Origin of the sequence: Streptomyces cyaneofuscatus, assembly GCF_000718135.1 — a bacterium.
Lineage (GTDB): Bacteria > Actinomycetota > Actinomycetes > Streptomycetales > Streptomycetaceae > Streptomyces > Streptomyces cyaneofuscatus.
In genome coordinates this window covers 226461-340608 of sequence record NZ_JOEM01000001.1, presented here as the reverse complement: position 1 = coordinate 340608, position 114148 = coordinate 226461, and the positions used below count along the sequence as shown (strand labels likewise).

Below are 114148 nucleotides of genomic sequence, written 5' to 3'. Positions count from 1 at the left end.
CAGAGCCAGGGGCACGAACGCGCCCGCGAGGTCACCTAAGCGGACGATGCTGGAAGGACACCATGTGAGCCGGATCTCGGTCCGGGGGTTCGCCGTGGCATCTGCCACTGCGGTCACCACCGTTGGCGCCGTCGTAGGCGTTGCTGCGGGCGGCGCACCTGCCGCCGACGACAACAACTTCGAGGCTGCCGCAGCCGACACCACGCTGCTCGCAGACATCCCCGCGGGCCAGCAGGCCCAGGTCCAGACCGCTTCGCTGACGCAGCAGGCCGATGCCCAGGCATCCGCGGCCGACTCCGCCGCGAAGAAGTCGGCCGAGGAGTCCGCCCGTCTCCAGGCCGCCAAGGACGCCAAGTCCAAGAAGGCGGCGGCCGAGGCGAAGGCCGAGGCCGAGCGGCTGGCCGAGGAGAAGGCGGAGAAGGAGAAGAAGGAAGCGGCCGAGCGTGCCAGCCGGTCCTCCGTCCGCGACGCCTCCTCGTTCTCCGCGCAGGGCTCGTACACCGTGGCCCAGGTGCAGGCGATGGCCCGTCAGATGGTCCCCGCGGACCAGTTCCAGTGCTTCAGCAACATCGTGAACCACGAGTCGACCTGGAACTACCGCGCGACCAACCCGTCCTCCGGCGCGTACGGACTGATGCAGGCCCTCCCGGGCCACAAGATGTCCTCCGCCGGCGCCGACTGGCAGACCAACCCGGCCACCCAGATCAAGTGGGGCCTCAGCTACATGGACAGCCGCTACGGCTCCCCGTGCGGCGCCTGGTCCTTCTGGCAGGCCAACAACTGGTACTAGAGCTTCAAGCTCCCCCGAGGCCCCTCACCGCGAACGCGGTGGGGGGCCTCGCGCGTGTACGGTCGCATCCGGCGATCCATGGCAGCGCTGGGGAGCGAAGATGGGGGAAGGGAAAGAGACATGTCGAAACTACCGGGCTGGCTGGGCCGCTTCGGGTCCGAACTGACGGAGCTGGGCGCACGCCTGGAAGAGCGCCGGGAGCGCGCCGCCGCCGATGACGACCCCCTCGGGGTGACGGGGGCGGCCGACGCCGCCCCGGACGACCCCGGGCAGGTTCCCGCGCCCCCCACGTACGCCCCCTCCGTCGCCGCCAAGCCCGATCCCGTCGCCGCGATCCCGTGGGGGATGCGGGTCGCGGCCGAGGCCGGGTGGCGGCTGCTCGTCCTCGCGGGGACCCTCTGGGTGCTGATGCAGATCATCACCGCCGTACAGCTCGTCGTCCTGGCCTTCTCCGCCGCCCTGCTCATCACGGCGATGCTCCAGCCGACCGTCGTACGGCTCAAGCGGTTCGGGCTGCCGCACGGGCTCGCCACCGCGGTGACCGCGGTGCTCGGGTTCGTCATCATCGGCCTGGTCGGCTGGTTCGTGGTGTGGCAGGTCATGGAGAACCTCGACACGCTCTCCGACCGGGTCCGCGACGGCATCGACGAGTTGAAGCGCTGGCTGCTGGACAGCCCCTTCCACGTCACCGAGTCGCAGATCAACGACATCGCCAAGAACCTCAACGACACCATCGGCACCAACACGGAGGAGATCACCTCCGCCGGGCTCCAGGGCGTCACCTTCATGGTGGAGTTCCTTACCGGCCTGCTGCTGGCGATGTTCTCCACGCTCTTCCTGCTCTACGACGGCCGGCGCATCTGGGAGTGGTCGCTGAAGCTGGTGCCCGCCCAGGCCCGCCCCGGGGTCGCGGGGGCCGGGCCGCGCGCCTGGCGGACCCTGACCGCCTACGTGCGCGGCACGGTGCTGGTCGCCCTGATCGACGCCATCTTCATCGGCCTCGGCCTCTACTTCCTCAATGTGCCGCTCGCAGTGCCGCTGGCCGTGTTCATCTTCCTGTTCGCCTTCATCCCGCTGCTGGGTGCCGTGGTCTCCGGGGCGCTGGCGGTGGTCGTCGCGCTGGTCACCGAGGGCGTGTTCACCGCGCTGATGGTGCTGGTGGTGGTGCTCGCGGTGCAGCAGATCGAGGGCCACATCCTCCAGCCGTTCATCCTCGGCCGGGCGGTGCGGGTGCACCCGCTGGCCGTGGTCCTCGCGGTGGCGACGGGCGGCCTGGTCGCGGGCATCGGCGGCGCGGTGGTCGCCGTACCGCTGGTCGCCGTGGTCAACACGGTGGTCGGCTATCTGCGGTCGTACGCGACCCCCGCCCCGGTCGGCGGACAGCACGGGGCCACCGCGCTGGGGGTCGCCCCGACGCCGCCGCCCGCCGCACCGCAGCCGCAGCCGCAGCCGGTGGCGGACGAGCCGGGCGACGGGCCCGTCACCACCGCCGAGCCCACGGAGCCGCCCGGGAGCGAACCGCCGGAGAAGTAGGCGTACATACGGAAAGAGCCCCGGGGACGGTCGGTCGTCCTCGGGGCTCTTCCTCGTATCAGGGGTGGTGCGGGTGACTACTCGGCGAGTACGGCCTCGGCGTCGAGGGTCACACCGACCGCCTGGATCACCGAGGCGACCTTGACGGCCTCCTGGATGGTCTCGCGGTCCACGCCGGCCTTGCGGAGCACCTGCTCGTGGGAGTCCAGGCACTGGCCGCAGCCGTTGATCGCGGAGACGGCGAGCGACCACAGCTCGAAGTCGACCTTCTCCACGCCCGGGTTGCCGATGACGTTCATCCGCAGGCCCGCGCGGAGCGTGCCGTACTCCGGGTCCGACAGCAGGTGCCGGGTCCGGTAGAAGACGTTGTTCATCGCCATGATGGCGGCCGCCGACTTCGCCGCGGTGTACGCCTCGGCGGAGAGGTTGGCCTTCGCCTCGGGCTCCAGCTCACGCAGCACCTTCGGCGAGCGCGAGGCGATCGCGCAGGCCAGCACGGTGCCCCAGAGCTGCTGCTTCGGGAGGTCGCTGTTGCCGATGACCGAACCGAGGTTCAGCTTCAGGTCCTTGGCGAAGTCCGGTATGGCGGACTTGAGTTCATCGAGAGCCATGGGTATCAGCTCACTCGCCCGAGAGGAGCGCGACCGGGTCGAGGGTGTTCTCGCCCTTGGTCCAGTTGCACGGGCACAGCTCGTCGGTCTGCAGGGCGTCGAGGACCCGCAGGACCTCCTTGGGGTTACGGCCCACGGAACCGGCGGTCACCATCGTGAACTGGATCTCGTTGTTCTGGTCGACGATGAAGACGGCGCGCTGCGCGAAGCCGTCCTCGCCCTCGATGCCGAGGTCACGCATGAGCTCGTGCTTCGAGTCGGCCAGCATCGGGAAGGGCAGGTCGGTCAGGTCCGGGTGGTCCTTGCGCCAGGCGTGGTGCACGAACTCGGAGTCACCGGAGAAGCCGAGGACCTGGGCGTCCCGGTCGGCGAACTCCTCGTTCAGCTTGCCGAAGGCGGCGATCTCGGTGGGGCACACGAAGGTGAAGTCCTTCGGCCACGCGAAGACGATCTTCCACTTGCCCTCGTAGGTCTTGTGGTTGATCTGCTCGAACTCCTTGCCGCTCTCCAGCGAAACACAAGCAGTCAGGTCGAACTCGGGGAACTTGTCACCGACAGTGAGCACGCGCTCTCCTTGCAGCGTTAGGAAATTCCCCTTTGGGGAGATTTCCTGAGGGTTGGACGAGATCCACCTTGGCACAGAGTGCATTGATCAGGGAAATAGCTACACTCGGTCGTGATGATCGGAGGTGCCTATCAGTGGGCCAGGGGAAACCGGGCATACGCCCTCAGAAGCCAGCCAGGCAGTCCGCCAAGCAGCCCAGCCTGTCGCAGCTCCGCGCCTTCGCGGCGGTGGCGGAACATCTGCACTTCCGGGACGCGGCGGCAGCAATCGGGATGAGTCAGCCGGCACTCTCCGGAGCCGTCTCCACCCTGGAGGAGGCACTGGGTGTCCAGCTCATCGAGCGTACGACGCGCAAGGTGCTGCTCTCGCCCGCCGGGGAGCGGCTCGCGGCGCGGACCGGTGTCGTGCTGGAGGCCGTCGCCGCGCTGATGGAGGAGGCGGAGGCCGCCCGGGCGCCGTTCACCGGGGTGCTCCGGCTCGGTGTGATCCCGACCGTCGCCCCGTATCTGCTGCCCACCGTGCTCCGGCTCGTCCACGACCGCTACCCGGACCTCGACCTCCAGGTCCATGAGGAGCAGACCTCCTCGCTGCTGGAGGGGCTCGCCGCCGGACGCCTGGACCTGCTGCTCCTCGCCGTGCCGCTCGGGGTCCCCGGAGTGAGCGAGATCCCGCTCTTCGACGAGGACTTCGTGCTGGTCATGGAGCAGGACCACTGGCTCGGCGGCCGCGCCGACATCCCGCGCGACGCGCTGCGGGAGCTGCCGCTGCTCCTCCTGGACGAGGGCCACTGCCTGCGCGACCAGGCCCTCGACATCTGCCGGGAGGCCGGGCGTACGGAGGGGGCGCCGGTCACCACGACCGCCGCCGGGCTCTCCACCCTCGTCCAGCTGGTCGCGGGCGGGCTCGGGGTGACGCTGCTGCCGCGCACCGCCGTCACGGTGGAGACCGCGCGCAACGACGCCCTGGCCACCGGGTACTTCGCCCACCCGGCCCCCACCCGGCGGGTGGCGCTGGCGATGCGGACCGGGTCGGCGCGGGGCGGCGAGTTCGAGGAGTTCGCCGCAGCGCTGCGCGGGGCGATGGAGCCGCTGCCGGTACGTCTCGTATGAGCGGAAGGGCCGGTGCGGGCAGGAGAGTTCCTCCTGGCCGCACCGGCCCGCTCCCGCTGCTCCCGCTACTCCGTCCGCAGCCCGTCCGGCCGCATCAGCCGCCACAGCGAGGGCAGCGACAACGCCGTCACCAGCAGGATCAGCCCCGCCCCGGCCCCCGTCAGCGGCAGGAAGAGCCACCAGTCGGAGACGCTCTTGTGGATCATCCAGGCGAGTGTCGCGCCCAGCCCCAGTCCGCCCGCGACCGCCACCGCCAGGCCGAGGACGACGGGGACGGCGGTCTGCCAGAGGACCGACCAGCTCAGCGTCGTACGCCGGGTGCCGAAGGCGACCAGCACCGACAGCAGCCGCTTCCGCTCGCGCAACTGCTCCAGCTGGGAGACCAGCATCGAGGCGGCGATCAGCAGCAGCACCACACTCGCGCCGACCTGGAGGCCGGTCTGGATGCTGGCGTACTGCCGGTCGCGCTCCACCGAGTCGAGGGTGACGAAGCGCATGCCGGGATCGATCCGGGCCGCCGTGTTCCGTACGTGCTCGGCGACGTCCGGCACGCTCTTGTCGACCCGGATCTGGGCGGTGATCTGCGCGCCGGGCAGCGTGCTCGCGTCGATCGCGCCGGTGGTGGCCATGATCCCGTAGTGCGTGTCGCCCATCGGGTCCTTGCGGCCCTGCACGGTCGGGGAGTCGGCGGGCAGCGTCCACCGCAGCGGCTTGCCGTACCCGGAGCCGATCTCGACCACCTTGCCCTTGCGGGCGGCCTGGTCGACCCATTGGGACATGTCCTTGTCGCCCGGCGGGTGGACGACGAAGGTGTCCCCGTCCTGACAGGCGCCGATCCGGGCCAGCTCGCGCAGGGTTTCACAGGTGCCGACGGTGACGGAGGTGGTGGGCGGGACGTCGTCCTCGGCGTAGACGCCCGGCTTGGACGCGTACGCCTGCACGGAACCGATCACCACCTCCACCCCCTCGGTGGCGCGGAACTGCTCGATGGCCGCGGTGGCCGCCTCGCCCGTGACGTCCTCGGAGTACCCGGCGAACTGGGCCCGCGAGGGGTCCTGGCCGGTCATCCGGTTGAAGTCGGCGTTCATCGCGGCGAACATCATCTGGAGGGCGATCGCTCCCGCCACCGCCACCGTGACCCCGCTGACCGCGCGGGACGCGGCCCCGCTGCTCGACTGGAGCCTGCGGGTGGCGAGCTGCCAGGGCACCGGGCCGCCGCGCAGCCGGTTCACGCAGGCCTCGACCAGCCACGGCAGCAGCAGGGCGAGCCCGACCAGCACCAGCACGGCGCCCGTCGCGATCAGGTACGGATTGACGGGGGCGTAGGTGTACTCGTCGACCCGGCCCGTGAAGCCGAGCACCGCCAGACCCGCGGCCGGCATCAGCAGGCGCCACCAGAGCCGGCGGCCCCGGTCACGCCCACGCCGTACGACGCCGAGCGGTTCGATCACCACCGAGCGCATCGCGACCAGCGTGACGAGCACGGCGGTGAGCGGCACGGCGACGGTGATCAGCACACCGAGCAGAGGGTCGGGCACCAGGTCCGCCGGGAACGCGCTGACGTCCCAGATCTCCACCGCGCCGACGAACTGCCGCCCCACCAGGAAGAAGCCCAGCCCGATCAGCAGCCCGAGGACCGCGCCGAACAGCGCCTCCCCGGCGGCGATGCGCCGGGTCGAGCGGATGTCGGCGCCGACCAGGCGCAGCGCGGCGAGCCTGCGGTCGCGCCGGTCGCCGCCGAACCGTACGGCGGTGGCGATGAAGATCGCGACCGGCACCAGCAGCACGACACAGACCATGACGGTCAGCACGATCAGCAGCGGCGGCAGCGGATCGCCCGCGCGGGTGTCCCCGTACCCGGCGATCCGGTGGCCGCCCGAGGCGGGCGTCAGGGTGTCGCTGCCCGCGTAGTAGAGGAGTTCACCGGGCGAGCGCAGCCCGGCGTCTCGAATCGTGCCCGTGATCTCGTACGGCAGCCGCTCGCGCAGCAGCTCGTTCCCGGGGGCGGCGAGCAGCTCCTTCAGCGCGGGGGAGACCGCCATCTCGTCCGCCGCGGGGAAGCGGTCGAGGCCCGGCGGGCGGACAGGCGCCGTGCCGTCGGCGCGCATCAGATAGCCCTCGATGGTGCGGTCGTGGTACTCGGTGGTCGTGTTGATCCGGACCACCGAGGTGTCGGACTTCGGCGCGTTCGTGTCCGGTGAGCCGGAGATCCGCGTCTCGCTGCGCGCCTGGTCCCGCGCGGAGCGTTCGTCCAGCATGTGCGGTACGGAGGAGGCGAGCAGCAGCAGCGCGACCCCGAGGCCGACGCCGACCGCCGTCAGCAGCGTACGGATCCAGCCCTCGCGGCCCCCGGCGGCGGCGAACCGGATGCCGAGGCCGAGGTCCCGGAGGGTGGCCGCGCCCCGCGAGGGCGGCTGCGGGCGGTCCTGCCCGGCGGCCGGAGCGGTACGGGAGTCGAGCAGCGTCATACGGCGTGCTCCAGGTCACGGGCCCGGCCGTCGCGCACGGTGACGTCACGGTCGGAGTAGGCGGCGACCCGGGCCTCGTGGGTGACCAGGACGACCGCGACGTTGGAGGAGCGGGCGGCCTCGGTGAGCAGCTCCATCACCCGCTCGCCGTTGAGGGAGTCCAGGGCGCCGGTCGGCTCGTCCGCGAAGATCACCTTCGGGGAGGCCGCCAGGGCGCGGGCCACGGCGACGCGCTGGCCCTGGCCGCCGGAGACCTCGCCGGGGCGCTTGCCGGCGGTGTCCTCGACCTCCAGGCGCTCCATCCACTCCCGGGCGGTGCGCTCGGCGGCCTTGCGCTTCACCCCGTTGAGCCGCAGCGGCAGCGCGACGTTCTCCACGCAGGTCAGCTCCGGCACGAGCTGGCCGAACTGGAAGACGAAGCCGAAGTCGCTGCGGCGCAGGGCGCTGCGCTCGGCGTCCGACATCGCGGAGAGCTCGCGGCCGGCGTAGGTGATGGTGCCGGAGTCCGGGGTGATGATCCCGGCCAGACAGTGCAGCAGGGTCGACTTGCCGGAGCCGGAGGGGCCCATCACGGCGACGACCTCTCCTGGGTGCACGGAGAACGAGGCGCCGTCCAGGGCGGGCGTCGCGCCGTAGGTCTTGCGCAGGTCGTGCGCGGCGAGCAGGGAGCCTTCGGGGATCACGGGGCCACCACCTTGGCGAGCTGGCCGAGGCGGGCGGCGGTCAGTTCCAGCCATCGCAGATCGGCTTCCAGGTGAAACAGGGCGTGGTCGCAGATCAGCTGGTCGGCGAGGTCGCCCTTGCGCTTGCGGTCGGTGAGGATGCGCATCATCCGCAGGTGCTCCGAACGCTGGGAGTCCAGCAGGTCGGAGGCGCTGCGGTCGGTGAGGAGCGCCAGGACGACCTTGGTGTAGAGGGTCGACTGGAGGTACGGCTCCGGCTTCTCGGGCTGCATGAGCCAGCGCGAGACATCGGTGATCCCGGCGTCCGTGATGGCGTACCGCTTGCGCTCGGGCCCTCCTTCGCTCTCGACGCCGTCGACCTCGACGAGTCCGTTCTTCAGGAGGCGGGACATCGTCGAGTAGACCTGGCCGTAGTGGAGGGGGCGGTCCTGGCCGAACTTCTCGTCGAAGGTCCGCTTCAGGTCGTAGCCGTGGCGGGGGCCGGACTCCAGGAGCCCGAGGAGGGTGTGACCGATAGACATGGGGAGCACTGTACACGGGGTGTATACCCGGCATGTATACACGTCCGAAAGGTGCCCCTGGCCTGCGGTGCCGGTCTCCAGGGCGCCTCTGGCTTGCGGCGTGGGTCTCCGGGGCGCCTCCGGCATGCGGTGCGGGGTCTCTAGGGCTCCTCCGGCGGCCGCTTCGGAGGCCGGCCCCGGCGGGCGATCGGCGCCGCCGACCCCGGCAGCCGCCCCGCCTCCTTCAGCGCCCGGCGCAGCAGGAACTCGATCTGCGCGTTGGCGCTGCGCAGCTCGTCGGAGGCCCAGCGGGCCAGCGCGTCGTGCACCGCGGGGTCCAGCCGCAGCAGCATCTGCTTGCGCTGCTGCGGCCGGGAGGCCGGCGTCCGCCGGGGCGGCGTCTGGTCCGTCACTGGTAGAGGCTGCCCGTGTTGAGGACCGGCTGGGCCGCGCGGTCACCGCACAGCACCACCATCAGATTGCTGACCATGGCCGCCTTCCGCTCGGAGTCCAGCTCCACGATGCCCTGCTCGGCGATCCGGTCCAGGGCCATCTCGACCATGCCCACCGCGCCCTCGACGATCTGCTTGCGGGCGGCGACGACCGCGCCGGCCTGCTGGCGCTGGAGCATGGCGGAGGCGATCTCGGGGGCGTACGCGAGGTGGCTGAAGCGGGACTCGATGATCAGGACGCCCGCCGCCTTCACCCGGGCGGTCAGCTCGACGGCCAGCTTCTCGGTGATCTCCTCCGCGTTGCCGCGCAGCGAGAGGCCCTCCTCCTCGTGGGCGTCGTACGGGTACTCGATCGCGATGTGCCGGACCGCCGCCTCGGTCTGGGTGGCGACGAACTCCAGGAAGTCGTCGACCTCGAAGAGGGCCTGGGCGGTGTCCTCGACCTTCCAGACGACGATCGCGGCCAGTTCGATCGGGTTGCCGTAGGCGTCGTTGACCTTGAGGACGGCGGTCTCGTGGTTGCGGATCCGGGTGGAGATCTTCTGGCTGGAGGTCAGCGGGTTGATCCAACGCAGCCCGTCGGCGCGGATGGTGCCGACGTACCGGCCGAAGAGCTGTATCACCCGGGCCTCGCCCGGAGCGACCATCTTCACACCGCTCATGCAGAAGAACGAGGTGATCACCAGGAGCACCCCGAGGATGAGGAGCGGGACGCCGACGGCGTTGTTGCCGCCCGCCCCGATCACCCCGCCGACGATGGCGAGGCCGACCCCGGCGAACACCCCGAACACCGTCAGCAGCAGCCCCAGGCCGCCCGGGATCGAATGGGCGGTGACCTCCGTGACCTGCGGCTCGGGCATGTCGGGGGCGTCGATGTCGAGGGCGGCCGCCGATGCGTCCGGGTGGTGGCCGTCGTGCTGTGCGGTCATGGGTTCCCCCGTTCCGTGCGGCTCGTGCCGCGCTATCAATGTGATTTCACATTAACGGTTCTCGCAACCTTGCGCACCCCTGGGGAGTCGGTTCCCTAGGGAACGGGTGCTGATTGTCACGTCCGGAAAAGACCGGATCGCTTGCCTTTCGTCTCTGCCGACGGTGTTAGCTGGCAGGTCTGAACGGAATCGGGTGAACCGAGCGAGCCGGTCGAGCAGAGAAGCGGGAGCAACACAGCAATGGGTCGAGCGGATGCGCGACGAGCCCAGGCGCGAGGGTCGCGCCGGGCTGCGAAGAGCGGCGGCATACGCAGACTCTTCACGTGGAAGAAGCTGCTGGGTACGTTCTTCGGGATCGTCCTGCTGGGCATGGGCGCCTTCGGCGCGCTCTACCTGTACGTCGACGTCCCCGCCCCCAACGAGCTGGCCGAGCGGCAGAGCAACGTCTACCAGTACAGCGACGGCACCGTGCTCGCCCGGTCCAACAGCGGCGTCAACCGGCAGATCGTCGACCTGGCCCAGGTGCCCAAGGAGGTGCAGCACACCTTCGTCGCCGCGGAGAACAAGACCTTCTACGAGGACGACGGCATCGACCTCAAGGGCACGACCCGCGCGCTGCTCAACACGCTCAGCGGCAAGGGCAAGCAGGGTGGCTCGACCATCACCCAGCAGTACGTGAAGAACTACTACCTGACGCAGGACCCGACGATCACCCGCAAGCTCCAGGAGCTGGTGATCTCGCTCAAGGTCGACCAGGACCAGTCCAAGGGCCAGATCCTCGCCGGGTACATCAACACCGCCTACTACGGACGCGGCGCCAGCGGCATCCAGGCGGCCGCCCAGGCGTACTACGGCATCGACGCCAAGGACCTGAACGTCTCCCAGGGCGCCTACCTCGCCTCGCTCCTCCAGGCCCCCAGCCAGTACGACTGGGCCACCGCCACTCCCACCGGCAAGCGCCTGGTCAAGGACCGCTGGGCCTACACGCTGAAGAACATGGTCGAGATGGGCTGGCTCAGCGAGGCCGAGCGCGCGAAGCAGGAGTTCCCCAAGCCGCAGAAGCCCAAGCCCGCCCAGGGCATGGAGGGCCAGACCGGCTATCTCGTCGAGGCGGTCAACAAGGAGCTCGACAAGCAGGGCATCTCCGCCGAGGACCGTGAGGCCGGCGGCTGGACGTTCACCCTCACCGTCGACAAGAAGCGCCAGCAGCAGCTGGAGAAGTCGGTGGAGAAGGAGCTGGAGTCCAAGCTGGACCGGAAGGGCAGCAAGATCGACGCCACCGTCCAGGCCGGCGCGACCTCCGTCGACCCGAAGACCGGCAAGGTCGTCGCGCTGTACGGCGGCGAGGACTACGTCAAGCACTACATCAGCAACGCCACCCGCCAGGACTACCAGCCGGCCTCCACCTTCAAGCCGCTGGTGCTCGCAGCGGCCCTGGAGAACGAGTCGAAGACCCAGAACGGCAACCTGATCGGGCTCAACACCATCTACGACGGCACCAGCAAGCGGCCCGTCGTCGGCAGCGACACCCCCTTCGCCCCGCAGAACGAGGACGACCGGAGCTACGGCCCGATCTCCGTCCAGAAGGCCATGAACAGCTCGGTCAACTCCGTCTTCGCGCAGATGATCGTGGACGTGACGCCCGCCGCCACCAAGCGGACCGCGCTGGACCTCGGCGTACCGGACAAGAACTTCCCCGAGCGCCCCGCCGTCACCCTCGGCACCATGAACGCCTCCACCTGGGACATGGCCGGGGTCTACGCGACCCTCGACAACCACGGCCGCAAGGTCACCCCGCACATCCTCCAGTCCGCCGAGCACCGCGACCGTACGGTGAAGCCGGAGGCGCCCAAGAAGGAGCAGGTGATCAGCCGCGCGTCGGCCGACACCGTGACCTCAGCGCTCACCGGCGTCGTGAAGTCGGGCTCCGGCAGCGCGGCCAACACCTCCGCCTACCAGGCGGCGGGCAAGACGGGCACGTCGGAGGAGAACAAGTCGGCCTGGTTCGCCGGGTACACCCCCGAACTGACCACGGTCGTCGCCCTGTTCGGCGAGGGCGACGGCGGCCGCAAGCAGGTCTCCCTCACCGGTACGGCCAACTCCGGCCGGGCCAACGGCGGTGGCTTCCCGGCCCGGATCTGGGCGGACTACACCCTCGGTGCCCTGGGCGGCGGCTCGGACGCGCAGTTCGACCTCCAGGACGTGGAGCGCGGCGAGGTCCCGCCGCCGCCCACCCCGTCGAAGACGCCGTCCGAGGAGCCCACCCCGTCCGAGGAGCCCACCCCGTCGAAGACGCCGTCCAAGACCCCGAGCGAGACGCCCAGCGAGACTCCTCCGTCGTCGCCGCCGACCCCTTCGGCCCCGCCGACCATCACGCCGCCCACCGTCCCGCCGACCAAGAGCCCCGAGCTGCCGCCGCAGCCCGGGGAGAGCGACGGGCAGCCGGGCGAGCGGCCCGGCGGCGGCGGACTCCTCGGGGAGTGACCGCGCGCGTATGACCCGCGTATGACGGAGAGGGGCGGTGCCGACATCGGCACCGCCCCTCTCCACATTCATACGCGTCAGCTGCGCGTCGCCATCTCGAACCAGACGACCTTGCCCGTCGACAGCCGCGTCGCGCCCCACCGCCGGGCCAGCCGGTTCACCAGGAACAGCCCGCGCCCGCCCTCGTCCGTCTCCCGCGCCCGGCGCTGCCGGGGCAGCTGCGGGGAGTCGTCGCCCACCTCGCAGCGCAGGATGTCCGTCCGCAGCAGCCGCAGCGTCACCGGCCGCTCCGCATAGCGCACCGCGTTGGTGACGACCTCGCTGACCAGCAGCTCCACCTCGTCGGACATCTCCTCCAGGCCCCACCGGGCGAGCGCCCGCCGCGCCAGCCTGCGGGCCCGGCCCGGAGCCGCGTCCTCCGGCTCCAGATACCAGTACGCCACGTCGCTCGGCGCGATCCCGTCGAAGCGGGCGGCGAGCAGCGCGATGTCGTCGTCCCGGTCGCCCGGGCCCAGCATGTCGAGCACGTCGTCGCAGAGGGCCTCCAGCGGCGGGGAGTGATCGTCCCCGGTGAGCTGGGCGGTCGCCGCCAGGCGCTCCCGCAGCTGCTCGATCCCCGTCCACACGTCCCGCAGCCGGGACTCGACCAGCCCGTCGGTGTACAGCAGCAGCGTGGCACCGGCCGGGGCGTCCAGCTCCACGGCCTCGAAGTCGACCCCGCCCACCCCGATCGGGGCGCCCGGCGGCACCCGCAGCACCTCGGCCCGGCCGCCCAGGTGGAGCAGGACGGGCGGCGGGTGGCCGGCGTTGGCGATGGTGATCCGGTGCGCGACCGGGTCGTAGACCGCGTACAGGCAGGTCGCCATGCGGTCGCTGCCGAGGCGTTGCGCCTGCTCGTCCAGGTGGTGCAGCACCTCCTGCGGCGGCAGGTCGAGCTGGGCGAGGGTCTGGGCGGTCGTCCTCAGCTGGCCCATGATCGCGGCGGAGGTCATGGAGTGGCCCATCACATCCCCGACGACCAGCGCGACCCGGCTGCCGGGCAGCGGGATCGCGTCGTACCAGTCCCCGCCGACCCGGGCCGTCTCGGCCGCCGGGAGGTAGCGCGAGGCGAGGCGTACGCCGGTGGGCTGCGGGAGCGAGTCGGGGAGCATCGTGCGCTGGAGCTCGTCCGCGATGTAGGCCTCGCGCCCGTACAGCACGGCCTTGTCGATGCCGAGCGCGGTGTGCGTCGCCAACTGCGCGGCCACCAGCAGGTCACTGGCCTCGAACGCGGCCCGCTCGGTGGACCGTACGAAGACCGCCGCGCCGATCACCCGGCGTCTGCCGCGCAGCGGGGCGAGGATCGCCCGGTGGCCGGTGGGGACCGGACGCCCGGCGCCCAGCAGCTCGGGCAGCGCCGCCCGGGCCGCCGCCGAGTCACCGAAGACCGGCCGCACCCCGCGCAGCACCTCGGCCAGCGCTCCGCCCGCCCGCACCTCGCACAGCTCGGCGGCGGGCATCAGGTCGGCTGTCGGGTCGCTGAGCAGCGGCCGCAGCCGCTCGCTCTCCGGGCCCGCCTCGCCGCCCTCCTCGTCGGTGTGCCGGAGCCGGTCGGAGCGGCGCAGCCGCAGCACGAACGGGCTCACCGGCCGCTCGTCGCCGACCGGCAGCGGGTCGCGCAGGTAGACCAGGATCGCGTCGGAGAACGTCGGCACGCTCGCCCGGCACAGGCCCAGCACGATCTCGTCCAGGTCTATGCCGCGGGCGATGCGCCGGGTCGCGGCCCCGACGAAGCGCAGCCGGTCGCCCTCGCGGCGGGTGGCCGCCTGCGCCTCGGCGACGGCGGCCGGCCCGGGCCCGGGGTTCGGCGCGGCGGCCGGCGACGGGATCGCGGCAGCGGCGGCCGCGGCCGCCGCGTCCTGCTGCCGGGGCCGGGTGCGCTCCTGCTGCCGTGCCGCGAGAGGCTGCCGGCCTTCGTGGGAGGTGGGGTGCTCCGTCACGCGTGGGATTCCGTCCGTCCGGGCCGGTTGTATGAGGCAGTCGCCTCGTGGGGCGCCACTGTGCCCCGGCGACCGCGATGAGGACAACGGCTGTCTGCGGATGCCCTCGCACGCGGGGCCGAAACCGTGCGTCCGCGAGATGGCCGGAGGACGACGTTCCGCGCGGGCGCCGGTCTGGTCGCGGTGAGGCGGCAGCGGGCAGCGAACACGTCTCCACCCCCTCGTGGTGGTCCTGCGACCGGGCGGTCCGTCCGGGTCCGTGGCCCGTGGTGCCGCACGACCGGTGCGATGACTTGTGGTCAGATCCGGTGTGTCCCTCAGGGAGCCGGGCCTGCCGACCGGGCCCCCGGGGGGTGCGTCCAGGGTCTCACGACGGCATATGGGCAGGGGTGCGGTCCCAGTCATCCGGCAGCGGCGGAACCTGCCACCGCGGATCGGGCCGCCAGTGCTCCCAGCCGTCCCGGAACGGCGAGCCCCACCCGGTGATCACCTCGACCGCCGCCCGGCCCGCCTCCCGGACGCCCGCGGCGGTCTCCCGGTCCATCAGGCCGACGTGCTGCGCCTGCGCGAACTCGTCCTCGTCGAGCCACTTCCAGCTCCGGTCCGGGTTCACGGAGATGTCGAGAAAGTGATCCTCGGAATCCACCCCTCCGGCCCACCGCAGGTGCGGCTCCTCCAGATTCACGTACCAGTTCCGGAAGAGCCAGCCCCGGTCCCAGAACAGCCAGACCGACCAGGGGTCCCCGGGCCTGGCCAGCTTCAGCACCCCCGTGCCGAACCAGGTGGAGCGCGCGGTGGTGCGCGGCGCGGTGTAGCGGGTGGCGAGCGGCTCGGCGTGCACCTGCGTGCCGTTGGCCAGCACGGGCCGTACGCATTCGGTGCCGGGTGCCATCCAGACGGCGAGCAGCTCGGCGGTGTCCTGGACGACGGTCACCGGGCGGCAGATGTGCACGGGCGGGGCTCCGGGCGCCCGCTGGGCCCGGCCGTTGTCGCGGTAGCGCCAGAGGATCTGGTCCCCCGGCGCCCAGCGTGCGCACTCTCCCGTACCTGTCATAGATGGATCTTACGGAGCGTCCGCGCCCGCCCGCTGCGACTCAGGTCACCCGGTGTGCCCGGGCGGCCCGGGGTGGGTCACCCGGGTGCCCCCACGGGCCCCGGGTGACCCAGGCGTCACGGCCGTGTCATCCGCAACACGTCCAGCGCCTCGTCCAGTTGCTCCACGGTGAGGTCGCCGCGCTCGACATAGCCCGAGGCCAGGACGGTCTCGCGGATCGTCGTGCCGTCCTTGAGGGACTGCTTGGCGACCTTCGCCGCCTCCTCGTACCCGATGTACTTGTTGAGCGGGGTGACCACCGAGGGGGAGGACTCCGCGTAGGCGCGGGCCCGCTCCACGTTGGCGGTGATGCCGTCCACCGTGCGGTCGGCCAGCAGCCGGGAGGCGTTGGCGAGCAGCCGTACGGACTCCAGCAGGTTCTTCGCGATGACCGGGAGCATCACGTTCAGCTCGAAGTTGCCGGCCGCGCCCGCCGTGGCGACCGTGGCGTCGTTCCCGGTGACCTGGGCGGCGACCATGAGGACGGCCTCCGGGATGACCGGGTTGACCTTGCCGGGCATGATCGACGAGCCGGGCTGGAGGTCGGGGAGGTTGATCTCGGCGAGGCCGGTGCGCGGGCCGGAGGCCATCCAGCGCAGGTCGTTGGAGATCTTCGTCAGCGAGACCGCGATCGTCCGGAGCTGGCCGGAGGTCTCCACAAGACCGTCCCGGGTGCCCTGCGCCTCGAAGTGGTCGCGGGCCTCGGTCAGCGGCAGCCCGGTGGCCGAGGCGACCTCGGCGATCACGGCGGCGGAGAAGCCGGGCGGGGTGTTGATGCCGGTGCCCACCGCCGTACCGCCCAGGGGGAGTTCGGCGAGGCGGGGGAGGGAGGCCTGCAGCCGCGCCACTCCGTAGCGGATCTGGGCCGCGTAGCCGCCGAACTCCTGGCCGAGGGTGACCGGGGTGGCGTCCATCAGATGCGTACGGCCGGACTTCACGACCTCCGCGAACTCGGCCGATTTCCGCCCCAGGGATTCCGCCAGGTGGTCCAGGGCGGGGATCAGGTCGGCTGTGACGGCGGCGGTGGCCGCGATGTGGATGGAGGAGGGGAAGACGTCGTTGGACGACTGGGAGGCGTTCACATGGTCGTTGGGGTGGACCTCGCGGCCCAGGCGCTCGGTGGCGAGGGTGGCGATGACCTCGTTGGTGTTCATGTTGGACGAGGTGCCGGAGCCCGTCTGGAACACGTCCACCGGGAAGTGCTCGTCCCAGCGGCCCGACGCGACCTCCGCGGCGGCCTCCTGGATCGCGTCCGCGATGTCCGGATCCACCACCTTCAGCTCGGCGTTGACCTTGGCGGCCGCGCCCTTGATCCGGGCCAGCGCCTCGATGTGCGCCCGCTCCAGACGCTGCCCGGAGATGGGGAAGTTCTCCACCGCCCGCTGGGTCTGCGCCCGCCACTTGGCGTGGGCGGGGACCTTCACCTCACCCATCGAGTCGTGTTCGATCCGGAACCGGTCAGAGCCGGACGTATCTGCCGACGTGTCGGTCATCGTGTTTAAACCTCCTGCAAAAGATGAGCACGTGTCTTGTTCTATGTATTCCCAAGTCGCCTACCGGCCAGTAAATACCCGGGGTAACCACTCACCCGGGAGGCGCAATGAGGCGCACCAGGCTCAGACTTCGAGGGCTCCGCAGCCTTCGCCGGCTCCGCTGTACGGCCGCTGTCACCGCCGCGCTCGCGGTGGCCGCCACCACGATGGCGGTCGCCGGACCGGCCGGCGCGGCCGAGTCGGGTACCGGCACCAGCACTATCGCATCGACTCCTCTCCCGCCCGCGCTGGAAACGGTCCGAGCGGCCGAAGCCACCCGGCTGTACGGCAGCCCGGCCGAACGGCCGCTCGCCGAACGCAAGACCGGGCTGATCTCCCTGGGCGACAGCGAGATCTCCGGCGAGGGCGTCGGCACCTACGACCCCGGCACCAACGGACCGGACAACTGGTGCCACCGCTCGCCGGAGGCCGCCATCCACCGCACGGGCATCGCGGCGGACGTCACGTACAACGTCTCCTGCTCCGGCGCCTATACCGGGAACATCAAGATCGGCGGAAACAAGCAGTACGCCGACGAGCTGGTCCAGAGCGACAGCCTCGCGATCAAGGCCCGCAACACCCGGATCAAGATGGTCGTCCTGGTCGCGGGAGCCAACGACGACCTCCAGTTCGGCCCGGTCATGACGGACTGTGTGGTCCGCTACATCAGCCTCCAGGGCCCGTGCGAGCCCAAGTACGCGGGCGGCTGGCAGGCCCGCGTCGACGCCCTGGTCCCCAAAGTCGAGGCGACCGTCCGTGACCTGCGTACGGTGATGACCGACGCCGGGTACGACAACAGCGACTACAAGCTCGTCCTGATGGGCTACCCGAGCCCGATCGGCCCGGACTTCTACGACAACCCGAAGTTCCCCGGCAAGCTGATCTGCGGGGGCCTGGGCTACGACTCCGACACCGTCTGGGGCCGCAACACCGCCGTGCCCGCCTTCCAGGCCGGCATGCGCAAGGCGGCCGCCTCCACCGGAGCCGCCTACCTCGACAACTCCCGCCTCTTCCACGGCCACGAGGTGTGCAGCGAGGCCCCCTGGGCGCGCGGGCTCTACATCGACCTGAGCAAGCCCGGACTCCCGGACGAGAACTCCGTACGCCAGTCCTTCCACCCCAACGCGGCGGGCCACCGGGCCTTCGCCTCCTGCCTCACCCAGATGTACGACTCCGGGCTCCGCGAGGCGAGCTGCGCCGACCCGGCCAGCACGGGGAACCCGGTGCTGCAACGGGCGGCCTGGGACGACGTGTTCACCCCGGTGAAGAACGAGGCCACCGGCACCTGTGTGGACGTCCCCGCCTCGGTGACCCGTAACGGCACCGCGATCGGCGGCTGGGACTGCCACGGCGGCCGCAACCAGAACTGGTGGTACGACGGCGGTACGCAGACCCTGCGCACCGCGCTCAGCCACGACCGGTGCCTGGACGTGTCGGGCGCCAAGTACAACCCGGGCGCCACGCTCATCGTGTGGGACTGCGCGGGCGCGGCCAACCAGAAGTTCGTCCGCCAGGCGGGCACCATCCGCCCGGCCGCCGCTACCGGGCTCTGTCTGACGCTGGCGGGGGCCAAGGACCCGCTGAAGCTCCAGACGTGCGACGGCAGCGCGAAGCAGCGCTTCGTGTAGGAGGGCTCCGGTGGTGGGTGGCGGGTCCTCCGCCACCCACCGTCCGTCGTCAGCCGCCCGTCATCACCGCGCCCAGGATCGCCGCCAGATACGCCGGGTCCTTCACCCCGCACAGCTCGCGCGCCGAGTGCATCGAGAGGCCCGGCACCCCCACGTCCACCGTGGTGACGCCGAGGCGGGCGGCGGTGAGCGGGCCGATCGACGTGCCGCAGGGCATCGCGTTGTTGGAGACGAACGGCTGCCAGGGGGCGCCCGCCCGCTCGCAGGCGGCCGTGAACAGGGCGATGCCGGTGGAGTCGGTGGCGTACCGCTGGTTGACGTTCACCTTGACCGTCGGGCCGCAGTTGGGCAGCGGGCGGTGGTCGGGGTCGTGGCGCTCCGCGTAGTTGGGGTGCACCGCGTGCGCCATGTCGGCGGAGACGCAGAACGCCCCCGACAGCGCCCGCGACCAGTCCTCGTCGCTGCCGCCCCGGGCCGCGACCGAACGCGAGAGCACCCGCTCCAGCAGCGGGCTCTGGGCCCCCGTCTCGGAACCGCTGCCGACCTCCTCGTGGTCGAAGGCGGCCAACACCGGGACGAAGGACGGCTCGGTGACCCCGGTCGCCGCGTCGACCAGCGCGGTCACCCCGGCGTGCACGGAGACCTGGTTGTCCAGCCGGGACGCGACGACGAACTCCCGCTCGGCGCCCAGGTATCCGGGCGGCTGGACGTCGTGCAGCATCAGGTCCCAGCCCAGCACGTCCGCCGGGTCCTCCCCGGCCGCCGCCGCGACCAGCCGCAGCAGTTCGCCCTCGCGCGGGTCGCCCAGCGCCCAGATCGGGGCGATGTGGCGCTGCCGGTCCAGCGCCACCCCGTCGTTGACCGTGCGGTCCAGGTGGATGGCCAACTGCGGTACGCGGAGCAGCGGTTCGTCGATCTGTACGAGGCGGCTGCGCGGGGTGCCGTCCGGGCCGCCGCGCAGGGCGAGCCGGCCGGAGATGCCGAGGTCCCGGTCGAGCCAGGTGTTCAGCGGGACCCCGCCGTAGATCTCCACCCCGATCTGCCGCCACCCCGAACTGCCGGTGTCCGGTGCGGGCTTGATGCGCAGGTTCGGCGAGTCGGTGTGGGTGCCGACGATCCGGAACGGGGTGTGCGCGGGCGCGCCCTCGGGGACGTACCAGGCGATCAGCGCACCGGCCCGGCTGACGAAGCAGCCGCCGGTCGCCCCGGTCCAGTCGTCCGTGCCGAGCAGCTCGCGGAATCCGGCCTTCTCCAGCCGCTGGGCGGCGCTCGCGACCACGTGGTACGGCGAGGGGCTGGCGGCGATGAAGGCGAGCAGGTCGTCGGTGTGGCTGCGGTGGGGGGCCGGAGTCATTCGGCGTCCGCCTTTCCGGAGTTCGGCAGTGGCTGCGCGGCGAAAGGCCGCAGGGCGCCGTGGGGCGCCCTGCGGATCAGGCCGGTGCAGTCGGGCCGATGGAGATTGTCAGGAACGTTCGATAACCCTTCGCGGTTGCCCCCGCGCGGCGCAAGCCCGGAAGGCGGCGGGCTGCGGGAAAGCGGCGGTGCAGGACTGGCCATCCGCCCGGCGCGGGGGCGGGGGCGCGCGGCGCCTTTGGCGCGGGATGTTCCCTAACGCCTTTTCGTACGGTGTCCGTTCGGGCGAGCTGAAAGCGCCCGGCCCGTGGCGCCCGCATGACCTTCGCGACGGGCGGCAGGCGTGCGATGGAGGCCGTCGCGCCTGTTCCGGGCCCGGTCGGGCAGGTGGTGTCCGCTGTCGCGAGATTGGCTTGATATCGACGTACGGGGGTGCCCGTTGTACGGGAGAGGGGGCGCCCGTTCGGACGCCCCCTCCGCACCGTCTGCTGCCGCCGCCGGTCAGCCCAGGCCGGGGCCCCGGACCGGAATGCTGGTGAACGTGGGCGCCGGGGCGGGCTCGGTGAAGAAGTCGTTGCCCTTGTCGTCGACCACGATGAACGCGGGGAAGTCCTCGACCTCGATCCGCCAGACCGCCTCCATGCCGAGCTCCTCGTACTCGACGACCTCGACCTTCTTGATGCAGTCCTGCGCCAGACGGGCCGCCGGGCCGCCGATCGAGCCGAGGTAGAAGCCGCCGTGCGAGCCGCAGGCGTCGGTGACCTGTTTGCTGCGGTTGCCCTTGGCGAGCATCACCTTGGAGCCGCCCGCCGCCTGGAACTGCTCGACGTACGAGTCCATGCGGCCGGCCGTCGTCGGGCCGAAGGAGCCGGAGGCGTACCCCTCGGGCGTCTTCGCCGGACCCGCGTAGTACACCGGGTGGTCCTTGAGGTACTGCGGCATCTCCTCGCCCGCGTCCAGGCGCTCCTTGATCTTGGCGTGCGCGATGTCGCGCGCCACGACCAGCGGGCCGGTCAGCGAGAGCCGGGTCTTGACCGGGTACTTGGTCAGCTCGGCCAGCACCTCGTCCATCGGCCGGTTGAGGTCGATCTCCACGACGTCCCCGCCGGCCCCGTCGAGGTGCTCGTCGGTGGTGTCCGGGAGGAAGCGCGCCGGGTCCTTCTCCAGCTGCTCCAGGAAGACGCCCTCGGCGGTGATCTTCGCGGTGGCCTGGCGGTCGGCCGAGCAGGAGACGGCGATGGCGACGGGCAGCGAGGCGCCGTGCCGGGGGAGGCGCACCACGCGCACGTCGTGGCAGAAGTACTTGCCGCCGAACTGCGCGCCGATCCCGATCTTCTGCGTCAGCTCGAAGACCTTCTCCTCCAGCTCCTTGTCCCGGAAGCCGTGCCCCGTGGGGGAGCCCTCGGCGGGCAGCTCGTCCAGATAGTGCGCGGAGGCGTACTTGGCGGTCTTCAGCGCGAACTCCGCCGAGGTGCCGCCGACCACGATCGCCAGGTGGTACGGCGGGCAGGCCGCAGTCCCGAGCGAACGGATCTTCTCCTCCAGGAACTTCATCATGGAGGCCTCGTTGAGGACGGCCTTCGTCTCCTGGTAGAGGAACGACTTGTTGGCCGAGCCGCCCCCCTTTGCCATGAACAGGAACTTGTACGCGCCGCCGTCGGTGGCGTACAGCTCGATCTGGGCCGGGAGGTTGGAGCCGGTGTTCTTCTCGTCCCACATGGTCAGCGGGGCCATCTGCGAGTAGCGCAGGTTGAGCTTGGTGTACGCGTCGAAGATCCCGTGCGACAGGGCCTCCTCGTCACCGCCCTCGGTCAGCACGTTCTGCCCGCGCTTGCCCATGACGATCGCGGTCCCGGTGTCCTGGCACATCGGCAGGACGCCCGCGGCGGCGATGTTCGCGTTCTTCAGGAGGTCCAGCGCCACGAACTTGTCGTTGGAGGAGGCCTCCGGGTCGTCCACGATCCGCCGCAGCTGCGCCAGGTGGGCCGGGCGCAGATAGTGCGAGATGTCGTGCATCGCCTCGGCGGCCAGCGTGCGCAGCGCCTCCGGCTCGACCTTGAGGAACGTACGGCCGTCGGCCTCGAAGGTGGAGACACCCTCGGCGGTCACCAGACGGTACGGCGTGGTGTCCTCTCCCAGGGGGAGCAGATCGGAGTACGCAAACTCTGGCATTACGGCCATTCCTCACTCGGCGACAGCGGCTGACCTCCCTTGGGCAGCGCATCAACCAGGGTAGAACGCGCCTCCTCGGCCGATCCTGTGAGGTAAGGCTCACCTCGAGACCGGGCCTTCCGCCTCGGGCGCGCCGTTTCTCCCCCCGGGCGCGCCGCCCGGAGGGGTAGTCGCGATCTATCGCGTTTGGGTACGCTGGGCCGGTGGACCTAGAGAAGCAGCCCCAGCAGCCCGCCCGGCCGGCCGCCCCGCCCGCCCAGGTCTCGCCCGCCGAGGCCGCGCCCGGCGACTCGATCCGCGCCTCCGACGCCGACCGCGACCGGATCGCGGACATCCTGCGCGAGGCGATGGCCGAGGGGCGCCTGACGGCGGACGAGCACGCGGAGCGGGTCGACCTCGTCTACCGGGCCAAGACCGTCGGTGAACTCCAGCCGCTGGTCCGCGATCTGCCCGCCGCCTCCTCCGGAGCCGCCCCGGGTCGGGGACCGCAGCCGTACGCCTACGGCCCCGAACCGCAGGACGGCCCGACGGACAACCTCGTCGCGATCTTCAGCAGCGCCACCCGCAAGGGCCGTTGGCGCGTCGGCCCCCGGACGAACGCCTTCTCGCTCTTCGGCAGCGTGGAGATCGATCTGACCGAGGCGCTTTTCAGCCAACGACTCACCGTCATCAACGCCACGGCCATCTTCGGCAGTGTCGAGATCCGGGTGCCGGAGAACGTCACCCTGCGCGGCAGCGGAACGGGCGTCCTCGGCGACTTCGACGTCCGCACCCTGGAGTCGATGGACCCGGAGGCCCCGGTCGTGGTCGTGAACGGCTACGCGGTGCTCGGCAGCGTGGAGGCGAAGCCCAAGCGGGGCAAGTTCGTCACGGACCTCCAGCGGCGGCTGCGCAAGCACCTCGGGCACTGAGAACGGCTCGAACGGCTCGGCGGACGCACGTTCGGGAATCAGCCAGAACACCTCCCGGAGCCCTTGTCGCGCGCCGTGCGCCGGTGCCGCTGCGTGCATAGGCGTACACGCAACGGGTATGGACTGCTGCATCGTCTCTCGCTCGCGAAGCCGTAGCCGTCGTCAGGAGTAGACCGTGCTGCAACCGCCGCATCAGCCTCTGCAGGTCGCCGCCGTTCCTGCCCAGCGGACCCCCGCCCGGGAGGACGAGGCGGGCCCCTGGCACTCGGAGGCGGTGTGCCGCCGGGACGAAGCCGGGCTGTTCTTCGCCCCGTCGAAGGAGCCGACCGCCGCCCGACTGGCCCGTGAGGAGGCCGCCAAGCGCGTCTGCGCCCGCTGCCCGGTGATGGTGGCGTGCCGGGAGCACGCACTGATGCAGCCCGAGCCGTACGGGGTGTGGGGCGGGCTGACCGCCGCCGAGCGCCGGGTGGCGCTGGCCCGCAGGCGCCGGCGCGACATCGAGCTGACCGCCGCCGCACCGGCGGAGCGCATAGCCGCGGCCGGCTGAGACTTCGAAGGAAGCTTCAAAGGAGGAGGGGGCGCGGGGACCATGGCCCCCGCGCCCCCTCCTTCTGTCTGTCGCTCCGCTACTTCGCGCGGTCGAAGTCGATGGCGCTGTAGGCGCGCAGCTTCGACAGCCGGTGGGTCGAGGAGATCGTCCGGATCGTGCCGGACTTGGAGCGCATCACGATCGACTCGGTGGTGGCCGTCTCCGCGCGGTACCGCACACCGCGCATCAGCTCACCGTCGGTGATCCCCGTCGCCACGAAGAACACGTTGTCGCCGCTGACCAGGTCGTCGGTGGACAGGACCCGGTCCAGATCGTGGCCCGCGTCCAGCGCCTTCTGCCGCTCCGCCTCGTCCTTGGGCCAGAGCTTGCCCTGGATGACACCGCCGAGGCACTTTATGGCGCACGCCGAGATGATGCCCTCGGGGGTGCCGCCGATGCCCATCAGCAGGTCGACGCCGGTGCCCTCACGGGCGGCCATGATGGAGCCCGCCACGTCGCCGTCGGAGATGAACTTGATGCGTGCGCCGGTCTCCCGGATCTCCTTGACGATGCCCTCGTGGCGGGGGCGGTCCAGGATGACGACGGTGACGTCCTCGGGCGTGGAGTTCTTCGCCCGCGCGACGCGCCGGATGTTCACCGCCACGGGCGCGTTGATGTCGACGAAGTCGGCGGCCTCGGGACCCGTGACCAGCTTGTCCATGTAGAAGACCGCGGACGGGTCGAACATCGCCCCGCGGTCGGCGGCCGCCAGCACGGCGATCGCGTTCGGCATGCCCTTGGCGTTGAGCGTGGTGCCGTCGATCGGGTCGACCGCGATGTCGACCTCGGCGCCGGTGCCGTCGCCGACCCGCTCGCCGTTGAACAGCATGGGGGCTTCGTCCTTCTCGCCCTCCCCGATGACGACGACGCCGTTCATCGAGACGGTCGAGACGAGGGTGCGCATGGCCTTCACGGCGGCGCCGTCGGCGCCGATCTTGTCGCCGCGGCCCACCCAGCGCCCGGCGGCCATCGCGGCGGCCTCGGTGACCCGGACCAACTCCAGGGCCAGGTTGCGGTCGGGGGCCTCCGGGGAGACCTCCAATTGGGACGGCAGATGATGCTCGGACATCGGAGCGCACCTTTCTGTACGGCGACGACCGGATATGAGGGTGCTGTGACTCTATCGGTAGGTCGATAAAATGAGCAGTGCGGGTCACGCATGAGCACCCCGGTCCGTGTCCCCGCCGCCACCCACGGTCAGCGCCCACGCCGGGCCCCACCCTGCGGCCGGGCGTGCCGGGCCGCGTGCCACCATGGATGCCGTGGCAGAGAGCAAGCGAGGCAAGCAGACCGCCAGGAACATGTTCCTGTCGACCATGGTGACCGCCGCCTGTGCGGGCGTCATCTACATCTTCGTTCCGCACGACGAGAACCTCGACCCCGTCAAGGCCGTCGACTTCACCGTGGAACTGGCGACGGTGCGGACCACCGCGCCCTACCCGGTCGCCGCGCCGGAGGGCCTGCCGGAGAAGTGGAAGCCGACCTCCGTCTCGTACGACGCCACCGCCGGCAAGGCCTGGCACATCGGCTTCCTCGACCCGGACGGCAAGTACGTCGCGGTCGAGCAGTCCACGGCCGCCGCGCGGACGTACGTGCCCCAGGTCAGCCAGAAGGCCAAGGACACCGGGACCACCGCGAAGGTCGCGGGCCGCGAATGGCAGGTCTGGGAGGGCGAGAAGTACGACGCCCTCGTCCTGCCGGAGAAGGGCCACACCACCGTGGTGACCGGCTCGGCCCCCAGGGAGCGGCTGGTGGAGATGGCCGAGGCGCTGAAGACGGAGCCGGTCGGGGGCCCGGTGCCGTCGGCCTCTCCGACCGCCTCCTGAGCCTTCGCAGTTGTGCGTAGGTGAAGGGGCCCCGGAACACCAGGTGTTCCGGGGCCCCTTCACGTAGGCGCGTGGCCGCTCAGACGGTCTTGATGACCTCGTCGTAGGAGAGGCGCGGGCTGCGCGGGAACCAGGCGTCCTCGCCCGGCTTGCCGATGTTGACGACCATCAGCGGGGTGTGGTCGTCGTCCAGGAACTCCTTCTGGATGCCGGCGGCGTCGTAGCCGGTCATCGGTCCGGCGGCCAGGCCGGCGGCGCGGACGCCGATGATGAAGTAGGCGGCCTGGAGCGCGGCGTTGAGGCCGGCGGCCGACTCACGGACCGGGCGCTCGGCGAAGAACATGTCCTTGGCCTGCGGGAAGTGCGGCAGCAGCGCCGGGAGCTCCTCGTGGAACTCGTTGTCGGCGGCCAGGATGGCGACCAGCGGGGCGGTGGCGGTCTTCGGGCGGTTGCCCTCGGCCATGTGCTGCACGAGGCGCTCGCGGCCCTCGGCGGAGCGGACCAGGACGACGCGCAGCGGCGACTGGTTGAAGGCGGTCGGGCCGAACTTGACCAGGTCGTAGATCGCCTGGACCTGCTCGTCGGTCACCGGCTCGTCGGTGAAGGTGTTGGCGGTGCGGGCCTCGCGGAAGAGGAGGTCCTGGGCGGCGGGGTCGAGAACGAGGGACATGCGAGGGCAAACCTTCCGAAAGGGCGCGGGGGGAGTAACGCATCGACCGTAACGGAGAGGTAGGTTAACTTTCAACTAAAACCGGAGGGGAGTGATCCACTCCACAGCTTCCCGGGTCTCGCCCCGCCGCGCGATCAGCCGTCGGAGGCCGTGCCGGGCTCGCTCTCCGGCCGGGCCAGCGCCGCGTCCAGCCGGGCCCGGGCACCCTCCAGCCAGTGGCGGCAGATCTTCGCCAGCTCCTCGCCCCGCTCCCACAGGGCCAGCGACTCCTCCAGCGTCGTGCCGCCCGCCTCCAGCCGGCGTACGACCTCGATCAGCTCGTCCCGCGCCTGCTCGTACCCGAGCGTGCTCGTCGCGGCAGCCGCCGCCGTACCGTCGTCCGTCATGTGAACCACCCTAGTTCCGAGCTGCAACGTCATCGCGGGGTCCGTCCCCGTCCACCCGCACCGTGAACTCGCCCTCCGAGACCCGCGCCCGCAGCGGCTCACCGGGCGCCCCGGCCTCGTCGGGGGAGCGCACCACATGGCCGTCAGGCCGCTGGAGCACCGCGTACCCCCGCTCCAGCGTGGCGGCGGGCGACAGCGATACCACTCGGGCCCGGGTGTGCGCGAGCTCCGAATCGGCCCGGTCCAGCAGATGGCCCAGCACCCGGCGGCTCCGCCCGACGAGCGCGTCCACCTCGGCCTCGCGCTCGTCCACCAGCCGCTGCGGCCGCTCCATCGCGGGTCGGCCCAGCGCGTGCGCGAGCCCCCGCTCCTCGCGGTCGAGGATCCCCCGTACGGTCCGCAGCGCCCGGTCCCGGAGCTGCCGCACCTTCTCCAGCTCCTCGCCCACGTCCGGTACGACCTTCTTGGCCGCGTCCGTGGGCGTGGAGGCGCGCAGGTCGGCCACCAGGTCCAGCAGCGGGGAGTCGGGCTCGTGGCCGATCGCGGAGACCACCGGCGTACGGCACGCGGCGACGGCCCGGATCAGCTGCTCGTCGGAGAACGGCAGCAGGTCCTCCACGCTGCCGCCGCCCCGCGCCACCACGATCACGTCCACCTCGGGCAGCGCGTCCAGCTCCTCGATGGCCTGGACCACCTGGCTGACCGCGTTCACCCCCTGCACGGCGGCGTTGCGGACCTCGAAGCGCACGGCGGGCCAGCGGCGGCGGGCGTTCTCCAGGACATCGCGCTCGGCAGCGGAGGCCCGCCCGCTGACCAGCCCGATGAGCTGCGGCAGGAAGGGGAGCGGCTTCTTCCGGGCCGGCGCGAAGAGCCCCTCGGCGGCCAGCGACTTCTTCAGCTGCTCCAGCCGCACCAGCAGCTCGCCGATGCCCACCGGCCGTATGTCAGTGGCCCGCAGCGACAGCTGCCCCCGGGGCGCGTACCACTCGGGCTTGGCGAGGACGACGACCCGCGCGCCCTCGCTGACCACGTCGGCGATCCGGTCGAAGACCTGCCGGAAGCAGGTCACGCTCACCGAGATGTCGTGGGACGGGTCGCGCAGGGTCAGGAAGACGACCCCGGCACCCGGCCGCCGCGAAAGCTGGGTGATCTGCCCCTCCACCCAGATGGCACCGAGCCGGTCGATCCACCCCCCGATCAGGCGCGACACCTCACCGACGGGCAGCGGCGCTTCCGCGGACGTGTTGAGAGCCATGCGCCCGAGCGTATCGGGACGCACCGACAACGACGGCGGTCCGGGAAGGGCAACCCCTTACCGAGACGCGTACCGAGGCCCTTACTGCGGCCCTTACTGAGGACGCTCCATCCCGCGCCCGCCCGCCCCCTGCACCGCGAGCACCACGAACCCCACCGCCAGCCAGCACACCCCCACCACCTGGGCGCTCGTCGTCGCCTCCACGATCACGGCGACCAGCACCCCCGCCCCGACCACCGGGAACAGCACGTGCTTCCACCAGACGGGCGGCCCCGACATCCGGCGTACGACGAACCAGCCGACCACCGACGCGTGCAGCAGCACGAACGCGGTCAGCGCCCCGATGTCCACCACCGACACCAGATGGTCGAGACCGTCGTCGCGCCGGGCCGCCCACACGGCGGCCACCAGCGTCACGATCGCCGCACCCAGGATCGCCAGCCGCGGCACGCCCGACTTCGGGTCGACCTTCGCGAGGAGGTGCGGCAGCCGCCGCTCCCGGGCCATCGCGAAGACCAGCCGCCCGGCCGCCGCCTGCCCCGCCAGCGCCGCGAACGCCGCCCCGATCGCCTTGCTCACCGCCACCAGGTCGTGCAGCCAGGTCCCGACGGAGGCGTCGACCGCGTCGTAGAAGGCCGACCCCTGCGCCGCCGGATCCGCCGCCAGCTCGGCCGAGCTCATCGGCTCCAGCAACGCGGCCAGATAGGTCTGCACGATGAACAGGGAACCCGCGAGCACCAGACAGAACAGCACCGCCCGCGCCACCTTCTGCGACCCGCCCGTCACCTCCTCCGCGAACGAGGCGATGGCGTCGAACCCCAGATACGACAGCACCGCCACCGACACCGCGCCCAGCACCGCCGCCATGGAGAACGCCGCGTCCCCGGTCAGCGGTGTCAGCCACCCGCGCTGCGCCCCGTCCCGTACGAGGACGACCACGGCCGACACCACGAAGACCAGCAGCACCACGATCTCCATGGCCAGCACGGCGAACCCGACCCGCGCCGCCGCCCGCACCCCCCACAGATTGAGCAGCGTGGTCACGAGGACGGCGATCGCGGTCCACACCCACCGCGACACCTCCGGGACCAGCGCGTTCATCGCGATCCCGGAGAAGAGGTAGGCGACGGCGGGGATCAGCAGGTAGTCGAGCATCGCCATCCACCCCGCGATGAACCCGGGCCCTTCCCCGAGCCCCTTGCGGGCATACGTGAAGACCGAGCCGGCGAAGGGGGCGACCCGCACCATCTGGGCGTAACTGAAGGCGGTGAACCCCATGACGACGGTGGCCACGATGTAGACGAGGGCGACCGACCCGCCGGACTTGGCGTCGAGCGTGCCGAAGATGCCGACGGGGGCCATGGGGGCGATGAACAGCAGCCCGTAGACGACGAGGTCCCGGAAGCCGAGGGTCCGCCGCAGCTTCCCCTCCTCGACGCTGCTTCCGCTGTCGCTTCCCGGGACCGACGTCATGAACCCTCCACAGTCACTGTCCGCCACAGATCGTTCCCCCAGGTACCGCCATCAGTCTCCCGACCCGGCCGTCGAGGCGCCCGCTGGGTACGGCCTTACGATGGGACGCATGACTGCAAAGCCTGCCCGCCGTGTCCTGCTCGCCGCACCCCGTGGCTACTGCGCGGGCGTGGACCGCGCCGTGATCGCCGTCGAGAAGGCCCTGGAGCAGTACGGGGCCCCGATCTACGTCCGCCACGAGATCGTGCACAACAAGTACGTCGTGCAGACCCTGGAGAAGAAGGGTGCGATCTTCGTGGACGTCACCGCGGAGGTCCCCGAGGGCTCCATCGTGATGTTCTCCGCGCACGGAGTCGCGCCCACCGTCCACGCGGAGGCCGCCGAGCGCAGGCTCGCGACCATCGACGCGACCTGCCCGCTGGTCACCAAGGTCCACAAGGAAGCCGTCCGGTACGCCAAGGAGGACTACGACATCCTCCTGATCGGCCACGAGGGCCACGAGGAGGTCATCGGCACCTCCGGCGAGGCCCCCGACCACATCCAGCTGGTCGACGGCCCCGAGGACGTGGCGAACATCGAGGTCCGCGACGAGTCCAAGGTCGTCTGGCTCTCCCAGACCACCCTCTCCGTCGACGAGACGATGGAGACGGTGGGCGCGCTCAAGTCGAAGTTCCCCAACCTCCTCTCGCCGCCCAGCGACGACATCTGCTACGCCACGCAGAACCGCCAGATCGCGGTGAAGAAGCTGGCCGAGGACGCCGAGCTGGTCATCGTGGTCGGCTCCAAGAACTCCTCGAACTCCATCCGCATGGTCGAGGTCGCCCTCGACGCCGGAGCCGACGCCGCGTACCTGGTCGACTTCGCGAGCGAGATCGACGAGGCGTGGCTGGAGGGCGTGTCCACGGTCGGCCTGACCTCCGGTGCCTCGGTCCCCGACGTCCTGGTCGACGGGGTCCTGGAGTGGCTCGCCGAGCGTGGCTACGAGGACGTGGAGACGGTCAAGACGGCCGACGAGTCGATCACCTTCTCCCTCCCCAAGGAGCTCCGCCGCGACCTGCGCGCCGAGGCGGCGGCCCTCTCCGCCGAGTAGGCGCGGGCAGACACCGAGTAGGCGGAGTAGCAGGGCACGGCGCCCTGCCTCCCCGTACGGTGTTTCCATGGAGATCTTCGGCGTGGACATCGGCGGTTCAGGGATCAAGGGCGCTCCCGTGGACCTGGACCGAGGGGACCTGGCGCAGGAGCGCCACAAAGTGCTGACACCGCATCCGGCCACGCCCGACCGCGTGGCCGACTGCGTGGCCGAGGTCGTCGGCCACTTCGACTGGCAGGGCCCCATCGGGATCACGTTCCCGGGCGTCGTCACGGACGGCGTCACGCGCACGGCGGCCAATGTCGACAAGGGCTGGATCGACACGGACGCCCGCGCCCTGCTGGGCGAGCGGGTCGGCCAGCCGGTGACGATCCTGAACGACGCGGACGCGGCGGGGGTCGCGGAGATGACGTTCGGCGCGGGCCGGGGCCGTAAGGGCACGGTCATCATGCTGACCCTGGGTACGGGCATCGGCAGCGCGCTCTTCGTCGACGGCCGCCTCGTCCCCAACACCGAGCTGGGCCACCTGGAGCTGCACGGCCACGACGCGGAGAAGCGCGCCTCCACGAAGGCCAAGGAGGACGAGGACCTCAGCTGGCAGCACTGGGCGCACCGGGTGCAGAAGTATCTGCTGCACGTGGAGATGCTGTTCTCGCCCGAGCTGTTCATCATCGGCGGCGGAGTGAGCCGCAAGGCGGAGAAGTTCCTGCCGCTGATCGAGAAGGTCCGCGCGGAGATGGTCCCGGCGGAGCTGCAGAACAACGCGGGGATCGTCGGCGCGGCGATGGCGGCGGCGGGGAAGTAGGCGTCGGCGCTACCGGCTGGCGCGGGGCCGTTCGGCCCGCCCGGCCGGCGCGCCCGCCCCGGCCACCTTCTTCGGCACCCGGCCCGCCGCGGGCCGCGGGGCCTTCTCCGCTCCTCCCGTACGCCCCTGGGCCAGCAGATACCGCTGCCTGGCCCGCATGTGCAGAACCTTGCGTACGGAGGCGATGAGACCGGCGATCAGCGTTCCGCCGTACAGCCAGCCGGCGTGCACGGCGAGCGCGGTGACCAGGGCCATGGTCTGCCCGCCGAATCCTTCCGACCCCCCGGAGATCGGGAAGACCCCGACGGCGAAGGCGATGGGCACGCTGATCGGCGCGGTGACGAGGTCGGCGGGCCGGACCCAGAGCGCGGTGAGCGCGCTGACCGGCAGGAACAGCAGCCCGTAGACGAGTTCGGAGCTGTCGAACAGCAGCCGGTCCAGACAGGCGAGCACGAACATGGTCAGCGCGGCGAACAGCCCGGCCCCGATCCCGGTGAGCCGGGGGTTGGGGAACCGCCGCAGGGCGAGCAGCACGGGAGGCACGGCACGCACCCGCCCGCCGCTGCCACCCGCCCGGTAGACGGTGGCGGACTCGCCGAAGGCACCCTGCACGGGCGGGACGGGAGGGGCGGACGCGGCCTGCGGGGCCGGCCTGCGCTGCGGGGGACGTGTCCTGTGCTGCTCCACGGGGACAACGTAGGTCGCGGGGCGGGAGGAATCAGGCGTTGGACACGCGCTTTGGCCGACCTTGGCGTTGCGTTCGATGCCACACGGCCGAAACGGACCTGTTCGGCGGTGTACGTACGGCCTGCGGCGGACCCGTGCGGGGCCGCGCGCCCCCGCCCGTAAACTGGAGAATCGGTCCACTCCGTGACCCGGCCCGAACCGCTGAGCCGGCCCCGGACGCCCCTGACCCCCTCCTCACTCCAGGAAGTCGCCAAAGTGTCGCTCACGATCGGAATCGTCGGTCTGCCGAATGTCGGCAAGTCGACCCTGTTCAACGCCCTGACCAAGAACGACGTGCTGGCGGCCAACTACCCGTTCGCCACGATCGAGCCGAACGTCGGTGTGGTCGGCGTCCCGGACCCGCGCCTGAACAAGCTCGCGGAGATCTTCAACTCCCAGAAGCTCCTGCCGGCCACGGTGGACTTCGTCGACATCGCCGGCATCGTCCGGGGCGCGTCGGAGGGTGAGGGCCTGGGCAACAAGTTCCTCGCGAACATCCGGGAGTCCGACGCGATCTGCCAGGTCATCCGCGCCTTCAAGGACGAGAACGTCGTCCACGTCGACGGCAAGGTCTCGCCGAAGGACGACATCGAGACGATCAACACCGAGCTGATCCTCGCCGACCTCCAGTCCGTCGAGAAGGCCGTCCCGCGCCTGACGAAGGAGTCCCGCCTCCAGAAGGACAAGATCGCGGTGCTCGCCGCGGTCGAGGACGCGCAGAAGATCCTGGAGTCCGGCCAGACCCTCTTCTCGGCCGGCATCACGGCCGCCACGGAGAAGGGCAAGCTCCTCCACGAGCTGCACCTGCTCACCGTCAAGCCGTTCCTCTACGTCTTCAACGTCGACGAGGACGAGCTGGTCGACGAGGACTTCAAGAACGAGCAGCGCGCCCTGGTCGCCCCCGCCGAGGCGATCTTCCTCAACGCCAAGATCGAGTCCGAGCTCATCGAGCTCGACGACGACGAGGCCCTGGAGCTCCTCCAGTCCATGGGCCAGGAGGAGCCCGGCCTCGCCACCCTCGGCCGCGTCGGCTTCGACACCCTGGGCCTCCAGACCTACCTCACGGCAGGCCCGAAGGAAGCCCGCGCCTGGACCATCAAGAAGGGCGCCACGGCCCCGGAGGCGGCCGGTGTGATCCACACCGACTTCCAGAAGGGCTTCATCAAGGCGGAGATCATCTCCTTCGACGACCTGGTCGAAACGGGCTCGGTCGCCGAGGCCCGCGCCAAGGGCAAGGCGCGCATGGAGGGCAAGGAGTACGTGATGCAGGACGGGGACGTCGTGGAATTCCGCTTCAACGTGTAGCCGTACCGATACTTTGCGTCAGGCGATTCGTCGGGCGTGCATGCAGGAAGGGGCCCGCCTCCCTCGGAGGCGGGCCCCTTGTGCGCTGATGTCATGGTATGCACTAACCTCCATGTTGCTAACATCGGCGTTAGTATCATGCTTGGAGGTCGACAGGCGTGGTGGATTTCGTAGGCCGTCGGCAGGAGCTGGCGACGCTGGAGCGAGAGCTGCAGAAGGTGGCGGCAGGGGTCGGCGGGGAGCGGCCCGGTCGGTGCGTGATGCTGCGGGGGCGGCGCCGGGTGGGCAAGTCGCGCTTGGTCGAGCGGTTCGCGGAGCGCTCCGGAGCTCCGTTCCTGTTCTACGCGGCGACCGGTGCGGCCCCCAGGGATGAACTGGCGCGGTTGGCCCGGGACGCCCAGGCGTCGACGCTGCCGTTGGCGGGGCTGGTGGCCGCCGCACGGCCGGAGAACTGGGATGCCGCGTTCGATGTGCTGGCTGCGGCGCTGCCCGCCGACCGGACGAGCGTGCTGGTCATCGACGAGGCGCCGTACCTGATGGACGCCGATGGCGCCTTTGAGGGGATGCTGCAACGGGCCTGGGACCGGGTGCTGGAGACGAAGCCGGTGCTGTTGGTCCTCATCGGTTCCGATCTGTCGATGATGGAGGCTCTGAACAGCTATGACCGCCCCTTCCATCAGCGCGGCCGGGAGATGGTGCTCGGACCGCTGAACCCCGCCGAGGTGGGGCGGATGCTCGGGCTGGATCCGGCGGAAGCCTTCGATGCGGCGCTGGTCACCGGCGGACTGCCGCTGATCTGCGCGGAGTGGCCGCGGGGCGCAGGGCTGTGGGACTTCCTCGGTGAGGCGCTGAACGACCCGGTCTCGGCCCTGCTGGTGTCGGCCGAACGCTCGCTGGCTGCCGAATTTCCCCCACAGGCTCAGGCGCGTACGGTGCTCGCGGCCATCGGCAGTGGTGAACGGAGCTTCACCAACATCGCTCGTGCGGCCGGCGGTATCGGGGCCACGCCGCTGCAACGAGCGCTGGAGCTGCTCACGGACAAACGGATCGTCGCTGCGGAGCTGCCCGTGTCGCTGCGTCCGTCGAAGGATCGCCGCTACCGGGTGGCAGATCCCTACCTGCGGTTCTGGCTGCACCTGCTCGGCCCCTCCATGGAGGAGATCGAGCGAGGGCGGGGCGATCTGACCTTGGCGCGGATCCGGGAGAGCTGGACCAGCTGGCGTGGCCGGGCGGTCGAGCCGCTCATCCGCGAGGCGCTCGCCCGGACACTGCCCGACGATCAGCTCCCCGCAGCCCCCGCGGTGGGCGGCTACTGGACCCGCACCAACGACGTCGAGATCGACATCGTGGGGGCGGACCGCGCCCCCATCGCCAAGGAGCTGTTCTTCGTCGGCTCGATCAAGTGGCTGGAGCGGTCCCCCTTCGACCGGCACGACCTGGCGGCTCTCCATCGACACCGGGCCGCCCTCACCGACGAACCCGTTCCCGTCGTGGCGGTCTCGCGCAGCGGCGTCGGACCTCCGGGCCTCGACGCAGCCTACGGCCCCGGTGACTTGCTGACCGCTTGGCCGCTGTGAGTGGCGGATCGCAGGCGAGGCGCGGGAGTTCGTGAGCGCGATGGTGCCCCAAGTGCTGATGGGGCCCCCAGTGTTGCGGAGAAGCCCCTCGGGCCCCGGCCCTTGTCGGCGCTGTTGTGCGGCGTCGGCGATCCTGGGCCCTCTCGTATCCATGTCGTGAATCCCGGCACCCGTGCTGATATTGCGCCACATTTCGGTCACGCAGCCACCCAGGGGGAACTCCGCCGAATGTGTGAACTCCGCCACACCGGCGCGCTCTTGACTGCCCGGCAACGGCACTCCGGTGCGGTCGCGCCCGGCAATGCTTTGCGTGTCGGTGTCGTTACTTTCTGACACCACCTACCTGGCGCCGCCCTCGCCTTTCATCGCGCCTCGCCCTGAAGTGGGAAAAGCCTGGATGTCACATGTACGTAACCAAGATGCGAACTCGCCGACGGCATCGTTCAAGCAGGTCGGAGGTGGAGATGAGAGGGTTCTGCGGGGGTCCCGACGGGTGCGCTCGACCGCAGTCCTGGGGGGCTCCGGCCCCCGCCCTTGGTTTGGGGTGGGCGTGACCCCGTACGCTATGCTCCGATAACCGTCTCACCTGGCGCTGGCAGGCTTCGTAGCCGTCGCGCACGCCTCGGAACGAAGGCACGACGGATCACGAATGGAAGGACGACGATGGCGCGTTGCTCAATTGCGGCCATATCCTGGGAGCGCGTGCATCTCACTCTCAATGTGGCGGTCTCCGACTTCACTGGAGATCCTAGTGCTCTGCGCTTCCTGATAGTTGACAACGGGCGAGAATTCCCGGTGAACTCTCAGCAAATCGACGCCGAACACCACCGCTTGGACATCAACGTCACCAACTTCCGGGACCGGCGCCAGGTGCCCAACGGTACGTGGCGGATCGTCCCGGTGATCGATGACGAGCGACTGCCTGAGGCGACCTTCGACCTCAAGACCGCGGACCGGCTCGACTCCGACTCCCGTACCTTCCTGTACGACCAGAACCGGTCCGTATACGTGATCGCGTTCGGGATCTCGGACGACGAGGACCACCCCGCGTTCCTCATGCGGACGTACCAGCTGTTCCGCGGTGCCGGGGCGAAGAAGCCGGCGAAGAAGAAGCCGCTCGGCAAGCGAATATCGCTGAAGGTGTTCCCGCGGGCCCGGCGCCGGAAGATGGCCAACAAGTTCTACCGGACGGCCCGTCGGCTGAACCCGCCGAAGGGGAACCGGATCCTGTTCGCCTCGGAGATGCGCACCGGTCTCGGTGGCAACCTGGCGCGCGTCCACGACCGGATGATCGAGCGCGGTCTCGACAAGAAGCACACGTTCAATTATTCGTTCCGTGTGCCGGCGACGGCGAACAAGTGGAGCACGCTCCGCCTGATCTACCGGCTGGCGACGTCGGACACCGTCCTGATGGACGACTACTTCGGTCTTCTCGCGAACCTCAACATCTCGCCGGACACCAAGATCATTCAGCTCTGGCACGCCGGCAGTGGCTTCAAGGCCGTCGGTTACAGCCGGTTCGGCAAGTACGGTTCGCCGAAGCTGTCCAACGCCCACCGCAAGTACACCTACGTCATCACCGGGTCCAAGCACCTGGTGCCGGTGTACGCCGAGGCGTTCGGTATCGAGGAGTCGGCGGTCGTCCCGACGGGTCTGCCCCGCATCGACACCTTCCTGAACGAGGACCACTCGCGGAAGGTCAAGGACGACTTCTTCGCCTCCTACCCGCACCTCAAGGGCAAGAAGATCGTGCTGTTCGCGCCGACCTTCCGCGGGAAGAGCATCGGGGACGCGCACTACGACTACGACCGCATCGACTTCGAGAAGCTCCACGAGGTCTGCGGCGACAAGTACGTCGTCCTCTTCCGGATGCACCACTTCATCTCGGAGGAGCCGCCGATCCCGGCCGAGTACGCGGACCGGCTGATCAACTTCGCGGAGTTCCCGGACACGAACGACCTGCTGCACGTCACCGACGTGCTCGTCACGGACTACTCGTCCGTCATCTACGAGTACACGCTGCTCGACAAGCCGATCCTGTTCTACGCGTACGACAAGGACACGTATTCCGTGGTCCGCGGATTCCACCGCGACTACGACGCCGTTGCCCCCGGCAAGGTGTGCGTGACCTTCGATGAACTGCTCAAGTCCCTGCAGGACGAGGACTTCGACCTTTCCAAGGTCGAGGAATTCCGGCGGGACAACTTCGACTACGTCGACACGAATTCGGCGGACCGCGTGATCGACTGGCTGGTCGTCGGAGATCACGGCAATGAGACCGGCGGATTCCAGCCGTGGCTCGCACCCGTCCCGGACGATACCGCGGTGGGAGACCAGCCGCTCAGTGACCAGTCGGAGGAATAAAACATGAACGTCGCCCTGCTTTTCGCCGGAGGCATCGGCTCCCGGATGAACAGCCGTGCCCTTCCCAAGCAGTTCCTGGAAGTCCACGGCAAGCCCGTCATCATCCACACCCTTCAGCACTTCGAGGCGCACCCCGAGATAGACGCGATAGCCATCGCGATCCTCCCGGAGTACCGCGAGCACATGATGAAGCTGCTGACGCGCTATGAGATCCAGAAGGTCAAGTGGGTCATCGACGGCGGCAAGACCGGTCAGGAGTCGCGGCACAACGCGCTCAAGACCGTCGCCGCCGAGTGTCCCGAGGACACCGTCGTGCTCGTCCACGACGGCGTGCGGCCGCTGATCGACGCCAAGCTGATCAGCTCCAACATCGCGACGGTGCTGGAGCACGGCTCGGCCATCACCTGCACCAAGTTCAACGAGACCGTGGTGTCGAGTGAGCACGACCACATCGACGACGTGATCCCGCGCGACCACATCTACGCCGCCCAGGCCCCGCAGAGCTTCCGGCTCGGCGAGATCCTCTCGCTGTACGACCGGGCGGTCGAGGAGGGCGAGCACGACAGCATCGACTCGTGCTCCCTGATGCACCGGTACGGCCGCAAGATCTACCGGGTCGTCGGCCCCCGCTCGAACATCAAGATCACGACGGCCGAGGACTTCTACCTCTGCCGGACGTACTTCGAGATCCTCGAGAACCAGCAGATCGTAGGGCTGTGAGCTCCATGACCACCGTTTCCAGCCCGGTCGTGGCGCGCGACCTCGAAGAGATCCTCGACCGTGACCTGCCGTGGGGCGAGCTGTCCGGCACCACCGTGCTCGTCACCGGTGCGAGCGGCATGCTGCCGTCGTACGTCGTCTACACCCTGCTCGCACTGAACGACCGGCACGGCGCGGGCATCACCGTGCACGGCCTGGTGCGGAACGAGGAGAAGGCCCGGCGGCTGCTCGCGGACGTGCTCGACCGCCCGGACTTCCACCTGGTCGTCCAGGACGTGTCGGCTCCCCTGGAGCTGCCCGGCCCCGTCGACTACGTGATCCACGGGGCGAGCGCCGCACGGCCCGCCCTGCACGGCAGCCAGCCGGTCCTGACGATCAAGGCGAACCTGCTCGGCACGTTCAACCTGCTCGACCTCTGTGTGGAGAAGGCCAGCCGCGGCTTCCTGCTGATGTCCTCGGCGGAGGTCTACGGTGCCCAGGCCCCGGAGACCGAGCTCATCGACGAGCAGAGCTACGGCGGGTTCGACATCCTCAACCCGCGGGCCTGCTACGCCGAGGGGAAGCGCGCCGCGGAGACGATCGGCGCGACCTACCAGGCGCAGTACGGCATCCGCAGCCACGTCGTCCGGTTCGGCCACGTCTACGGGCCGGGCATGGCGCTCGACGACGGCCGGGTGCAGGCCGACTTCGCGGCGAACGTGGTGGCCGGCAAGGACATCGTCCTCAACAGCGACGGTTCCGGCGTCCGGACCTACACCTACGTGGCCGACGCCATCGCCGGGCTGTTCTACGCGCTGCTCCGCGGTGACGAGGCGGCCTACAACGTCGCGGACCCGGCCGGTCTGGTCTCGATCCGCCGGCTGGCCGAGCTCTTCACCGAGGTGCGCCCGGAGCGCGGGCAGCAGCTCCGGTTCACCAACGAGGCCGACGCGCGCGCGTACAGCATGAGCAAGAAGCAGGGCCTGGACAGCGCCCGGCTCGCGGCGCTCGGCTGGAGCGCGGTGGTCGATCTGCCGACCGGTCTGGACCGGATGGTGACCCACCTGGAGTCGACGGTCGCGGGCGGCGCCTAGAGCGTCTCCCCGCACTGAACAACGGCCTCGGGCCCGGACGGAAGTCCGGGCCCGAGGCCGTTGTTCAGTGGCTGCCGATGAGCCGCCGGAGGCAGGCGGTTCAGGAGGAGCGCAGCTTCCTCGCCAGTCGCTTCACCGGAGCCGGAGCGTAGGAGGCGAGCCGCCGCTTCTTCGGCTGCGGCCGCACGATCACCTTCTCCTGGGCACCACTGCCACCGTCGTCGTCGGTGAGGTTCCAGTACTGCTCGGACTTCTCCCCCTTGCGCGGGAACTCCTCACCGGGCAGGCGGGTGACGACCTCGGGACGCTCCCAGGCGATGTTCCGCTTGACCACCTTTGCCGGGGCCCCCACAGCAACGCAGTTGTTGGGGATGGCTTTGGTGACGATGGAACGGAAGCCGATCACCGAGCCGTTGCCGATGGTGGCGCCGCCCATCACGACCGCGTGCTTCGCGATCCAGACGTGCTCGCCCACGACGATCGACTGGGACGGGTTCGCGCGCTTCCCGCTGCGCACGTCGAAGATCGGGTGGGTGTCGTCGCCGCGCACCTCGATGTTCTTGGCGAACATCACGTCGGCGCCGATCGTCACCGAGACGCCCTCGACGGCGGATATGAAGGTACGGCCGGCGCAGCCGACGTTCTCACCGATCCGGATCGTGGACTCGTGCCCGCAGCGCAGTTCGAAGCGCAGACCCGCACGCCGCTTGGTGGTGCGCCCGATATCGATCCGCCCGTTGTTCCCGGTGAAGATGACGAGCAGGTCCTTGATGTCCGCTTCAGGGCTGATGACGAGCTTGTTGTTCGCCCCCTTGAACCGGATATCGATCTTTTCTTCCCGGACCTCGCCGTCGTAGACGATCTCGTTTCCTTGATCGTCCTTGTAGCGCTCCAGCTTGCGCACTTGCAGCATCGCGATCTGAGGGGTGGTCTCGACCTCGACCTTGACCGGTCAGGGGTCGGGCCTGCCCCTCGTACCTCCGTTCCGGCATGGGATTCCGGCTCAATTTATCAGACGAGACTATTGCCGAATTGGCGTGATCGAACCGGGACAAGCGGTTCCCGTCGGCGCCTGAAGGGTAGATTTGATGGAAGAAGTCCCCTTAGGGAGGCTGATCCGATGCCGTGGCTCGCATGGTTGCTCGCCGCCGCGGCGCTTGGCGTCGCGGAGTTCTTCACCCTGACGCTGGTCTTCGGGCTGCTGGCCGGCGCCGCGATGGTCGCCGCCGTGGTGGCGGGTGTGGGAATCGGCCTGCTGGGTCAGCTCGTGGCGCTCGCCTTGGCGGCGGCTGCCGGACTCGTTCTCGTACGTCCGGTCGCTCTGCGGGCCCTCGCCAACTCGCCCATCACCCGTGAGGGCAGCGACGCGTTGATCGGCAAGCGGGCCGAGGTCATGCAGGAGGTGACCGCCACCCACGGCCTGGTCAAGGTCTCCGGTGAGGAGTGGTCCGCCCGGGCTCTCGACGAGACCCATGTGATCCCGGTGGGAGCGCTGGTGGACGTCATGGAGATCGAAGGCGCCACAGCCGTCGTGTACCCGCGCGAGCTTCTTCCGTGAACGTGAACGGCTGAACACGTAGCGCATCTAGCGAGGGAGGACGCATGGATCCGGTGGTCATCCCGATTCTCGTGGCGGCGATCGTCGTGGTGTTCCTCGTGGCCGCGACCGTGCGGATCGTTCCGCAGGCGCGCCGCTACAACATCGAGCGGTTCGGCCGGTACCGCCGGACCCTGCAGCCAGGCCTGAACTTCGTCCTGCCGGTGGCGGACCGGGTCAACACCAAACTCGACGTGCGTGAACAGGTCTACTCGTCCGACCCCAAGCCGGTGATCACCGAGGACAACCTCGTGGTGAACATCGACACCGTGCTCTACTACCAGATCACCGACCCGCGGGCGGCGGCCTACGAGGTCGCCGACTATCTGCAGGCGATCGACCAGCTCACCGTGACCACGCTGCGTAACGTCATCGGCAGTATGGACCTGGAGGGGACGCTCACCTCGCGTGAGGAGATCAACGCCCGGCTCCGCGCCGTCCTCGACGACGCGACCGGCAAGTGGGGGATCCGCGTCAACCGGGTCGAGATCAAGGCCATCGATCCGCCGAACACCATCAAAGAGGCGATGGAGAAGCAGATGCGGGCCGAGCGCGACAAGCGCGCGGCCATCCTGCACGCCGAGGGGGAGCGGCAGGCCAAGATCCTCACCGCGGAGGGTACGAAGCAGAAGGACATCCTGGAGGCGCAGGGTACGCAGCAGGCCATGATCCTGCGGGCGGACGGCGAGTCCAAGGCGGTGGAGCTCGTCTTCCAGTCGGTCCACCGCAACAACGCCGACGCCAAGGTCCTCGCCTACAAGTACCTGGAGACCCTCCCGCATCTGGCGCAGAGCGAGAACAACACGTTCTGGGTGATCCCGGGCGAGCTGACCGAGGCGGTCCGCGCCGTCACCAGCGCGTTCGGCGACCGGTCGGAGATGGGAGCCCCGGTCACCGCGCAGCGCGAGGAAGCGGCCGACGACGACGGTACGCCGGAGGGCGACGGAGCCCCGGAGATCGAGGGGGACCCGACGCTCGCGCTGGACGCCGCCGCGGCCGCCGACGAGGCCGCGAAGCAGGCCGCCGTCGCGGTGAGCGACGCGAAGGCCGAGGCGGAGGCGGCGGGGGAGGTCCAGCGGCCGGGGCGGGGGCCGGTGTAGGTGCAGGTGCGGGTGGCCGGCGGCTGAGCTGGGGGGCAGGCGGCCCTTGCGTCGGTTCTTGGGGGCGGCAATAGTTGGCCGACTGTTGCCGACTCGGGGTGCGGAGCGTAGGACGTACACCCACCCATGAAGGAGTGAGGACCCGTGCGCGCCGTCCTGCTGAAGGACTTCGGCCCCCCCGACCGGCTGGCCGTCGCAGAGGTGCCCGACCCGCGGCCCGGCCCCGGCGAGGTGACAGTCCGCGTGAGCGCCGTCGGCATCCAGTTCCTGGAGACCCAGATCCGCGCCGGGCTGATGCGGGACGCGCCGGGGCAGGCGCCCCTGCCCCTGGTGCTGGGCAAGGAGGTCGCGGGTGAGGTCGTGGCGACCGGTCCCGGTGCCGGTGAGGCGGTCCTCGGCAGCCGGGTGCTCGCCACGACCGCCGCCGTCGGCGGATACGCCGAACTCGCCGTCGTACCGGCCGATTCGCTCATCCCCGTGCCGGAGGCCCTGGACACGGGGGCGGCCGTCGCGCTCTACCGGCACGGTGCCACCGCCGAGGCCCTGATCCGGGCGGCCCGCGTGGCCCCCGGCGACCGGGTCCTCGTCCAGGCCGCCGCCGGAGCCGTCGGCACGATCCTCGTGCAGCTGCTCAAGCGGCGCGGCGCCACGGTCATCGGTACGGCCGGAGGCGGGCAGAAGCTGACCCTCGTCAAGGAGCTGGGCGCCGACCACGCCGTCGACCACGCGCTGCCCGACTGGGCGGACCGCGTACGGGAGGTCGCCGGGGGCGGCGTCGACGTCGTCCTCGACCACATCGGCGGCACCCTCGGCCGCGAGGCGTTCGGGCTGCTCGCCTCCGAGACCGGCCGGCAGGTGGTCTTCGGCTTCTCCGGCGGGGCGCCGCTCGACGTGAAGCCGCTGGAGCTGCTCAGCCGCAACCTGACGCTCACCGGCTTCAGCGCACGCGCCCTCTGGAGCCGGCCGGACCAGGCCCGCGAGCTGGTCATCGGCATCCTCGACCTCGCCGTCGAGGGGGCGATCAGGCCCGTCGTCGGTCAGACCTTCCCCTTGGAGGAGGCGGCCGCGGCACACGCCGCCGTGGAGGCGCGCACCACCGTCGGCAAGACCCTGCTCGTCCCCTGAGGCCGCGCGTCACACGGCCAACGGCACCGCGTGGATCTCGTCGGCCGTGTGACCCGCCCGCTCGTGGATGCGCTGGACCGCGTCGGCGGACGGGGCGGTGGAGAGACAGTAGACGGTGCCGGATTCCGGGTCCGCCCAGGCGTGTTCGAAGTGGACGCCTTCTTCCTTCTCGATCGCCGTGTCGGCCTCGTGCGCTTCCTTCAGCTGCGCCGCCGTGATGCCTTTCATGCCCCGGTGGACATCCATGTACATGGTCATGGTCCGCACACCTCCGATGGTCGGATCCGGTCCCCTTTCCATGGTGCATCCGATGGAGCGCCGGGGCTTGCCGCACGGGAGGGGCGGACCGCTGTCTACCGTCCCGCCTCCACCCTCAGCTCCGCCACCCCCGCCGGCTTCTCCGGGTCCTGGGACCGCACCGTCACCCGCACTTTCCGTGCCGTTTCGCCTGCCAGGTACGGGCGCCAGAAGCGGCCGTCGACGGAGGTCTCCACCGTGTGGGAGGCCGGCGGTACGTCGCTCCAGCGCGGGGTCACCGAGGTGATGCGCAGGGGGTGCGGCCCCAGGTCCACCGTCAGGGCCCCCGTCGCCCCGTCCGGGGACCAGGAGGTCGTCGGGGAGCCGTCCACCGCCGCCTCCGCGTAGAGGCCGGGGGCCTGGGAGGTGGCCGTCACCGGGCGGCAGCGCGCCGCGTCGGCCGTCGGGGTCAGGTCGGGGCGGCGGGTGGGGAGGGTCAGGGCGGAGGAGAGGCGGCGCGGGCCGGACGCCGTGTGGACCGTGAAGGGCGTGCCCGACGTCAGGCGGACCGTGCTCGTCCGGGCGCCGATCTCGACCTCGTACGTCGCATCCCGGTACCGCAGCCCCGTCAGCCGCACGCCCTCACCCAGCTGGGGCGGCAGCAGCGGGTCCAGGTGCACACCGTCCTCAAGCAGGCGCAGGCCCGTCAGGCCGTGCGTGAAGACCTGGAGGAAGCCGCCCTTCCCGGTCAGGAAGTCCTCGGCCGGGAAGCCCGAGAGAGGGTCCTCGGCGCCGGACTTCTCGCCCTTCGCCTCGGAGAACAGGTCGTACGGTCCGCGCATGAACGGCCGTACCGCGCGCTGGAGATACGTGTACGTCGAGCAGCCCGGCTCCCCGATCGCCGCCGCGTCGATCGCGTGCACCGAGTCCGTCATCGCCGGGCCGTCCGGGTCGGTGCGGGCCGCGTAGTAGTCCAGGGTGGCGGCAGCGGCGCCCGGCTCCATCGGCCACTCCAGCGGGTACATCAGCAGGACCGTGTCCGCCTGCTTGATCGTGGAGCCCTTGTAGCCCGCGTACTGGAGGAAGACCTTCCGGCCGGAGTCGTACGGAATGCGGAGGCCGTCCGCCACCCGGTTCCAGCCCGTCGGCGGGCGGTGGCCCAGCAGTTGAGCCGCCCGGGTCGCGTTGCGCAGGGCCGTGGCCGCGACCGCGTTGGTGAAGACGCCGTCGTCGACGCCGTTGCTGTATTCGTCGGGCCCGGCCACGTTCTTGATGGAGTAGCTGCCGTCCGGGTTCGCCGTGGCGCGGGACTGCCAGAAGTCCGCGATCCCGCGAAGGAGCGGCCAGCCCTTCGCCGCCAGCCAGTCGCGGTCTCCGGTGGCGAGGTAGTACTGCCAGACGGCGAGGGACACATCGCCCTGGAGGTGGTTCTGGGTCAGGCAGTGCGGCGGGTCCCAGCTCTGGCACTCGGAGTCGATACGGCCCCGGCTCGCGCTGGTCCAGGGGTAGAACAGGCCCCGGTGGCCGTACTTCTCGGCGTTCGCGCGGGCCGCGTCCCGGGTGCGGTAGCGGTACTCGACGACCGAGCGCGCCAGCTCCGGGCGGGTGGCGAGCAGCCCCGGGAACATCCACGTCTCCGCGTCCCAGAAGATCATGCCCGCGTAGTTGTCGCTGGTCAGACCGGCCGGGGCGATGCTGTCGGAGGAGCCGCGCCGGGTGTTGGCCAGCAGCCCGTACTGGGTCGAGCGCAGCCAGCGTTGCAGCTCCGGGCGGCCGGGGACCAGGACATCGGCGGACCACGCCTCGCGCCAGGCCGCCTCGTTCGACGCGAAGATCCGGTCCCAGCCGCGCCGGGCCGCCCGGTGCGCCGCCTCGCGGGCGTCGTCGGCGGGGGCGGGCGAGGTGAGGGCGGTGTCGACGCCGACGTACTTCTCGAAGGTGTACGTCCGCCCCTCGCGGACCGGCGTCGGCCTCGGGGCCGTACGCGACTCGGGGCGCAGCGTCTCCACGACGCCCGAGCCCCGGCGCATCGTCTGCGCCACCGCGCCCTCCACGCCGGTGCCGAGCGTCCTGAACGTGCCGTCCTTGCGCAGGGTGATCCGGCGTGCGCCCCGGTCGTCCAGCCGACCGGTGACCGTCGCCGTACCGCTCCAGCGCGGGGTCATCCGCAGGCGTACGGCGCCGGTGTGGACGTCGGACCGGTCGGCCAGGACGTCGTACGTCAGGTCCGTGGCGCGGCCGTCCGCCGTCGTCCACCGCAGCGAGGTGCGGACGAGGCCGCAGTTGAGGAAGACCGTCTGCCGGTAGTGCGAGATCCGGCCGGCCGGTGTGTCCGTGCCGAACTTCTCGTTGCCGACGCCCACCTCGATCGTCGTCCAGCTCGGCAGCGCGGCGATCACCTCGCGGCCTTCGGAGACGGCCTTGTCCCGGGCGTACAGGCCGGAGACGAACGCGCCGTCGTAGCGGGGGGTGTAGAGCGGCCAGCCGGTCTTCTCGCCGGTGGCCGCGTAACCGGTGCCGGTGGCGGGGATCCGGTGGCCCAGATAGCCGTTGCCCACGTACGGGTCGTAGCCGTCCGACTCCCCGAACCGGGTGGACGACAGGGCCCAGGCGGGGTCCTGACCGCCCGTCCGGCCGCAGGCGGGGACGGCCGGGGACGACGACGGCGGCGGCGGGGTGGCGGTGGCCGAGGAGAGGGGCGGCAGCGGTGCGATCAGGGCGACCGCGACCAGGGGTGCGAGGACGGAGATACGCGAGAGGCTCACGGTACGAAGGTAGGGAGGCGGCGGCGGGGGCGCGCGGAACGGCACGCCCGGCCCCGGAACGTGGCGTGAACGCGCCCGCCGGATGGCCCCCTTCCGGCTTCAGCTCTGCGCGAGGTCCCTGACGAAGATCAGGCCGTCCGTCTCCGCCAGATGCGCCGGGTCCAGGCCGAAGTAGCCGAACCAGGGGGAGACGCGGGGCGCCGGGAGCGCGTCGCCGAGCGTGGCGGCCAGGCGGCGTGCGTCGACGAGGAGGCGGTCCTCGGGGAGCGCGTACAGCAGGCCCTCCACGGTCTCCGGCGGCGGCGCGTCCACCCCCTGGTGCCGGATCGTGCCGAGGGCCGTCGCGAGGAAGGCGTACTCCTGGCCCAGCCGGGCGCTCACGAGTGAGCCGGCGCTCCACCACTCCAGCCGCTCACCGCCCAGCCGCATCGAACTCTTCGCCCGCTGGAGGTGGCTGTTGTGGGCGAAGGCCAGGACCGGGCCGCGTGCGGCGAGGGCGAGCAGGTTCTCGGCCATCATCCGGTCCCGCACGCCGAGCAGCCGCGTCATCCGGCCGGGTGAGGTGTCGGCCATCCAGGAGTGGTAGCGCAGCAGGCCGGTCGCGGTGCGGCCGTACAGCCGGGCGCGGTCCCAGCTCTCCCGCCCGGCCGCCGCGATCAGGTGCGGGGCCCGCTCGTCGAGCAGGGAGACCAGGTCGGCTGCGAGGAGGTGGAGTTCGGCGGCCTCGGGGGAGCGGCCGAAGGACCGGAAGGGGTCCATCATCGCCGCCGGTTCGGTCCACCGGTCGTCGGGGCCGAGGAGGTGGTCGAGCGTGGCGGCGGTGCAGGGCAGCAGGTGGTCCGCGTCCAGCCAGGAGGCGAGGAAGGTATGGAGCGCGGTCAGGGCCTCCCGGGGGCTCGCGGCGCCCGTGATCTCCAGCGGGCCGTCGAAACCGGTGAGGTGGAGCTGGTCGGAGGCCGGGCGTCCGGTGTTGAACTCCCGCGCCCAGCTCACGAGTTCGCGGTTGGCGGCGGACGCGCCGAACCCATGGCTGAATCCGTGCCGCATGGCCTCGTCGAGGGAGCCCGTGCCCGCGGTGACGTAGGCGTCCACGACGAGGCCCATCAGGCAGTCGCTCTCGATCGCGATCATCCGGTAACCCTCCTGCTCGACGAGGTGCCGGAAGAGTTCGTTGCGTACGTCGAGCAACGTGTCCTCGCCGTGGGTGGGCTCGCCCAGGGCGAGCAGCCGGGGGCGGGACGGGAGCAGCCTCAGGACGGCGGCGGCGTCGACGGCATGGGCGGTGTGCGAGATGTCAGTGGCCATGGATTCAACGGTATCGTTGAACATTCGGTGGAGACTTTTGCGCGCGATCACCGTGATTCAGGGGTTGGTGTGGGAGAAAACCTTCAAAGCGGTATGCGGCTCCGGCCGGTCGATCTGGCCCGCCCGCACGGTCTGTCCACGCAGGCCGTGCGCAACTACGAGGAGGCCGGCATCCTCCCGGCCGCCGAGCGCACGGAGAGCGGCTACCGCACCTACACCCCGCTCCACGCACGCGCCCTGGCCACCTTCCTGGCCCTGCTGCCCGGCCACGGCCACCGGACGGCGACGGGCATCATGCGGGCGGTGAACCGGGGCGCGGCCGACGAGGCGTTCCTCCTCATCGACGAGAGCCACGCCCAGCTCCTTGAAGACCGGCGGACCCTGCGGGCGGTGGAGAGCGCCCTGCGTGATCTGGGGCCGGAGACGGGGGAGTCCGGGCCGCCCGGAAGCCCCGCCGCCACCGCCACCGCCACCTTCATCGGGCCCCTGGCGGACCGGCTCTCCATCCGGCCCGCCACCCTGCGCAAGTGGGAGGCGGCCGGGCTGGTCCGCCCGCGCCGCGATCCGCTGACCGGCTACCGCGTGTACGGCGAGGCCGACGTGCGGGACGCCCGGCTGGTCCACCAACTCCGGCGCGGTGGCTACCTGCTGGAGCAGATCGCCCCGCTGATCGGCCAGGTCCGTACGGTCGGCGGCCTCGCGCCCCTGGAGGCCGCCCTCACCGATTGGCGGGCCCGGCTCTCCGCCCGCGGCCGTGCGCTGCTGACGGGAGCCGCGGAGCTGGACGCGTACCTGCGGAAGCGGGAAGAGACGCAGGCCCACCCGCCCGAGCTCAGCACACCCGACGGCAGCCCCTAACCCGCCATCCCCGTCTTCACCCCCGCCCCGCACAACGGCACCACCACGCTCCCCGGCCCGCGTGCCGCGCCGTCCCGTACCGCCGCCCAGCACGCCACCCCCGTCGTCTCGACGTAGAACCCGCGCGCCGCCAGGTCCCGCTGGGCGTCGCGGATCTCGTCCTCCGACACCGTCAGGAACGTGCCGCCCGACCCCCGTACCGCCGCCAGGATCTGCCGGGCGCGCGGCGGACGCGGGATCGCGATGCCCTCCGCGAGGGTCGGGGCGGGGGCACCGGACCCGGCCGGCAGCAGGTCCTCCGCCCCCGCCCGGAACGCCTCCGCCAGCGGCGACACCGCCTCCGCCTGTACGGCCACCAGCCGCGGCCGGTCCGCGATCAGGCCCAGGGCGTGCAGCTCGGCGGTCGCCAGGGCCGCGCCCAGGAGCAGCGTGCCGTTACCGACCGGGACCACCAGAGTGTCCGGGAGGCGGCCGCCCAGGTCCTCCCAGAGCTCGTACACGTACGTCTTCGTGCCGTGCAGGAAGTACGGGTTGAAGACATGTGAGGCGTAGAAGACGCCCGGTTCGTCCGCCGCCGCGCGGGCCGCCAGGGCTGTCGCCTCCCGGCCGCCGGGGACGGCCACCAACACCGCCCCGTGGGCCCGGATCTGCTCGGTCTTCTTGGGCGATGTGCCCTCGGGGACGTACACCGTGCAGGGCAGTGCCGCCCGCGCGCAGTACGCGGCGATCGACGTGCCCGCGTTGCCGCTGCTGTCGGCCACCACCCGGTCCGGGGCCAGCCGCCGGGCCAGCTCCGCGAGCATCACCGCGCCCCGGTCCTTGAAGGAGAGCGTCGGCATCAGGTAGTCGAGTTTGGCCGAGACGGTGTCCGTGAGCGGGACGAGCGGGGTGCGGCCCTCGCCGAGGGAGACCTCGGGGGCGGTGAGCGGCAAGATCTCTTCGTAACGCCAGAGTGAATTGGCACGTCCGGGAAGCACATGCGGGGTGAGCCCGGGCGCGGCTCGGAAGTCCAGGTCCCACGGGCCCCGGCAGACCGGACAGCACCAGGTCAGGGCGGAAATGGGGGACCGGGTTCCGTCCTGGGGGCAGTGATAGGTGGTCATGGTCGCCAGGATGTCAGGCATATGGCAGGTGAATGGCGTGCGTATGGCGTGGCTCAAGGCACCCTTGTGGGTTTGCCATGGATCGGTCAATCTTTCGCTGGCAGCAGGGCATGCCGGTCACGGACGACGCAGAAAACGGGGCGTTCGGACGGTTGATTTGTCATGCCCCTGCCGGGAGTCTCGCGCGGCTCCGGCACCACCCCCCACCAGCGCACCGCCTATGAGGAGGACCCCTCACATGTCAGTGATGCGTCACACCCCCCATGCACGTCGAAGACTCGCCGCGGCGACCGTCATAGCCACCGCAGCCGCCGTCGCCCTCGCCACCGCCGGCACCCTCCCGGCGACCGCGGCCGAGAGCGCACCCGAAGGCGTGATTCTCAACGCGGGCGCTCCGGGCGCCGTCAGCGACAGCTACATCGTCACCCTGAAGGACTCGGCCGCCAGGTCCGACTCCGCCCAGGGCAAGGCGCTCGCGAACAAGTACGGCGCGAGCATCGAACGGACCTACCGCTCGGCCCTCAACGGCTACGCGGTCGAGGCCACCGCCGCGGAGGCGAAGAAGTTCGCCGCCGACCCGGCCGTCGCGTCCGTCTCGCAGAACCGCACCTTCACGGTCTCCGCCACCCAGAACAACCCGCCGTCCTGGGGTCTGGACCGGATCGACCAGCGCAACCTCCCGCTGGACCAGCGCTACACCTACCCCGACAAGGCCGGCGAGGGCGTCACCGCCTACATCATCGACACCGGGGTCCGGATCAGCCACAGCGACTTCGGCGGCCGGGCGTTCAACGGCTACGACGCCGTGGACAACGACAACGTCTCGCAGGACGGCAACGGCCACGGCACGCACGTGGCGGGCACCGTGGCGGGCGCCGCGTACGGCGTCGCCAAGAAGGCCAGGATCGTCGGCGTCCGGGTGCTGAACAACAGCGGCTCGGGCACCACCGCCGGGGTCGTCGCGGGCATCGACTGGGTGACGGCCAACGCCGTCAAGCCCGCCGTCGCCAACATGAGCCTCGGCGGCGGCGCGGACTCGGTCCTCGACGCGGCCGTCCGGCGCTCCATCGCCTCCGGCATCACCTACGCCGTCGCCGCGGGCAACGAGACGACCGACGCCTCCACCAAGTCGCCGGCGCGTGTCGCCGAGGCCATCACGGTGGGCTCGACGACCAACACCGACGCCCGCTCCAGCTTCTCCAACTACGGCTCGATCGTGGACATCTTCGCGCCCGGTTCCTCGATCACCTCGTCGTGGCACACGAGCGACAGCGCCACGAACACCATCTCCGGTACGTCGATGGCCAGCCCGCACGTCGCCGGCGCGGCCGCCATCTACCTCGCCGACAACCCGGGCTCGACCCCCGCCCAGGTCTCCGCCGGTCTCGTCGCGGCCTCCACGCCGAACGTCGTCGGCAACCCGGGCACCGGCTCGCCCAACCGCCTCCTGTACGTCGGAGCGGGCGGCACCACCCCGCCGGACCCGGACCCGGGCAAGAAGTTCGAGAACACCACCGGCTACCCGATCAACGACAACGCCACGGTCGAGTCGCCGGTCACCGTCACCGGGATCACCGGCAACGCCCCGTCGGCGCTGAAGGTTCCGGTCAACATCTCGCACACCTACATCGGTGACCTGAAGATCGACCTCGTCGCTCCCAACGGCACGGTCTTCAACCTGAAGGCGTTCGGCTCCGGCGGCAGCAGCGACAACGTGGTCACCACGTACACGGTCAACGCCTCCTCCGTCGCCGCCAACGGCACCTGGAAGCTCCGGGTCGCCGACAACTATGCGGCCGACACCGGCCGGATCAACAGCTGGGGTCTGCACTTCTGATCCCCGCGCGGCGGTACTGAGCCGATGACATGAGGTCGGGGCGGTCGCGGACAGCGACCGCCCCGACCTCTCCGTGTCTAGCGGCGGTTGAGGCCGCGGTCCACGGTGGTCACCAGCTCACCGTCGTCCGTGTCCCCGTCCAGCGACCAGAACATCGCGCCGCCCAGGCCCTTGTCCCGGATGTACGAGGTCTTGGCGCGCAGCACCTGCGGGTCGTCGTACGTCCACAGCGTGGTGCCGTCGAAGAGCCAGGCGTGGCCGTTCTTCGTGTCGCGGTGGACCTTGAACGTGCCGGAGGCGGCCAGCTTCTTGAGGACCTTGTAGTCCTCGTAGCCGTTCGCCCAGGTCGCCGGCGCCGGGCCGGTGGCCGGCTGGCCGAGGCCCTTGCCGCCGCCGCTCACTCCCGTCCACCCCTGGCCGTACGTCGGCATGCCGACCACGAGCTTGTGCTTGGGGGCGCCGCGCTTGATCCAGTCCCGGACCGTCTGGTCCACGCTGAAGTCGTTCTTCGCGTAGAGCGCCGACTGCTGGGCCGTCTTCTTCTCGCCCGACACGTGGTAGTCGTAGCCCTGAAGGTTGACGAAGTCGAAGTCCTTCATGAGGCGCTTCACGTCGAAGCCCGCGTCGATCGCCTTCGGGTTGGCCGGGACGTAGGCCGACAGGTCGTAGTGCTTGGGCTTCGGCTTGTGGTGCCCGTGGCCCTTGCCCTGCGCGGACTTGGCCGCCTTCGCCTTCGCCCGGCTCTTCGCGTACGCGTCGAGCTGGGTGCGGAACTCGCTGATCAGGGCGGTGAAGTTCTTCTTGTCCTCCGGGCGGAAGACCGTGCCCTCGTTGGCCGCCGAGCCGGGCCACTCCCAGTCGACGTCGATGCCGTCGAAGACGCCGGCCGCCGCGCCCTGGCCGCCGCGCACTCCGTCCTGGGGCAGGTTGCCCTTGATGTAGAGGTCGATGCAGGAGGCGACGAGCGCCTTGCGGGAGGCCGCCGTGCGCACCGAGTCGGAGAAGTGGGTGGACCAGCTCCAGCCGCCGAGCGAGATCATGACCTTGAGGCCGGGGTTCTTGGCCTTCAGCTTGCGGAGCTGGTTGAAGTTGCCCGCGAGCGGCTGGGTGTCGGTGTCGGCGACGCCGTCCACCGAGTTCGCCGCGTCGAGCGGGCGGGCGTAGTCCGCCCAGGCGTCGGCCTGGCCGGCGATGTTGCCGGTGAAGCACTTGCCCTCGGCGCTGACGTTGCCGAAGGCGTAGTTGATGTGGGTCAGCTTGGCCGCGGACCCGCTGGTCTGCAGGTCGGCGACCTGGAAGTCGCGCCCGTAGACGCCCCACTGGGTGAAGTAGCCGATGTTCTTGTACGCGGGCCGGTGGTGGCCCTTGGAGCGGTCGCCGCCGCTGCTCTGGCCGCGGTCCGGGCCGGCCACGGCGGCCGGGGCGGCACTCGCCAGCAGGGCGAAGGTGACGCCCGCGATGGTCAGTCGGGACAGGTTTCTTCGGGGCATGAGGCTCGTTCCTGTGCGTGATCCGGTGGGGAGGGACATGCGGAGCTGCGGAGCCGTGCTGTGCACAGGAAGGTATTGGTCTGGACCAAAAACGGTCAAGGGGTGGGGAGTTGCGGCTCCCGGCCGTGGTGTCGATCCCCGGGATCCGGGGCAGATTCGAGGCGGCTCCGGTCCGGGGGAATGTCCGGGAAGCGCTCTGGTGCCGGAGGTCGATCCATGCATGATCCGTCGCACTGTCATCACATTGAGTGAAACTCTGGCCCATGCTTGCGGTGTACAACCCACGGTTGTCAGGCTGTTGCAGACTGTCAACCTGTTGGGAGTGGCCTGTGACTTTCGGTGAGCAGCCCGCCTATCTGCGCGTGGCGAGCGATCTGCGGGAGAAGATCGTGAACGGCGCGCTGCCGCCCCATACCCGCCTGCCGTCGCAGGCCCGCATCCGGGAGGAGTACGGGGTCTCGGACACCGTCGCCCTGGAGGCGCGCAAGGTCCTGATGGCCGAGGGGCTGGTCGAGGGCCGCTCCGGCTCCGGCACGTATGTGCGCGAGCGCCCCGTCCCCCGCATGATCGCCCGCTCCGGGTATCGGCCGGAGAAGGGCGCCAGCCCCTTCCGCCAGGAGCAGACCGCCGACGGGGTGCGCGGGACCTGGGAGTCCCGCAGCGAGCAGGAGGGGGCCAGTGCCGAGGTCGCCGAGCGGCTCGGCATCGAGCCGGGCGACCGGGTCATGCGGACGCATTACGTGTTCCGCGAGGCGGGCGAACCGATCATGCTCTCCACCTCCTGGGAGCCCCTCTCTGTCACCGGGCGTACGCCGGTGATGCTCCCCGAGGAGGGTCCGCTGGGCGGCTGCGGGGTGGTCGACCGGATGGCGGCGATCGACATCGTCGTGGACAACGTGGCCGAGGAGGTCGGCGCACGCCCGGGTCTCGCGGAGGAGCTTCTGGCGCTCGGCGGGGTGCCGGGCCATGTGGTCATCGTGATCGGGCGTACGTACTACGCCTCGGGGCGCGCGGTGGAGACCGCCGACGTGGTGGTGCCCGCCGACCGCTACCGGATCGCTTATCACTTGCCGGTCAGATGAGTTGACGCCCCGTCGGGCCCCGCCGCTCCTTCGCGAGCAGGGGCGATGGGGGCGGGAAGGGGGCGCATCCAGCGGATGCGCCCCCTTCGTCATGGCCGGATGTGTATCTCTTTGTACAAAGACGCCTGCGCTGAGTGAAGGTCAGGCGTACGCTCGGGCATATGCGCACTGCGGTTTCCTGGGGATCCTTAGAGACGTGCACGCCGGTGTCGTGCACGCTGGCGGAAAGAGGGGCGACATGCGGGGGAGCGACACGATGAGCGACAGCGGTGCCGTGCTCCCGTGGCTGGTGATACGGCAGGACGACAGCGGCAACCGCTACCGGATCGGCAGATACGCCACACAGGCCGAGGCGCAGAAGGTCGCCGACGGCCTCGACGACCGCAAGCACCGCCAGGTCTACCGGGTGGAGCGCGTCGGTCAGGGCGGCGGCCGGCCCTGAGGGCCTGGGGTTCTGAAGCACCCCCGCCGGGTTCCGGGACCCTGCCGCGCAGGCGGTAGGGTCCCGCCCGTCCGGTAGAGCGTCCCGGACGCGGCGAGCGAGGGCGGAGCGGTGATGTCGGTGCTGATCGACACGGTGGCATGGGTGCGGATCGAGGGCGGCAGGATCCTCTGTGCCCGCCCCAAGGGCAAGGACGTCTTCTACATCCCGGGCGGCAAGCGCGAAGGCGCCGAGACCGACCTGGAGACCCTCCTGCGGGAGATCGAGGAGGAGCTGACGGTCGGCCTGATCCCGGAGACCGTCGTCCACGCCGGTACGTACGAGGCGCACGCCCATGACGGTCCGGGCGCCCCCCTCGTCACGATGAGCTGCTACTACGCCGACTACCGGGGGACCCTGGCCGCGAGCAGCGAGATCGAGGAGGTGGCGTGGTTCTCCTACGCCGACCGCCCCCTCGTGCCGCCGGTCGACCAGCTCCTCTTCGACGACCTCGCGGCGGCGGGCGAGCTGCGCTGATCCGCGGTGCCGGGACGGGCTGAGCCGGTACGGCCGTCTGCACCAAACCCAGGGGTCTGCGGTAGTAAGCGATAAATGGTGGGTATGGGCTGTTTAGTCCCCATTTACCTGTGGGGTGAGCCCGTGGCCGGCCCTGGGAAGTGATCGGCGTGATCGATACCGAAGGCGACTGTGCCGAGTGGAGCTTCCCGGCCGAACCGGGTTCCGTGCGCAGCGCCCGGCACGCCGTCCGCGACGCCCTGGACTGCTGGGGCCTGGACGTGGCGGTCGGCGACCTGACCGTTCTGCTGGTCAGCGAGCTGGTCACCAACTCCCTCCGGTACGCCTCCGGCCCCATCGGCGTACGGCTGGAACGCTCGCACCCGGACGCCGGGAGCAACGGGTCCGGCGAGCTGACCGGAGACTTCTCCACCGACCTCCGGCTCGACACCGACCGCCCTCCCGCCACCCCGGGACTCCTGGTGGAAGTCTCCGATCCGCTTCCGGATCCACCCACCGAACGCAGTGCGGGACCCGACGACGAGGGCGGCCGCGGACTGCAGCTCGTGGCTTGTTCCGCACGCCGCTGGGGGACTCGCCGCGGAAAAAGCGGCAAGACGGTGTGGTTCGAGCTCGCTCTCCCTGGTTAGGAGTGGGGAGGGACGCACAGCGATCACCAGAGGTCGGGCAAGACCTGGCTGAAAGGGACTGAGACCTTGCTGTGATCGTGAACGCCGTGTCGGTCGGGGCCGTAGTGCTGAATACTGCGGGCAGGACCGGTCCGGTGTGTGAGCTGGAGGGGACGGTCGCGTGAGCGAAATACCTGGGACAACGGGCGACGTCGTGTGGCAGAGCAGTCCGCCCGGCTCGATCTACGACTACATCAGGGTCGCCTCCTTCTCGATCGGGGCCGACGGTCTGATCGAGCAGTGGAGCCGCCGGGCCGCCGGCCTCTTCGGCATGGCCGCCGACGAGGCGATAGGCCGTGACCCGGTCGAGGCCTTCATGCCCGCCGAGCTGCGCTCGGACGGCCACCGGAGAGTCGGCGAGATCCTCGACGGCAAGGAGTGGACGGGCCTCGTCCCGTTCCGGATGCCGGGCGAGGGCGGGGCGCACGGGCTCGCCGAGGTCTATGTGATGCCCAGTGAGACGGCGGACGGTGAGCGGGCCGCACTCTGCATCGTCGTGGACGTCCGGGCGTTGCGGAGGATCGAGACGGACCTCGCCGCCTCGCAGGCCATATTCGGCCAATCTCCCTTCGGCTTCGTGCTGTTCGGTACGGACTTCACCGTCGTCCGCGCCAACCAGCGTTTCGCCACCGTCTTCGGCGGCGCCGCCGACGACCACCGGGGCCGCACGGTCGACGACTACCTCCCCGGCCCGGAGGCCGACCGGCTGGCCGCCACGCTCAAACGCGTCCTGGAGACCGGCGAGTCCGTCACCGACCTCCAGCTGGTCGGCCCCACCCCCGGCGGGACCGGCCGCCGCCACTGGTCCATGAACCTCTACCGGGTGCACAGCGGAGCCGGCCGCCCCGTCGGCGTCGCGGGCCTCGCCACCGACGTCACCCGCCGCCACATCGCCGCCCGCGAGGCCGCCAGCGCCCGCCGCAACCTGGCCCTCCTCAACGAGGCCAGCGCCCGCATCGGCAACTCCCTCGACCTGGAGACCACCGCCCGCGAACTCCTCGACGTGGCCGTCCCGGGCTTCTGCGACCTGGCCACCGTCGACCTCTACCAGGGCCTCCTCACCGGCGAGGAGGCCGCGCCCGGCTCCTGGGCGCCCGCCCACCGCGAGTCCGCCGGCGGTTCGGCGGAGCTGCGCCGGGTCGCCCACGCCAGCGCCGTCGCCGACGCCCTGCCGACCGCCGTGGCGGGCAGCGGCGCACCGGGCCCCGACGACCTGCCGCCCCCGCTCGGCTCCGTCCACCGCTTCCCGTTCGGCTCGCCCTGCGCGATCGCCCTGCGCTCGGGCCACGTCGAGGCGGTGCCCGGCGACGACATGGGGTTCGTGCAGTCGACGCTCGCCGTGCCGATGGTCGCCCACGACACCGTCGTCGGCCTCGTCCAGTTCTCCCGTACGAAGGGGAGCGAGCCCTTCGGGGAGCGGGACCGGGTCCTCGCCACGGAGCTGGCCGCCCGCGCCGCCGTCTGTATCGACAACGCCCGCCTCTACCGCCGCGAGCACGAACGCGCCCTGATCCTCCAGCGCAGCCTGCTGCCCCCCGGCGACCCCGAGGCCGCCGGGCTCGACATCGCCTGCCGCTACCTCCCCGGCAACACCGCCACCGAGGTCGGCGGCGACTGGTTCGACGTCATCGAGCTGCCGGGCCACCGCACCGCCCTGGTCGTCGGCGACGTCATGGGCCGGGGCCTGCGGGCCGCCGTCGCCATGGGCGAACTCCGCACCGCCGTCAGGACGCTGGCCCTCCTCGACCTGGAGCCCGCCGAGGTGCTCTCCGCCCTGGACGAGGTCGCACGCGGCCTCGGCTCCCCGGGCGGCGGCGAGCGCAGCGAGGGGCTCGGCGGCAGCGGGGGAGCCCAGTGGCCCTCCCGCGCCGCGCAGAAGTCGCGGGAGGCCGACCTCTCCGAGGTGTACCTCGCCACCTGTGTGTACGCGGTCTACGACCCGGTCACCCGACGCTGTACGTTCGCCAACGCCGGGCACCTCCCCCCGGCCGTCGTCGAGCCCGGCCGGCCCGCCCGGCTCATCGACGTACCGCCGGGGATGCCGCTCGGCGTCGGCGGCGAACCGTTCGAGGAGGTGGAGGTGGAGCTCGCCGAGAACGCCCTGCTCACCCTCTACACCGACGGGCTCGTGGAATCCCGCGACCAGCCGCTCGACGAGGGCCTGGACGCCCTGCGCGCCGTGCTGACCGGACCGCAGATGCCGCTGGAGGACGCCTGCGACTTCGTCCTCTCCACGCTCGACACCCGGCACGGCGAGGACGACATCGCCCTGCTGATGGCCCGTATCCAAGGGCTGCCCGGGGAGGCGGTCGGGGACTGGACGCTGCCGCGCGAACCCCGCTCGGTGGGCCGCGCCCGCGAACTGGCCCGCTCCCAGCTCATGGCCTGGGACCTCGACGACCTGGTCGACACCACCGAACTCCTCGTCAGCGAGCTGGTCACCAACGCCCTGCGCTACGGCGAGGGCGAGATCCGGCTGCGGCTGCTGCGCGACCGCACCCTGGTCTGCGAGGTGTGGGACGCCGGACTCGTCCAGCCGCGCCGCCGCCGGGCCCGCGACACCGACGAGGGCGGGCGCGGGCTGCAACTGGTCGGCCTGCTCAGCGCGGCCTGGGGCTCGCGCCGCACCCCGCGCGGCAAGACCGTCTGGTTCGAACTGGCCCTGCCGACCGGGGCCCCGGCCGCCGAACTCTCCGTGGAGCAACTGCTGAGCATGTACTGAGCCCGTCGTTACGCGGAACCCGCCTTCAGGGCCGCCAGCCGGGCCTCCACCTCCGCGCTGGCGCCCAGGCTGTCCAGCTGCTCGAACTGCGCGTCCAGCGAGGAGGCGGCCAGCTCCTGCTTGCCCAGCGCCCGGGCCTCCTCGCGCCGCACCTTGTCCTCGAAGCGGCTCAGCTCGCTCGTCGGGTCCAGCACGTCGATGCTCTTCACGGCGTCCATCATCTGGTTCTGCGCCTGCGCCGACTTGGCGCGCGCCACCAGCTCGTCGCGCTTGGCCTTCAGCTCGGAGAGCTTGGCCTTCATCTGGTCCAGCCCCGTCCTGAGCTTGTCCACCACCTCGGTCTGGGAGGCGATCGTCGGCATGGCCGTCTTCGCCTCCTGCTCGGACTGGAGCTGACGGCCCAGCGCCACCTTGGCCAGGTTGTCGAACTTGTCGGCCTCCGCCCCCGACCCGGCCCCGCGCAGTTCGTCGGCCTTCCGGCTGGCCGCCAGCGCCTTGGAGCCCCACTCGGCCGCCGTCTCCACGTCCTCCTTGTGGTCCTGCTCCATCAGCCGCAGGTTGCCGATGGTGGCGGCGACCGCCTGCTCGGCCTCGGCGATGTTGCTGGTGTAGTCGCGGATCAGCTGGTCCAGCATCTTCTGCGGGTCCTCCGCCTGGTCCAGCAGGGCGTTGATGTTGGCCTTCGCCAGCTGGGTGACGCGGCCGAGGATGGTCTGCTTGGTCATGGCACGGCTCCTTGGGTGTCGGGACAGCTGAGATGCTGGGATGTGTGGGTTGTGCCGGTCGTTCAGAAGCGCCCGCCACCGCCCCGGCGCCCCCGCGTGCCGCCCCCGCCGAAACTGCCGGGCCCGCCGCCGAACCCCCCGGAGCGCCCGCCTCCGCCCCCGAACCCCCCACCGAAGCCGCCGCCCATGCCGCCCCGGCCACCCCCGCCGAACAGCCCGCCGAGGATGATCCCGCCGAGCACCGCCCCGCCCATCCCGCCGCCCCGCGATCCGCCGCCCCCGCCGAAGCCTCCCGGACCCCCCGGCCCCTGGAACCCGCGTACGTCCTGCTCGGCAAGGCCCTGTGCCTGCCGGGCCAGCGCGTCCGCCTGCTGCGCCTGAGCCAGGGCGCCCTGCGCGTCGCCGTCGGCCAGCTGCCGGGCCTGCTCCCACCGCCGCTGCGCCTCCGCCAGGCGGGTGCGGGCCGGGGCGCCGACCGCGCCCCGGTGGGTGGTGATGTAGTCGGTCGCCGCCGCGATCGCGGAGCGGGCGGTGAGCATCGCCTGGTCGAGGAGCGAGCGGGCCCGCCGGCCGCCCGCCTCCTGCTCCCGCGCCCCGGCGAGCGCCTCGTCCAGCGCCGCGTCGGCCTCCTCCATCCGGCGCAGCGCGTCGACCGGGTCGTACGGGCCTGCCGCCATCGCCTCCCGTACGTCGGTGAGTACGGCCTCCGCGCGGGCGATCCGGCCCCGCAGGTCGGCGGTGGAGGTGGCCTGGGTGGTGCCTTCGAGGAGGCCGCGCGCGTCGGCGAGGTCGGTCTCCGTCTCGGTGAGGGCGGCGGGCAGCTTCCCGGCCGCCTCGGCCAGCTCGGCCGCGCGCCGGTCCACCGAGTCGATGAGGGTGCCCGCCTGGCCGACCGCGCCCTCGGCGGCCCGGATGTAGACGGCGGCCCGCGCGTGGTCGGCGGTCCCGACCGCCTGGCGGGCCTGGTCCAGGGCGGAGCCGGCGAAGGCGAGCCGGTCCTCCGCCTGGTCGAGGTCGCCCGCGACAGGGGCGGCGGCCCCGTCCCCGTACCGCTCGCGCATCCCCGTGACCGTCGCCTCGGCCCCCGAGACGCGCCCGGTGAGCGTGGCGAACGTGGTCTCCAGGGTGGCCAGGGCCTCCGGGGCGTCGCGCTCCAGGGCGCGCAGCCGGTCGAAGTCCTCCGCCACCGCGTCGAGCCCCTCGTCGGCGGCCGTGCACCGGGCCAGGATCTCCTCCAGCATCCGGCGGCGGGTCGCGTCGTCCTCGGGGAAGGCGTCGTCGAGCTGCTGGCGCAACCGGAACGACCGGGTCAGCTCGTCCTTGGCCCGCGCGAGCGCCTTGGTGAAAGGTTTCGCCGCCTCCTCGCCGAACTGGGCGGTCGCGAAGCCGAGTTCCTCCTCGCTGGTGCGGACCGCGTCATCGGTGTCCACCAGCACCTGCTTCGCCCGCGCGTCCAGCTCCTCCAGCGGGACCGGCGCGTCCGCCGCCTCCTGGGGCCGCCCCCAGCCGGTCGCGGCCGGGGTGTTGCGGGTCGTGGAGCGCCGCTTGCGCCGGGTGAACGCGAACAGGGCGAGCGCCCCCGCGCCCCCGACGACGACCACCGGCAGGAGGAAGTCACCCGCACCGGAGGAGGGGCCGGACGCACCGGAGCCGGGGTCGGCCGGGCCCGGGGTGATGGCCGGGGCGGTCACCGGGCGTCCGTCCAGGACGGAGACATAGCCGTCCGCAGCCCCGATCGCCGCCCCTGCCCAGTCGTTCTCCCGCAGGGCCGGCTCGATCGCGGTGGACGCCACCTCGCGCAACTGCTCGTCGGTCAGCTCGGAGCCGGCGTCCACGGAGTAGGCGTACTGCCGGTCGTGGGTGGCGACGGAGAGCAGCACGTCGTCCTGGCCGAGCCCGTTGCGGTCGGCGGTCTCGTCGCTCCAGGTCTGCCCGGAGCGCCCGGAGAAATCGCGTACGTACACCACGAAGAGCTGGATGCGCCGCTCCGCGTACAGCCGGTCGAGGGCGTCCTCCACCGCGTCCGCACGGTCCTGGAGCGCGCCGACCCGGTCGGTGATCTGGCCGTCCCGGGAGAGCTCCACCGGGTCCTCCGCGCGGGCGTCCACCGCCGCGGGCCCGGCGAGCCAGCACACGGCGACGAGCGTGGCGAGCAGGCCGGTCAGCATGCCGCTGGGCAGGGCCCTGCCGGGTGCGGAGCTCCGGATACGGTCCACGGATGGCGTCACGTTGGTGAGGCTATGTCCGGCTTCCGGGGCCCGCGACCGGAGCTTCGGCGCCCCCGGCGGCGGCTCCGGCGGCGGCCCTCGGGCGGTCTGCGCTGTTCGAATGAAAGGGCGGGGCGGTCCGCGCGTCCGGAGCGGGAAGGCACGGTCTCCCTCACCGAATGGGCAAACCTAGAGAAAAATGCACAAAACGTTCCTACGTTTTACAGGTGACCGGCCGCCGAAGCGAAGTCCGGAGGATCCCCATGAACGGCCTTCAGCTCTCCGTCGTCGTGCCGTGCTTCAACGAGGCCGAGGTGCTCGACACCTTCCACACCGCCCTGCTCACCGTCCTCGAATCCACCGGCATCCCCTTCGAGATCTGCTACGTGGACGACGGCAGCGGCGACGCCACCCGCCGGCTCCTCGCCGCCCTCGCCCTGCGCGACGAGCGCGTCCACTACACCGCCTTCAGCCGCAACTTCGGCAAGGAGGCCGCCATGCTCGCCGGTCTGCGCATGTCGCGCGGCGCGGCGGTGGTCATCATGGACGCCGACCTCCAGCACCCGCCCGAGCTGATCCCCCGCATGCTCGAACTGCACCGGCACGGCTACGACCAGGTCATCCCGCGCCGCGACCGGGCGGGCGAGGGCGTGGTGCGCTCGACACTCAGCCACACGTACTACGCCCTGGTGCGGCGGTGCATGGACGTCGAGCTGATCGACGGCTCGGGCGACTTCCGGCTGCTGTCGCGGCGGGCCGTGGAGAGCGTCCTCTCCCTCCCCGAGAGCAACCGCTTCTCCAAGGGGATCTTCTCCTGGATCGGCTTCGACACCGTCAGCTTCCGCTACCGCAACAGCGAGCGCGTGGCGGGCCGGTCGAAGTGGGGGAGCAGACGGCTGCTGAACTACGGCATCGACGGCCTGCTCTCCTTCAACAACCGTCCCCTCCGCCTCGCCATCTACACCGGCTTCTGGGTCTTCGTCTCCGCCCTGGCGTACGCGCTGTGGACGGTGATCACCGTCGTCCTGCACGGTGCGGACACCCCGGGGTACGCGACCCTCCTCACCGCCGTCGTCGCGCTGAGCGGCATCCAGCTGGTCACCCTCGGCGTCATCGGGGAGTACGTGGGCCGCATCTACCACGAGGCGAAGCACCGCCCGCCCTATGTGGTGCGGGAGACCGACGTGACGTCCCGGACCCGGCCGGAGCGCCGGCTGCCGACCGGCCCCCTGGTCATCGGGGAGCCGGGGGAGCCCGCCGCTCAGGAGAGGCACGGCACCCGGTCCCGTACGGCACGCCAGTTCGGCAGCTTCGTCCTCATCGGCTGCGTCAACACCGCCGTCTACCTGGGCGTCTACGCCTCACTGAACCGCTGGATCCCCTACCTCGCGGCCCATGTGCTGGGCTACGCGGTCGGCATCGTCTGCTCGTTCCTCCTCAACTCCTACGTGACCTGCCGGACGAAGCCGACCTGGCACGCGTTCGTCCGCTATCCGGTCTCCACCCTGGTCAACCTGGTGGCGTCCGGAGCACTGCTCTACGGCGCGGTCAGTGGTCTCGGCATGGACAAGAACCTCGCCGCGCTGGCGGCCGGCGTCATCGTCACGCCGGTCTCGTTCCTGCTGGCCCGGTGGGCGATCATGTCGGGCCGCCCCGCCGAGGTCTCCGTACCGGAGCGGGCGACGCGGGCCCTGCCCGGCGGAGGCCCGGTGCCGGAGGTGCCCCTCTCCGTCCGGACCTCCGCGCGCTCCTCCGAGGACCGGTGAACAGGTAAACAGCTAAATAGGTGAACAGGTAAACAGGTGAACAAAGGATCGTGATGACCGACGGTGCCCGGGAAACTGCTGTGTCGGACGACCCGGCGGGGAGCGGGCGAGCCCCGCAGAGGGGGCGAGCCCCGGGGAGGAGACCGGAACCCGGTCACGGGCCCCGGACCGCCCTCTGGGTGAGCGGCCTCGCGCTCCCGCCCCTCGCCCTGCTCGCCGCCGCCTCCTGGTTCGGCCGCTGGGTGCGGCCCAGCGCCGACGACTGGTGCTTCCTCCCCGCCGTACGGGACGACGGCATCACGGGCCTCGTCGGAAAGTTCTACTTCGACGACAACGGACGCGTCGCCAACGCGATGCTGGTCGGCGCCTACGCGAAGTTCCAGGTCGCCGGGCACCAGTGGTTCCCGGCAGTGAGCGGCCTCCTGATCCTCGCGGTCCTGTGGGCGGTGACGGTGGCGGCGCTGCGCCGGGGCGGAATCACCGTGCCGCGCGGGCTGCCGCTGCTGGTCGCGGCGATGGTGACCGCGCTCTTCCTGTTCGTCACGCCGAACACGTACAAGACGTTCTACTGGCCCGCCGCCTCGGTCTCCCACACCCTGCCACCGGTCCTGGCCTGCGCCGCCCTGATCCCGCTGCTGCTCGCCCGTACCCGCCGGGGCCGGGGGTTCGCCCTTGCCGTCGCGCTGCTCGCGGGCGCCTTCATCGCCACCCTCTCGGAGGAGACGGCGGTCGTGATGGTGCTGGTGCTGCTGGCCACGCTGCTCCTGAGCAGTCGTCTCATCCCGCCCTACGCCAGGGTGTTCGCACGTTGGTGGTGTGTGGCAGGTCTGGCCGGAACGTTGGCGGGTGGACTCGTCCTGATCACCTCACCCGGCTCGATCCGCCGCCGCGAACGGTTCGGGGCGGAGACGACGTCGCTGCTCGCCCCCGACTCGCTCGCCGCCTCCCTGCGGCACTTCGCGGAGATCACCGTCCAGACGGTCACGACGTGGCAGTACGTCGGCGCGGTCGCGGTCGGCGTCCTGCTGGGCCTCCTCGCCGAACGCCGGGACGGCCGTACGCCGCGCCCTCCGGCTCACTGGCCGCTGCTCGCCTGGACCGGCCTGCTGACCCTCCTGCTCTCGGGCTACCTGTGCACGGTGATCGCGTACCCGGTGTTCCAGGACCGGGTGAGCGACCCGAGCGCCAACCGGCTCTGGAACGACTACCTCCTGCTGTACGTGGTCCTCCTCACCGCGGCCGGGGCGCTCCTGGGTCTCGCGGTGCGGCAGCACGTACGGCGTACGGCCCCGGCGAAGGCCGTGTGCGCCGCGCTCTGCGTGCTGGTCTGCGCCGGCCCGGCCGTCTCGCTGCTCAACCTGGACACCGACATGCGGGCGAGGGCGGAGAAGTGGGACGCGCAGGACCGGCGGCTGAGGGAGGGGGCGGCGGACGGCGAGCGGGTGATGCCGTACGAACGGCTCGTCGTCAGCGCCATGCTGGAGCCGTTCGGCCGGGGCGGCGCCACCTACTGGCCGGGCGGGTGCGTGGCGGACTTCTACGGGCTGGAGCGGGTGACGGACGGGGCGCGGACGCGCTGAGCGCGGATTCCTGACGGATGATCACCTCACTGGCACCGGTTTCGCCCGGTGGGCTACGTTGGCGGCGATGACCACCGGGACGGCCTCGCGCCACTCACCGAACGGCTACCCGGCGCCGCTCTGAGCGCCGCGCGGGCCCCGCCTCCTGTCGTGCCGACCGCAGCTCACGACGTCAGCCACGACAGGAGAGAACGCATGCCCATCCAGACCAGGACTCTGCACATCCCCACCGCGGAGGGCCGGGCCGACGCCTTCGCCGCCTTCCCCGACACCGAGGGCCGGCACCCAGGGGTGCTGATGTATCCGGACGGCTTCGGTATCCGGCCCGTACTGCGGGAGCTGGCCGCCGAACTGGCCGGGCACGGGTACTACGTGCTCGTCCCCAACGTCTTCCACCGGCACGGCCCCACGCCGGTGATCGACCTCCCCGCGTACATCGGGGGCGAGGAACGGTCCGCCGTCCTCGACCGGCTGATGCCCCTGATCCGGGAGCACACCGCCGAACGCACCCTGCGTGACGCCGACGCCTTCCTCCGGTTCCTCGCCACCCGGTCCGAGGTCGCCGCCGGACCGGTCGCGGTCACCGGCTACTGCTTCGGCGGCCTCCTGGCGGTGCGCACCGCGGCGGCCCACCCCGACCAGGTGGCCGCCCTCGCCGCGTTCCACGCCCCCGTGGGCGCCGACGGGCCCGACGCCCTCGCCGGGATCACCGCCCGGGCCCACTTCGGCCACGCCGCGAGCGACCTGACGCCCGAGGCCCTGCGCGAGCTGAACAAGACCCTGGACGCGGCGGGCGTCGACCACACCTCCGAGATCTACCCCGGCACCGTCCACGGGTTCACCATGTCCGACACCGACGCCTTCGACCCCGCCGGGCTGAAGCTGCACTGGGACCGCCTGCTCCCCCTCCTCGGCCGCACCCGGGAAAGCAGCTGACCACGCGTCACCGTCCCCGGACGCTGTTGAGGCGGGCCGCCTGGCGGGTCAGGTGGTCGCGTTCGGCGAGGTTCGGGGCCTTGCGGGCGGCCTCGGCGTAGAGCTGGGCCGCCCGCTCCAGGTCGCCGTCGCGCTCGTGGAGGTACGCCGCCACCGCCGCGTACCGGGGCAGCGCGCCGTCCAGCTCCGCGAGGGCGGCGAGCCCGGCGCGCGGCCCGTCCGCCTCACCGAGGGCCACGGCGCGGTTGAGCCGGACGACCGGGCTGTCGGTCAGGCCCGCGAGCTCGTCGTACCACTCGACGATCTGCACCCAGTCGGTCTCCGAGGCGGTCGTCGCGTCGGCGTGGAGCGCGGCGACGGCGGCCTGGGCCTGGTACTCGCCCAGCCGGTCCCGGGCGAGGGCCGCCTGGAGGATCCGGACCCCCTCGGCGATCGCGGTGGTGTCCCACAGCGCCCGGTCCTGCTCGGCGAGCGGCACCAGGCTGCCGTCGGGCGCGGTGCGGGCGGCGCGCCGGGCGTGGTGGAGCAGCATGAGGGCGAGGAGCCCCGCCACCTCCGGGTGGTCGATCGCGGCCGCGAGCTGCCGGGTCAGCCGGATGGCCTCGGCGGCGAGGTCGAGGTCGCCGGAGTAGCCCTCGTTGAAGACCAGGTAGAGGACGCGCAGCACGGTGGAGACATCGCCGGGCCGGTCGAACGGCACACCGGAGACCGTGCGCTTGGCCCGGCTGATGCGCTGGGCCATGGTCGCCTCGGGCACCAGGTAGGCCTGGGCGATCTGGCGGGTGGTCAGCCCGCCGATGGCGCGCAGGGTGAGCGCGACGGCGGACGAGGGCGTCAGGGAGGGGTGGGCGCAGAGGAAGTAGAGCTGGAGGGTGTCGTCGGTGCCGGGTACGGGACCGGGCGCCGGCACCTCCTCCACGACGTCCTCGCGCCGGCGCCGGGCGGCATCGGCCCGGGTCGCGTCGAGGAACCGCCGCCAGGCCACGGTGACCAGCCACGCCTTCGGGTCGCGCGGAGGACCGTCGGGCCAGACCCGGACCGCCTCGATCAGCGCCTCCTGTACGGCGTCCTCGGCCGCCGCGAAGTCGGCTCCGCGGCGGACGAGGACCCCGAGCACGCCCGGGACGATGCTCCGGAGCAGCACCTCGTCCACGGGCATGGGCATGGGCATCGGCATCGCTGAGGTCACTCCGCGATGGTGGGCGGCGCGGTGAGGAACGGGCGGAGCTCCAGCCACTCGTGGATCGGCTTGCCGCCCGCGCCCGGGGCGGCCGACAGCTCACCGGCCAGCTCGACGGCACGCTCGTACGAGTCCACGTCGATGATCATCCACCCGGCGATCAGGTCCTTGGTCTCGGCGAACGGCCCGTCGGTGACCGGCGGCCGCCCCTCCCCGTCGTACCGGACCCACGCCCCCTCGGGCGCGAGCGCCTGCCCGTCGACGAACTCCCCGCTCTTCTCCAGCCGGGCGGCGAAGTCGTTCATGTACTGGATGTGCGCGGAGACCTCTTCCGGCGTCCAGCGGTCCATGGGAACGTCGTTGACGGCCTCGGGGGCGCCGCGGTAGTGCTTGAGCATCAGGTACTTGGCCATGGGGTTCTCCTCGGTGCGGGGCGACCCGTTATGGCCGCCTTCACCCGGGAGACGGAGCGGGACGCGGGTTCTCGACATGGTCGCTGAATCTCTTCGCGGATTTCTTCAGCGGGCCAGGAGTGTCGGGCGATTCCCGGAGGTCCGGGTGCGGCCTTCGGGGCAGGTCGGAGGCCCCTGCCGTCTTCTCTTCGCCTCTCCTGGAGAATCACGGCAACGCCACATCGCGTGAACCGAGATTTCATGAACGGAAAGGAGGGGCCGGATGCCAGGAAGACGCTGGTGGCTGCTCATCGTCCTGATCGAGACGCTCATCTTCTGCACCATCGGCTACAACCTCAATGGTGGTACACCGAGCATCCCTTGGGCTCTTGCGGGCCTGGCCTGCGGCGGGCTCACGGTCCTGGTGATCATCGAAGCCCAGAAGAAGCAGAGCGGCCGGACGAAGTAGAGCGGCCGGACCAAGTAGAGCGGCCGGACGAAGCGGAGAAGGCGCGGTGCGGCCACCCTGACGCGCAGGGCGGCCGCACTGATGTGTCGGGTGGCGACAGAGCAGCTGGCATCCTGTTCGGACCGGCCGCCGTCACCTCCCGCACGGTCCGGATACCCGGATACTCAGTACCCGTAGATCATCTTGTAAGCGACCTCCGGCAGGAACTGCCCTGCCGCCGAACCGCCGCCGACCCCGCAGTTGCCGTCGGACTCCCCGGGGGTCTTCAGCCAGAGCAGCATCTCGGCGCCGCCGCCGCCACCGCCGCCCGTCTGACTGACGGCTCCGATCCGGCGTCCGCCCGGGTTGCACCACTGACCGTTGGAGCCGTTGCCGTTGCGGCTGGTGTCGACGACGTACGTCTTCGTGTAGCCGTACGACGAGGAGAGCGCCGAGTTGATGGCGTTGCCGTAGGCGGTGTTCTCGCCGGTGGTGAGGTAATTCGAGATGTTCAGCGAGAAGCCGTGCGCGTCGCGGGCACCGGCGCCGTCGAGGTGCTGGGCCATGGTGGCCGCGCCGATCCAGGCCGGGTTTCCGGCGTCCAGGTAGGTCCAGGTGTTGGGCGCGCGGTCGCGGAACTGGGCAAGGGCGCCCCGGAGCATCCCGTTGCGCTCAGCGATCTGGGCCTGGCTCAGGCAGCTGAAGTCGCCGAGCGAATCGGGCTCGATCACCACGAGTGCGGGGCGCGAGCCGATGGCCGAGGCGAAGGCGGAGATCCAGGACCGGTACGCGGCCGGGGTGCCCGCGCCACCGCCGGAGTGACCGCCGCAGGCGTCGCGGCCGGGGATGTTGTACGCGATGAGCACGGGCAGCTTGTCGGCGGCGTCGGCGGCACCCACGTACGAGCCGACCGCCGCCCCGATGTCCCCGCTCCAGGCGCCGAACCAGCGGGCCATGGGGCGGGATGCGATGTTGTCCCGGATGGCGGCGGCGCGCCCGTCACCGGGGTTGGCGGCGGCCCAGGCGGCGGGGCCGGAGGAGGGGTCGGTGTAGAAACCGCTGGTCATGCCGATGGGGCTCGCCTGGACCGAGGTGGTCGTGGCGCTGCCCGGGGCGGCGCTGAGTGGCAGGAGCAGACAGGCGAAGGCTGAGGCGGCGAGCGTACGAAGAAGTCGTCTCACGAGTGCGGCCCTTCTCTGGGAGCGCTCCCACTCGACGGCGGCCGAGCGGTGGGGGAGGGAGGCGCGGGGTGGGGGTGGGGGATGCGCGCGGTGGACCCTGGGTCCCCTCGGGGTCCGGGTCCGGGAACTGCCGCCGTCAGTCGAGACGGTGACAGGGTGGCACCTCGCTGTCAATGAGTCGGGCACGCCCCGGCGTTGGAGGCAGGCCTCCTTCCCGGGCGTTGCTGATGGGCATCTAGGGTGGCGGGTTATGCGGATGAAGCGTGTTGCGGTGACTGTCGGTGCGGCCTGTCTCCTGGTCAGCGGGTGCGGGGGAGGGGGCGACGAGGCCTCGGACAAGGCGGCGGCTCCGGCTCCCTCGCTCCTCTCGCAGAAGCTGACCCCGCCCGAGGGGAAGGTGCCGGAGTACCCGGAGGCGCCCGACGGCCTCCCGTTCACCGAGATCGTCGCCCACGAAATGGAGCGCAAGACGCTGAGCCTGGCCAACGCCACCGGGAAGCCGGCCGGGACATGTCCCGACGAGGTCAGCTCCAAGGCCGGGACGCAGGTGACCTGCACCGTCTCCTTCAAGGGCGTGGACGTCGAGTGGAACGTCACGATCGGGGACAAGGGCTGGTCCGACAGTGTCGTCGAGTATCAGGCCGTCCCGCAGACGGGCCTGCTCACGCGCGAAGGAGTGGCGCGGATCATCTTCGGCAACAACCACGAGATCGACTACGCCCTCTGCAACGACATCCCCGAGGCCATGGCCGTCCCTTTCGGTGAGACGACGTACGAGTGCGAGGAGGTCTGGAAGGGCAAGGAGCCGACCGGCTACAACCAGAAGGTGCATCTCACCGACGCCGGACCTCGCGTGTACTGAGCCCCTGCCCTCCTCGTTGCCCGGTCCTCGTCGTCCTCGTCGTCCTCGTTCCCCGGTCCTCGTCATGACATCTGTCATCGACGCCGGTGACAGCGCGCACCGCGCCGCCCCGCCCCGCCGTGGATAGCGTGGCCGAAAGGCCCCTATCCGACGGTGGGAAGAGACATGCCGAGCAAGCTGCTGATCGTCGAAGACCTGACCTTGCTGCTGATGGACGACGCCTCCGGCGCGATCCCGACGGCGGGCACGCTCTACTACACGCAGGGCGGTGCGGTCCTGGTGGAGCTGGGGCTCGCCGGTCATGTCCGGGTCGATGAGGGCGACCAGGGGCTGACCGGCATCCGCGTGCACGCCGTCGTCGGCCGGCCGCCGGAGGACCCGCTGCTGCGCGACGCGTACAAGAAGGTCTCCGAGAAGGTACGAGGCGTCCAGACGCTCCTGATCGAGATCGGCACCGGGCTGCGCGAGCCCGTGTTCGACCGGCTCGTCGAGCGGGGCACACTGCGCCGGGAGACGAAGAAGACGCTGGGCCTTTTCCGTACGACGTCGCACACGATCGCGGACAGCGCGTACAAGAAGGTGCTCCTGGAGCAGGTCCGGGCCGTCCTGATCGACGGCGCGGAACCCGATTCCCGTACGGCTTCGCTGATCGGCCTGCTCTCCGCGAGCGGGTCCCTGCCGAACCTGCACCGCACCGTCCCGTGGTCCGGCAAGGTCTACCACCGGGCGAAGGAGCTGGAGCGGGCCAGCTGGGGTGCGGAGGCGGTCAACGCCGCCGTGCTGCGGACCGTGGCGGCGATCGCGGCCGGGTCCGCGGCTGCCGTGAGCAGCTAGGAGGGCATCGGGTCCGGGTCGCTATCAGGTCCGGGTCGGTATCAGGGGTGTGCGACCAGAGGCGTACCCCCCATATGCCTCATAGTCTGACTTTTTCCGGCCATACGGCTAGGAAAATGGACGTAAGCGAGCAAGGGCGTTCCCCCGGCTCGCGGCAGACGAAGCGGATACCGGCAGAGGAGAGAAGCGAAGATGCGTGGCGTTCTGATAGGTGCCCTGGGTGGCGTGGTGGTTCTCGGCATCACGGCCGCGGTGGTCGTGCCCGAGGCCAGGGAGTGGTACGACGGCCGCCACGAGCAGACCTCCTCCTACGCCACCGGCAAGGCGGCGAAGGCCGACCGTGACTCCGTGCCCAGCTGGCTCCCCGACGGCGCCGCGTCCGTCGAGTACGCCATGCGCACCACCGGCGGCGAGCGCATCCTCAAGGCCACGCTCAACGGCGACCAGCTCCCCGGCTCCTGCGAGCCGCTCCGGGGGAAGAAGGCCCCGGACCCGGAGATCAGCGCCTCCTGGTTCCCCTCGGACCGGGCGGGCGAGGCGCGGGGCCGCTGCGGCTCCTACTACGTCTCGCTGGAGGACCACACGCTGTACGCCTGGCAGACGAACGGGGACTGGATGCAGGAGAACCGTCGGTCGTCCTCCGCGGAGTAGGACACCTCCCCCGGGCCCCCGGCTCCCGGGCCCCCGGCTCCCGGGCCCACCGGCTCCCGGGCCCACCGGCTCCCGGCCCTCCGGCTCCCGGCCCCTCCCGCCTCCGCGCGGCCGACGCATCCGAGGTCACCTGTGATCGCCTTCGTACCGACAGCAGTCTTCTTCCTCTGGTTCTGCTGGGGCGTCCGGCAGGACCGCCGGCAGTTCCGCAACGCGGTCCTGCTCGGACTGACCGTGCTGTGCCTGTCCTTCGCCCTGCTGACGCAGGTGGACCGGCTGCCGGGCAATCTGGCCGTCCTGGTGTACTCGCTGGTCTTCTTCGTGCCCGCGCTGGCGGTGGTGCTCCTGGGCGGTTTCCTCATCGGCAATGGACTGACCATGGTCCGCAAGGAGGGCCGCCGCCCGGCCAACCTCCTGTCGGGGCTGGCGGGTGTGGGCATCTTCGCCGTCCTGGCGCTGGTGCTCTCCGCCGACTACCTGGGAGGCTCGCGCGCGTACCAGTCGTTCCTCCTGGCTGTTGTGCTCGTCACCGGCTATGTGGCCTTCCTCTTCCTGTGCTTCCTCGCGTACGCCTTCCTGTACGGCCGTATCCGGGTGCGCGGCGACGTGGACTTCGTGGTGGTGCTGGGCTCGGGCCTCATCGGAGGCGAGCGGGTCCCCCCGCTGCTCGCCTCGCGGTTGCGGTCCGGCCTCGCCGTCCAGCGGAAGCAGGCGGACCGGGGTGCGGAGCCGCCGGTGCTGCTGGTCTCCGGCGGGCAGGGGCCGGACGAGAAGCTGCCCGAGGCGGAGGCGATGGGGCGCTGGCTGGTCGCGGAGGAGCCGACCCGGCGCTCGTCCGGCGGGAGTCGCGCTCCCGTACGACCACCGAGAACCTGCGCTTCAGCCGCCGGATGATGGAGGAGGCCGACGGCCGTTACGTCTGTGTCGTGGTGACCAACAACTTCCACGCGTTCCGGGCGGCGATGACCGCCCGCCGGGAAGGTGTGCGCGGCCAGGTGATCGGGTCGCCGACCGCCGCGTACTTCTGGCCGAGCGCCACCATCCGGGAGTTCGTCGCGGTGTTCTGGGAGAACCGGGTCGTCAACGGCGTCCTGTGCGGACTGCTGGTGGCCTTGGCGGTGGTGGTGGGGATGCGCTGGTAGCCGTCCCGACGGGGGGGGGAGAGAGAGACGGCGGTGTGCGGGCGTCCGGGCTTCTACGGACACGGCGGTACGCGGGTTCCTCCGGCCCGCCGACCGGAGGAACCCGCACGCCGTGACGGGTCTCAGATGCCGCAGCTGGGCGCCGACCAGAAGCGGCCGCTGCCGCCGGCGACGTGGGTGTGGTCGTTGTGGCCCGGGTAGCCCGGGCCGAGGATCTCGGTGAAGCCGTGGTTGCGCGCCGCCTGGGCGAGGGCGCAGAAGCCCTGCGGCCCGGCCCCGAGGTCTGCCGCGTGCCCGTACATGTGGCGGCTGTTGGCGGCGCCGCCGACCGCGCTGTTGCAGGAGACGCTGCGGAATCCGCCGTTGACGGTGATCGGCCGGTCGCCCATGGCGTGCCGCATGGCCTGGAGCTTCCACATGGTCACCAGGGCGTTGGCGCGCGCGGTGGCGGCGCTGACCTTGCCGCCGGACCAGTCGGAGTTGCAGCGGTTCAGCTCGGCGTAGGTGAAGTTGACCGGGGTGCAGTCGTTGTCCTGGAGCTGGTAGATCTTGTTGAAGGTCGCGGGACCCGCGATGCCGTCGGCGGCCAGCCCGTACGCCGCCTGGAAGCGGGTCACCGCCGCCTTGGTGGCCGGGCCGAACGCCCCGTCGATGGCGATTTGGTTTCCGGTGCCCGGGTAGCCGGCGACACGGATCTGGAGCTGGCGTACGGCCTCGCCGCTGGAACCCTCGCGGAGGGTGCCGCCCCAGGTGTAGCAGGCGTCGGCCGTTCCGATGTCGCCGGACGCGGTGGCTGTACGAGCCGTGGGGGCGGTGGGGGTGGCGGCGTCGGGGGACGCGGAGGCGGGGGAGACGCCGCCGAGGGCGAACGTCGCGCCCGCGAGGGTGGCGAGCAGGAATCCGATGGGGCGTGAGCGCATGAGAGTGCACCTCTTCGTCGTCAGGCTGTCCATGGGAGCGGGGGGTTCCGAGCCTGTTGTGCGGCACGCCCGTACGTCAAGTGCATGACAACTTTCTGCAAGTTCCTCGGATCCGTTCGTAGTTCGGACGCGGTGCGAGCCCGCGAGCTGTCCAGAACCTGCCAATCTCCATCCGTGACGGCCCGGGTGATCCTTTGGGTACTGATGCCACGGAACGGCTGTCGTCGTCCTCCTACTGCGAGTGCGAAGGAACCGCCTCCGCCCCGGCAACCGCCTCCGTCCACCGGAACCGCCTCCGCCCCGCCGCGCGCTGGGCACGGTGGGGCGGAGGCGGTGCAGGACCGGTCGGCCGTCGGTCAGACGGTGCCGAAGTCTCCGGCCCGGACGCCCGCGACGAAGCTGGAGAACGCGGCGGCGGGGAAGCCGAGCACCGGGCCGGCCGTGTTCTTCGAGTCGCGCACGGGGACGATGCCGGTGGCGGTCGCGGTGGCCGGGGCCCACTCGACGCAGGTGCCGCCGTTGTCGCTGTAGGAGGACTTGACCCACTGCTGGGTCGTCGGTTCGGTCGTCACGGGCTGCCCTTCCGATGCTGGTGGATCGAGTCCACGGAATCTGTCTGCGACAGAGACACGTTCTGCAACTGATGGTAGGCCCTCACCAGCGGAATGACAGAGCTGAGTTCGCGGTCCAAGTGCCCCTGCGTCTCGGACTCGACGTACGAGACCACGGACCGGTCCTGGAGGGTCAGCAGGTTCACCGCTCGGTTGAAGGGTCGGCGCTCGCCGATGCTGAAGGGGGCTAGCTGGAGCGTGGTGTGAGGCTGCGCGGCGAAGTCGATCAGATACTGCAACTGCGCCTTCATGACGTCCGGACTGCCGACCGGCCGGAGGATGCAGCTCTCGTCCAGCACGGCGATCAGCACGGGCGGCACGTCCCGCAGCAGCGCGGCCTGTCGCGTCATGAGGAACGCGACGCGTTCATCGGCCTGTTCAGGCGTGATGATCCCTCGGTCGACCGCTCCGTCGGCCAGTGCCTGCGCGTACTCGCGCGTCTGCAACAGACCGGGAACGACGCCCACCTCGAACAGCCTGATCTCCGCCGCCCGGCCCTCCAGGTCCAGGTACTCGGGGAAGCCCTGCAACAGCACCCCGTGCTCGATCCTCTGCCACTCGCGCTCGAACGACTCCGCCGCTCCCACGAACCCCAGTGCGACATCAACAGCGATCGAGAATTTGCGAGTTGGGGACTTGTGACAAGTTTCCACCCCGGATACATGGCGCCCGGTGTACCCGATCCGCCCGGCGAGGTCGTCCTGCCTCCACCCCCGCGCCTCGCGCTCACCGCGCAGGCGCGCTCCGTAGGCCGCTTCCGGGCTGGCGTCCGGGTTCAATGGCTTGAGGTTGACCAACGTTCTCTCCACCCCTGAAACGTTGAAGGTGATCCAGCGTTAGGACACGCTGAGCCGCCCCGGTAGTCATTCAGCTACAGAGAGGAACTATCGGTGTACGGCGAGAACGCGCGTCCGAATACCCAGGAGCCTCCTGAACTCCCCGCGCCCGGCGCGCTCTTGGTCGATATGAGTCGCGGTGACCGCGTGGGTGAGTTCCGAGGCGTCGCCGGCCCGCGCTGGTCCCTCCGCCCCGTGGGCGGCGGCATCGAGTGGGAGGCCGAGCCCCGCCATGTACGCCCCGCCCTCCTGATAGAGCAACTCCGGGCCCGTACCGCACGCCTCAACGCCCGTAGCCGGGGTGAGGTGCTGTGAGGGCACCCGGCAGGCCAACTCCCGTGCGGCGCACATGCTTCCGGGTGACCCGCCCGCGTCGCCCGAACGGCCTGGGTGACGGCTCCGGTGCCGGCGGGCGTGCCGTATGAGGGACCTGGAGTACGTGGCCGCCGTCACCGCCACGACCGGCGGAGGCGGCGCCCTGTGGCTCGGCGGAATCGCCGTGCCCCATCGCCGGCTCGTCCTCCGGTGGCTCCGCAGGCAGGCGCTGCGTCTGGCGGACGGCCACGGGCGGGACCTGCCGCCCGCCTCCCCGTGGCTCAGGGCGAGGGACGTCCGGCAGATCACCTTCCACGGCTCGGACGCCCCGGAAGGGCTGCGGGCGTGGGCGGGCGACGAGGGCCGCCAGGACGGGGCCTTGGGTGCCCTGGAGTCCGGGCGCCCGACCTTGCTCACGGTGGTCGACCCCGCCGTCGGGCTGCGCCTCACCCTCGCCGGATGGCCGGTCGGCCCGGACCGGCCGCTCGCCACCCCCATACCGCACAAGGAACCGACAACGCAGGGGAGGGATCTGACGCCGTGCTGCAGTGCACCGCCGTGACCGACGTGCCGTACCACGAGGCGCTTCTCGCGCTCGCCACCATGGAGGGCGGCCCCGAGCACGCGCCCGATGTGCTCGCCCCGGACGAGTTCCTGCTCTGCGAGCTGGGCGAGCACGACGAGTCCGTCGAGCACGCCGCGTACCTCTGGGCGGCCGAGACCCCGGAGGTGGACCAGGACCTTTGGCTGCTGTGGACCGGCGCGGGCGCGCACCGCGTCTACCGCCTGGCCGTCCTGCCGGTCTGCCCCGCCCGCCTCCGTGAACTGGCCACGCGGACGGTCACCCCGTGCGCGTACTTCGACCACCACCCCGCCCCACACTCCTTCCACGTGACCGACCCGCTCGGCGACCTGATCGCGCCGCCCACCGGCAACGACGAGCTCTGACGGCCGACCGGAGGCCCCATGAAGCAATGCACCGCCGTGGCCCTGCTGCCACCGCCGGACCACGTGGTGCGCCTGGCCGCGCCCGGGAACCCGCCGCAGGCCGGGTACGTCCTGTGCGAACTCGGCGAGGCCCACGACGACGGCCACGCGTGCCTGCTGTGGGAGGACGACGCGAACCGTGAGGCCGTCTGGGTGCGGTGGAACGGGGACAGGGCCCGGCTGGCGGGGCTCGCCTGGTGCCCCGTGACCGACGCGCGGAGCGGAGACGCGTGCGGGCTGTTCGCCGGGCACCCCTCCGTACACGACTGGGACGTCGAGGACCCCACGATGGCGGCGTTGGACGCCTACGCCGGCGGGTGGCCGGACCCCGCGGCGCCCCGGCCCGACTCGCCGGACGGGCCGTAGGGGGACCACTCGCGCTGGTGAGCGTACGGCGGTGTCAGGCGGGCATCCCCGTATCCGGCCCGGCCGCGTGCTAGGGATAGCAGCAAGATTTCCTAAATGGGAGGTATGCCACGATGCGCACGACCCTTATCCGTGTGACGACCGCGCTCGGTGCCGCCGCCGCTCTGGCCCTCTGCGGCGCCGGTACGGCGAGCGCCGACAGCGTGGGCAGCTCCGGCATCGGCAACACGGGCGTCGGGAGCGCGGGCCTCTACAACGGCGGCGCCGGCAACGCGGGCATCGCCAACTGGGGCCTGGGCAACGCCGGGATCGAGAACTCCGGCATCGGCAACGCGGGCATCGCCAACTCAGGTCTGGGCAACGCCGGGATCGCCAACTGGGGTCTGGGCAACGCGGGCATCGAGAACGGCGGCATCGGCAACGCCGGCCTCGGCAACACGGGCCTCGGGAGCCACGGCATCGGCAACTCGGGCGTGGGCAGCTCCGGCATCGGTAACTGACCCCGCGCGGTCGGATGAGGAAGGGGCCGGGAGCTTGAGCTCCCGGCCCCTTCGGCCGTTCAGCTCGCCGCTGTGCCGACCCGCAGGGCCTGGGCACCCGCGTACTGCGCACTGTCGCCCAACTGCTGCTCGATGCGGATGAGTTGGTTGTACTTGGCGGTGCGGTCGGAGCGGGACAGCGAACCGGTCTTGATCTGACCGCAGCCGGTGGCCACCGCCAGGTCCGCGATGGTCGTGTCCTCGGTCTCTCCCGACCTGTGGGACATGACGACGGTGTAGCAGGCCCGGTGGGCGGCGTTGACGGTGGCCAGGGCTTCGGTGAGGGTGCCGATCTGATTGACCTTCACCAGCACGGAGTTGGCGACGCCGGAGCCGATGCCCTCGCGCAGGATGGCCTCGTTGGTGCAGAAGACGTCGTCACCGGTGAGCTGGCAGCGCGCGCCGACGCGGGCGGTCAGCTCCCGCCACCCCGGGAGGTCGTCCTCGGCCATCGGGTCCTCGATCGACACGATGGGGTAGGCGTCGATCAACTTGACGAGGTAGCCGGCCTGTTCGGCGGGCGTGCGGCGGACGCCCTCCCCGGTGTAGTCGTAGACACCGTCGCGGAAGAACTCGGACGTGGCGGGGTCCATGACCAGGCCGATGTCCGTGCCCGGCCGGTAACCGGTGCGCTCGACGGCGGCTACGACGAAGTCGAGGGCCTCCTCAGCGGTACGCAGGGCGGGCGCGAAGCCGCCCTCGTCGCCGACGCCGGTGGAGTGCCCGGCGGCGAGGAGGTCGCGGCGCAGGGTGTGGAAGACCTCCGACCCCATGCGTACGGCCTCGGCGAACGTCGACGCGCCGATCGGGGCGATCATGAACTCCTGGAAGTCCAGCGGATTGTCGGCGTGCGCGCCCCCGTTGACGATGTTCATCATCGGTACGGGCAGGAGCCGGGCGTCGGAGCCGCCGAGGTAGCGGTAGAGCGGCAGGCGGTGGGCGGCGGCCGCGGCCTTCGCGGCGGCCAGGGAGACCCCGAGGACCGCGTTGGCGCCGAGCCGGGACTTGGCGGGGGTGCCGTCGACCGCGATGAGCGCCGCGTCGAGCCCGGCCTGGTCCTCGGCCTCGCGCCCGGCGACTGCGGCGGCCAGCTCCGTGTTCACGTTGCGTACGGCCTGGTCGACGCCCTTGCCGTGCCAGCGGGCGGGGTCTCCGTCGCGGAGCTCGACGGCCTCGCGGGCGCCGGTGGAGGCGCCGGAGGGGACTGCGGCCCGGCCGATGGACCCGTCGGCCAGTTCGACGTCCACTTCGACGGTGGGGTTGCCCCGGCTGTCGAGGACGGTGCGGCCGGTGACGGAGGTGATGGCGGTCATGGGATGCCCTTCCCGTTGTCGCATGGTGCGTATCGCATGTCGCATGCGTTCCGCCGGGATCGGCTGCGGCGACGGTGGCGCGGTACCCGGCTCCGTAGACTCTACAGCAATGCTGTGTAGTTGTGCTGTTTAGTTTGGCTGTACAGGTCTGCTGCGCAGTTCCGCTGTGTGACGGGGGCGGCTGCTCGCCCCGCCCGCGTTAAAATTCGGTATGTCCCTTCCGGAATCCACCGCCATCGCGGCCGAACTGCGCACCGCGATGGGCAAGCTCACGCGCCGCGTGAAGCTGGAGGACCAGATGCCGCTCGGCCAGGTGGCCGTCCTCGGCGCCCTGGACCGCAGCGGTGCGATGACCACCAGCGAACTCGCCGCCGACCAGCGCGTCCGCCCGCAGTCCATGGCCCGGGCCGTCGGCCTGCTCATGGACCAGGGCCTGATCACCCGCCGCGCCCACCCGACCGACGGCCGCAAGAGCCTGGTCGAACTCTCCACCGCCGGGCAGGCGCTGCTGGAGGAGGAGCGGGGGCGCCGGACGGACTGGCTCGCCCGGGCCATCGAGTCGGAGCTGACGGGCGAGGAGCGAGAGCTGCTGGCGCGGGGGATCGGGCTGGTGGAGAGGCTGGCGGCGCACTGAGGTGGAAGAGGTTCCGCCGCCCCGTCCGTGGGGTGCGATGAGTACAGATACTCCTTCCGGCCGGGAGGACGAGGCGTTCCGCGCGTGGCTCCGCACCCTGTCGGAAGTCCTCGATACCGATCTCGAAGACTCCCTCGCCTCCCAGGGTGCCCGCGCGTTCCTCTGGGCGGTGTTCGGGGAGAACGGTGCGATGCCGCCCTCGTACTTCGCGCCTCTGCTCGGCCCGCACCGCCAGGCACATGCCCAGCAGGCGGTCACCGCGCTGCTCACGCAGGTCCACGCGGAAACCGGGCGGCGACCCGACGTACCCGTGCGGTACTCCCCGCCCACTGAGTGTGAGCCGGAAGGTTCCGTCCGCGTCGGACATGAAACCGTGCAGGGCATCGACCCGAGCGACATCCACGTTGAGGCGGCGGAGGGCCTGCAATGCCTTCTCGCGGACCGGAGCCGCCTGGTCTGGCCGCTCTGCCCCGACCACCGCGTCGGGCTGCACGCCACGCGCGCGGTGTCCGGCGCTGTCTGGGTGTGCTCGATAGGCGACCACACCGTACGACGCATCATTTAGGAGAGAGCGGAGTCGACGGCTTTCGCTAGGAGGCTGCGGGCAGCCGCTCCGTACACCGCCATGCGGGACAGCTCCACGAACGCTCTCAGGTAGCGCCCGACAATGAGGTCCACCACGGCACCGGCACCTTGTAGGAGGAGACATGGCCCAGGAGGCTTCCGAGGAACGGCATCCCCGTGAAGGGCGCCCACTCGACCGGGAGGAGATCGGCGAACGCCCGTACGTCGTCAGCTACTCCACGTCCACCTCCACCGCCCGCCGCCTCTGGTGGAAGGCGCGGTCTGTTCTGCGACGGCCGGTGAAGGGCACGCGACGCCAGAGGTAGGCCGTTGGTTGGGCTCCGCATGCGGTAGCAAAGCCGACAAGCCTCGCCCGGCGCCTCAGATCGAGAACCGCTCCCGCTCCAGCAGTGGCTGCACCCGGGACCGGAACCCACCAGTGCGGAAGGGCCGTTGCAGCAGACCCGGGCGCAACTCCTGTGCCAGCGCTGCGATGACCATCCCCTGGTCCAGCGCGAGCATGAAGTCGCTGACCCGGCCCGTGGACACGTTCACCGAATCCCGGAAGCCGAGCCCCTCCTCGTACACGCCGAAGTCCCGTTCCAGAGCACGCAGGTTGGCCACCGCTTCGCGGCCCGCGTACGGCAGGGCCAGGAACGAGGCGTGCGGGGTGACCACTCCGTTGGTGAAGGCCGAAGGTGGGGGGAGCGGGGCGCCGTCCGTCGTGTGGGTGCGGTCCGTGTTGGAGGCGTAGCCGTCGACCGCGAGGCCCAGGGCGTCGACCCCGTACTCCTGGTAGCCGCCCTCCGGAACATTGGAGGGTGAGAAGCCCCAGTAGCCGTACTGCGCCTCCCGCAGGCCGTGGTCGATCTGGCCGCGTACGTAACGGTGGTGGGTCAGGCCCCAGGCGCGCGGCGACCACTGTGGCTCCGGCACGAACAGCGGCACCATCAGCGCCTCGAACATCGAGCCGCCCCAGGTGGGGATCAGCTTCCGGCTGCGATGGGTGTAGTGGCCGTTCCATACGCGGATGCCGTCGACGGTTGCGTAACCGCCGCCGGGGCTCTGCTCCTGCTCGTGCTCCGGCAGCATCGTCCGCAGCAGGTGCCAGTAGTGGTCGCCCGGGAGTGAGCCGTCGGCTATGCCCAGGTAACTGGCCATGCGCGGTTCGGTGTTGAGGGCGCCGTAGTGGTGGCTGGTCGGCTCGTCCGTGTCCGTCCAGACGCCGCCGCGCAACTGGCCGGGGCCGGCCACCGGGTCCGCCGGGTCGTACGGCGTGTAGAAGTACGACCAGTCCGCTGTCGCCAGGACGCGGTTGATGCGGGGGCGCAAGGTCGGGGCCGCGTCGGCGGCTATCCGTAGGCCTGTCACCAGCCATGCGTTGTCCACCGAGGACAGGAACGGGCGGACCGGGTCACCCGTGCCCGGCCACTCCGTCAGCACCGAACCGTCGTGTGCGTCGTACCAGTTGAGCCAGAAGCCGTGGTGGCGCTCCAGCTTCTCCACGGCCGCGACCGTACGGGTCAGGGACCGGAGCATCGCGCTCTCGCCGATCACCCCGAGACCTGCGGCGGCCACCGTCGACCAGAGGCCGCAGCCGATGTTGGTGGGTGAGGTCTGGGTGGACTGGGCGGGGGCTCCGGGCGCGCTCAGGTCGATCTTGTCGGTGACCAGGCCGAAGTCCGTCGTCATGGCCTCCAGCGAGCGGTACGTGTCGCGGAACCAGTGGTGCAGGAGGCGTGGGTCGGGCGGGGCCGTCGCTTGTGCGGACGGGGCGGATACGGCTCCGAGCGACAGGGCCGCGGCCCCGGTCCCTGCGGCGGTGAGAAACGTGCGACGGTCCATCGGTCCGGCTCCTGGTGGCAGAAGGGGGAGGGGGAACGGTGCTCGTGCGGGCGGCTCGGGAGCCGGCGGTCGTCAGGTTCCGCCGGCTCCCGAGCCGGAGGGAGCCGTCAGGTGGCTCCCCGTATCGGGGACGTCCCCTGCGTCGAGGGGAGCGCCGGAATTACGCTGCCGTGCGCGGGAGTTCGCGCGTGCGGCCCAGTGAGCCCAGCCACTTCGCCGAGTCGCGCGGCGTGCGCTCGAAGGTCTGCCAGTCCACCGCGATCAGGCCGAACGTCGGCGTGAACGAGCCCCACTCGTAGTTGTCCAGGGCGCTCCACGCCAGGTAGCCCCGGATGTCGATGCCGTCTGCCAGCGCGGAGGCGACCTCGTTCAGCGCGCCCGCGTAGTAGTCCGCGCGGCGGGTGTCGTCGGCGGTGGCGATGCCGTTCTCCGTGACGATCAGCGGGACGTCTCCGGCCACCTCGGCCGTGTGGCGCAGCGCCTCGCCGACCGCGCCCGGGTAGTACTCCCACTGGGTCAGGGTCCGCTCGACGTCGTCGGGCGCCGGGATCGGGCCGTCCGGGCCGATCCGCGTACGGGTGTAGGACTGCACACCGATCCAGTCGTCGCCGCGCGCCGCCTCGATGAAAACGTCCTCGCGCGGGTGGCGGTAGGCGGCCGTCACGTCCTCCGCGCCCGGGAGCGCCTGGTAGACCTGGTTGGCGATGGTCCAGCCGACCTGGATGCCCGCGTCCAGCGCCCGGACCTCCTTGACGGCCGCGTGGTGGGCGGCGATGACCGCCTGGGTCGTCTCGTCGTCGGGGGTGGGCAGGCCGGCGGGCGGGAAGCCGATGTCGCCGCGCTTGGCCTGGCCCGCCATCACGGCGATCATGTTCGGCTCGTTGATCGTGCAGACGTGCCGTACGCCTTCCGAGATGACCGGGGCGCAGGCCGCCACGTACCGGGCGAAGAGTTCCGTCGCGCCCTCGGCCGTCCAGCCGCCGCGCGCCTCGAACCACTGCGGCACCGTGAAGTGGTGCAGCGTCACCATCGGGCGCAGGCCGCGGGCGATCGCGCCCTCCACCATCCGCCGGTAGTGGGCGAGTTCGGCTCGCGAGAAGGAGCCCTCGACCGGTTCGATGCGGGCCCACTCGATGGAGAACCGGTAGTCGGTGAAGCCGAGCGAGGCCAGCAGGTCCATGTCCTCGGGCCAGCGGTGGTAGCTGTCGCAGGCGTCCAGGCTCGGCTCCTGGATGTGGGTGCCGACGGTGTGCTCCTTGATCCACCAGTCGCTGTTGGTGTTGTTGCCCTCGATCTGGTGCGCGGCCGTCGAGGCGCCCCAGAGGAAGCCCTCGGGGAACGGGACGGGAGCAGGGGTGTTCGTCATCGCGACATGTCTTTCTGGTGGGGGTGGTGAGGGGTGCGGCCGCGTCGGTGTATCGGGGTGCGGCCTCGTCCGTACGTGAACTGGACTTAGGGCAGCGCTACTTCATGCCCGCCGTGGCGATGCCCTGCGTGAAGTGCCGTTGCAGGGCGATGAAGACGATCAGTACCGGCAGCACGATCAGGAACGCCCCGGCCATCAGCATCCCGTTGGAGCCGCCGGCCTTGTTGGGGTCCGTGGCGAAGGTCGCCAGTGCCACCGGGAGCGTGTACTTGTCGGGGTCGTTGGTCGCGATCAGCGGCCAGACGAAGTTGTTCCAGGAGCCCAGGAACGTGAAGATCGAGAGCGTCGCGAGGGCGGGCTTCACCAGCGGCATCACGATCCGCCAGAAGATGTACCACTCGCTCGCCCCGTCCATCCGGGCCGCCTCCAGCAGCTCGTCCGGGATCGACTGCATGAACTGCCGCATCAGGAAGACCCCGAAGGCCCCGGCGGCGAACGGCAGCACCAGACCCGCGTAGCTGTCGATCAGCTGGAGCTTGCTCATCAGCACGAACAGCGGCAGCAGCATCAGGTTGCCGGGCACCATCAGCGCGCCGAGCACCAGGCCGAAGACCTTGTTGCGGCCGACGAAGTTCAGCTTGGCCAGGGCGTAGCCGAGCATCGAGCAGAAGACCAGGTTCGAGACGGTCACCAGGACCGCCACGATCACCGAGTTCATGAAGTACAGCGGCAGGTCCAGCTTGTCGAGCAGCTGCCGGAAGTTGGTCAGGGTCCACTCGGTCGGGATCCATACCGGCGGGCTGGCCGACAGCTCGCTCTGCGTCTTGAAGGCGGAGATCCCCATCCAGAGGAAGGGCGCCGACATGACCAGCAGGCCGAGGGAGAGCAGGACGTAGACCAGGGGGCGGGAGGCGCTCCGCCTCTTCCTCTCCGGCGTCCGGGTGGCGGGTGCGTGGCTGCTGGTGGCGCTCATTTCGTGTTGTCCTTCAGCAGTCGGAGCTGGAGCACCGTGATGGCCATGATCACCACGAAGAGGACGTACGCCATGGCGCTCGCGTAGCCCATGTGGAAGAAGTTGAACCCCTCGCGGTACATGTTCAGCGAGACGGTGAGCGTCGAGTCGGACGGGCCGCCCTGGGTCATCACGAACGGTTCCTCGAAGACGTTGAGGTAGCCGATCGTCGTGATCACCGTGGCGTAGAGGAGCGTCGGGCGCAGGAGCGGGACCGTGATCCTGCGGAACTCCTGCCAGACGCTCGCCCCGTCCAGCTTCGCCGCCTCCCGTACCTCGGTGGGCACGGCCTGGAGGCCCGCGATGAAGAGGACCATCACCGTTCCGACGTTCCGCCAGACCGCCATCACGATCAGCGACGGCATCGCCAGGGTCTCGGAGCCGAGGAAGTCCGGTGCGCTCCAGCCCACTTCGGAGAAGAGGCCGGCGATCAGACCGTCGCTCGGGTCGAGCACGAACCGCCAGACGACGGCGACCGCGACGATGGTGGTGACCACCGGGGCGTAGAAGCCGACCCGGAAGAAGGTCCGCGCCCGGTCGATGCCGTTGTTCAGCAGGACGGCGGTGACCAGCCCGATCCCGATGGTCAGAGGGACGCCGACCACCACGAAGTACCCGGTGTTGAAGAGGGACTTGAGAAACTTCTCGTCGCCGAAGAGCTTCACGTAGTTCTCGAACCCGATGAACTCCGCTTCCCAGGGGCGCGTCACATTGCGCAGCCCGAAGTCCGTGAAGCTCATCACCAGCGTGGCGAGGATCGGGAACGCCATGAAGACGGTGAACAGGACGAGGAACGGGGTGGAGAACAGCCAGCCCGCCGCGTTCTGCACGCCCATCGACGGCTTGCGGACCCGCCGGCCCGCAGGGGCCGGAGGTGGTGCGATCCGCCGCGCGGCTGCCTTCTCGGTCGTGGTGCTCATGGCTACTGCTTCACGAGGCCTTCGATCTCGGACTGCGCCTGCTTCAGCGCGTCCTCGGCGGACGCCTTGCCCTGCGTCACCTTGGCGATGGCCTGGTCGACCTTGTCGGTGATCTCGGTCCACTGCGCCAGGGACGGCGAGGACTTGGCGGTGTCCATCTGCTTCTTGAAGACCTGGAGGTCGGCGTCGTCGGCGAGCTTGCCGGACTCCCAGGCGGAGGTGTTGGCGGGCAGGTCCTTGGTCCGCTCGTACCAGTCGGCCTGGCCCTCGGTGTCGGTGAGGTACTCGATGAACTCCGTTGCCGCTGCCTTGTGCTCGCTGTCCTTGGAGATGACGAGCGAGGAGCCGCCGGCCATGGAGGTGGAGGAGGCGTCGGCCGGGACGGGCGCGATGGCCCACTTGCCCTTGATCTGGGGCTGGCCCTCGTTGAGGAGCGTCACGTGCCAGGGGCCGCCGAAGAACATCGGAACCCTGCCGTTGCCGAAGTCCTTCACCACGTCGTAGCCGGGCGGAACGGACTTGTTGGACAGGCCCTTGTCGAAGTAACTGCCGTACTCCTTCAGTGCCTTGACGGCCGCCGGGCTGTCGATGACCGCCTCGCCTTCTGCGTCGACGATCTCGCCGCCCGCCGAGTAGAGGAAGGAGTAGAAGTTCTGCACGGTGTCCAGGCCGCTCGGCTGGATGGACAGCCCCCACTTCGTACCGGCCTTCTTCTGGTACGCGGTGGCCAGGTCCTGGAGCTCCTTCCAGTTCGTCGGAGCCTTCGTGACGCCCGCCTTCTCGGCCAGGTCCGTGCGGTAGTAGAGGACGCGGGTGTCGACGTACCACGGCACGCCGTACGCGGTGCCGTCCACCTCGCCCTGCTCCCAGCCCGCCGGGAAGAAGTCCTTCTTGTCGAAGACCTTGGTGTCGACCGGCTCCAGCACGCCCAGTTCGGCGAACTCGCCCATGTAGCTCCCGCCCATCTGCGCGACATCGGGCAGCGTGCCCGCCGCGGCGGCCGAGACGAGCTTCTGGTGGGCCACGTCCCAGCCGACCGGAGTCACCTTGACGGTGATGTTCGGGTTGGCCTTCTCGTACACCTTCGCCACCTCCGCGAGCTTCTCGCCCTCGGCGCCCATGGCCCAGACGGTGAGCGTCTGCTTCTCGTCCGCGGCGACATCTCCGCCGGAGGAGCCGCAGGCGGAGAGGGTGACGGCGAGCGCGAGCGCGAGGCCGGCGGGGGCGGTTCTGGCGATGCGGGACATGGAGGGCTCCTCCTTGAGCAATCCGAGCAATCCTGATGCGGCGCGATGTATGCGCTGCCTGTAAGCGCATACATCACTCTGCGCCAGGCGTTCCGGAATCCGCAAGAGGGTGCTGGGTCACACTCGTGCAACGTGACCGACACCTGGCCGCCTTGTCGTTGAACCGTAAACGCGGCGTTTGTGGAACAACAGGCGATGTGACCCATTCGTCGCCCCCGCACCTGTCGGGCTGGGACGGTGAGGCGGCGTCTACCCTCGCCGCATGGCCTCACCTGTCGCCTTCGCCCACGACTTCCCGTTCGACCCGGCCCACGGGTACACCGCCCCCGACCAGCTGCTCCAGGTCCCGGCCCCGCCCGCCCCCGCGGACTTCGAGGCGTTCTGGCGCGACCGGTACGCCCGGGCCCGCGCGGTCGACACGCGGCCCGTCCTCGGCCCGGTGGAGGAGGAGCGCGACGGCGTACGGATCCAGGGCATCACGTACACCTCCGTGGGCGGCGTCCGGCTCGGCGGCTGGCTCGCCCTGCCCGCCGAGGGACCGGTGCGGTACGGATTCGTCGTCGGCCACGGGTACGGCGGCCGCCAGGAACCGGGCCGGGACCTCCCGCCGCCGCTGCCCGGGGCCGCCGCGATCCTGCCGTGCGTACGGGGGATGGGGGAGCGGGGCCGGGTGGACGGCATCCCGGACCTGGCCGACGAGCATGTGCTGTACGGAATCGGCTCCCGCGAGTCGTACGTCATCGGGGAGTGCGTGGCCGACCTCTGGTGCGCCGCCTCGGCCCTCACGGAGGCCGTCCCGGAACTGGCGGGCGCGGGGCACCCCGGCGGGCCGCGCCTCGGCTACCTCGGGGAGAGCTTCGGCGGCGGGCTCGGAGCCCTCGCGCTGCCCTGGGAGAGCCGCTTCGGCGCCGCCCAGCTCACCGTCCCCACCTTCGGCAACCACCCGCTGCGGCTGACGCTGCCCTGCACCGGCAGCGGCGAGGCGGTGCGGGCGCACCACCGCGCGCACCCCGAAGTCACCGGCGTACTGCGCTACTTCGACGCGGCGACGGCGGCCGGCCGGCTGGAGCTGCCGACGCTGGTCGCGGCGGCGCTGTTCGACCCGGCGGTGCCGCCGCCGGGCCAGTTCGCCGTGTACAACGCGCTGGCCGGGGAGCGGGAGCTCCAGGTGCTGAGCGCGGGGCACTTCCCGTACCGGGGGATGACGGCCGAGGCGGCGGAGCTGGACGCGAACCGGACGCGCTTCTTCGGGGAGTGGCTGGTCCCGGCCGGCTGAGGGGTCCGGCCGCGCGGGCTCAGGGGTGCGGGTGGTGGCCGTTCTCGCTCCGGGGGCCCTTCCAGTCCAGGCACAGGACCGTGGCGTCGTCCTTGGGCGGGTTGCCGCCGTAGGCGTCGGCGACGGCGTTGACCATCGCGCGGACGACCTCACGCGGATGCTCGGCGGCGGTCCGGAGCAGGAGCCCGGGCAGGTCGACCGTGGCCGCCTCGCGTTCCTGCACGCCGTCGGTGAACAGCAGGAGACGGTCGCCGGGACGCAGATCGAGATCCTGTACCTGGTAGGAACCCTGCGGGGGGAAGCCGAAAGGCATGTCGACCCGCAGGGCGATCTCCTCGACCGCCCCGTCGCGCAGCCGGAGCGGCCCGGGGTGGCCGGCGTTGACGAGCTGGGCGCGGCTGCCGTCCAGGGCGATGCGGAGCACCTGGCCGGTGGCGAAGGTGTTGCTCCCGTGGTCGAGCAGCGCCTGATGCATCTGGCGGGCCTGCTCGGCGAGATCCGCTCCGGCCCGGCGGGCGCCGCGCGAGGCGTTCACGACGAGGGTGGCGATCAGGGAGGCGTTGACGTCGTGGCCCATGGCGTCGGTGACGGACAGGTGCAGGGCGCTGCTGTCGAGGCTGTAGTCATAGGTGTCCCCGGCGATGTCGGAGGCCGGTACCAGGGCTCCGGCGAGGGTGAACTCGGCCGCGTCGCAGGAGGGGGCGGAGGGCAGGAGCTGGCGCTGGATCTCCGCCGCCAGGCTGACCGGCGTGGTGCGGTTGCCCCAGTGGTAGAGGTCGGTGAAGCGGCGGTCGGTGACGATGATGTACGCCAGCGCGTGCGCGGCCTCCTCGATCTGCGCCAGCACGTCCTCGGTGGCGGTGTCGAGGAACAGCTCCAGCACGCCGATGACGTCACCGCGGTTGGTCACGGGGGCGAGGACGCGCTGCCCCTGCCCGTCCTGCTCCACCCTCTGGGACCGCAGCACCTTGTCGTAGATGCCGCTGCCGGCCAGCGGAACGCGCTCGGTCCGGTTCTCCTGGGAGGTGCCGGCCATGTCGTTGACCCGTAGCAGGTGACCGCCGACCACGTCCACGAAGAGGAACGACACGTACCGCGCCCCGAACCGGGCGCGCAGGTCGCGCGCCACGACATCGAGCGAATTCACCGGTGCGGCATCCCTCGCGGCCGACAGCACTGCGGCCAGCCCCGTCCTGTCACTCGTCACCACAGCCTCCTCGGGTAGGAAGTGCTTATGCCCTCCCAGCCCCGGATCAGCGCCACGTACGAGTGATCCGGCTCAGCCGCAGCCGCAGCTGGCCCTCCGTGTCACCGAGACCGGCAGCTCCAGCGAGACCGGGGCGCGGCCCGGGTCGGCCAGGCGTTGGACCAGCAACTCCACCGCCTGCTCGCCCAGTTGGCGGATCGGCTGCCGGACCGTGGTCAGGGGCGGGCGGACGATCCGGCTGAGCGGGATGCCGTCGAAGCCGGTCACCGCGATGTCCTCGGGCACCCGCACCCCGCGCTGCTCCAGTGCCTGGAGGGCGCCCATCGCCATCTGGTCGTTGACGAAGAGCATCGCCTCCGGCCGCTCGACCCCCGTACCCTCCGACCGGTCCAGCAGGGCCGCCGCCGCCCGGGCGCCCTCCGCCTGCGTCAGGGTGCCGGTGCTCAGTTCGGGGCGGGAGGGGACGGGGAGCCCGGCCTCCTGGCATGCCTGCCGGAAGCCGTGGAAGCGGGCGACGGCGTCCGGTGAGTCGTCCTCGCCGCCGATGAACGCGAGGCGGCGCAGCCCGTGGTCCTCGATGAGGTGGCGGGTCAGGGCGCGCTGGCCGTCGGCGTTGGCGACCACGATGTGGTCCAGGTGGTCGATCTCGCGGGGCCCGGCGAGCATCACCACGGGCAGCCGGCGCGATATGACCTCCAGGTCCTCGGTCGGCACGGTCCGGGCCAGTACGGCGAACCCGTCGACCCTCCCCGCGACCTTGGCCACCAGGCTCTCCGGCCCGCCGTCCAGCGAGGCGGCGATGAGCAGGGCGTACCCGTGGCGCCTCGCCGCCCGCTCCATGCCCCGGATGATCTGGTCGGAGTAGAGCATGACGGCCTGGTCGTCGTCCGCGTCGTTGAGCGCGGCGGCGCTCTCGGCGTCCGGGTCGGCGTAGTCGGGGAAGCAGAGGCCGAGCACGCCGGTGGTACGGCTGGCCAGGCCCCTGGCGCTGCCGCTGGGTACGTAACCGAGCTCGCGGGCCGCCTCCAGGACCCGCTCGCGGGTCTGGGCGCGTACGGAGTCGGGGTTGCGGTAGACCCGGGAGACCGTGGCAATGGAGACGCCCGACCGCTCGGCGACGTCGTACACCGTGGGGGCGCTCACTCGACCGACCGTCCGCTTCTTCTGACTCCTGGGCAGCTGGTGCCGACCCTTCTGGCTCGTGAAAGCGCATTCACCCTAGATCCTGGGCCGCCGGGGGAGCAAGACAGGGCGATCCGGGACGTCCGGGACCGGGGCGGAGGCAGGGCAAAACGTTCCTCCGGGCGGGTGAGCTTGTCGTTCCCCTCGGCCGTGTCGGCGCCCCCTCCCGCGCGGAGGCGCCTTCAGTGGGTGGCAGGAATCAGTGTGATCAACTGCAAATGCCACCAAACAAGCACTATCCGGTCCATTCCGGTACGGGGTGGTCCGGGCCGGCCCCGGAGGTATCAGCCATGTCCCACGTCGGCGTCCCGCGCGGGACGGTACGAAAGCGCCGCTCGCTCGCGCTCCTCACGGCGGGGGTGCTCACGATCCCCGCGCTGGCGGGGTGCAGCTCCGACTCCGAGGAGACCTCCCGGGGGGTCCCGCAGGACATCGCCCCCGCCGCCCGCGACCGGGTCGCCGACGGATCGACGGTGAACTGGGCCGTCGACGCGATGCCCACCACCCTCAACGCCTTCCAGGCGGACGCGGACAGCGCCACCACCAAGATCACCGGGGCCCTGTTGCCCACGCTCTTCCCGATGGACGCGGCCGGGCAGCCGAAGCTCAACCCGGACTACCTGGAGTCCGCCAAGATCATCGAGCGCGAGCCGAAGCAGGTCGTGCTCTACAAGCTCAACCAGCAGGCGGTCTGGAGCGACGGCCGCGAGATCGGCGCCCCCGACTTCGTCGCCCAGTGGCGGGCGCTCAGCGGCAAGGACTCGGCCTTCTGGACGGCCCGCAACGCCGGCTACGAGCGGATCGAGAAGATCGAGCGCGGCGCCGACGACCTCCAGGTCAGGGTCACGTTCGCCAAGCCGTACGCGGACTGGCGCTCGCTCTTCTCGCCGCTCTACCCGAAGGAGATCACCGGCTCCCCGGACACCTTCAACGACGGCGCGCGCACCGCCCTGAAGAACACCGCGGGCCCCTTCCAGCTCAAGAGCGTGAGCAAGGCCAAGGGGACCGTCACCCTCGTCCGCAGCCCCCGCTGGTGGGGCGACAAGGCCAAGCTGGACACCCTCGTCTTCCGGGCCGTCGCCCCCAAGGACCGCACCAAGGCCCTCGCCGACGGCACCGTGCACATCACCGACGTCGACGCCACCACCGCCGACCGCATCGCTCTCGCCCTCCGCGACGGCAGCAACGGCCAGCCGCTCGCCCACGGCCCCGGCGCCGACCTCACGCCGGCCGCCGCCCTGCGCTCCTGGGCCCTGGCCCACGGCTCCGACGAGGAACAGGCGGAGATCGCCCAGGCGGCCCGGGAGAAGAACCGCAAGGCCGTCGTCGCGTACGGGGCGGAGCAGAAGGCCCTGCGCGGATACGCCGTACGCAAGTCCCTGGAGCCCGCCTACACCCAGCTCGCGCTGAACGGCGAGTCCGGCCCGCTCGCGGACGACCGGGTCCGCCGGGCGGTGGCCCGCGCCCTGGACCGCCAGGAGCTCGCCGAGACCGTACTGAAGCCGCTCGGGCTCCCCGCGAAGCCGCTCGGCAGCCACCTGGCCCTGGCCGGACAGCCCGGGTACAAGGACGGCAGCGGGGCGCTCGGCGACCAGAACACCAAGGAGGCCCAGGCCCTCCTGGCCGACGCGGGGTGGACCCAGGGCGGTGCGGCCGAGAAGCCGAAGGACACCAAGGCGGGCAGCGAGGCGGAGAAGAAGGCCGACAAGGACGAGGCGGACAAGAAGAAGGACGCGGAAGGCAAGGCGGACAGGGAGGACAAGGAGGGCACGGAGAAGACCGAGGCCGAGGAGAAGACGACCGACAAGGACGAGGCGGAGGACAAGGAGAAGGCCGACAAGACCGACAAGGACGAGGAGAAGGCCGACCGGGCCGCCGTCGGCTCCGACGACAGCGCCGCCTCCCGTGCCGAAGGCCTCTACATCGTCGGCCAGGACGACAAGCCGGGCGCCGGACCCGTCCAGGCCCCCGACGCCTCCACCGCCACCCACGTTCTCGCCCCGTCCCGGGCCGCCGCCGCCCAGAGCCTCGCCCTGCTCCGCCAGGCGAGCGCCGTGAGCGCCGTGAGCGAGGACGGCACCACCGCCGAAGCCGCCTCGAAGGCCACCGCCCAGGACAAGGCCACCGCCCAGGACAAGCAGCCCGGTGGCGCGGCCGGCGCGTACGCCCCTCTGGGCACCGCCGCCCCCGCCCCCGCCTCGGTCAAGGGGCCGCTCGGCAAGGACGGCAAGACGCTGACCCTGCGCTTCGTGCTCCCCTCCGGCCCCGGCTCGCAGTCGCTGCGCGGGGTGGGCGAGCGGATCGCGGCGATGCTGGAGAAGATCGGGATCGGTACGGAGATCACCAAGGTCCCCGACGAGAGCTACTTCAAGGACCACATCGCCTCCGGCGACTACGACCTGGCGCTCTACTCCTGGCCCGCCACCGCCTACCCGGCCACCGACGGACGCCCGATCTACGCCAAGCCGGAGCCGGCCACCGACGGGTCCCTCCTCGTCGAGCAGAACTACACCCGGGTCGGCACCGACCACATCGACCAGCTCTTCGACCAGGCGGTCGCCGAGCTCGACGAGAAGGCCGCACGGGAGCTGATGAAGCAGGCGGACGCCCGGATCTGGGCGGCTGCCGGATCGATTCCGCTCTTCCAGCGCCCGCAGCTCGTCGCCGTGGACAAGAAGCTCGCGAACGTCGGCGCCTTCGGATTCGCGGCCCCCCGTTACCAGGACATCGGGTTCACGGACCGGCAAGCGGCAGGTTCCCCCGCAGACCGCAAGAAGTAGCCAGGTCACCGGAGCTATCGGCCGGTCACCGGAAGAACCAGCAGGTCATCGGAGAAAACAGCAGGTCAACGGTTTGCACAAGCTCAGATGCTGCTCAAAACCCTTGCCCGTCGGAGACCCCGGCGGGCAAGGTGGTATCCGCCCCGACCCGGGCCGTTCGACCTCCTCACACCCTCCTGGCACCTCCCCCACGCGGCTCCTCCTCAGCCGCCGCCGCTTCTTGACATGAGCTGAATATCGGCTGAATCACACGGGAAGACCGCCTGCGCGGATCGGCCCGGGAAGCCCGGCACGCGCAAGGCCCGTACCATGGGACGAGCCGTGGCGTGCCGCCCGGCGGGCGTACGAGGACTCGAAGACCGACTGAGACGCCTGATCCCACGATCCGAGAGAAGCGCAAGCCACCCATGCCCACGCGCCACGACATCCGTAACGTAGCCATCGTCGCCCACGTCGACCACGGCAAGACCACGCTGGTCGACGCCATGCTCAAGCAGGCCGGAGCGTTCGCCGCCCACGCCGCCGAGCACCTCGACGATCGCATGATGGACTCGAACGACCTGGAGCGTGAGAAGGGCATCACGATCCTCGCCAAGAACACGGCGGTGAAGTACCACCCCAAGGACGGCGGGGACCCGATCACGATCAACATCATCGACACCCCCGGCCACGCCGACTTCGGCGGCGAGGTCGAGCGCGGTCTGTCGATGGTGGACGCGGTCGTGCTGCTCGTCGACGCCTCCGAGGGCCCGCTGCCCCAGACCCGCTTCGTGCTGCGCAAGGCGCTGGCCGCGAAGATGCCGGTCATCCTGTGCATCAACAAGACCGACCGGCCCGACTCCCGGATCGCCGAGGTCGTCGACGAGACGTACGACCTGTTCCTGGACCTGGACGCGGACGAGGACCAGATCGAGTTCCCGATCGTCTACGCCTGCGCCCGTGACGGCGTCGCCTCGCTGACCAAGCCCGAGGACGGCACCGTCCCGCAGGACAGCGAGAACCTGGAGCCGTTCTTCTCCACGATCCTCAGCCACGTCCCGGCCCCGGAGTTCGACGAGGACGCGCCGCTCCAGGCCCACGTCACCAACCTGGACGCCGACAACTTCCTCGGCCGCATCGCGCTCTGCCGCGTCGAGCAGGGCGAGCTGCGCAAGGGCCAGACCGTCACCTGGATCAAGCGTGACGGCACCATGTCCAACGTCCGCATCACCGAGCTGATGATGACCGAGGCGCTCACCCGCAAGCCGGCCGAGGTGGCGGGCCCGGGTGACATCTGCGCGGTCGCCGGATTCCCGGACATCATGATCGGCGAGACCCTGGCCGACCCCGAGAACCCGATCGCGCTGCCGCTGATCACGGTCGACGAGCCGGCCATCTCGATGACCATCGGCACCAACACCTCGCCGCTCGTCGGCAAGGGCGGCAAGGGCCACAAGGTCACCGCCCGTCAGGTGAAGGACCGCCTCGACCGCGAGCTGATCGGTAACGTCTCGCTCCGCGTCCTGGACACCGAGCGCCCCGACGCCTGGGAGGTCCAGGGCCGTGGTGAGCTCGCGCTCGCCATCCTGGTCGAGCAGATGCGCCGCGAGGGCTTCGAGCTGACCGTCGGCAAGCCCGAGGTGGTCACCAAGCAGATCGACGGCAAGACGCACGAGCCGATCGAGCGCATGACGATCGACTCCCCCGAGGAGCACCTCGGCGCCATCACCCAGCTCATGGCGACCCGCAAGGGCCGTATGGAGACCATGACGAACCACGGCTCCGGCTGGGTCCGCATGGAGTGGATCGTGCCGTCCCGCGGCCTCATCGGCTTCCGTACGGAGTTCCTCACCCAGACCCGCGGTACGGGCATCGCGCACTCCATCTTCGAGGGCCACGAGCCGTGGTTCGGCGAGCTGCGCACCCGTCACAACGGCTCGCTGGTGGCGGACCGTTCGGGTTCGGTGACCCCGTTCGCGATGGTCAACCTCCAGGAGCGCGGTGTCATCTTCACCGAGGCCGGCACCGAGGTCTACGAGGGCATGATCGTCGGCGAGAACTCCCGCGCCGACGACATGGACGTGAACATCACCAAGGAGAAGAAGCTCACCAACATGCGCGCGGCCTCCGCGGACACCACGGAGAACGTGGTCCCGGCCCGCAAGCTCTCGCTGGAGCAGTCCCTGGAGTTCTGCCGCGAGGACGAGTGCATCGAGGTGACCCCCGAGACCGTGCGTATCCGCAAGGTCGTCCTGGACGCGAAGGAGCGCGGCCGCGCCGCCTCCCGCGCCAAGCGCTGACGTAGCGCCGTAGTCCCGTCATCGCCCGGCTCCCCGAGGAAGGGGGGCCGGGCGCTTTCGTGTCCTGTGCGCTGGGCCGCCTCCGCCCCCGTCAGGCACCCTGACCACCGTGTCGCGCCACGAGGCCCGTCGAAGCGCGCACAGGCGCCGTTACGGTGCGGTTCTGTGCCGGAGAGGTCCGGAAGCGGGCTTTCCTGTTCCGAACGAGGATGTTGTGTCGACATCGGGAACCGGGGCTGTGTGTTCCGGATCCTCTCCTTAGGCTGACGACGGTGCCAAGGCCGCCGCAGACTGGCAGTCAGGGGCCCGGAAGGCAACCGGATATCGGCGACGAACCGTCCGACTATCGGGCATCGCTCTCCGGAACATGTGTTAACGGTCCGTTTCGGCCGTGTCTGTCTGGTATCGCTTTGTCCGAATTTCGGGTCTACGCGCACGGTTGATGTTGTCAAACCGAGACCCTATAAGTGTGGTTTACGGCTCGGCCGTACTTAATAGTTGGCTCCATTGAGCTCGGGTCAATGAGTCACACACTGTGGGGAGTGTCGACTCACGAGCGCACGGGGTACCGCTCTTTCCGTCTGCAGGGGTGTCGACGGACGGCGGGTACCAGAACTGTTTACGTGGACTCACGAGGAGGAACCCATGCGCGGTGCGCTGAGCACCTGTGGGGGTGCGACGTCCTGGACGATGTGCCAGGCCGGTTTCGTTCATCGAGTATCGCCCGGCCCCGCCGTCAGCTTCGTTTGACGTTCCTCGGCCCGTCCGAACCGCTCAACTCGCGTTCCTGGGAGTGCAATCCACTCCTGTCGGCGCTCCTTCCCGGCTGTACCGCCTGAGGTGATCTCCATCAGGCGGCGGGCCATGCCGTCGCGGTCATCCACTGGGTGATCCATGGCATCGGGGACCGCCATGCATCAGGCGAGGCGCGCCGAGCGCAGTCAGCTCGACCGTCGCGACCCGATACGGAGCGCCGGTACCCGACATCTGTGAATGGACACATCATGACCAGTCCAATTGAGGCCGAGGACGCCACGGCCTCTGTCGCCTTGGACGAGAAGCCCGCGGCGAAGACCACCGCCGCGGATGCGGAGGCCCCCGTCGGCCGCTCTCCGGGGCAGCTGATGTGGATGCGCTTCAAGCGTGACCGTACCGGCGTGGTCTCGGCGATCGTGGTGATCCTGTACTTCGTCATCGCCCTGCTCGCTCCGGTGATCGCGTCGCTCTACGGCAAGAACCCGTACACGCTGTACGCGCAGGAGCCGGAGTACCCCTTCCTGCTGGACGACTTCGCCATGCCCACGGGCTCCTTCGGCGGGGTCTCCGGCGAGTTCTGGTTCGGTGTCGAACCCACCCTGGGCCGCGACGTGTTCACGATGCTGCTCTACGGCATGCGCACCTCGCTCTACATGGCGGTCGCCCTGACGGTCCTGAGCGTGGGCACCGGCGTCGTCATCGGCATGGTGAGCGGCTACTTCGGCGGCAAGGTCGACTACTGGCTCGGCCGGATCACCGACTTCTTCCTCGCCTTCCCGAGCCAGCTGTTCTTCATCGCCTTCATGCCGGTCGTGACGGCGCTCTTCGTCTCGCCCACGGACGAGACGCCGACCTACCTGCGTGCCGTCGCCATCATCCTGGTGATGTGGTTCCTCGGCTGGATGGGTATGGCGCGTCTGGTGCGAAGCTCCGTACTCTCCCTGCGTGAGCGGGAGTTCGTGGAAGCGGCGAAGGTCTCCGGCGCCTCGCGCTGGCGGATCGTCCGCAAGGAGATCCTGCCGAACATCGTGACCCCGATCCTGGTGCAGGGCACGTACATGCTGCCGAGCGCCATCCTCTCCATCGCCTTCCTCTCGTTCGTCGGTGTCGGCTTCGTCGAGCCGACACCGGACTGGGGCCGGATGTTCGCCATCGGCGCCAAGATCTACGAGCAGGACCCGGCGTTCATGCTCTTCCCGGGCCTCGCTCTGGTGATCTTCGTCCTGGCCTTCAACCTTCTCGGTGACTCGGTCCGCGACGCGTTCGACCCCAAGACCGGACGATGACGTCCACGTGCGGGGACGGCTGCCGCCCCCGCGCCGGGCAACCGGCTGGTCAGGCAGCACTTCTGGATATCAACCGACAGGCAGGTACACGAGTCTCATGAAGTCCATCAGAACGCGCTCCGCACGCGCAGCGATCGTCGCCCTCGCGGCCGGCTCGCTGGTGCTCACCGGCTGCTCCGGCGACAACGGCAACAAGAACACCAAGGACCAGTCCAAGTCCAAGGAAGACGCCGCCGCCCAGTCGAAGCCGGTCCAGTACGCCGACGCGGCCGGCTCCACCGGACCCGCGAAGGACGTCAAGGGCGCCACCCCCGGCGGCACCATCAACGTCTACCTCCAGTCGGACCTGACCCACCTCGACCCGGGCCAGATCTACGTCAGCGACGCCGGTCAGTTCTCGAACCTGATCCACCGCAAGCTGACGAACTACCAGGAGGACGCCGAGGGCAACCTGACGGTCGTCGGTGACATCGCCACCGACTCCGGCAAGTCCTCCGACGGCGGCAAGACCTGGACCTACACGCTGAAGGACGGCGTCAAGGACGAGGACGGCAACGTCATCACGTCCGCCGACGTCCGCCACACCATCGAGCGCCTCTACTCGAAGGTCATCTTCGACGGCCCGTCGTTCGTCCAGACCTGGCTCTCCGGCTCCGACTACCGCAAGGCGCTGCCGGACGGCCCGTACAAGGGCAAGCACCTCCCGGACACCGTCCTGGAGACGCCGGACGAGAAGACGGTCGTCTTCCGCTTCAAGAAGGCCCAGCCGGACCTCCCGCAGGCGCTGGCCATGGCCGGCTACGCCATCGTGCCCGAGAAGCAGGACACGAAGGAGAAGTACGACAAGGCGCCCAAGGCCCTCGGTCCGTACAAGCTGGTCGAGTACAAGGCCGGCAAGTCCATGAAGCTGGTGAAGAACACCAACTGGGACCCGAAGACCGACGCCGTGCGCCACCAGTACGTGGACGGCTACGACTTCTCCAGCACGGTCGAGCAGGCCAGCCAGACCAAGCGTCTGATCGCCGACCAGGGCGAGGCCAAGAACGCGATCCAGTTCACGACCTCCGTCGACCCGGCCCAGATCCAGGACGTCGTCAGCGACCCCAAGGTCAACGCGCGCACCATCAAGGGCTACCAGCCCTACGTGTGGCAGCTGAACTTCAACATGGACCGCGTCAAGGACAAGAAGATCCGTGACGCCATCACCTACGCGCTTCCGAACGCGGCCATCGTCCAGACCGACGGTGGTAAGTACGGCGGTGAGATCGCCGGTGGTCTGATGGCCCCGACGCTGCCCGGCTACGACCCGAACTACGACCCGTTCGGCAAGCAGAAGAAGCCCAACGGTGACCTGGCCAAGGCCAAGGAGCTCGTCAAGGAAGCCGGCGTCAAGCCGGGCACCAAGATCAGCTACGCCTACTCCAACACGCCGCGTGGCCAGAAGCAGCAGGTCATCATCAAGGACACGCTGGGCAAGCTCGGCTTCGACGTCCAGGCCAAGGAGATCGACTCCGCGAGCTTCTACGAGCAGATCGGCAAGCTCAACAACGGCTTCGACCTCTACGCCACCGGCTGGGGCCAGGACTGGTCCTCGCCGTCCACGGTGATCACGCCCGTCTACGACGGCTCGCTGATCGCCGACGGCGCGTCGAACTACTCCCACATCAACGACGCCAAGGTCAACGAGCTCATCCAGAAGGCCCTCACCGAGGAGCCCGAGCAGGCCGCGAAGACGTGGGAAGAGGCGCACCACCGCATCGTCGAGGAGATCAACCCGGCGGCTCCGATGTACTACTCGAAGCAGCTCCAGCTCTTCGGTTCCAACGTCGGCGGCGCCCGGTACAGCACCAACTCCAGCTACATCAACATCAACGACCTGTTCCTGAAGAAGCCGTAACCAGGAACCAGGCCTGATCCCGTGGGGGCGCGCGCCAGGCGGAGCGCGCCCCCACGGGCTTCCACCCCTCACTACCCGCCGCTTCCGAAGAGAGCAGCCTCCCGCGATGCTTCAGTTCCTCATCCGCAGGTTGACCGGCGCAGTCGTCATCATGTTCCTGATCGGCGCCTTCACGTTCTTCCTGTTCTACACAATCCCTCAGGACTTCGCCCAGCTCTCCTGCGGCAAGAACTGTTCGCCGGAGAACATTGCGGTCATCCGCGAGAACCTCGGCCTCGACAAGCCGATCACCGCGCAGTTCTGGGACTTCATGTCCGGCATCATCGTCGGCCGGGACTTCGCGACCGGACACTGCTCGGCACCGTGCCTGGGCCAGTCCTTCAGCACCGGTGACTTCGTGTGGGACTCGATCATGGACCGCTTCCCGCTGACGCTGTCGCTCACCGTCGGCGGCCTGGTCATCTTCCTGATCCTGGGTCTCGGCTCCGGCCTGCTCGCCGCCTGGAAGCGCGGCACCGCGATCGACAAGACCGTCAGCGGTGCGTCGATGCTGCTCAGCTCGTTCCAGATCTACTTCCTCGGTCCGATCGCCCTCGGCATCTTCGTCTACAGCACCGGCTGGATGGAGAACCCGAAGTACATCCCGTTCACCGAGAATCCGGTCGGTTGGGCCGTCGGCCTTCTGCTGCCCTGGGCCGTCATGGCGACCATCTTCACCGCGCAGTACACTCGAATGTCGCGCTCCACGATGATCGAGCAGCTCCAGGAGGAGCACGTCCGCACGGCCCGTGCCAAGGGCATGCCGGCCAGATACGTGTTCTTCCGGTACGCCTGGCGCGGTTCGCTCGCGCCGATCGTCACCATCCTCGGCATGGACCTCAGCGGACTTCTCGCCGGCGGTGTGGTCACCGAGTTCACCTTCGACCTCGCAGGCATCGGACGCCTGGCAGTGGAGTCCTCGCTGACCAAGGACCTTCCGCTGACCATGGGCGTGATGCTGTTCGGAGCCTTCTTCATCCTGCTCCTGAACATCGTCGTGGACCTCGCCTACGCCTACATCGACCCGCGCGTGCGCCTCGCCTAGGAGAACGACCGTGACCACACTCACCAAGACCGAGGACAAGCCGGCCCCGACCGGGCCCGAGGGCTTCCTCTCGGTACGCGACCTGCGGGTGCGGTTCTCCACCGAGGACGGCATCGTCAAGGCGGTCGACGGACTCTCCTTCGACGTCGAACGCGGCAAGACGCTCGGCATCGTCGGAGAATCGGGCTCCGGCAAGTCCGTGACCAACCTCGCCGTCCTGGGGCTGCACAACCCGCAGAGCTCCCAGGTCGAGGGGGAGATCCTGCTGGAGGGCAAGGACCTCCTGAAGTCCTCCGAGAAGGAGATGGAGAGGCTTCGCGGCAACAAAGTCGCGATGATCTTCCAGGACCCGCTGACCGCGATGTCGCCGTACTACACGGTGGGCCGCCAGCTCTCCGAGCCGTTCCGCAAGCACATGGGCGCCTCCAAGAAGGAGGCGAAGGCCCGTGCCATCGAGATGCTCACCAAGGTCGGCATCCCGCAGCCCGCGACGCGCTTCGACGACTACCCGCACCAGTTCTCCGGCGGTATGCGCCAGCGCGCGATGATCGCCATGGCGCTGATGTGCGACCCCGACCTGCTGATCGCCGACGAGCCGACCACCGCGCTCGACGTGACCGTGCAGGCGCAGATCCTGGACCTGCTCAAGGACCTCCAGCAGGAGTTCGGCTCCGCGATCATCTTCATCACGCACGACCTCGGCGTCATCGCCAACATGGCGGACGACCTGCTCGTGATGTACGCCGGCCGGGCCGTGGAGCGCGGCAGCGTCAGCGAGGTCCTCCAGGCCCCGCAGCACCCCTACACCTGGGGTCTGCTGAGCTCGATGCCCCGCCTGGCGGGCGACATCAGCGAGGAACTCGTGCCGATCCCCGGATCGCCGCCGAGCCTCCTCAACCGGCCGACGGGCTGCCCCTTCCACCCGCGGTGCTCGTTCACCGACCGCGTCGAGGACTCGCTGTGCAGCGGCGAGAGGCCTCTGCTCCCCGAAGGCAGAGGCGCCGCGTGCCACCTCACCCAGGGGGAGAAGCAGTCCATCTTCATCGACCAGATCAAGCCTCGGCTCGGCTAGGGAGACGCAGAGACATGAGTAACAACGTCGCCCTGCCGGATCAGCAGGGCACCACGGAGAAGACCGGCGAGCGCCGCGAGCTGCTCACCGTCGAGAAGATGGCCATGCACTTCCCGATCTACGGGGGGTTCCCGATCAAGCGCAAGGTCGGCGCCGTGAAGGCGGTCGACGGCATCGACCTCACGGTGTACGAGGGCGAGAGCCTGGGCCTCGTGGGCGAGTCGGGCTGCGGCAAGTCGACCACCGGCCGCATGATGACCCGGCTGCTGGAGCCCACCGGCGGGAAGATCACCTATCAGGGCCAGGACATCACGCACGCCAGCCGCAAGGAACTCGCGCCCATCCGGTCCGAGATCCAGATGATCTTCCAGGACCCGTACTCCTCGCTCAACCCGCGGCAGACCGTCGGCACCATCATCAAGAGCCCGATGGAGGTCAACGGCATCAAGCCTCCGGGGGGCCGTGAGGCCCGGGTGCGGGAGCTGCTGGAGCTCGTCGGTCTGAACCCCGAGCACTACAACCGCTTCCCGCACGAGTTCTCCGGCGGCCAGCGCCAGCGCATCGGCGTGGCCCGGGCCCTCGCACTCCAGCCGAAGCTGATCATCGCCGACGAGCCGGTCTCGGCCCTGGACGTCTCGATCCAGGCCCAGGTGGTCAACCTTCTCCAGAAGGTCCAGCGGGAGATGGGCATCGCGTTCGTCTTCATCGCGCACGACCTGGCGATCGTCCGGCACTTCTCCGAGCGCGTCGCCGTGATGTACCTGGGCAAGGTGGTGGAGGTCGCCGACCGCGACTCCCTGTACAACCGCCCCCGGCACCCGTACACCCACGCCCTGCTCTCGGCCGTGCCCGAGGCGAACGTCGACACCGGGGCCAAGGAGCGCATCCGGCTCGAGGGCGACGTGCCCTCCCCGATCATGCCGCCCTCCGGCTGCCGCTTCCGCACGCGCTGCTGGAAGGCGCAGGACAAGTGCGCGACGGAGGAGCCCCCGCTCGTCCAGATCGGCGGCAACCGGGCCGGTCACCTCACGGCCTGCCACTTCCCCGAGGACCCGACCACGGAGCCCCGGGACGAGGACGTGGTCATGGACCCGGCCCTCGTCGCGCTGGAGGAGGAGCAGGAAGCGAAGCACTGAGGCGGACGGCGCTTCGGCGCGTCGCCCCGCACGACCGCCCGGTCACCTCTGTGGTGACCGGGCGGTCGTGCGTTCTCGCGCTCGTTCTCCGAGTTTCTCAAGGCTCTGAGTTTCTCAAGGCCGGACAGCACTTCGCCCCGCCGGGTGAATTCCGGCGGGGCGAAGCGAGCAGAAATCCGGGCCGGTCAGAATTCCGATCCAGTCAGAATTCTTGAAACCGTAGCCGCTCCGGAGGAAATCAGGCGTACTGGATGCCCCACAGGTTCTGCCGGTCCTTCTTCACCGGGGCCGTGATCTTCTTCTTGTAGACCGTCTTTGTCTTGCAGGTGCCCCCGGCGCCGGTGAACACCTTGTACTTGTGTGCGGTGAACTGCTTGGCCTCGTGCTGCATCATCAGGCGGCCCCGGGTCTTGCCCTTCTTCTTCTTGACCGTGGCCGAGTAGCTCCAGGTGTCGCCCTTGGTCCAGCTCTTGCCGACCGTGACGCCGAACGACGCACTCGCCTTGGCGAAGATCACTCCGGCGTCGGCGCCGACCTCGGCCGTTCCCGAGGCGCTCAGTGTGGCCGACTTGGTCTTGTCGTACCTGAGGGTGACGCCGGGCTTGCCCCAGTCGCTGTGGAGGTTGGTGTTCTTCCACACGGTCTTCTTGTTGATGATGGAGAACTTCGTACCCGTGTCGTCGCAGGCGGCGCTGGCGGGAGACGCCAGGGCGACGAAGCCGCCGCTGAGTACGGCAGTGGAGAGGGCGATGCTGATGACGCGTCTCATGCGTGAAACTCCCCGTGAGTTGGCCGGCCGTTCAGTGGCCTGGCCTGTCTGCGATAACTCTGGTCCGAACTGCGCTGTCATGGGGAGAAGTTGAGCAAGAATTGAGCTAACTTCTTTTCTCTCAACGGAAATTGCCGGAGCGGCTCGCGGAATGCTTTGTTCCGTATTCGGTAAGGGGATGAAGCGTCCATTCTGAGAATGAGCACTCCCGTCGGGTGCCCCCGGCCGGCAGGCGTGCCGCTCGGGCGTCCGCGGCGCCCGGTCGCCCGGACGGGCGCTCCACGGACGGGGTAAGCCCACATGCGGTATGTGGCGGTATGGGGTGATATGAGGCATTGAGCTACTCGATGACTCTAGGAGGCACTTCATGCGCGGAGCCACACGGACCAGGTGGGCCGCATGTGCGGTGGCCGTCGCCCTCGCCGCGACGGCCTGCGGCGGCGGAGGCGACGACAGCGGCGGCAGCGGCGCCGACGGGATCGTCAGCTCCTCCTGGGGCGACCCGCAGAACCCGCTGGAGCCCGCGAACACCAACGAGGTGCAGGGCGGCAAGGTCCTCGACATGGTCTTCCGGGGGCTCATCCGGTACGACCCCAAGACCGGCGAGGCCCAGAACATGCTCGCCGAGTCCATCGACTCCAGCGACGCCCAGAACTTCACGATCAAGCTCAAGGACGGCTGGACCTTCTCCAACGGCGAGAAGGTCACCGCCAAGTCCTTCGTGGACGCCTGGAACTACGGCGCGGCGCTGAAGAACAACCAGAAGAACGCCTACTTCTTCCAGTACATCGAGGGGTACGACAAGGTCCACCCCGAGTCCGGCTCGGCCTCCGCCGAAACCCTCTCGGGCCTCAAGGTCGTCGACGACCTGACCTTCACCGCCAAGCTCAGCCAGAAGTTCTCCCTCTGGCCCGACACCCTCGGCTACTCCGCCTTCGTACCGCTGCCCAAGGCGTTCTACGACGACCACGACGCCTGGCTCTCCAAGCCCATCGGCAACGGCCCGTACACCATCGACTCGTACGCCAAGGGCTCGTCGATGAACCTCCGCCGCTGGGACGACTACCCGGGCGACGACAAGGCGAAGAACGGCGGCGTCGACCTCAAGGTCTTCACCGACAACAACACCGCCTACACCTCCCTGACCTCGGGCAACCTCGACCTCGTCGACGACGTGCCCGCCTCCCAGCTCCGGAACGTGGAGCAGGACCTCGGCGACCGGTACATCAACACCCCCGCCGGCATCATCCAGACCCTCTCCTTCCCGTTCTACGACAAGGAGTGGGACACCGACAACGCCCGCAAGGTCCGCCAGGGCCTCTCCATGGCGATCAACCGGGCGCAGATCACCGACCAGATCTTCCAGAAGACCCGCACCCCCGCGTCCGACTGGACCTCCCCGGTCCTCGGCGAGGACGGCGGCTTCAAGGAAGGGCTCTGCGGCAAGGAGTGCACGTACAACAAGGCCGAGGCCAAGAAGCTGATCGACGAGGGCGGCGGCATCCCCGGCGGCCAGCTGAAGATCTCGTACAACGCGGACACCGGCTCCCACAAGGAGTGGGTCGACGCCGTCTGCAACAGCATCAACAACGTCATGGGCAACAACCAGGCCTGCGTCGGCGGCGCGGTCGGCACCTTCGCCGACTTCCGCAACCAGGTCTCGACCCAGAAGATGACGGGCCCCTGGCGCGCGGGCTGGCAGATGGACTACCCGCTGATCCAGAACTTCCTGCAGCCGCTCTACTACACCAACGCCCCGTCCAACGACGGCAAGTGGACCAACAAGGACTTCGACGACCTGGTCGACAAGGCCAACGCCGAGACCGACAAGGCGAAGGCCATCACCACCTTCCAGGACGCGGAGAAGGTCCTCGTCGAGCAGATGCCCTCCATCCCGCTCTGGTACCAGAACGGCAGCGCGGGCTACTCGGAGCGCGTCAGCAACGTGGAGCTGAACCCGTTCAGCGTGCCGGTCTACACGGAGATCACGGTCAACTGACCCGCTGAGGCAGGGGGCCGGGGCGCTCGAAGCGCCCCGGCCCTCAAGCCCATCCGCCCGTCCGGCCTGACCGACAAGGCACCCCCCGACCCCCGGAGCCCCTCATGGGACGTTATGTGATCCGGCGGCTGCTGCAGATGATCCCCGTCTTCTTCGGCACCACGCTGCTGATCTTCCTCATGGTGAACGTGATGGGCGACCCCATCGCGGGCCTCTGCGGCGACCGCCAGTGCGATCCGGCCACCGCCGCCCAGCTGCGCTCCGAGTTCGGCCTCGACAAGCCGGTCTGGCAGCAATACCTCACCTACATGGGGAACCTGTTCACCGGCGACTTCGGCACCGCGTTCAACGGGCAGAAGGTCACCGAGCTGATGGCCACCGCCTTCCCCATCACGATCCGGCTCACCATCGTCGCGATCGTCTTCGAGATCGTCATCGGCATCAGCCTCGGCGTCGTCACCGGCCTGCGGCGCGGCCGCCCCGTCGACACCACGGTCCTCATCCTGACCCTGGTCGTCATCGCCGTCCCGACCTTCGTCACCGGCCTGCTGCTCCAGCTCCTCCTCGGCGTCAAGTGGGGCATCATCAAGCCCTCGGTCTCCCCGGACCCCACCTTCGACGAACTCCTCGTCCCCGGCCTCGTCCTCGCCTCGGTCTCACTCGCCTACGTCACCCGGCTCACCCGGACCTCGATCGCCGAGAACGCCCGCGCCGACTACGTACGCACCGCCGTCGCCAAGGGCCTGCCCCGGCGCCGGGTCGTCGTCCGCCACCTGCTGCGCAACTCCCTGATCCCCGTCGTCACCTTCATCGGTACGGACGTGGGCGCCCTGATGGGCGGAGCCATCGTCACCGAGCGGATCTTCAACATTCACGGGGTCGGCTACCAGCTCTACCAGGGCATCCTGCGCCAGAACTCCCAGACCGTCGTCGGGTTCGTCACCATCCTGGTCCTCGTCTTCCTGGCGGCCAACCTGATCGTCGACCTCCTGTACGCCGTACTCGACCCGAGGATCCGCTATGCCTGAGCCGCAGACCCCGGACGAAGCGATCTCCCAGGCGGGCGCCGGCGGCGCGACGGACCTCGCCATGGAGGAGGGCACCAGCCTGGAGAAGACCCCGGGCGGGCCCGAGGGCACCGGACCGGCCGGAAAACCGCGCAGCCTCTGGTCGGACGCCTGGCGCGACCTGCGGCGCAACCCCGTCTTCATCATCTCCTCGCTGGTCATCCTCTTCCTGGTGATCATCTCGATCTGGCCCTCGCTGATCGCGAGCGGCGACCCGCTCCAGGCCAACCTGGACGACGCCCAGAAGGGCTCCGAGCCCGGCCACCCCTTCGGCTTCGACCCGCAGGGCCGCGACGTCTACACCCGGGTCGTCTACGGCACCCGCACCTCGGTCACCGTCGGCGTCTGCGCCACCCTCGGCGTCGCCCTCCTCGGCTCCCTGCTCGGCGGGCTCGCGGGCTTCTTCGGCGGCTGGTGGGACTCGATCCTCTCCCGCCTCACCGACGTCTTCTTCGGCATCCCCGTCGTCCTCGGCGGCCTGGTCTTCCTCTCCGTCGTCACCAGCTCCACCGTCTGGCCCGTCGTCGGCTTCATCATCCTGCTCGGCTGGCCGCAGATCGCCCGTATCGCCCGCGGCTCGGTGATCACCGCCAAACAGAACGACTACGTCCAGGCGGCCCGCGCGCTCGGCGCCTCCAACTCCCGGATGCTGCTGCGCCACATCACCCCGAACGCCATCGCGCCCGTCATCGTCGTGGCGACCATCGCGCTCGGTACGTACATCTCGCTGGAGGCGACCCTGTCCTTCCTCGGGGTCGGCCTGAAGGACCCGGCCGTCTCCTGGGGCATCGACATCTCCGCCGCCGCCAACTACATCCGCAACGCCCCGCACATGCTGCTCTGGCCCGCCGGGGCGCTGGCGATCACCGTGCTCGCCTTCATCATGCTCGGCGACGCGGTGCGCGACGCCCTCGACCCCAAGCTGCGCTGAGGAGCCGGTTGCCATGTTGCTCGAAGTGCGCGATCTGCACGTGGAGTTCCACACCCGCGAGGGTGTGGCCAAGGCCGTCAACGGGGTCAACTACTCGGTGGCCGAGGGTGAGACGCTCGCCGTCCTCGGCGAGTCCGGCTCCGGCAAGTCCGTCACCGCCCAGGCCGTCATGGGCATCCTCGACATGCCGCCCGGGAAGATCTCCGGCGGCGAGATCGTCTTCAAGGGCCAGGACCTGCTGAAGCTCAAGGGGGAGGAGCGGCGCAAGATCCGCGGCCAGGAGATGGCCATGATCTTCCAGGATGCGCTCTCCTCGCTGAACCCGGTCCTCACCGTGGGCGAACAGCTCGGCGAGATGTACGTCGTCCACCGCGGGATGTCCCGCAAGGACGCCCGGGCCAAGTCGGTCGAGCTGATGGACCGGGTGCGCATCCCGGCGGCGAAGGAGCGGGTCGGCCAGTATCCCCACCAGTTCTCCGGCGGTATGCGCCAGCGCATCATGATCGCCATGGCGCTGGCCCTGGAGCCGTCCCTGATCATCGCGGACGAGCCCACCACCGCCCTCGACGTCACCGTCCAGGCCCAGGTCATGGACCTGCTCGCCGAGCTCCAGCGCGAGCTGAACATGGGCCTCATCCTGATCACCCACGACCTCGGCGTCGTCGCGGACGTCGCCGACAAGATCGCGGTGATGTACGCGGGCCGGATCGTGGAGACCGCCCCCGTCCACGAGATCTACAAGGCGCCCGCCCACCCGTACACCAAGGGCCTCCTCCAGTCGATCCCGCGCCTGGACCAGAAGGGGCAGGAGCTGTACGCGATCAAGGGCCTGCCGCCCAACCTGCTGCACATCCCGCCCGGCTGCGCGTTCAACCCCCGCTGCCCGATGGCGCAGGACGTGTGCCGCACCGATGTGCCGCCGCTCTACGAGGTGGACGAACAGCGCCGGAGCGCCTGCCACTTCTGGAAGGAGACGCTCGATGGACGCTGACCGGACGGGGAACGCGGCCGGCTCGACCCTGCTGTCCAAGGCGGGGGAGGGCACACGGCCGTACGTCGAGGGCGAGCCGATCCTCGAAGTGCGGGATCTCGCCAAGCACTACCCGCTGACCCAGGGCATCCTCTTCAAGAAGCAGGTCGGCGCGGTCCGGGCCGTCGACGGCGTCGACTTCGACCTGCACGCGGGCGAGACGCTCGGCATCGTGGGCGAGTCCGGCTGCGGCAAGTCCACGGTCGCGCGCATGCTCGTCCACCTGGAGAGGCCCACCGCCGGGGCCATCCGCTACAAGGGCGAGGACATCGCGAAGCTCTCCGGCCGGGCCCTGAAGGCCGTACGCCGCAACATCCAGATGGTGTTCCAGGACCCCTACACCTCGCTGAACCCGCGCATGACGGTCGGCGACATCATCGGGGAGCCGTACGAGATCCACCCCGAGGTCGCTCCCAAGGGCAGCCGCCGGCAGCGGGTGCAGGACCTGCTGGACGTCGTCGGGCTCAACCCGGAGTACATCAACCGGTACCCGCACCAGTTCTCCGGCGGCCAGCGCCAGCGCATCGGGATCGCCCGCGGCCTCGCGCTCAACCCGGAGATCATCGTCGCCGACGAACCGGTCTCGGCACTCGACGTCTCCGTACAGGCCCAGGTCGTCAACCTGCTGGACCGGCTCCAGGCGGAGTTCAGCCTGAGCTTCGTCTTCATCGCCCACGACCTCTCCATCGTCCGGCACATCTCCGACCGGGTCGGCGTGATGTACCTCGGCCGGATCGTGGAGATCGGCTCCGACGCGGAGATCTACGACCACCCGACCCACCCGTACACGCAGGCGCTGCTCTCCGCCGTCCCGGTCCCGGACCCGGAGGCCCGCGCGCACCGGGAGCGGATCATCCTGCACGGCGATGTGCCCTCACCCGCCAACATCCCGTCGGGCTGCCGCTTCCGGACCCGCTGCTGGAAGGCGCAGGAGCGGTGCGAGCTGGAGGTGCCGCTGCTGGCGGTCCCGGCGGAGTTCCGGCTGGTGGACACCCCGGCCCGGCACGACTCGGCGTGCCACTTCGCGGAGGAGAAGCAGGTGGTGCCGCAGGAGGGCGAGCTGGGGACGCCGGGACGTACCCAGGGGCCGGATGTCGAGGCGCCCGGGACGACGACGCGTGGCCGGCGGGTGGAGGACGTGGGGGAGCCGGGGCCGGACGTGGGTAAGACGGGGGAGGAGCCGGGCGGGGCCGGGCCGGGCGCGGGTGGGCCTGGAAAGGGCCTGGGCGGGCCCGGGGAGGGCCTGGGCGGGCCGGAGGGGCCGCGGAAGGTCTGAGGCGCGGCCCCCGGGCCCGCTTGCTCTCCGGGGTCTCCGGGATCAGCTCTCGGCGGCGGCGCAGGGCTCGCGGACCTCGATGGACTTCACGGCCGGGCCGAGCGCCGAGAGCACGGCCGAGGCGTCGGTGGTCTCGTTGCGGAGCCGGACCTGGACGGCGGGGTCGCGGCCCTGGGTGGAGAACATCTTCGCGGTCCGGTCGTCCGCCGGCGGCTGGGCGACCCAGTCGACGCCGCCCTCGTCGAAGCAGTCACCACCGGCCTCGGGCTCGGGCATCCCGCAGTAGACGATGACGTCGCCGTCCCCCCAGGCGGCGGCGCCGGTCACATCCGATCTCTCCAGGTCGAAGCCGCCCAACTGGGCGGGGAGTTCGCCGGTGAGCGTGTCGCACGCCGGACTGCCCGAGAAGGGAGGTGTGGAGAGGTTGTAGCCGCCGCCACCGCAGCCGGCGAGGAGGGCCGTACAGGCGGTCAGGGCGGCGGCGAGGCGCAGCGGCCCATGGATGTTCCTGGTCAAGGTGTTCCCCCGTGCGGGTGATGTGGTGATCAGTGCAGAAACCTATCGCCCGGCACGCCCCGAACCACCGCCGGATCCGTTAACAGGCAGGCAACTTGACCGTCGTCACACCGATATACGGACGCCGCATGCTGGACAACGTACGGCCGTGCGGGTGCCGTGGACCGGCCGGGGCGTCGTCTTGTCGCCCCGGCCGGTTGGGGTCTCAGGCGCCGGTCAGCCCCAGCGACCGCTTGAGGAAGTCCACCTGGAGCAGCAGCAGGTTCTCCGCCACCTGCTCCTGGGGCGTCATGTGCGTCACCCCGCTCAGCGGCAGCACCTCGTGCGGCCGTCCGGCCGCCAGCAGCGCCGAGGAGAGCCGCAGCGCGTGCGCGACCACCACGTTGTCGTCCGCGAGCCCGTGCACGATCATCATCGGCCGCACCTGCTCGGCGGCCTCGGAGAGACCGTCGTCCGTGATCAGCGAGTTGTACGCGTACACCTCGGGCTGCTGGGCCGGGTCGCCGAGATAGCGCTCGGTGTAGTGGGTGTCGTAGAGCCGCTGGTCCGTCACCGGAGCCCCCACGACCGCCGCGTGGAAGACGTCGGGCCGCCGCAGCACGGCGAGCCCCGCCAGATAGCCGCCGAAGGACCAGCCGCGGATCGCCACCCGGGACAGGTCGAGCGGGAACCGGTCCGCCAGCCCGTGCAACGCCTCGACCTGGTCCTCCATGGTCAGCACCAGGTTGTCCCGTACGGCCTTCTCCCAGGCGGGCGAACGGCCCGGCGCGCCGCGCCCGTCCGCCACGATCACCGCGAAGCCCTGGTCGGCGAACCACTGCGAGGTGAGGTGCGCGTTGTGGGCGGCGACCACCCGGCGGCCGTGCGGTCCACCGTACGGATCCATCAGGACCGGAAGCGGACCGTCCGATTCCTGATAGTCCGACGGAAGCAGCACGGCGCACGGAATCCGCCGTGCGCCCCCCTCGGTGAGCGTGACCCGCGGAGCGATCGCCGGCTCCTGGGCGTGGCTCGCGATCCGGACCAGCCGCTTGCCGTCCCGGACGACCCAGGCGGCCGATCCGGGCTCGTCCAGGGTGGCCGAGACCAGTACGGTCAGGTCGCCCGAGCGGACGGCGGAGTGCACACCCACCCCTTCGGAAATCCGCTCGATTCCCAGCTCGTTGACCCGGTAGACATGGCTCTCGCCGGTCTCCGGCGCCGCCGCCTCCTCGCCCGCCACGGCGGAGACGAGGATGTCGGAGTCACCGATGTCCAGCACCGCCTGGATGTGCAACTGCGCCCCGGTCAGCGGCCGGTCGCCGACCGCCAGCACCCGCGCGCCGCCCTCGTCCGCGATCCGTACGAGCCGCCCGTCCGGCGCCCACGCGGGCACCCCGCCGAACAGATCCAGCCACACCGGGTCCTCGTCGACATGGACGATCCGGGTCTCACCGGACTCCGGGTCCACCGCCAGATACCGCTGGCTGCGCTGGTCACGGGCCTGCACGAGCAGCAGCGGAGCGCCCGCGGAGGACCAGTGCACCTGCGCCAGGTACGGGAATGCCGCCCGGTCCCAGACCACCTCCGTACGGGCCCCCTCCAGGTCCGTCACGAAGAGCCGCACCTCGGCGTTGGGCGTCCCGGCCGCCGGATAGGCCACCTCGGCCGGCTTGCGCTCCGGGTGCGCGGGATCGGCGATGAACCACCGCTGTACGGGGCTGTCATCGGCCCGCGCCACCAGCAGCCGGTCCGACTCCGGCGACCACCAGAAGCCCCGGAAGCGGTGCATCTCCTCGGCGGCGATGAACTCGGCCAGACCGTAGGTGACATGAGGGTCCTCCGGCTCCGCCAGCGCCCGGTCGTCCTCGCCCTCGGCGCCCACGACCCGCAGCGCGCCCTTGGAGACGTACGCGATGAGGCGCCCGTCGGGGGAGGGCCGCGGGTCGATCACCGGACCCGGCACCGGCAGCGCCCGCGCCGTACCGGCCCGCAGCTCGGCCACGTACACCTTTCCGGACAGGGCGAACGCGGCCAGCTCGGCCGCCGCGTCCACCGCGTAGGACACGATTCCGGCCGACCCCTCACGGGTCCGCTCGCGCCGGGCCCGCTCCTGCGGCGACAGCCGCTCAGCCGAACCGCCCAGCAGCGCCTCCGGATCGGCGACCAGCCGCTCCTCGCCGGAGGCCGGATCGAGCACCCACAGCCGGTTGGTCCGGTCGGTGCCCGAGGTCGAGCGCAGGAAGATCACCCGCGTCTCATCCGGTGAGACGGTGAAGGCGCGCGGTGCGCCGAGAGTGAACCGCTGGGTCCGTGCGTGCTGGCGGGGAAAGGACAGCTTCGGTGAGGTCATGGCCCCGAACTTAGCCCGACCGGCAAATGGAGGGCGGCGTCGCGGGGCTGGGCACGCGCATCTGCGGCGTTGTCGTCAATCACCATGGCTCCGCCATGCCTCAATCCTCCGCCTTGCAGCTGCACGCACCCAGCCCCGCTCCTTCTCCCACCCTCCATTTGCCGGTCGGTCTTAGCCTCGCGCAGCGGTCCGTGCGCCCCTCGTGCTGCTGTGCCCCGATCAATGCGTTGGCACGGATAGTTATGATCCGTAGCGCTCGGTGGGTAAGAACCCATCGGCTCTGGATATCCCCGTGTCCCCGTCCCGACCGTACTGATGGAGGTGAACCGCCGTGGCGCTCTCGATTTCGGCGGTGGTGCTGCTGGCGATCATCGTCTTCCTGCTGATCCGGAAATCCGGACTGAAGGGCGGACACGCGGTGGTCTGCATGCTGCTGGGGTTCTACATCGCGAGTTCGTCCGTGGCGCCGACCATCTCGGACCTGACGTCCAACGTGGCGGGGATGATCGGGAGCATCAAGTTCTGACCGTGTGTGCGCGCCTTCCGACCGCTTGTACCCGCTTTCCGGCCCGGTACGCCCGCCGTTGACGCGGTCGGCGGGGAGCGGGGGACACCGGGGTCCGCCGGGCTCGTAGGGTGGTCCCCATGAAGGACCTCCCCGCCCGCCGTCTGCTGCTGGTGCACGCGCACCCGGACGACGAGTCGATCAACAACGGCGCCACCATGGCCAGGTACGCGGCCGAGGGCGCCCACGTCACGCTGGTGACGTGCACGCTGGGCGAGGAGGGCGAGGTCATCCCGCCCGCCCTCGCCCACCTCGCCGCCGACCGCGACGACGTCCTCGGCCCCCACCGCGTGGGCGAGCTGGCGGCGGCGATGAAGGAGCTCGGCGTCACCGACCACCGCTTCCTCGGCGGCGCGGGCCGGTTCCGGGACTCCGGGATGATGGGCACCGAGCAGAACGAGCGCCCCGGCGCCTTCTGGGCCACCCCGGTGGACGAGGCGGCCGCCCCCCTCGTGGAGGTCATCCGGGAGGTCCGCCCCCAGGTCCTGGTCACCTACGACCCCGACGGCGGCTACGGCCACCCCGACCACATCCAGGCCCACCGGGTCGCGATGCGCGCCGCCGACCTGGCCGCCGACCCGGCGTACGGGACCGGCGCCCCGCACACCATCGCCAAGATCTACTGGAACCGGGTGGAGCGGACCGTCCTGGAGGCCGCCTTCGACCACCTGCGCACCACGGCACCGGACACCTTCCCGGGCATCGCGGCGGTGGACGACGTCCCGGGCGTGGTCGACGGCGACGAGATCACCGCGGAGATCGACGGCTCGGCGTACGCCGCGGCGAAGGCGGCGGCGATGCGCGCCCACGCGACCCAGATCGCGGTGGACGGCGAGGACGCCTTCTTCGCCCTCTCCAACGACCTGGGCCAGCCGCTGCTGACGGCGGAGTGCTACCAGCTGGTGCGGGGCGTCCCGGGGGCCGGCGGGGGAGTGCGGGAGGACGACCTGTTCGCGGGGTTGCCGGAGGCGGGGCCGGATGCCGTACGGGACGGGGCTTCCGGTTCCGCTTCGGGCGCCGGGCCGGATTCCGCATCGGAGGCGGGCGCATGAGCACGAACCCCGGCAAGGGCCGTGACCGCGCCCGGGCGCCGCGCACCGACGGGCCACGCGCCGGCGCACGCGGTAAGGCCTCCGGCACTGCCTCCAGCAGCAACGCACCACGTACCAACGCCCCGCCCCGGGTGCCCGAGTCCACCGGCTTCACCGCGCGGCCGAACCCGGCCCGGATCGCGGCCTACTTCGGGCTCGCGGTGCTCGGCGCCCTCGTCGCGCTCGCCGGGACGCTCATCCAAGCGGCCTGGTTCCCGGGCGGGTTGATCATCGCGCTGGCCGGGTCGGCGGGCCTCTTCTACGGCGGCCGGATCCTGACCGGCACCCAGATCGGCGCACTCGCGCCCGCGGTCGGCTGGTTCATCACCGTGTTCCTCCTGCTGTCCGGCCGGCCGGAAGGCGACTACGTCTTCGGCGACGAACTCGGCCTGGTGCTCTTCATGCTCGGCGGAACCGCCGTCGCTGTGATGTGCGCCACCACCTCCAAAGTGCCGCAATCAGCCACCCGTAACGGCCGGTCCGGTATCTGAAGTGCTAAGTCCGCGCCCGGAATGCCCCCCACAGGTGTGATGCCGAGGTGGAGGTTTCTCCCGGTCGCGGAGTGTCCTACGGCGGCGGCCAGTATGGTGGTGCGCGCGCCGAGCCGTCCCCTGGCCTGCGGCATGGGGGAAGTACGGGCGGCGGAGCCAATCGGGAGAACCTGCTTTGAGTCGTGAAACTGACAGTTCGTCCTCCGGGCCCCAGGGGCGCGGTGGAGCCGCGTACCCGTCGGGTACGCCGCCGTACGGATCCCGCCAGTATTCGTCGCCGGCCGGCTCGGACGAGACCCCGGAATCCGTCGATCCGCCCCGGCCCGAAGAGCCGAAGACCGAGACGACGCTGACGACGCGCATCCGGATCAACATCCCCGGGTCGCGTCCCATCCCGCCGGTCGTGATGCGTACGCCGATGGCCGAGAGCGACATCGCCACCGGCCGCCCCGACGCGGAGCGCACCGGCAGCACTCCGCGCCCCGGCACGCCACCGTCCGCGCCGTCGGGCCTGACGGCCGGCGCGTCGGCCGGAACCGGTGCGTCCGGCGGCCCGGCCTCCCCGCCTCCCGCGCAGCCCCGGGACGGCGGCAGCTCCACCGAGCCGTCCTCCGCCTCCGCGGACGAGCCGGCCAAGGCGAAGAGCGGCAGCGACTGGTTCGCCCCGCGCAAGAGCCCGGCACCGGCGCCCGCACCCGCTTCCGGTACGGGCGGTGCGCCGGGTTCCGGTGGGGCGCCCGGTGCGGGTTCGGCCGGCCCGGGTGGCGGGTCCGACGACGCCGGCCGGCCGCGTCCCGACCTGCCGTACTTCTCGGACGCCGCGCCGCGCCCCGGTGACGGCCCCGGCCCTTCCGGTTCCGGTTTCCCCGGCCCCGGAGGCTCCGGCAGCGCCCTGGACGGCTACAGCACGGAGCCCCCCGGCGCGGGCCCGCGCTCCACGCCCGACTCCGGGATCCGTACGCCCGGTACGCCCGGCCCGTCCGGCCCCACGACGGGCCCGGTCACCGGCACCTCGGCCCTGACCCCCAACCTCGACGGCGTCCCCGGACTCGGCGGCCCCGGCTCGATGGTCCCGGGCGCCCCCGGCGGCGTACCGCCCCGGCTCTCCGACGACACCGCGATCCTGACGCCGCAGTCCCCGGCGCCCGACTCCGGCCCCGGCGGTCATGTCTCGGGCGACACGCTGACCAGCGGCATCCCCGTGGTGCCCAGTGAGCCCCGCTCGACGTTCCCGGGCAGGCCGGGCGGC

Annotated in this window: 100 protein-coding genes and 1 pseudogene (1 of these 101 running past the window's edge); 58 read left to right on the top strand and 43 right to left on the bottom strand. The window is 70.6% G+C overall.

Going from position 1 to position 114148, the window contains the following annotated elements; translation table 11 throughout:
- Window positions 1–64 precede the first annotated feature (64 nt).
- Both IF17_RS0101620 and IF17_RS0101615 read left to right on the top strand, forming a co-directional pair.
- Window positions 65–790 (top strand): aggregation-promoting factor C-terminal-like domain-containing protein, encoded by a 726-nt coding sequence (locus IF17_RS0101620; protein ID WP_030561345.1) that lies wholly within the window; start codon window positions 65–67, stop codon window positions 788–790.
- 120 nt (window positions 791–910) lie between these two features.
- Window positions 911–2323, top strand: a complete 1413-nt coding sequence (locus IF17_RS0101615) for an AI-2E family transporter (RefSeq protein WP_030561343.1) — start codon at window positions 911–913, stop codon at window positions 2321–2323.
- A gap of 77 nt (window positions 2324–2400) precedes the next feature.
- Here the strand turns inward: IF17_RS0101615 and IF17_RS0101610 are convergent, their stop codons facing one another.
- On the bottom strand, window positions 2401–2934 hold the full coding sequence (locus IF17_RS0101610) for an alkyl hydroperoxide reductase (RefSeq protein WP_030561341.1): 534 nt from the start codon (window positions 2932–2934) through the stop codon (window positions 2401–2403).
- Window positions 2935–2944: 10 nt separating this feature from the next.
- Window positions 2945–3499 carry a peroxiredoxin gene (locus IF17_RS0101605; protein WP_007452441.1) on the bottom strand — a complete coding sequence of 185 codons (555 nt, stop codon included), beginning with the start codon at window positions 3497–3499 and terminating at the stop codon, window positions 2945–2947.
- Between the two features lie 134 nt (window positions 3500–3633).
- Between IF17_RS0101605 and IF17_RS0101600 the strand changes: the two genes are divergently transcribed.
- Complete coding sequence (locus IF17_RS0101600; protein ID WP_018510279.1) at window positions 3634–4608, top strand: hydrogen peroxide-inducible genes activator; 975 nt, start codon at window positions 3634–3636, stop codon at window positions 4606–4608.
- A 65-nt stretch (window positions 4609–4673) separates the two neighbouring features.
- Here IF17_RS0101600 and IF17_RS0101595 read toward each other — a convergent pair whose 3' ends face one another.
- The 5 genes from IF17_RS0101595 to IF17_RS0101575 all read right to left on the bottom strand — a co-directional run bounded on the left by IF17_RS0101595 (window position 4674) and on the right by IF17_RS0101575 (window position 9640).
- Window positions 4674–7076, bottom strand: a complete 2403-nt coding sequence (locus tag IF17_RS0101595) for an ABC transporter permease (RefSeq protein WP_030561335.1) — start codon at window positions 7074–7076, stop codon at window positions 4674–4676.
- The gene (locus tag IF17_RS0101590) at window positions 7073–7759 is read right to left on the bottom strand and encodes an ABC transporter ATP-binding protein (protein ID WP_030561333.1); all 687 of its coding nucleotides are present in this window, start codon (window positions 7757–7759) and stop codon (window positions 7073–7075) included. The genes IF17_RS0101595 and IF17_RS0101590 overlap by 4 nt, the downstream gene beginning before the upstream one ends.
- The gene (locus IF17_RS0101585) at window positions 7756–8280 is read right to left on the bottom strand and encodes a PadR family transcriptional regulator (RefSeq protein WP_018510276.1); all 525 of its coding nucleotides are present in this window, start codon (window positions 8278–8280) and stop codon (window positions 7756–7758) included. The genes IF17_RS0101590 and IF17_RS0101585 overlap by 4 nt, the downstream gene beginning before the upstream one ends.
- 140 nt (window positions 8281–8420) lie before the next feature.
- Complete coding sequence (locus IF17_RS0101580; RefSeq protein WP_030561331.1) at window positions 8421–8672, bottom strand: type II toxin-antitoxin system antitoxin; 252 nt, start codon at window positions 8670–8672, stop codon at window positions 8421–8423.
- Complete coding sequence (locus IF17_RS0101575) at window positions 8669–9640, bottom strand: SPFH domain-containing protein (RefSeq protein ID WP_030561329.1); 972 nt, start codon at window positions 9638–9640, stop codon at window positions 8669–8671. Before IF17_RS0101575 ends, IF17_RS0101580 begins: the two co-directional genes overlap by 4 nt.
- Window positions 9641–9880: 240 nt before the next feature.
- Between IF17_RS0101575 and IF17_RS0101570 the strand changes: the two genes are divergently transcribed.
- The gene (locus tag IF17_RS0101570; RefSeq protein ID WP_030561327.1) at window positions 9881–12124 is read left to right on the top strand and encodes a transglycosylase domain-containing protein; all 2244 of its coding nucleotides are present in this window, start codon (window positions 9881–9883) and stop codon (window positions 12122–12124) included.
- A 77-nt stretch (window positions 12125–12201) separates the two neighbouring features.
- Here IF17_RS0101570 and IF17_RS0101565 read toward each other — a convergent pair whose 3' ends face one another.
- The 3 genes from IF17_RS0101565 to IF17_RS0101555 all read right to left on the bottom strand — a co-directional run bounded on the left by IF17_RS0101565 (window position 12202) and on the right by IF17_RS0101555 (window position 16689).
- The gene (locus IF17_RS0101565; RefSeq protein WP_030561324.1) at window positions 12202–14103 is read right to left on the bottom strand and encodes a SpoIIE family protein phosphatase; all 1902 of its coding nucleotides are present in this window, start codon (window positions 14101–14103) and stop codon (window positions 12202–12204) included.
- 367 nt (window positions 14104–14470) lie between these two features.
- Complete coding sequence (gene fomD / locus IF17_RS0101560; protein WP_030561322.1) at window positions 14471–15157, bottom strand: cytidylyl-2-hydroxypropylphosphonate hydrolase; 687 nt, start codon at window positions 15155–15157, stop codon at window positions 14471–14473.
- Window positions 15158–15273: 116 nt separating this feature from the next.
- The gene (locus IF17_RS0101555) at window positions 15274–16689 is read right to left on the bottom strand and encodes a class II fumarate hydratase (RefSeq protein WP_030561321.1); all 1416 of its coding nucleotides are present in this window, start codon (window positions 16687–16689) and stop codon (window positions 15274–15276) included.
- Between the two features lie 107 nt (window positions 16690–16796).
- Between IF17_RS0101555 and IF17_RS0101550 the strand changes: the two genes are divergently transcribed.
- Window positions 16797–18356 (top strand): ricin-type beta-trefoil lectin domain protein, encoded by a 1560-nt coding sequence (locus IF17_RS0101550; RefSeq protein WP_030561319.1) that lies wholly within the window; start codon window positions 16797–16799, stop codon window positions 18354–18356.
- 49 nt (window positions 18357–18405) lie between these two features.
- Here the strand turns inward: IF17_RS0101550 and IF17_RS0101545 are convergent, their stop codons facing one another.
- Window positions 18406–19710, bottom strand: a complete 1305-nt coding sequence (locus IF17_RS0101545; protein WP_030561317.1) for a M18 family aminopeptidase — start codon at window positions 19708–19710, stop codon at window positions 18406–18408.
- Between the two features lie 500 nt (window positions 19711–20210).
- Window positions 20211–21881: a fumarate hydratase gene (locus IF17_RS0101540; protein ID WP_030561315.1), complete on the bottom strand. Its 1671-nt coding sequence runs from the start codon at window positions 21879–21881 to the stop codon at window positions 20211–20213.
- 203 nt (window positions 21882–22084) lie between these two features.
- Here IF17_RS0101540 and IF17_RS0101535 point away from each other — a divergent pair, with 203 nt between their 5' ends.
- Together IF17_RS0101535 and IF17_RS0101530 are read left to right on the top strand one after the other, a co-directional pair.
- Entirely contained in the window at window positions 22085–22792 is a 708-nt protein-coding gene (locus IF17_RS0101535; protein WP_030561313.1) for a DUF1707 SHOCT-like domain-containing protein, read from the top strand.
- Window positions 22793–22967: 175 nt separating this feature from the next.
- Entirely contained in the window at window positions 22968–23339 is a 372-nt protein-coding gene (locus tag IF17_RS0101530; protein ID WP_015611061.1) for a WhiB family transcriptional regulator, read from the top strand.
- A gap of 79 nt (window positions 23340–23418) precedes the next feature.
- On the opposite strand, the gene glpX is transcribed toward IF17_RS0101530, so the two are convergent.
- Window positions 23419–24450 (bottom strand): class II fructose-bisphosphatase, encoded by a 1032-nt coding sequence (gene glpX, locus IF17_RS0101525; protein ID WP_030561311.1) that lies wholly within the window; start codon window positions 24448–24450, stop codon window positions 23419–23421.
- A 184-nt stretch (window positions 24451–24634) separates the two neighbouring features.
- Here glpX and IF17_RS0101520 point away from each other — a divergent pair, with 184 nt between their 5' ends.
- Window positions 24635–25207 (top strand): DUF4245 domain-containing protein, encoded by a 573-nt coding sequence (locus IF17_RS0101520; protein WP_076965773.1) that lies wholly within the window; start codon window positions 24635–24637, stop codon window positions 25205–25207.
- 79 nt (window positions 25208–25286) lie between these two features.
- Here the strand turns inward: IF17_RS0101520 and IF17_RS0101515 are convergent, their stop codons facing one another.
- The 4 genes from IF17_RS0101515 to IF17_RS0101500 form a co-directional block, all read right to left on the bottom strand.
- Window positions 25287–25877, bottom strand: coding sequence for a malonic semialdehyde reductase (locus IF17_RS0101515; protein WP_030561307.1), 591 nt, complete (start codon window positions 25875–25877; stop codon window positions 25287–25289).
- A gap of 134 nt (window positions 25878–26011) precedes the next feature.
- Window positions 26012–26263 carry an exodeoxyribonuclease VII small subunit gene (locus tag IF17_RS0101510; RefSeq protein WP_030561305.1) on the bottom strand — a complete coding sequence of 84 codons (252 nt, stop codon included), beginning with the start codon at window positions 26261–26263 and terminating at the stop codon, window positions 26012–26014.
- Between the two features lie 10 nt (window positions 26264–26273).
- Window positions 26274–27518, bottom strand: a complete 1245-nt coding sequence (gene xseA / locus IF17_RS0101505) for an exodeoxyribonuclease VII large subunit (protein ID WP_030561303.1) — start codon at window positions 27516–27518, stop codon at window positions 26274–26276.
- A 93-nt stretch (window positions 27519–27611) separates the two neighbouring features.
- Complete coding sequence (locus IF17_RS0101500; RefSeq protein ID WP_030561301.1) at window positions 27612–28991, bottom strand: APC family permease; 1380 nt, start codon at window positions 28989–28991, stop codon at window positions 27612–27614.
- 100 nt (window positions 28992–29091) lie between these two features.
- Here IF17_RS0101500 and IF17_RS0101495 point away from each other — a divergent pair, with 100 nt between their 5' ends.
- Window positions 29092–30081 (top strand): 4-hydroxy-3-methylbut-2-enyl diphosphate reductase, encoded by a 990-nt coding sequence (locus IF17_RS0101495; RefSeq protein ID WP_209437743.1) that lies wholly within the window; start codon window positions 29092–29094, stop codon window positions 30079–30081.
- A gap of 67 nt (window positions 30082–30148) precedes the next feature.
- The gene (ppgK, locus tag IF17_RS0101490) at window positions 30149–30886 is read left to right on the top strand and encodes a polyphosphate--glucose phosphotransferase (RefSeq protein ID WP_030561297.1); all 738 of its coding nucleotides are present in this window, start codon (window positions 30149–30151) and stop codon (window positions 30884–30886) included.
- A gap of 9 nt (window positions 30887–30895) precedes the next feature.
- Here the strand turns inward: ppgK and IF17_RS01000000136065 are convergent, their stop codons facing one another.
- Window positions 30896–31498, bottom strand: coding sequence for a DUF6542 domain-containing protein (locus IF17_RS01000000136065; protein WP_076965775.1), 603 nt, complete (start codon window positions 31496–31498; stop codon window positions 30896–30898).
- Between the two features lie 330 nt (window positions 31499–31828).
- Here IF17_RS01000000136065 and ychF point away from each other — a divergent pair, with 330 nt between their 5' ends.
- The 5 genes from ychF to IF17_RS0101460 all read left to right on the top strand — a co-directional run bounded on the left by ychF (window position 31829) and on the right by IF17_RS0101460 (window position 38651).
- Window positions 31829–32917: a redox-regulated ATPase YchF gene (gene ychF / locus IF17_RS0101480; protein WP_030561293.1), complete on the top strand. Its 1089-nt coding sequence runs from the start codon at window positions 31829–31831 to the stop codon at window positions 32915–32917.
- A gap of 158 nt (window positions 32918–33075) precedes the next feature.
- The gene (locus IF17_RS0101475) at window positions 33076–34494 is read left to right on the top strand and encodes an ATP-binding protein (RefSeq protein ID WP_030561291.1); all 1419 of its coding nucleotides are present in this window, start codon (window positions 33076–33078) and stop codon (window positions 34492–34494) included.
- Between the two features lie 795 nt (window positions 34495–35289).
- Window positions 35290–36858 (top strand): CDP-glycerol glycerophosphotransferase family protein, encoded by a 1569-nt coding sequence (locus tag IF17_RS0101470; protein WP_030561289.1) that lies wholly within the window; start codon window positions 35290–35292, stop codon window positions 36856–36858.
- Between the two features lie 3 nt (window positions 36859–36861).
- Window positions 36862–37578 (top strand): IspD/TarI family cytidylyltransferase, encoded by a 717-nt coding sequence (locus tag IF17_RS0101465; RefSeq protein ID WP_030561286.1) that lies wholly within the window; start codon window positions 36862–36864, stop codon window positions 37576–37578.
- A gap of 5 nt (window positions 37579–37583) precedes the next feature.
- Window positions 37584–38651: an NAD-dependent epimerase/dehydratase family protein gene (locus IF17_RS0101460; RefSeq protein WP_030561285.1), complete on the top strand. Its 1068-nt coding sequence runs from the start codon at window positions 37584–37586 to the stop codon at window positions 38649–38651.
- 100 nt (window positions 38652–38751) lie between these two features.
- On the opposite strand, the gene IF17_RS0101455 is transcribed toward IF17_RS0101460, so the two are convergent.
- Window positions 38752–39564 carry an acyltransferase gene (locus tag IF17_RS0101455; protein WP_030561283.1) on the bottom strand — a complete coding sequence of 271 codons (813 nt, stop codon included), beginning with the start codon at window positions 39562–39564 and terminating at the stop codon, window positions 38752–38754.
- 207 nt (window positions 39565–39771) lie between these two features.
- On the opposite strand from IF17_RS0101455, the gene IF17_RS0101450 reads away from it, so the two are divergent.
- From IF17_RS0101450 to IF17_RS0101440, 3 genes are all read left to right on the top strand, one after another.
- Complete coding sequence (locus IF17_RS0101450; protein ID WP_030561281.1) at window positions 39772–40209, top strand: NfeD family protein; 438 nt, start codon at window positions 39772–39774, stop codon at window positions 40207–40209.
- A 44-nt stretch (window positions 40210–40253) separates the two neighbouring features.
- Window positions 40254–41348, top strand: coding sequence for an SPFH domain-containing protein (locus tag IF17_RS0101445; RefSeq protein WP_030561279.1), 1095 nt, complete (start codon window positions 40254–40256; stop codon window positions 41346–41348).
- Between the two features lie 144 nt (window positions 41349–41492).
- Window positions 41493–42473, top strand: a complete 981-nt coding sequence (locus tag IF17_RS0101440; RefSeq protein WP_030561277.1) for a quinone oxidoreductase family protein — start codon at window positions 41493–41495, stop codon at window positions 42471–42473.
- Between the two features lie 9 nt (window positions 42474–42482).
- Here IF17_RS0101440 and IF17_RS0101435 read toward each other — a convergent pair whose 3' ends face one another.
- The 3 genes from IF17_RS0101435 to IF17_RS0101425 form a co-directional block, all read right to left on the bottom strand.
- On the bottom strand, window positions 42483–42731 hold the full coding sequence (locus tag IF17_RS0101435; protein WP_030561275.1) for an SCO4226 family nickel-binding protein: 249 nt from the start codon (window positions 42729–42731) through the stop codon (window positions 42483–42485).
- A 95-nt stretch (window positions 42732–42826) separates the two neighbouring features.
- Entirely contained in the window at window positions 42827–45475 is a 2649-nt protein-coding gene (locus IF17_RS0101430) for a glycosyl hydrolase family 65 domain-containing protein (protein ID WP_030561273.1), read from the bottom strand.
- 99 nt (window positions 45476–45574) lie between these two features.
- Complete coding sequence (locus tag IF17_RS0101425; protein ID WP_030561271.1) at window positions 45575–46780, bottom strand: erythromycin esterase family protein; 1206 nt, start codon at window positions 46778–46780, stop codon at window positions 45575–45577.
- A 69-nt stretch (window positions 46781–46849) separates the two neighbouring features.
- On the opposite strand from IF17_RS0101425, the gene IF17_RS0101420 reads away from it, so the two are divergent.
- Entirely contained in the window at window positions 46850–47638 is a 789-nt protein-coding gene (locus IF17_RS0101420; RefSeq protein ID WP_030561269.1) for a TioE family transcriptional regulator, read from the top strand.
- Here IF17_RS0101420 and IF17_RS0101415 read toward each other — a convergent pair.
- A complete protein-coding gene (locus IF17_RS0101415) occupies window positions 47635–48741 on the bottom strand; it encodes a threonine synthase (protein WP_030561267.1) in 1107 nt (368 codons plus the stop codon). The two genes, IF17_RS0101420 and IF17_RS0101415, sit on opposite strands and share 4 nt — an antisense overlap.
- 238 nt (window positions 48742–48979) lie before the next feature.
- On the opposite strand from IF17_RS0101415, the gene IF17_RS0101410 reads away from it, so the two are divergent.
- Window positions 48980–50578, top strand: coding sequence for a S8 family peptidase (locus IF17_RS0101410; RefSeq protein WP_030561265.1), 1599 nt, complete (start codon window positions 48980–48982; stop codon window positions 50576–50578).
- Window positions 50579–50655: 77 nt separating this feature from the next.
- Here the strand turns inward: IF17_RS0101410 and IF17_RS0101405 are convergent, their stop codons facing one another.
- Window positions 50656–52068, bottom strand: coding sequence for a glycoside hydrolase family 18 protein (locus IF17_RS0101405; RefSeq protein WP_030561263.1), 1413 nt, complete (start codon window positions 52066–52068; stop codon window positions 50656–50658).
- A 329-nt stretch (window positions 52069–52397) separates the two neighbouring features.
- Here IF17_RS0101405 and IF17_RS0101400 point away from each other — a divergent pair, with 329 nt between their 5' ends.
- The 5 genes from IF17_RS0101400 to IF17_RS0101380 all read left to right on the top strand — a co-directional run bounded on the left by IF17_RS0101400 (window position 52398) and on the right by IF17_RS0101380 (window position 57498).
- Window positions 52398–53150: a GntR family transcriptional regulator gene (locus IF17_RS0101400; RefSeq protein ID WP_018510236.1), complete on the top strand. Its 753-nt coding sequence runs from the start codon at window positions 52398–52400 to the stop codon at window positions 53148–53150.
- Between the two features lie 238 nt (window positions 53151–53388).
- The gene (locus IF17_RS0101395; protein ID WP_018510235.1) at window positions 53389–53592 is read left to right on the top strand and encodes a hypothetical protein; all 204 of its coding nucleotides are present in this window, start codon (window positions 53389–53391) and stop codon (window positions 53590–53592) included.
- A 111-nt stretch (window positions 53593–53703) separates the two neighbouring features.
- Window positions 53704–54108: an NUDIX hydrolase gene (locus tag IF17_RS0101390; RefSeq protein ID WP_179115440.1), complete on the top strand. Its 405-nt coding sequence runs from the start codon at window positions 53704–53706 to the stop codon at window positions 54106–54108.
- Between the two features lie 140 nt (window positions 54109–54248).
- Entirely contained in the window at window positions 54249–54737 is a 489-nt protein-coding gene (locus tag IF17_RS0101385; RefSeq protein ID WP_030561259.1) for an ATP-binding protein, read from the top strand.
- 193 nt (window positions 54738–54930) lie between these two features.
- Window positions 54931–57498, top strand: a complete 2568-nt coding sequence (locus IF17_RS0101380; RefSeq protein WP_179115455.1) for a SpoIIE family protein phosphatase — start codon at window positions 54931–54933, stop codon at window positions 57496–57498.
- Window positions 57499–57506: 8 nt separating this feature from the next.
- On the opposite strand, the gene IF17_RS0101375 is transcribed toward IF17_RS0101380, so the two are convergent.
- Window positions 57507–58223 carry a PspA/IM30 family protein gene (locus IF17_RS0101375; protein ID WP_030561256.1) on the bottom strand — a complete coding sequence of 239 codons (717 nt, stop codon included), beginning with the start codon at window positions 58221–58223 and terminating at the stop codon, window positions 57507–57509.
- Between the two features lie 62 nt (window positions 58224–58285).
- Window positions 58286–60391, bottom strand: coding sequence for a TPM domain-containing protein (locus IF17_RS0101370; RefSeq protein WP_030561255.1), 2106 nt, complete (start codon window positions 60389–60391; stop codon window positions 58286–58288).
- 302 nt (window positions 60392–60693) lie between these two features.
- Between IF17_RS0101370 and IF17_RS0101365 the strand changes: the two genes are divergently transcribed.
- The 3 genes from IF17_RS0101365 to IF17_RS0101355 all read left to right on the top strand — a co-directional run bounded on the left by IF17_RS0101365 (window position 60694) and on the right by IF17_RS0101355 (window position 64712).
- Entirely contained in the window at window positions 60694–62196 is a 1503-nt protein-coding gene (locus tag IF17_RS0101365) for a glycosyltransferase (RefSeq protein WP_030561254.1), read from the top strand.
- Between the two features lie 53 nt (window positions 62197–62249).
- Window positions 62250–63776, top strand: a complete 1527-nt coding sequence (locus IF17_RS0101360) for a DUF6056 family protein (protein WP_030561253.1) — start codon at window positions 62250–62252, stop codon at window positions 63774–63776.
- Window positions 63777–63971: 195 nt separating this feature from the next.
- On the top strand, window positions 63972–64712 hold the full coding sequence (locus IF17_RS0101355; RefSeq protein WP_030561252.1) for a dienelactone hydrolase family protein: 741 nt from the start codon (window positions 63972–63974) through the stop codon (window positions 64710–64712).
- Window positions 64713–64719: 7 nt separating this feature from the next.
- On the opposite strand, the gene IF17_RS0101350 is transcribed toward IF17_RS0101355, so the two are convergent.
- Window positions 64720–65877, bottom strand: a complete 1158-nt coding sequence (locus tag IF17_RS0101350) for an RNA polymerase sigma factor (protein WP_030561251.1) — start codon at window positions 65875–65877, stop codon at window positions 64720–64722.
- Between the two features lie 20 nt (window positions 65878–65897).
- Window positions 65898–66305: a YciI family protein gene (locus IF17_RS0101345; RefSeq protein ID WP_030561250.1), complete on the bottom strand. Its 408-nt coding sequence runs from the start codon at window positions 66303–66305 to the stop codon at window positions 65898–65900.
- Window positions 66306–66567: 262 nt separating this feature from the next.
- Between IF17_RS0101345 and IF17_RS0101340 the strand changes: the two genes are divergently transcribed.
- Window positions 66568–66753, top strand: a complete 186-nt coding sequence (locus IF17_RS0101340) for a hypothetical protein (protein WP_030561249.1) — start codon at window positions 66568–66570, stop codon at window positions 66751–66753.
- 164 nt (window positions 66754–66917) lie between these two features.
- Here IF17_RS0101340 and IF17_RS0101335 read toward each other — a convergent pair whose 3' ends face one another.
- Entirely contained in the window at window positions 66918–67913 is a 996-nt protein-coding gene (locus tag IF17_RS0101335; protein ID WP_030561248.1) for a glycoside hydrolase family 6 protein, read from the bottom strand.
- Window positions 67914–68184: 271 nt separating this feature from the next.
- Between IF17_RS0101335 and IF17_RS0101330 the strand changes: the two genes are divergently transcribed.
- The 4 genes and pseudogenes from IF17_RS0101330 (at window position 68185) to IF17_RS01000000136060 (ending at window position 71402) form a co-directional block, all read left to right on the top strand.
- Entirely contained in the window at window positions 68185–68775 is a 591-nt protein-coding gene (locus IF17_RS0101330; protein WP_244890401.1) for a hypothetical protein, read from the top strand.
- 165 nt (window positions 68776–68940) lie between these two features.
- Window positions 68941–69609, top strand: coding sequence for a GOLPH3/VPS74 family protein (locus tag IF17_RS0101325; RefSeq protein ID WP_030561246.1), 669 nt, complete (start codon window positions 68941–68943; stop codon window positions 69607–69609).
- 192 nt (window positions 69610–69801) lie between these two features.
- Window positions 69802–70260 (top strand): hypothetical protein, encoded by a 459-nt coding sequence (locus IF17_RS0101320; protein ID WP_030561245.1) that lies wholly within the window; start codon window positions 69802–69804, stop codon window positions 70258–70260.
- A 132-nt stretch (window positions 70261–70392) separates the two neighbouring features.
- Window positions 70393–71402: pseudogene (locus tag IF17_RS01000000136060) on the top strand (YdcF family protein).
- Window positions 71403–71524: 122 nt separating this feature from the next.
- Here the strand turns inward: IF17_RS01000000136060 and IF17_RS0101310 are convergent.
- From IF17_RS0101310 to IF17_RS0101300, 3 genes are all read right to left on the bottom strand, one after another.
- On the bottom strand, window positions 71525–72322 hold the full coding sequence (locus IF17_RS0101310) for a D-Ala-D-Ala carboxypeptidase family metallohydrolase (RefSeq protein ID WP_030561244.1): 798 nt from the start codon (window positions 72320–72322) through the stop codon (window positions 71525–71527).
- A gap of 356 nt (window positions 72323–72678) precedes the next feature.
- Window positions 72679–72894 carry a DUF397 domain-containing protein gene (locus IF17_RS0101305; protein WP_030561243.1) on the bottom strand — a complete coding sequence of 72 codons (216 nt, stop codon included), beginning with the start codon at window positions 72892–72894 and terminating at the stop codon, window positions 72679–72681.
- Window positions 72891–73730: a helix-turn-helix domain-containing protein gene (locus IF17_RS0101300; protein ID WP_030561242.1), complete on the bottom strand. Its 840-nt coding sequence runs from the start codon at window positions 73728–73730 to the stop codon at window positions 72891–72893. Before IF17_RS0101300 ends, IF17_RS0101305 begins: the two co-directional genes overlap by 4 nt.
- 93 nt (window positions 73731–73823) lie before the next feature.
- On the opposite strand from IF17_RS0101300, the gene IF17_RS1000000137445 reads away from it, so the two are divergent.
- From IF17_RS1000000137445 to IF17_RS0101275, 5 genes are all read left to right on the top strand, one after another.
- Complete coding sequence (locus IF17_RS1000000137445) at window positions 73824–74084, top strand: hypothetical protein (protein ID WP_032771588.1); 261 nt, start codon at window positions 73824–73826, stop codon at window positions 74082–74084.
- Between the two features lie 106 nt (window positions 74085–74190).
- The gene (locus IF17_RS0101290; protein WP_244890400.1) at window positions 74191–74646 is read left to right on the top strand and encodes a hypothetical protein; all 456 of its coding nucleotides are present in this window, start codon (window positions 74191–74193) and stop codon (window positions 74644–74646) included.
- On the top strand, window positions 74625–75032 hold the full coding sequence (locus IF17_RS0101285; RefSeq protein WP_030561239.1) for a hypothetical protein: 408 nt from the start codon (window positions 74625–74627) through the stop codon (window positions 75030–75032). The genes IF17_RS0101290 and IF17_RS0101285 overlap by 22 nt, the downstream gene beginning before the upstream one ends.
- An 18-nt stretch (window positions 75033–75050) precedes the next feature.
- Window positions 75051–75437 carry a hypothetical protein gene (locus IF17_RS0101280; protein WP_030561238.1) on the top strand — a complete coding sequence of 129 codons (387 nt, stop codon included), beginning with the start codon at window positions 75051–75053 and terminating at the stop codon, window positions 75435–75437.
- Window positions 75438–75550: 113 nt separating this feature from the next.
- Complete coding sequence (locus IF17_RS0101275) at window positions 75551–75937, top strand: hypothetical protein (protein ID WP_030561236.1); 387 nt, start codon at window positions 75551–75553, stop codon at window positions 75935–75937.
- Window positions 75938–75996: 59 nt separating this feature from the next.
- Here IF17_RS0101275 and eno read toward each other — a convergent pair whose 3' ends face one another.
- The gene (eno, locus tag IF17_RS0101270; protein ID WP_030561234.1) at window positions 75997–77289 is read right to left on the bottom strand and encodes a phosphopyruvate hydratase; all 1293 of its coding nucleotides are present in this window, start codon (window positions 77287–77289) and stop codon (window positions 75997–75999) included.
- Window positions 77290–77500: 211 nt separating this feature from the next.
- Between eno and IF17_RS0101265 the strand changes: the two genes are divergently transcribed.
- From IF17_RS0101265 to IF17_RS0101250, 3 genes are all read left to right on the top strand, one after another.
- On the top strand, window positions 77501–77923 hold the full coding sequence (locus tag IF17_RS0101265) for a MarR family winged helix-turn-helix transcriptional regulator (RefSeq protein ID WP_018510206.1): 423 nt from the start codon (window positions 77501–77503) through the stop codon (window positions 77921–77923).
- Window positions 77924–77960: 37 nt separating this feature from the next.
- Entirely contained in the window at window positions 77961–78488 is a 528-nt protein-coding gene (locus IF17_RS0101260) for a hypothetical protein (protein WP_030561232.1), read from the top strand.
- Window positions 78489–78630: 142 nt separating this feature from the next.
- Window positions 78631–78813, top strand: a complete 183-nt coding sequence (locus IF17_RS0101250; protein ID WP_030561230.1) for a hypothetical protein — start codon at window positions 78631–78633, stop codon at window positions 78811–78813.
- A 55-nt stretch (window positions 78814–78868) separates the two neighbouring features.
- Here the strand turns inward: IF17_RS0101250 and IF17_RS0101245 are convergent, their stop codons facing one another.
- From IF17_RS0101245 to IF17_RS0101225, 5 genes are all read right to left on the bottom strand, one after another.
- The gene (locus IF17_RS0101245) at window positions 78869–80332 is read right to left on the bottom strand and encodes a glucoamylase family protein (protein WP_030561228.1); all 1464 of its coding nucleotides are present in this window, start codon (window positions 80330–80332) and stop codon (window positions 78869–78871) included.
- Between the two features lie 160 nt (window positions 80333–80492).
- A complete protein-coding gene (locus tag IF17_RS0101240) occupies window positions 80493–81698 on the bottom strand; it encodes a glycoside hydrolase family 1 protein (protein WP_030561226.1) in 1206 nt (401 codons plus the stop codon).
- 97 nt (window positions 81699–81795) lie between these two features.
- Window positions 81796–82671 carry a carbohydrate ABC transporter permease gene (locus IF17_RS0101235; RefSeq protein ID WP_030561225.1) on the bottom strand — a complete coding sequence of 292 codons (876 nt, stop codon included), beginning with the start codon at window positions 82669–82671 and terminating at the stop codon, window positions 81796–81798.
- Entirely contained in the window at window positions 82668–83630 is a 963-nt protein-coding gene (locus tag IF17_RS0101230) for a carbohydrate ABC transporter permease (protein ID WP_030561223.1), read from the bottom strand. The genes IF17_RS0101235 and IF17_RS0101230 overlap by 4 nt, the downstream gene beginning before the upstream one ends.
- A gap of 2 nt (window positions 83631–83632) precedes the next feature.
- Window positions 83633–84877 carry a sugar ABC transporter substrate-binding protein gene (locus IF17_RS0101225; protein ID WP_030561221.1) on the bottom strand — a complete coding sequence of 415 codons (1245 nt, stop codon included), beginning with the start codon at window positions 84875–84877 and terminating at the stop codon, window positions 83633–83635.
- Window positions 84878–85139: 262 nt separating this feature from the next.
- On the opposite strand from IF17_RS0101225, the gene IF17_RS0101220 reads away from it, so the two are divergent.
- Window positions 85140–86153 carry an acetylxylan esterase gene (locus tag IF17_RS0101220; RefSeq protein ID WP_030561219.1) on the top strand — a complete coding sequence of 338 codons (1014 nt, stop codon included), beginning with the start codon at window positions 85140–85142 and terminating at the stop codon, window positions 86151–86153.
- A gap of 19 nt (window positions 86154–86172) precedes the next feature.
- On the opposite strand, the gene IF17_RS0101215 is transcribed toward IF17_RS0101220, so the two are convergent.
- Together IF17_RS0101215 and IF17_RS0101210 are read right to left on the bottom strand one after the other, a co-directional pair.
- Complete coding sequence (locus IF17_RS0101215; RefSeq protein WP_030561217.1) at window positions 86173–87360, bottom strand: PP2C family protein-serine/threonine phosphatase; 1188 nt, start codon at window positions 87358–87360, stop codon at window positions 86173–86175.
- 72 nt (window positions 87361–87432) lie between these two features.
- The gene (locus IF17_RS0101210) at window positions 87433–88503 is read right to left on the bottom strand and encodes a LacI family DNA-binding transcriptional regulator (protein ID WP_030561215.1); all 1071 of its coding nucleotides are present in this window, start codon (window positions 88501–88503) and stop codon (window positions 87433–87435) included.
- Between the two features lie 329 nt (window positions 88504–88832).
- Between IF17_RS0101210 and IF17_RS0101205 the strand changes: the two genes are divergently transcribed.
- From IF17_RS0101205 to IF17_RS0101175, 7 genes are all read left to right on the top strand, one after another.
- Complete coding sequence (locus tag IF17_RS0101205) at window positions 88833–91322, top strand: ABC transporter family substrate-binding protein (protein ID WP_030561213.1); 2490 nt, start codon at window positions 88833–88835, stop codon at window positions 91320–91322.
- Between the two features lie 407 nt (window positions 91323–91729).
- Window positions 91730–93601: a translational GTPase TypA gene (typA, locus tag IF17_RS0101200; protein WP_030561211.1), complete on the top strand. Its 1872-nt coding sequence runs from the start codon at window positions 91730–91732 to the stop codon at window positions 93599–93601.
- 1004 nt (window positions 93602–94605) lie between these two features.
- Window positions 94606–95643, top strand: a complete 1038-nt coding sequence (locus tag IF17_RS0101195) for an ABC transporter permease (RefSeq protein WP_030561209.1) — start codon at window positions 94606–94608, stop codon at window positions 95641–95643.
- Window positions 95644–95740: 97 nt separating this feature from the next.
- Window positions 95741–97540, top strand: a complete 1800-nt coding sequence (locus IF17_RS0101190) for an ABC transporter substrate-binding protein (RefSeq protein WP_030561207.1) — start codon at window positions 95741–95743, stop codon at window positions 97538–97540.
- Between the two features lie 106 nt (window positions 97541–97646).
- Window positions 97647–98624, top strand: a complete 978-nt coding sequence (locus IF17_RS0101185) for an ABC transporter permease (RefSeq protein ID WP_030561205.1) — start codon at window positions 97647–97649, stop codon at window positions 98622–98624.
- A gap of 10 nt (window positions 98625–98634) precedes the next feature.
- On the top strand, window positions 98635–99696 hold the full coding sequence (locus IF17_RS0101180; protein WP_030561202.1) for an ABC transporter ATP-binding protein: 1062 nt from the start codon (window positions 98635–98637) through the stop codon (window positions 99694–99696).
- Window positions 99697–99710: 14 nt separating this feature from the next.
- Window positions 99711–100832, top strand: coding sequence for an ABC transporter ATP-binding protein (locus IF17_RS0101175; RefSeq protein WP_030561200.1), 1122 nt, complete (start codon window positions 99711–99713; stop codon window positions 100830–100832).
- A gap of 238 nt (window positions 100833–101070) precedes the next feature.
- Here IF17_RS0101175 and IF17_RS0101170 read toward each other — a convergent pair whose 3' ends face one another.
- Entirely contained in the window at window positions 101071–101601 is a 531-nt protein-coding gene (locus tag IF17_RS0101170) for a hypothetical protein (protein WP_030561198.1), read from the bottom strand.
- Window positions 101602–101968: 367 nt separating this feature from the next.
- On the opposite strand from IF17_RS0101170, the gene IF17_RS0101165 reads away from it, so the two are divergent.
- The 5 genes from IF17_RS0101165 to IF17_RS0101145 all read left to right on the top strand — a co-directional run bounded on the left by IF17_RS0101165 (window position 101969) and on the right by IF17_RS0101145 (window position 107904).
- Window positions 101969–103600 (top strand): peptide ABC transporter substrate-binding protein, encoded by a 1632-nt coding sequence (locus IF17_RS0101165; RefSeq protein ID WP_030561196.1) that lies wholly within the window; start codon window positions 101969–101971, stop codon window positions 103598–103600.
- A gap of 104 nt (window positions 103601–103704) precedes the next feature.
- On the top strand, window positions 103705–104628 hold the full coding sequence (locus tag IF17_RS0101160; RefSeq protein WP_018490251.1) for an ABC transporter permease: 924 nt from the start codon (window positions 103705–103707) through the stop codon (window positions 104626–104628).
- Window positions 104621–105598, top strand: coding sequence for an ABC transporter permease (locus IF17_RS0101155; RefSeq protein ID WP_018510181.1), 978 nt, complete (start codon window positions 104621–104623; stop codon window positions 105596–105598). Before IF17_RS0101160 ends, IF17_RS0101155 begins: the two co-directional genes overlap by 8 nt.
- 13 nt (window positions 105599–105611) lie before the next feature.
- Window positions 105612–106589: an ABC transporter ATP-binding protein gene (locus tag IF17_RS0101150; protein WP_030561194.1), complete on the top strand. Its 978-nt coding sequence runs from the start codon at window positions 105612–105614 to the stop codon at window positions 106587–106589.
- Window positions 106579–107904: an ABC transporter ATP-binding protein gene (locus IF17_RS0101145; RefSeq protein ID WP_244890399.1), complete on the top strand. Its 1326-nt coding sequence runs from the start codon at window positions 106579–106581 to the stop codon at window positions 107902–107904. The genes IF17_RS0101150 and IF17_RS0101145 overlap by 11 nt, the downstream gene beginning before the upstream one ends.
- A gap of 42 nt (window positions 107905–107946) precedes the next feature.
- On the opposite strand, the gene IF17_RS0101140 is transcribed toward IF17_RS0101145, so the two are convergent.
- Window positions 107947–108420: a DUF3515 family protein gene (locus tag IF17_RS0101140; protein WP_030561190.1), complete on the bottom strand. Its 474-nt coding sequence runs from the start codon at window positions 108418–108420 to the stop codon at window positions 107947–107949.
- Window positions 108421–108625: 205 nt separating this feature from the next.
- Window positions 108626–110752 (bottom strand): S9 family peptidase, encoded by a 2127-nt coding sequence (locus IF17_RS0101135; RefSeq protein WP_030561188.1) that lies wholly within the window; start codon window positions 110750–110752, stop codon window positions 108626–108628.
- A gap of 331 nt (window positions 110753–111083) precedes the next feature.
- Between IF17_RS0101135 and IF17_RS0101130 the strand changes: the two genes are divergently transcribed.
- From IF17_RS0101130 to IF17_RS0101115, 4 genes are all read left to right on the top strand, one after another.
- The gene (locus IF17_RS0101130; RefSeq protein WP_015611142.1) at window positions 111084–111278 is read left to right on the top strand and encodes a hypothetical protein; all 195 of its coding nucleotides are present in this window, start codon (window positions 111084–111086) and stop codon (window positions 111276–111278) included.
- Window positions 111279–111397: 119 nt separating this feature from the next.
- A complete protein-coding gene (gene mshB / locus IF17_RS0101125; protein ID WP_030561186.1) occupies window positions 111398–112369 on the top strand; it encodes an N-acetyl-1-D-myo-inositol-2-amino-2-deoxy-alpha-D-glucopyranoside deacetylase in 972 nt (323 codons plus the stop codon).
- Window positions 112366–112899: a DUF6113 family protein gene (locus IF17_RS0101120; RefSeq protein ID WP_030561184.1), complete on the top strand. Its 534-nt coding sequence runs from the start codon at window positions 112366–112368 to the stop codon at window positions 112897–112899. Before mshB ends, IF17_RS0101120 begins: the two co-directional genes overlap by 4 nt.
- Before the next feature lie 175 nt (window positions 112900–113074).
- On the top strand, window positions 113075–114148 hold the 5' end (the start) of the coding sequence (locus IF17_RS0101115) for a hypothetical protein (RefSeq protein ID WP_032771578.1). It continues 1137 nt past the right edge of the window; 1074 of the gene's 2211 nt are visible here — the first part of the coding sequence; its start codon is at window positions 113075–113077; its stop codon lies beyond the right edge, outside the window.

What these genes read in the sequence shown, in the direction of transcription:
- IF17_RS0101615 (WP_030561343.1), top strand. Translation starts at nt 911, where the DNA reads ATGTCGAAACTACCGGGCTGGCTGGGCCGCTTCGGGTCCGAACTGACG.
- IF17_RS0101610 (WP_030561341.1), bottom strand. Translation starts at nt 2,934, where the DNA reads ATGGCTCTCGATGAACTCAAGTCCGCCATACCGGACTTCGCCAAGGAC.
- IF17_RS0101595 (WP_030561335.1), bottom strand. Translation starts at nt 7,076, where the DNA reads ATGACGCTGCTCGACTCCCGTACCGCTCCGGCCGCCGGGCAGGACCGC.
- IF17_RS0101585 (WP_018510276.1), bottom strand. Translation starts at nt 8,280, where the DNA reads ATGTCTATCGGTCACACCCTCCTCGGGCTCCTGGAGTCCGGCCCCCGC.
- IF17_RS0101575 (WP_030561329.1), bottom strand. Translation starts at nt 9,640, where the DNA reads ATGACCGCACAGCACGACGGCCACCACCCGGACGCATCGGCGGCCGCC.
- IF17_RS0101570 (WP_030561327.1), top strand. Translation starts at nt 9,881, where the DNA reads ATGGGTCGAGCGGATGCGCGACGAGCCCAGGCGCGAGGGTCGCGCCGG.
- fomD (WP_030561322.1), bottom strand. Translation starts at nt 15,157, where the DNA reads ATGACAGGTACGGGAGAGTGCGCACGCTGGGCGCCGGGGGACCAGATC.
- IF17_RS0101555 (WP_030561321.1), bottom strand. Translation starts at nt 16,689, where the DNA reads ATGACCGACACGTCGGCAGATACGTCCGGCTCTGACCGGTTCCGGATC.
- IF17_RS0101550 (WP_030561319.1), top strand. Translation starts at nt 16,797, where the DNA reads ATGAGGCGCACCAGGCTCAGACTTCGAGGGCTCCGCAGCCTTCGCCGG.
- IF17_RS0101545 (WP_030561317.1), bottom strand. Translation starts at nt 19,710, where the DNA reads ATGACTCCGGCCCCCCACCGCAGCCACACCGACGACCTGCTCGCCTTC.
- IF17_RS0101540 (WP_030561315.1), bottom strand. Translation starts at nt 21,881, where the DNA reads ATGCCAGAGTTTGCGTACTCCGATCTGCTCCCCCTGGGAGAGGACACC.
- glpX (WP_030561311.1), bottom strand. Translation starts at nt 24,450, where the DNA reads ATGTCCGAGCATCATCTGCCGTCCCAATTGGAGGTCTCCCCGGAGGCC.
- IF17_RS0101520 (WP_076965773.1), top strand. Translation starts at nt 24,635, where the DNA reads ATGGATGCCGTGGCAGAGAGCAAGCGAGGCAAGCAGACCGCCAGGAAC.
- IF17_RS0101515 (WP_030561307.1), bottom strand. Translation starts at nt 25,877, where the DNA reads ATGTCCCTCGTTCTCGACCCCGCCGCCCAGGACCTCCTCTTCCGCGAG.
- IF17_RS0101510 (WP_030561305.1), bottom strand. Translation starts at nt 26,263, where the DNA reads ATGACGGACGACGGTACGGCGGCGGCTGCCGCGACGAGCACGCTCGGG.
- xseA (WP_030561303.1), bottom strand. Translation starts at nt 27,518, where the DNA reads ATGGCTCTCAACACGTCCGCGGAAGCGCCGCTGCCCGTCGGTGAGGTG.
- IF17_RS0101500 (WP_030561301.1), bottom strand. Translation starts at nt 28,991, where the DNA reads ATGACGTCGGTCCCGGGAAGCGACAGCGGAAGCAGCGTCGAGGAGGGG.
- IF17_RS0101495 (WP_209437743.1), top strand. Translation starts at nt 29,092, where the DNA reads ATGGGACGCATGACTGCAAAGCCTGCCCGCCGTGTCCTGCTCGCCGCA.
- ppgK (WP_030561297.1), top strand. Translation starts at nt 30,149, where the DNA reads ATGGAGATCTTCGGCGTGGACATCGGCGGTTCAGGGATCAAGGGCGCT.
- IF17_RS0101465 (WP_030561286.1), top strand. Translation starts at nt 36,862, where the DNA reads ATGAACGTCGCCCTGCTTTTCGCCGGAGGCATCGGCTCCCGGATGAAC.
- IF17_RS0101460 (WP_030561285.1), top strand. Translation starts at nt 37,584, where the DNA reads ATGACCACCGTTTCCAGCCCGGTCGTGGCGCGCGACCTCGAAGAGATC.
- IF17_RS0101455 (WP_030561283.1), bottom strand. Translation starts at nt 39,564, where the DNA reads ATGCTGCAAGTGCGCAAGCTGGAGCGCTACAAGGACGATCAAGGAAAC.
- IF17_RS0101450 (WP_030561281.1), top strand. Translation starts at nt 39,772, where the DNA reads ATGCCGTGGCTCGCATGGTTGCTCGCCGCCGCGGCGCTTGGCGTCGCG.
- IF17_RS0101445 (WP_030561279.1), top strand. Translation starts at nt 40,254, where the DNA reads ATGGATCCGGTGGTCATCCCGATTCTCGTGGCGGCGATCGTCGTGGTG.
- IF17_RS0101435 (WP_030561275.1), bottom strand. Translation starts at nt 42,731, where the DNA reads ATGACCATGTACATGGATGTCCACCGGGGCATGAAAGGCATCACGGCG.
- IF17_RS0101425 (WP_030561271.1), bottom strand. Translation starts at nt 46,780, where the DNA reads ATGGCCACTGACATCTCGCACACCGCCCATGCCGTCGACGCCGCCGCC.
- IF17_RS0101415 (WP_030561267.1), bottom strand. Translation starts at nt 48,741, where the DNA reads ATGACCACCTATCACTGCCCCCAGGACGGAACCCGGTCCCCCATTTCC.
- IF17_RS0101410 (WP_030561265.1), top strand. Translation starts at nt 48,980, where the DNA reads ATGTCAGTGATGCGTCACACCCCCCATGCACGTCGAAGACTCGCCGCG.
- IF17_RS0101405 (WP_030561263.1), bottom strand. Translation starts at nt 52,068, where the DNA reads ATGCCCCGAAGAAACCTGTCCCGACTGACCATCGCGGGCGTCACCTTC.
- IF17_RS0101395 (WP_018510235.1), top strand. Translation starts at nt 53,389, where the DNA reads ATGCGGGGGAGCGACACGATGAGCGACAGCGGTGCCGTGCTCCCGTGG.
- IF17_RS0101375 (WP_030561256.1), bottom strand. Translation starts at nt 58,223, where the DNA reads ATGACCAAGCAGACCATCCTCGGCCGCGTCACCCAGCTGGCGAAGGCC.
- IF17_RS0101370 (WP_030561255.1), bottom strand. Translation starts at nt 60,391, where the DNA reads ATGCTGACCGGCCTGCTCGCCACGCTCGTCGCCGTGTGCTGGCTCGCC.
- IF17_RS0101365 (WP_030561254.1), top strand. Translation starts at nt 60,694, where the DNA reads ATGAACGGCCTTCAGCTCTCCGTCGTCGTGCCGTGCTTCAACGAGGCC.
- IF17_RS0101360 (WP_030561253.1), top strand. Translation starts at nt 62,250, where the DNA reads ATGACCGACGGTGCCCGGGAAACTGCTGTGTCGGACGACCCGGCGGGG.
- IF17_RS0101355 (WP_030561252.1), top strand. Translation starts at nt 63,972, where the DNA reads ATGCCCATCCAGACCAGGACTCTGCACATCCCCACCGCGGAGGGCCGG.
- IF17_RS0101350 (WP_030561251.1), bottom strand. Translation starts at nt 65,877, where the DNA reads ATGCCCATGCCCGTGGACGAGGTGCTGCTCCGGAGCATCGTCCCGGGC.
- IF17_RS0101345 (WP_030561250.1), bottom strand. Translation starts at nt 66,305, where the DNA reads ATGGCCAAGTACCTGATGCTCAAGCACTACCGCGGCGCCCCCGAGGCC.
- IF17_RS0101340 (WP_030561249.1), top strand. Translation starts at nt 66,568, where the DNA reads ATGCCAGGAAGACGCTGGTGGCTGCTCATCGTCCTGATCGAGACGCTC.
- IF17_RS0101325 (WP_030561246.1), top strand. Translation starts at nt 68,941, where the DNA reads ATGCCGAGCAAGCTGCTGATCGTCGAAGACCTGACCTTGCTGCTGATG.
- IF17_RS0101320 (WP_030561245.1), top strand. Translation starts at nt 69,802, where the DNA reads ATGCGTGGCGTTCTGATAGGTGCCCTGGGTGGCGTGGTGGTTCTCGGC.
- IF17_RS0101310 (WP_030561244.1), bottom strand. Translation starts at nt 72,322, where the DNA reads ATGCGCTCACGCCCCATCGGATTCCTGCTCGCCACCCTCGCGGGCGCG.
- IF17_RS0101290 (WP_244890400.1), top strand. Translation starts at nt 74,191, where the DNA reads ATGAGGGACCTGGAGTACGTGGCCGCCGTCACCGCCACGACCGGCGGA.
- IF17_RS0101280 (WP_030561238.1), top strand. Translation starts at nt 75,051, where the DNA reads ATGAAGCAATGCACCGCCGTGGCCCTGCTGCCACCGCCGGACCACGTG.
- IF17_RS0101275 (WP_030561236.1), top strand. Translation starts at nt 75,551, where the DNA reads ATGCGCACGACCCTTATCCGTGTGACGACCGCGCTCGGTGCCGCCGCC.
- eno (WP_030561234.1), bottom strand. Translation starts at nt 77,289, where the DNA reads ATGACCGCCATCACCTCCGTCACCGGCCGCACCGTCCTCGACAGCCGG.
- IF17_RS0101265 (WP_018510206.1), top strand. Translation starts at nt 77,501, where the DNA reads ATGTCCCTTCCGGAATCCACCGCCATCGCGGCCGAACTGCGCACCGCG.
- IF17_RS0101260 (WP_030561232.1), top strand. Translation starts at nt 77,961, where the DNA reads ATGAGTACAGATACTCCTTCCGGCCGGGAGGACGAGGCGTTCCGCGCG.
- IF17_RS0101250 (WP_030561230.1), top strand. Translation starts at nt 78,631, where the DNA reads ATGGCCCAGGAGGCTTCCGAGGAACGGCATCCCCGTGAAGGGCGCCCA.
- IF17_RS0101245 (WP_030561228.1), bottom strand. Translation starts at nt 80,332, where the DNA reads ATGGACCGTCGCACGTTTCTCACCGCCGCAGGGACCGGGGCCGCGGCC.
- IF17_RS0101240 (WP_030561226.1), bottom strand. Translation starts at nt 81,698, where the DNA reads ATGACGAACACCCCTGCTCCCGTCCCGTTCCCCGAGGGCTTCCTCTGG.
- IF17_RS0101235 (WP_030561225.1), bottom strand. Translation starts at nt 82,671, where the DNA reads ATGAGCGCCACCAGCAGCCACGCACCCGCCACCCGGACGCCGGAGAGG.
- IF17_RS0101230 (WP_030561223.1), bottom strand. Translation starts at nt 83,630, where the DNA reads ATGAGCACCACGACCGAGAAGGCAGCCGCGCGGCGGATCGCACCACCT.
- IF17_RS0101225 (WP_030561221.1), bottom strand. Translation starts at nt 84,877, where the DNA reads ATGTCCCGCATCGCCAGAACCGCCCCCGCCGGCCTCGCGCTCGCGCTC.
- IF17_RS0101220 (WP_030561219.1), top strand. Translation starts at nt 85,140, where the DNA reads ATGGCCTCACCTGTCGCCTTCGCCCACGACTTCCCGTTCGACCCGGCC.
- IF17_RS0101205 (WP_030561213.1), top strand. Translation starts at nt 88,833, where the DNA reads ATGTCCCACGTCGGCGTCCCGCGCGGGACGGTACGAAAGCGCCGCTCG.
- typA (WP_030561211.1), top strand. Translation starts at nt 91,730, where the DNA reads ATGCCCACGCGCCACGACATCCGTAACGTAGCCATCGTCGCCCACGTC.
- IF17_RS0101195 (WP_030561209.1), top strand. Translation starts at nt 94,606, where the DNA reads ATGACCAGTCCAATTGAGGCCGAGGACGCCACGGCCTCTGTCGCCTTG.
- IF17_RS0101190 (WP_030561207.1), top strand. Translation starts at nt 95,741, where the DNA reads ATGAAGTCCATCAGAACGCGCTCCGCACGCGCAGCGATCGTCGCCCTC.
- IF17_RS0101185 (WP_030561205.1), top strand. Translation starts at nt 97,647, where the DNA reads ATGCTTCAGTTCCTCATCCGCAGGTTGACCGGCGCAGTCGTCATCATG.
- IF17_RS0101175 (WP_030561200.1), top strand. Translation starts at nt 99,711, where the DNA reads ATGAGTAACAACGTCGCCCTGCCGGATCAGCAGGGCACCACGGAGAAG.
- IF17_RS0101170 (WP_030561198.1), bottom strand. Translation starts at nt 101,601, where the DNA reads ATGAGACGCGTCATCAGCATCGCCCTCTCCACTGCCGTACTCAGCGGC.
- IF17_RS0101165 (WP_030561196.1), top strand. Translation starts at nt 101,969, where the DNA reads ATGCGCGGAGCCACACGGACCAGGTGGGCCGCATGTGCGGTGGCCGTC.
- IF17_RS0101160 (WP_018490251.1), top strand. Translation starts at nt 103,705, where the DNA reads ATGGGACGTTATGTGATCCGGCGGCTGCTGCAGATGATCCCCGTCTTC.
- IF17_RS0101155 (WP_018510181.1), top strand. Translation starts at nt 104,621, where the DNA reads ATGCCTGAGCCGCAGACCCCGGACGAAGCGATCTCCCAGGCGGGCGCC.
- IF17_RS0101150 (WP_030561194.1), top strand. Translation starts at nt 105,612, where the DNA reads ATGTTGCTCGAAGTGCGCGATCTGCACGTGGAGTTCCACACCCGCGAG.
- IF17_RS0101145 (WP_244890399.1), top strand. Translation starts at nt 106,579, where the DNA reads ATGGACGCTGACCGGACGGGGAACGCGGCCGGCTCGACCCTGCTGTCC.
- IF17_RS0101135 (WP_030561188.1), bottom strand. Translation starts at nt 110,752, where the DNA reads ATGACCTCACCGAAGCTGTCCTTTCCCCGCCAGCACGCACGGACCCAG.
- mshB (WP_030561186.1), top strand. Translation starts at nt 111,398, where the DNA reads ATGAAGGACCTCCCCGCCCGCCGTCTGCTGCTGGTGCACGCGCACCCG.
- IF17_RS0101120 (WP_030561184.1), top strand. Translation starts at nt 112,366, where the DNA reads ATGAGCACGAACCCCGGCAAGGGCCGTGACCGCGCCCGGGCGCCGCGC.